This window comes from Chitinivibrionales bacterium (genome assembly GCA_035516255.1).
Taxonomy (GTDB): domain Bacteria; phylum Fibrobacterota; class Chitinivibrionia; order Chitinivibrionales; family FEN-1185; genus FEN-1185.
Window position 1 is genome coordinate 1 of record DATJAL010000040.1, and the last position, 106,364, is coordinate 106,364.

Sequence of the window (106,364 nt, forward strand, 5' to 3'; positions counted from 1 at the left end):
CTGTCGATAAGCATGTTTTTCTTTGTGGCCCATAGGAGATAACCCCTTTCTGCTTGGGTTACCTTAATTATGAGCCTACGAATTAAAAACAGTATGTATCCGATAGGTATTCGGTTACATTTAATTTGAGCCTACGCGCAAGCTGACAAATAAATAAAATCCCCTTGATTCCAAAAAAATAGTTCAGTATAATAATGCTTCAGCCCGGCCGCTATCTTTTCACATCATCAAAGGAGACGCCTGTATGAAGCATTATCAAGTTCTTGCACTTTCCGCCGTTGTCGCCGGCATTATGCTCTGGGGATGCTCCAATTCCACCGGCACCGGTCCTGCGGCGCTCACGACCACGGAAATGATCGGAAAATGGGTTTTTAACTCACTTCATGAAACAGGGACCACAACGATGCATCTTGGAATTCCGGGCATCCCTGATTCCACGTTCCACGTAGACAGCACGGTAACGTTGTCGGGCGGCGCAAATTATGCGCAATTATATTCGGACATGACCTATGCGTCCAAAATGCCGGCAATAACATCAACGGGAGGATCATCCTCCGACACCGGCTCCTGGTCGCTTTCCGGCAGCAATCTGAGGCTGATTTCAACTGCGGGAGATACAACCAACCTGAGTGTGAGCGTCAGCGGCAACAACGGCACTTTTGTAAACACAACGTCTGAACGTATGGACCTTGGCAACGGAGCCTATGTCCAGACGAACATGACCGCGACGGTGTCGGCAACAAAGCAGTAGGGAAGAAATTTCTCTTTTCAAAAGCAGAGTGGGGCAGGCGACTGTCCCACTTTGTTTTTGAAGAAGGGAAGGTTTTGTCTATCCGGAAATATCCTGACAGGTATTTTTTCTACCGCACATCGCCGGCGTCCGAAAACCGGATCTCCCAGCCTTTCCAGCACGGCTTTGCCACCGTGCGGTAATGGTGCCTGAACGATTTTCCATAGTAAGGCGTGTTGGTCTGCCAGAACGAGATGATGTCGACGCCGCATTCCTTTGCCTTCGCGACGGCGGCGTCGATCGCTTCGGGCCGGTCGTTCCAGGAAAACAGCACGTATTTCCAGTCGATGACCGGTTTTTTAAGTCCCCGTTCGTTGCGGAAGTGCACCAGGTCCCGCATGTTCCCGTATGCTTTTGTAAATGAGCTCCCACGCTGGTAATGCGAGACCATGTTTTCGGTGACGCCGTCGATGGAAAAGAAAATGTGGTCGGCAAGCAGCGCCGCCTCGCGCTTTCCGTCGGTGTCGATCAGGTTCCCGTTGGTGGAAATGATGATCATGAGCGACGGGTTCCGCTTCCTGAGGATTTCGAGTTCCTCATACACCGTGGGCGACAGGAAGGGCTCTCCGTATTTGAAGAAATAGACCTTTTGAATGTTATTGTCCCGGACCGCCGAGGACACTCTTCCGATATCGTCAAGCGTCATTTTCCGCTTTGCGCGGGGCGCCTCGAGCATTTGCTGCTGGCAGGAAATGCAGGCGAGGTTGCACGCCACCGTGTTCTCGACCATGATTCCGACAGGGATAGTGCTGGCGTCGGCTTTTTCCGCGGCCCTTGATTTGGCAACGGTCTTCAATTCGCAGCACCTGCTGCACGTCGCGATGGGCAGAACACCCTTGGCGAGCGACCGGCGGAACGAGGCAGCGGTCGGACCGAAAAAGACGCTTTTGAAATCCCCTTTGGAAAGATCGCCGAGGATGCCCTCCCTGTTGTCGCCCTGGCAGTGACAGGAGATGGTCATATCGGAATTGACGCTGATGTTGTAATCGGACTCACCGCACAGCGCGCCGCAGTAAAACGATTCGTTGCGGACAAACGCCCTGAACTCCACGGCGCGCTTCTTGACAAGCGCGTAAAGCCTTCTCATCGCCGGCGACCGGACGACGTCGAGGAGGTCCGTCACCGACTTTCTGGAGGTGAGGCGGAAAAAAAGCCCGTTGTGGGAATCCAGCCGTGCATCACTCATGACTTTTTCTTTCCCGGCGCCTCCAGGAACACCAGATACGGCTCCTTGCCGGTCCTGCCGCACAGCACGGCCAGCGCGTTCATTAAAACGGATTTCCCGTTTTTCTTCAGCGTCACCTCGACCCGGGCGGGAAGCGCGTCGAAGGGGATTGTTTTTGCATCGATCCCGGCAAGCACATACGCGCTTTTTATCTCGTTTTCCTCGACAAACAGGTCTTCCACGCCCTGATGGGGCGCCGACATGAGGTAGTACATGTCTTCGTAGGGCGACATGTATCCTTCGCCGGAATTCAGCACAACGCCGTCAAACGGCGTAGTGTTGTGCATGATTTCAATGGCATCGTTCTTCCGGAAAGATACGCCGTTGGGGAGGTCAAGCGCCATGGGAGGGTCCTTTCGCTGCGGCAGGGTGCGCATGGTGAGGCAACCGCCGGAATTAAACCATAAAGAAAGGAAATAAAGTATCTTTCTAGAGTGATTCAATCCTGACAAAACGAGAACAAAGGGAAAAATACTCTATGCCTGAAACAGCAATCAACGTGGTCCCGTACGCACCCGAGCGGAAAAACGAATGGAACGCATTTGTCGACGCGTCGAACAACGGCACCGTGTTTCACAGACAGGATTTTCTCGATTATCATCCTGCCAACCGCTTCACATTTCATCACCTGATGTTTTACAAGGGCGACGAGCTCCTGGCCGTGCTGCCGGGCGGGCTGTCGGGCGACATGTTCAAGAGCCCCACGGGCGCGAGCTTCGGCGGGTTCGTGGTGAACGCGCGCCTGGGCCTTCAGGACGCGGACGCCATTGTCAAGGCGTTCATCCGCCACTGCGCGTCGCAGCTCATCAAGGAGGTGTACCTCACCCCGCCCATGCAGATCTACAACGCCACGTTCAACGAGTCCGTCGAGTACGCCATGCATTACAACCATTTCATCGTGCTGTCGAGCCTGTTCTCGTCGGTGATCGACTTCTCCATCATCCACGGCAAGGAGGAGCTGTCGCGCAACACCCGGCACAAGATCAACAAGGCCGTGAACAAGGGCGTGCGTATCGAGGAAAACAAGAATTACGACGAATTTTATCCGATCCTGCTCAAGAACAAGGAAAAGTTCCACGTGACGCCCACGCACACGCTTGACGAAATAAAAAAGATCGGGTCGCTGCTCCCCGGCATGATGACGCTGTTCATGGCCTACTACGAAAACAAGCCGGTCGCCGGCGAGCTTTTGTTCACCTGCAACAAGCAGTGCGTGCTCAATTTCTACACCATGCACCTCTATGACTACCACAATCTCTTTGCCGTCAATTACCTCATCGAGCATTCGATACGCTGGTGCAACCAGAAGGGGTTCAAATATTTCGATTACGGCGTGTCTGCCGACACCTTCAGCATCGATCCCATGGAGCCGTCATGGTCGCTGATTGAATTCAAGGAGTCGATGGGCGCCAACGGGTGCCAGCGGAAGACGTATTACCGAAGAATATTCTGAGGAAGAAAAAGCGCCACAGAGACACAGAGTACACAGAGAGAACAAACAGTTCCAAGTTGGAAGTTGAAAGTAAAAAGTCCCTTGTTCGTGTAGCTTCTTTCAACTTTCAACCGTCAACCTCCAACGCCATTCTTTTCTCCGCGCTCTCCGTGTCTCCGTGGTGAATTCTTATAATTCCTGCAGCCAGGTTTTCCATATCCCTGGCGAAGAATCCGGAATGTCCACCGCGCCAACCATTTTCTTGTAATACTCAGCGGGGCCGACGCCGCCGATGATGGCGTAGCCGTAACCCTTCAGTTTCATGTCTTCCAGCGCGGAAAAAAGCAGGGCGGTGCCGATGCCCTTGTTGCGGAACGCGGGATCAACGCCCGTGGGCCCGAAGTAGCCGAGCGCGGTCGCGTCGTAACAAGCAAACCCGACGAGCTTCTGCCCCTTGAGCGCGATAAAACACGAGACAGGCCTGTTGCACAGCGCCACGTCGGTCTCGCTCGACCATGCCTTGTTGAATTTGGTCTTCACCCACTCGATCACCAGATGCTTTTCCGGTCCGATGGGCTTGCGGATGGTGACGTCGTGGTCCTTGGCTTTTTCAATCACCGGGCAGTCGCCGGGAAGGTTGTAGAGTTTGACAAGCATGTCGTGCATGGAAGTTCCTTTGGCGATCGTTTGATGAAGAGAATAAAAATAAATCAATGAAAGGCGAAATAATACGATGAGCAAGTCTTCGCCATTAATAAAACCGTCGAAACGCGTTTCCGGTTACCAGACGACCATGAATCTGCCTTTTACCAGTTGACGATCAGAGGTCTTCAGGCTTATGAGGTAGATTCCAGGATTGATCTGGCGAGGCGCGGGACCAGGTGTAACAGAAAGGTTGATTGATTGCGAAATGGTAATTGTGCCCTGAGAAAATGTCGCAGTCACCTTCACAATCTGGTATGCCTTGTATCCCGTAAACAATACTAGGTCGCCCGTATACTTGTTGAGTGTGCCCGTGTTCGTCGCGCCCGTAAGCTCCTGGATGGCCCACGTAATAGGCGCATTGTCGGCCTCATAAGCATTCAGCCACTGGTTGTCCGCAGAAAACAACTTGGCCTGTAACGGCAGTGGCACACCTGCCACGACGGACGCTACAGGTAGACAGGCCATGTTCGTTTCAACGTCGGGTTGGCCGCGCGCCGGATATAAGGCCATGATGGCGGGTTGTTGTCCCCAGGCACCGACTACGGAAAGTAGAAACACGCTCACAACGACAAACGCCTTTTTCATGGAATATCTCCGAATATTTTCGCAGGGGAAAGCCAGCTATATTATACAAAGCGGAATCTTACTTCGCAATTGAAAACGAATCCGGATCACACCGTCCAACTTCGTATGGCCCTGCCGATTATTCTTTCAATTTTTCCCGAATTCAACTGCACGTTCCCGATCCTCGGCGGCCCGTTCACGTCGTCGGCGCGCGACCATTTCTTCAGGGCCTCTTTTTTGTACTTGCCCTTGTCAAGGATGCGCTTCCCGATGTCGTACAGGCTTACCGGTTTCGGCCCGCCAAGGTGATAAAGGCCTTCTGTTTCCCGGAAAAGCAATTCCACCGCGACATCTGCAAGTTCATCACAATCAATGCAGCTCCTGCATTCATCATTGAAAAGGGACATGGGCAGTCCGCGCCTGAGCCTGCTTTCTATAAAATCAACCGCGCCCTTTTCGCCCTGGATGGAATCGCCCATGGGCAGTCCGAGCCGTATGATGCAACGGCGTGGAGCGCGGCGGATTTCTTTTTCGGCAAGAGCATAGGTGGCGCCGACAACGCTCACGGGATCAGGATCGATTTCTTCCGTATAGCCGCCGTCAGGCGGATTGCTGCCGGAGAACACCAGGTCAGCGCTCAGGTACATGACATGACAGGACGAAGAAAAGATGTCAACGATATTTTTTGCGCCGCCCACGTTGATGTCGTGAGCGTATTTCGGGCGTTCTTCGCAGATGTCAAGGTCGCACACGCCCGCTGCATGGAGCACGTGCGTGGGACGGAACGAATCGCGGATTTGGCGGAGACGATCGGCATCAGACATGCAGAGCGACGTCACATTGCCGGCGTGGGGGATTTTCATCCGCGGCGGGCGGATGCAGAACAAACGGTCTTCAGGGACAAGGGATTTCAGTTTTTTGTAGATCGGCCAGCCGTGGATGGAGGTGACGCCGGTGATGAGAATTCGAAAGAATGAAGAATTGTCTGACAAATCAATCAAGAGGCTTTCCCCATGTTCCGCCGAACACAAACTCCTTCTGAGGCCTTCTCGTTCTTTCCGCAGTTTCCCTTTTGGCAAGAGCTTCCGGCAGCATCGACGCGTCGCCCGCATAGCCCATGGCGACTGCGGTGAGCGGAACAAACCCGTCGGGGACGGAAAACTCGGTTCTTGTCTTGTCAGGGTCGAATCCGGCCATCTGGTGAACGGATACGCCTTCGGAGGCCGCCTGAAACGTCAGGTGCGCGGCAGACTGTCCGCTGTCGTAGGCATGGTATTTGTTCGGCGTTGTGCCGCCGGTAAAGGTAGTCCGGCCGCATACGATCATCAGTACGCTTGCCTTTGAGGCCCACGTCTGGTTGTTAGGCCTGAGAACGGATACGATGCGGTCGAAGTCGGGGCCCTGTCCCCGTATGCCGACTATATAGAACCATTCCTGGTCGTTGTTGCACGACGGCGACCATCGGGCCGCTTCGAATATCCTCCGCAGCGTGTCAGGGGCTATCGATTTGTCAAGAAATGAGCGCGGGCTGTACCGGTTTTTAAGCAAAGGGTGGATGCCGAAATCGGTTTTGGCGGGGTTAGGCATAAGGAACCTCGGAAAAAAGACTCATCACAGAGGCACTGAGGACACAGAGAAAACAGATAGTTTCAAGTTTAAAGATGAAAGGGCTTTGTTTGTGTTGTTTCTTTCAACTTTCAACCTTTAACTTCCAACTCCATTCTTTTTTTCTCCGTGCTCTCTGCGTCTCCGTGGTGATTTTTTAATTTACCGTCAATCAAGCTACGATTTTCTTTATATATTCCGGCAGCAGAAACGCGCCCCGGTGGATGTCCGGGTTGTAATAGGTGCATTTCTTGGCGACCGAGGCGTAACGCTTCTCGTTGAAGCTGTCAAGGTCGGCGCCCTCCTTCGCGCAGATCACGAAACTGCAGATCGCCTCGGGAAACGACGGCATGGTGCACAGGTACAATTTATACGCCGAAAACAGCGAGGAGATGGTCGCCACCGTGGAGCGCAGATATTCCGCCCGGATGGTGGGCGAATCGGTCTGGAACACCGCGATGCCGCCTTTGTCAAGCCGCTCGTGCACGAGTTTGTAAAAGTCGGTGGTCTCCAGCGACTGCACGGGCCCGCCCGGGTCGTACGAGTCAACGACGATGACGTCGAACGCCTCCCTGGATTTTGCGAGCCACGAGCACCCTTCGGCGATTTCCACGCGGCCGCGCTTGTCGGCGAAAGACTTGGCAAGAGCGGGAAAATGCGCGGCCACCGCCTCCTTCACCATTTTGTCAATTTCCACCACGAGCGCCGTTTCGACGTCCTTGTGCTTGAGCACCTCGCGCAGGCAGCCGCCGTCTCCGCCGCCGATTATGAGAACGCGTTTCGGGTCGGCGTGCATGGTCATGGCCGGGTGCACGATTGACTCGTGGTAAATGTGCTCGTCGCGCTCGGTGAGCACGATGTTGTCGCCGAGCACCAGCACCTTGCCGAACGCATAGGTGTGGAAGATCTCGATCTTCTGGAACGGGCTCGCGCCGTAATACAGCGAGTGCTTGGCGCGCAGCGTGATGCCGGCGAGGCCGTTCACCAGGTTCTGGATCCACAGCGACGAATTGCTTCCAGTTTCGTAACGGGGTGAGGTTTCCATGGCAGATTCCTTAAAGGCGCAACGGTCGCAAAGAAAAATTGAATTGATTTGAAATAATTATTAATCTTTGCGTTCTTTGCGCCTTTGCGGTGAAATGTTTTTATTACCATTAATCAATAAGGACAATCTTCGCCTTCGGGAATCCGTTGAACGTTGTTGCGCTCGCGCTGGTGTACGCGCCCATGGAGTCGAACAGCAACACGTCGCCGATTTCGAGCTGCGGCAGCGTGATGTTCTCGTACAGCACGTCAAACGAATCGCACGTGGGGCCGGCAAGCACCGAGTTGAAGGTCTCGCCTGTGCGCGGCACGAACAGGGGATAGTCGGCGTGGTCGAACACCTTGCCCGAAAACGAGCCGTAGAGCCCTTCGTCAAGATAATACCACCACACGCCGCTGCGCAAGGACTTGCCCATCACGCGGGCCGCGAGCGCCATGCACGGCCCGGACAGCACCCTTCCGGGTTCGGCGATGATGCGGTAATTGGTGAAATACCGTTCCAAATATTCGTTGATGGGCTGGCAGAACCGCTGGATGGGGAGCACCGGGTTGAGGTAGTTGATGGGAAACCCGCCGCCGATGTCGATGATGTCGAGGATGATGCCGGAAAGCGCCGCCTTTCTGCAGATGTCGCGGCAGAAATCGAGTGCCTCGATGTACTTGAGCGGGTTTTCGTTCTGCGATCCGGCGTGAAAGCTGATGCCCGCCACGGAAAGCCCCATTGCGTGCGCCCTTGCAATGAGGGAAAACGTCTGCGTGGGCGCGCAGCCGAACTTGTGCGAGAGGTTCACCATGCACGCCGGGTTCTGCACGCTCATGCGCACCAGGACGCGTGCCCTGTCCTTGAAGGGTACGAATTTGTCAAGCTCGAACTCGTTGTCCACCACGAAGAGCGATACGCCGAAGTCAAGCGCGTAGGCAATGTCGGCGTCGCGCTTGATCGGGTGCGTGTGCATGCACTTTTCCGGCGCTACGCCGCATTGGCGCACCACGTCGATCTCGCCGTTGGTGCAGATATCGAACGAGCTGCCTTCTTGCTTGAGGATGTCGATGATCTCGGGCTGTGCGTTTGACTTGACCGCATAGAACAGCTCCACGCCGGGGAGCGCGTAGGCGAGGCTGCGGTAGCCTTCGCGCAGCCTGCTCTGGGAAAGGAAGAGGGACGGTGTCCCATGGGTGCTGACGAGCCTGCTCAGTTTGGCAAAATCCATAACGGATTAAATGCTGTTCACACCTTTCTTTAGGTGGTGATAATTGAGGACAAGAAATATACGTTATGTGGAATTAAGAGTTTAAAGTTGAAAGTTGGAAGTTGAAAGAAAAATGAGTGCCGGTCCTCAGTACGGTCGCTTTCAACGGAAACTTCTCGAGGCGAGCGTTATTTATGCACAATATCGTCGGGAATATCAGGATGCCTATCGCTCAGCACCCGCGCGGGTTTCTTGAAGAGCGCGTCGAGGTGCGGCCACGACACCTGCGCCGCCTCGTGGATTTTTCCGGTATAATAGCGCAGGCCGGTGATGCCGTAGCGCTTGAGCTTTTTGTCAACAGCGGGGCTGGTGACCGAGGCCATGTTCGAGCGGTCGGACGACACGGTAATGGACCAGAGCGTCGCGTACATGTGGATGTAGGCGTACAGCGGGCACACGTGGCCAAACACCGAGCGCAGCGTGCGCTGGATGCTCGCGAAGGTGCGCGGCCGCGCCACGGGCGACTCGGTGTGCATCACGAACACGCCGCGGCCGTCGCGCAGCGACCGCTTTACGGAACGGAAGAAATTCTTGGTATAAAGGTACTTTGCCGGACCGAAGGGGTCGGTCATGTCCATAATCACCACGTCGAAGCGTTTCGGGCTTTTCTCCACAAACTTCCGTCCGTCCGCGATGTGGATGTGCACGCGCGGGTCGTCGAAGGCGCCCTGGTGGATCGACGGGAGGTATTTGCGCGAGAAGTCGATGACGCCCTTGTCAAGCTCGGCGAGGTCCACCGATCCCACGCAGGGGTATTTGAGCACCTCGCGGATGATGCCGCCGTCGCCCGCGCCGATCACGAGGACGCGCCGCGGGTCGGGATGGGTGCACAGGGCCGGGTGCACCATGGGTTCGTGGTAGTAGCACTCGCCCCATTGCGCGGCCTGGGTGATGCCGTCGAGGATGAGCACCCGGCCGAATTCGTTGGTGTCAACGAGCTCGATGGTCTGGTACTTGGTGGCGCCGAACCGAAGGCGCTTCTTGATGGTGTAGAAGAAGCCGAAGTCGTCGTTGAGCCACTCGGTGTGCTGCGTGAAGCGCCGGGAGCGGTACAGGTACGGGCGTTTCATGTTACATGTCGTAGGTGTAAATGTTTTTGCACTGGTAAATCTCGAGCATCTCCTTGCGCAGGAGGCTCGAGATCTTGGCGCGGGCCGACGGCCCGAGCGACTGGTTTTCGGCGCCGAACAGGTAGTTGTCGAGCTTGAATTTGTGCAGCATCATCTTGGTGTGGAAGATGTTGTCCGAGACGATGTTGATGTCGTAGGCCGTGTAGATGTCGAGGATCTCGTCACTGATGTAGTCCTGGATCGAAGTGATGTCGTGGTCGAGGTAGATCTTGCGGCCGTGCACGTCGCGGGTGAAGCCGCGCACCTTGTAGTCCATGAGCACGATGTCGGAGTCGAAGCTGTTGATGAGGAAGTCGAGGGCGTTGAGGGGCGAGATCGTGCCGCAGGTGGTGACGTCGATGTCGACGCGGAAGGTGCTGATGCCCGTCACCGGGTTCGTTTCCGGGTAGGTATGGGCCGAGATGTGGCTTTTATCAAGATGCGCCACGGTGCCCTGCGGCACCAGGTGCCCCTCGTTGATGAGCACGGTCACCGACGCGCCGCGCGGCTCGTAGTCCTGGCTCGACATGTTGATAATGTTCGCCTCGATGATGCGGGTGACCTCCTCGAGGATGCTGCGCACCTTCTTGGAGTTGTACACCTCGTCGATGTAGTCGAGGTAGGCGGTCTGCGACGCCTTGGACCGCGCGTAGCAGATGTCGTAGATGTTGAAGGAGAGCGACTTGGTGAGGCTGTTGAAGCCCTGCAGCTTGATCTTTCTGCCGCGGCACCGGTTTATCATTTTGTCAACCTCCTAAAAAGAAAATTGCCACAGAGACGCAGAGGACACCGAGAATTATGATGGTTTTAAGTTGGAAGTTGAAGGCAAAGACTTTAGTTTGTTTCTCACTTTCAACTTTCCACCTTCAACTTCCAACTCTATTTTATTTTTCTCCGCGCTCTCCGTGTCTCCGCGGTGAATTTTTCTTTACAGCTCGTTTATGTACAGCGGCTTGTAGCCGCGGTACTTGTGGGAAAAATAATTAATGAGAATTACCTCGGTCTTTTTTTTCGGCTCGATGTTGATGATCATCCGGTCGGAAAACAGCCTGCTCATGTGCAGGCCCCTGCCCGAATCGTCGAACGCGCCCGCGCCCGACAGCTGGCGTTCGATCTTGTACAGCACGGTATCTTTTGTCAAACGTCCCCGGTTGTCGATGACCGCGACGCCGTATTTTTCGGCGTCGAACGCGCATTCGAGGCGTACGTACTCCTGCGGCGAAAGCGCGACGTCGGAGAACTCCTCGTATTTCTCGGTGCCGTCGGGAAACGTGGGCGCATGGTACACCGCATTGGTCACGATCTCGTCGAGCACGAGCTGCATGTCGCCGGCGCCGCCGAGCCGTTTGGTGAGCAAATTTACCGCCGCCTCGCGCACTTCCCTGGCTTCGGCCGACGAGCGGATGCAGAACTCGCCGAGCAGCGTGTGCTGCGGCAGCAGGTACCGGCCGATGCCGAAGATGTTGCCGGTGAGCAGGCCATCCACCAGCGCGTCGAGCTCGGGGAAGTTGAAGGGCGAAGTCTTGGGAATGATGTTCGACACGCCCGATTTGCGCGCCAGGCGAATATAGTCATCGACGTTGTAAGCCGTGATGAGCACGGTGCGCGTTCCCGGCGAGCGGCGCTTGATTTCCGCGAGCAGCTCCGGCCCTTTCATGCCCGGCATATTGATGTCCGATATCACCATGTCGAACGGCCGCTTTTCGCACAACGCAAGCGCCGTATCCGCGTTTTCGGCGGTGGCCACCTCGTAGCGGCCCTCGAGAAAATCGAGCAGCATGGTGCGTATGGTGATTTCGTCGTCGACAATGAGAATTCGGTGCATCAGCTGGTGCCCTCCTCGCCGCCCTTTGCGGCCACCGGCAGAAGAATTGAGAACACGGTGAGCTTTTGCGTGCTCTCGAAAAAAATGCGGCCGCCGTGCTCGTCGATGATCTTCTGGCAGATTGAAAGGCCCAGGCCGGTGCCTTCGCCGGGCGGACGCGTGGTGAAGAACGGGTCGAAGATCCGTTCCCTGATCGCGTCCGCCACGCCGCTGCCGTTGTCTGAAACGTCAATGCGCACCATGTCATCCTGTGTTCCGGTGGCGACGGTGACGAGCCCCGAATATTTTTTATTGTCACGGCTCATCACCGCCTGCTTCTCCTGCACCGACTGCACCGCGTTGGTGAGCAGGTTGATGAGGACCTGCTGGATCTTTGCGGGATCGCACAGCACCGGCGGAACGGACGCGCCGAGATGCAGGGCCACTTCCGCGGCCGACGGGGCCTTGAGCCGCACCGCCTCCGCCGATTTGGTCACGAGCCCGTTGGCGTCGGCGGGCGCTATGGCGCTGTCCTCCTTGCGCGACAGGTGCAGAAGGTCCTTGACAATTGCGGTGGCGCGCGACGATGAGTCGAGGATGGTGGCGACGCGCTGCGCGCCCTTTTCGTTGAGGCCGTACTTATCGCGCATCGCGAGCATGTTGGCCGCGGTGCCGGAAATGCCCGAGAGCGGATTGATCATCTCGTGGGCGATCCCGGCCGTCATGGTGCCGATGGTGGCCAGTTTTTCGGAGCGCAGCAGCTGGTCGAGGATGGCCTTCTCCTCGGTGGTGTCGCGCAGGTGCTCGATCACATTCTTCGGATTTCCCGCCACGTCAAGAACAGGATAGGTCGCGATCGTAAAGTGCCTGGTCCGTTCGGCGTCGGTCATGGTGACCTGGTGCTTGAGCACGGGCTTGCCGGTGGAAAACGTTCTCTGCGCCGGACATTTGTCGCAGGGCTCCGTCCGTTTCCACAATACCTCCCAGCAGTGTTTGCCCAGGAGTTTTTTTATGGACGTCCCCGCAAACGCGGCATAGCTTTTGTTGACCCGGGTGATGCAAAGGTCGGCATCGAGCGCGCAGATAAGGTCGGTGATCGCGTCAAACGCGATCTCGAGCTGCTTTTTGCTCAGCGTGATTTTTTCCATCACCCTGGTGTCGTTGAGGCTGTTGACCAGCTCACGCCGGTAATTGGCGGCATTGTTTTTTTCTCTTTGATAAGAAAGGAACAATATCCCCATGATGATGATACAAAGGAGAATGGCGATGAGGAGCATGGTTGTTATCATCCGATTAACGTCCGGTTAAAATATTTCACTCTCGCACAGTATAATCATAGCACAAACAGCACCAAAAAACAATCAAGGAAAAAGGAGACCGATTAAAACGTGCCCGAGGAGAACTGCCAGAGCGGGCTTTCGGATTGCGACTTCGAGTTTTTGGCCACCACCTGCCAGTAGTAGATGGTGTTCCGGCTCAGGCCGTACATGGTGATGGAGGTGGCGGAGATGGGCCCCACCTGCTGCAGGGAAAGCGGATCGGTGCCGAAATAGACGTCGAACGAGAGCGGGTCCGCGGTGTCGGGGTTGGAACAGGAGAACGACAGTGTCACGCTCGACTGGTTGATCACCGCGTTGTTGAGCGGCGAAAGCGCGGCCGGCACGCCGATCGACGTGCCGAAATACAGCCGCACCATCACCGAGTCGACGAACGACTGGTCGCGCACCGTGGCGATGATGGTGTCGTAGCCGGAGAACAGGGTGGGGTCCACGGTGTAGAGGAACGTGTCGACGACCGCCGAGTCGATGGTGCTTGTCGCGTGCGAATGCGCGTCGAACAGCGTCACGCTGCGCCGGTCGACGTAGGGGTTGTCCGGGTCGTGGAGCCGGAACACCATGGTGAACGGCGCGCGCACGTCGGTGAGGTTCACGGCGCCGTTGGGCAGCGTGTCGGCCGAATACGAGACCGATATCGAGCACGGCCGGGCGGGCGGCACCACGAGGATGCGCGGGTACAGCGTGTCGGTGCTCGGGAACTGGTCCTTGACAATTGCAATAATCTGGCAGTAGCCGGTGTCGCCCGGACCCGGCGCCCATACCAGCAGGCTGTCGGTGGTGTTGTCGAGCAGCGGGGCCTTTTTCCCCACGATGCGCGCGGAAAAGACAAACGGCGGGATGCCGCTGCCGTGCGCAACGGTCAGCACCTGTTTGAGGGTGTCCCTGCCCGCGAAGAGGAACTGCGGGAAATCCTCGGCCCTGGTGCCGAAGGCCACCGGTTTGGGCGGCAGATGCCCCGGCAGCGAAACATACAGCAGGCAGGTCGCGAACACCGGCTGGTACCCGTCAAACACGCGGATGGTCACGGAATACGCGCCGGTGTCGGCCTGGCCGGGCGTCCAGGTGATGATGCCGCGCGGCCCGACCACGAGACCCGCGGGGCCCTGCGAAACCTGGTAGGTAAGCGAGTCGTTGTCCGCGTCGAGCGCCTGCATCGTGTCGGCGTACGGCAGGCCTGCCTCGATGTAGGTGGAGCGCGGCGGCCGCTGGATGACCGGCGGGCTGTTTTTATAGATCACCACGGATTGCTGAACCCTGTTTCTCTTTTTGTCAACTGCGGTGATCACGACCTCGTTCCCCGTCTTGGCGTGGGTCAGCGCCACCGTGTCGTAGTACCAGAGGCCGTTCGGCGCCGCCACCGTGCCGTTGATCCAGAGCGTGTCGATGCCGCTCTGGTCGTCGAGCGCGCGCACCGCGATCACCACGGACGACCGGTCGGTGAACAGCCCCTGCGCCACGCTGCCATCGGCGAGCACGTCGAGGATGCGCGGCGGCACCGTATCGGGCCCGCCGGGGTTGCAGATCAGCAGGAGCTCCTTCCAGTCAACCACGGTGCCGCTCTGGTCCGCCGCGATGAGCCGCGCCGAGTTCTGGCCGGGGTTGAGCGTCACCGTCCAGTCCCAGGTTGCCGCGGCATTGGTGATCGTCTTCACCACCGGGTTGACGGAGTCGTTGACAAACAGGCGAAGCAGGAGGTTGAGCGAATCGAGCGTGTTATTTTCGACGCGGCCGGTCAAGATGTACGACGCCGACCCGACCACGGAGGTGTCCTGCGGCGGGGTGAGCACCACAATGCTGGCCTTTTTCGCGTGCGGCACCGTGGTCGAAAACACCAGCCAGAAGGTTTTCTGCGCCGCGTTGCCGTTGCGGAAGTGGTCGAGGGCGTACACGGCAAGAACAAGGGGCGCGGCCGCGGTGTAGGTGTACACCTTGTCGAACAGCTTGTAGTAATCGCTGCCGTTTTTCCCGTCGAACGGCTGGCCGTTGACCGAAGCGGAATCCACGGTGCCCGAAAGGTCGTCGGTGATGCGCGCCTTGAACGCGAACACCGAATCGCTGGTGAAGATCGTGTCGCCGTGCATCACCTCGGTGTTGACGCATGCGATGACGGGCTTCACGGTGTCGCGCAGGGAGAAGAAGAAGCTGTCGGCGGGCGAGACATGGCGGCCGTCCCATACCCAGAGGCTTCCCATGCCCGCGTAGAACGGCGCAGCGGCCGACACCCGCGTGCTGCACAGCGGCGAGGCGTAGCGCACGCTCGCGCCGAGCGCCCAGTTGTAAATCACGTCGCGGTCCTTCACGCGCGGGGTGCGGAACGTCACCGAGTCGCGCGCGAACGCGAAAAGGCTGTCCTGGTGCAGCGGCGATTTCAGGTACACGTGCATCGAATCGACGACGCGCGCGCCGTTGGACTTGTACACCGAGGTGACCACCGACTGCAAGCCCGTGTCGAAAAACGACACGAGGAACACGAACGGTTCTTTTGAAAAATCCGACTTTACGACCGTTGATTCCGCGGATGTCCACAGGCGGTTCGCGGTCGCCGAAACCGAAAAGCTGTCCATGAGTTCCTTGACGTCAACGCGGACCTGGAGGGTTTCGGTGGAGAAGATCTCGAGCGTGTCCCGGTTGTGGATGCTCTGGCGCTCCAAATACAGGCCCGCGTTTGCGTAATCGGAAAAGGGGTTTGATTCGCGGCCGCAGAACACGAACGCCGTGCTCAGCATCGGGGGGATCAATAAATATTTAATGAAATTTTTCATTTATGATCTTTGATAGTATCGTAAATCAACATTAACTTCAAACGTCTAAAACCTGAACGACCAGCATATCCCCACCGTTCCTATCGCGATAACGCCCAGGCTCGATATGAGGTTCGCAAGGTCGTTGTTTTTCGCGTTTCTCGCCGCCTCCCAGGCGGCGCCGGTATTCTCCGCGAGATTGAGCTTGTCGGTGCTGTTGATGGAATTGAAATTCCGCTGCGACGTGGCGAGCTGGCTCGCCTCGACGAGCGCCGCGATGACCCCGACGGCGGTCGCCACCACGCCGCTGTAGCGGATCGTGTTGCGCGTGGGGGCGAGCGGGTCTTTGAGCAGGGTAATGGGGATTCCCCCCGAAACCGCGTCGGTGACCGTGGCGGCGTATTCGTACGGCTGGTCCGAGACCTTGTACGCAACGCCCAGCACGGTGAGATTGCCCCTGCCGTTGTGCAGAAAGAGGCAGGGCGACAGTTTAAAAAACTTGGTGAGTGAGCTTATCCCGTCAACGGAGTACATCACCGCGCAAAAGGAAAGCTGGGTGCCGATGGCGTCTTCGTGGATGTAAATGCCGTTCCAGTCGTACGGCGCCGCGTCCACCGCGCTGCGCTTGTTGTAGGCCTTGTCGTTTACCGACGTGAATACCACCGGTCTGTCCTTGCCGCCCCTGACCTGCAGCGTGCCCAGCACGTGCAGGCCCGTGAAGTTCTTGAAGCACAGTACGGTCCCCTCGGAAATCGTCACGGTTTTTCCCTGCGGCACATAGAGGTCGCCCGCGACAAAATACGGATGGTCTTTGGCGGCGAGAACGGCGGGCAGGTCGCCGGCAATGGTGTCGAACACGCTCTTGACCGTGTCAACCGGCGCGGGTTTCGGGGCCTGGCCAAACGATACGCAGGAAACAAGCAATAAAATGATACTTATTTTTTTCATATCGGCACCGGTTTATTTTGCCGCCACACTCGTGCTGATGCGCCGAATCTCCGCGTCGGCTTTTAAATAATATCGATGCTCCGGAGAGGTTTTAAAAAGCGTTTTAACGTCATACCAGGCCTCCATGGCCTCTTTTCTCGCATCGTCGGAGGGGCTTCTATCGTATAGCGCGCTTGCGCAGAGCGCCTTCGAATACAGCAGGAGTTCCCGGAAGGCGCGGCCGTCCATAAATGCCGCGGGCGTTACCGATGCGCGTTTTATCAGATCGTAGGCCTGGACAAAGTCCTTTGCGACGTAACTCCAGCGCGCCTTTTCAAGATAAAATTCGCCATCATCGATGGTGTTGGCGGCGACAAAAGATTTTACCGCGGCGTTGTCGCCCGTTCCCTTGAGAGCCCGCAGTTTATACAGCTTGGACTTTTTCGAACCGGCCTGTTCCGGCGCGAGCATCTTGTACAGCTCAAGCGCGTTTGTAAAACGGCCCGCCTCCACCTCCTGGGAGAAAATGGTCATGACGTCCGACGTCCTGTACAGCTGTTTTAGCTTGTCAAGCAGGGTGGGCCCGGTCAAACCGGCGGTCTGATCCGCGACCGGCTGTGGCGCGGGAACCGGTGCCGGAACAGGTGTGGCCTGCGCCGGCTGTTTCACCTCGCCGATATGTTTTGCGCCGCGTTTGGTTTTAACCGGCTTGGCCGCTGCGCCGCCGGCGGTGAAAATTTCATCAAGGTCTTTTATATTTTCTTCAGTTTTGGCAGGGGCCTCAACAGGAAGAGATTGCGGCTGCGCGGCAAGGGAATCGGTGTTCCCGGCCGCGGAAGGCGCAACGGCATGAGGGGGCGGAGGCGCGGATGGTTCCCCGGGGTACAATGCGGTCGCAACCGAACGCGGAAGGAGCCGTACGGCGAGCGAGGGGTTCAGCACATACAGTCCCGCGAAAAAGGCAGCGGCTAAAACCACGGCACCGATGGTCGCCCCGATCACGAAGGGCGCTATGTTGCGTTTGTCATGGAAATTCACGATGTGTTTGACTTTTCCCCGTTTTTCAAGGAATTGCTGGAGAATCTGCTCGGGCGCCCTGAGCGTGAGCGTTTTATGGATGCGGCAGACGGATCGGAGGAATTCGAGCGAATTCTGTACGCGCTTTTCCTTTTCGTTCCGGATGCAGTGCTGGATCAGGCCGCTCAGCGCCGCGGGGATTTTTGCCGAGACGTTCGAAAGCGGGATGTAGTTGTTGCTGAGCTTGTCCGTCACCAGCTTGCCGAGCTTTTCCTCGGGAAACGCCCGCCTGCCGGTGAGCGCTTCGTAAAGCACGGTGCCGAGCGAGTAGAGGTCGGCGCGCACATCGACTTCTTGCACGTCAAGCTGTTCCGGCGCAAGGTACTGCATGGTACCCATCACCGTGCCGTCTACGGTGTGGATGCTCGCGTCCATGGGCTTTGCAATGCCGAAGTCCATGAGCTTTGCCACGCCGTCTTTTGCCACCATGATGTTGCTCGGTTTCAGATCGCGGTGGATCACGCCTTTGAAATGCTTTCCGTAAAGGACGTAAGACTGATTGTGGGCGTAGTTAAGCGCGCGCCCCACCATGATGCCGAGGGAGGTGACCACCTCGGGCGGCAGGCCGCCCGATTCACCGATCAGCGTTTCGAGCGTCACGCCGTCGATAAGCTCCATTTCAATGTACGGCAGGTCGTTCCATGTTCCCACTGAATATATCTCGACGATGTTGGGATGGTGCAATTTGGCCGTGATTTTCATTTCGGTGCGGAAACGGTCTTCAGACTCCCTCGTATGATCGGGCTTTAAAAGTTTAACGGCACGCTTCACTTCAAGCACCGGGTTCCAGATCTCATAGACAATGGCCATACCGCCTGCGCTGATGAGCGACGATATGACCCCGGAGCCCAGTTTAATGGGCTTCTTGCCGTCCGGTAACGAAACTGTTCCCGGCAGCTCGATGCGCTTTGTATCATCGGGTCTGACTATGATTTGTTCTGTAGCCATTTTTTTACCACGAAAAAACCGCTTTAAGCATTATATATTCTACAATTATGACAATTCATTTGTGAAGAAGCAAGAAGAAAAACATAATTATTTTACGGCGGAACCTCTCCTGGTTATCTATGATGCTTGACCCAGAGAATATTTGTTTAAATGGGGTCGCAATTAAGTAGTTATAAAAGAGAGGTTGTTATCAAATATTTTAATAATAAGGATAAAATGATGGCTGACGGCTTTATTCCCCCTCATGGTGGCTACAAAGATTTGCTTTCTTATAAGAAAGCTGTGATTATTTATGATGCTACAGTCTATTTCTGCGACCGTTTTTATAAACAGAATTATAAAATTACGGACCAAATGATTGGGGCCGCGCGATCTGGTAAACAAAATATTGGTGAAGGAAGCGTGAACTCGGGGACATCAAAGGAAACGGAAATAAAACTGACGAATGTGGCACGGGGAAGCTTGCAGGAATTGCTGGAAGATTACCAAGATTTTTTGCGGACAAGGAAGTTTTCATTATGGGATAAAGATCACAAAAACTCTCTCATAATTCGAAAGTTGGGCTATGGGGAACATGTGTCATATGTGATATATCGGTCCTATATTGAAAACGAATCTCCCGAAATTTCTGCAAATACAATTATTTGCCTCCTTCACCAGACAAATTTCCTTTTAGATCAACTAATTCGAAAACTGGAAAAAGATTTTTTGGAAAACGGCGGCCTACGAGAACGGATGATGCGAGCCCGTTTAAAAACACGTTCGCTGCAGGATGGGGAAGAAGCATGAACTATTTCCCCCGCCTCCCGCTTTCCCCCTTCGTCCAAACCATGCAAGCCATTGCCGGCAACGAGATCTGCATTACCGGCGCGGCGCCGCTGGCGCCGCTTTCCTACGGCGACGAAATGGCGCTCAAGCAGAAGGCGTTTACCGAGTTCTTCAGGAAAAAGAGGGTCGAGGGCGATTGGGAGCCCCTGGCGGCGTCGCCGTTTTCACGGCTGTACCGGACCACCACCAAGCGCCGCGTGGTTTTCGCCTTTGGAAAGTATGTGCTCAGCATGGGCGACGCCGGCCGCGACCGGCCCGACGAAACCAGAAACGAGGCCATGCTCGAGCCGCGGCAGCACACGGCGCTGTATGAGCTGCTGCTGAAAAAGCTCAACGAGCCGCTCTTCTCACCCATGGCAAAGCGCTGCAATTACCTGATCATCCGCGGATCGTACAAGGAATTCTGCGTGATCTTCAACATGCACAAGCTCGACGGTCCGACGGTGCGCAACCTCAAGATCCTCGGCGCACACCTGTCGGGCGCGGGCATGGGCGTGGTGTCGTCGTTCGTGTTCCTCGATCCTTCAAGCTCGAAGTATTATATTGACAAAAGGGAATCAGGAGGCCGGGGCGGCGTCAAGAAGCTGTTCGGGCCCGACACGCTGCGTTTTTCGGCGGGCGGACAGACGTATGTGTACGACGCGCTGTCGTTTTCCCAGGTCAACCAGTCCATGGTGCCGCTGATGCTCAAGAAGGCCGCCGGACTCCTTGAGGTTGCGGTAAAAGAGAATGCCGGCATACGGCTTGTCGACTTATACTGCGGCTACGGGCTTTTCACCCTGTTTCTTGGAAAACATTTCGGCGAGGCCTGGGGCATAGATTGCGACCCGGCGTCAATCAGAAGGGCGCGCGACTCCGTGGGACATTTAAAAGATCTGCCCGCCTCATGCAAAATGCGATTCATGACCGGCCAGATAACGAGCCGCGGCCTGGAGGAGATGCTTCCAATACGCGGCGATATTCCCGAAGTAGTGATGCTCGACCCGCCGCGCGGCGGCACGGAGAAAGGCGTTATTGGCGCCATTGCGAACAGAATGCCTTTTAAAGTCCTTCATATTTTCTGCAATGTGGATATCATTCCTGAAGAATTGGATCAGTGGAGACGGGTGGGATATTCTGTTTCCCGCGTTTTGCCCCTTGATATGTTCCCCGGCACCCCCAATCTTGAGGTGATGGTCCTTCTCAAGCCGCGATAATAAAAAAATTGCTTTTTTCCCTGGGCACCTTGCATTTTCAAACATTCGGGAAATTGGGACTCGGCGAAACCCCAAACCAACGGCCATCTTTACCACATTCTTATATAATAGTGAGGTTTTTACCATTGCACCCAAGGCAATCGCAAACAATGTTTGTTGAAAAATCATTTTGATCTGAATCAAAGCTAACTTAGGTATGAGCGAAAAACCTTTATCCCAAACCCGGCAGGCCGTAAAAAATGATCCTGCAGTAGGAGTGCAGCCTTCAAATGCACCGCTGCTGTATTCCATACCGGCGTATTATTACGACGGGCATACGGAGCTCTCGCCGCACCAATTGCAGGAATATATCCATGGCACACGAGACATCACCAGCGCACTGTGGGTGGGGATAGACGTCGGTTCCACCACCGCCAAGATCGCGGTTCTTGAGCCGGTGCAGAAAAAACTGCTGTTCTGGAAATACCGGCGGCATTTTTCCAAGCAGGCCGAAACCGTTGCGGCGCTTCTTTCCGAAGTGCATGAGGCCTTTCCGCTCGCCCCGCTCAAAACGAGCATCTGCGGCAGCGGGGCGGAGCCCATCGCCGACATCATCGGCGGGTGCTTTGTGCAGGAAGTGATCGCCAACAGCATCGCGGTGTCGGAATTGTTCCCCTTTGCAAAGACCTCCATCGAGCTGGGCGGCCAGGACGCCAAGATCCTGTTTTTCCGCGAAGACGAGAACACCCGGAAGCCCAAACTCACCGACATGAGGATGAACGGCTGCTGCGCCGGCGGCACGGGCGCTTTCATCGACCAGATTGCCGGGCTGCTGGACCTGCCCATCGAGCGGTTCGACGAAACGGCAAGAAACGGCAGCAACGTTTTTGACATTTCTGGCCGGTGCGGTGTGTTCGCCAAGACCGATCTGCAGCCGCTGCTCAACATGGGCGCGCGCAGGGAAGACGTGGTGCTGTCGGTGTTCCACGCGGTGGCGAAGCAGACCATCACCGGGCTCGGCCACGGCATGCAGCTCGCGGCGCCCGTGGTGTTTCTCGGGGGCCCGTTCACGTTCAACCGCCAGTTGGTGAACGTTTTCGCGAAACACCTGGGCCTTGCCAAGGAAGAAATCCTCATCCCGCCGTGGCCGCAGGTGGCGGTCGCCATCGGCGCCGCGCTGGCCGCGGGCGTGGTGCCCGCCGAATCGCATAAGCCGTACCTCGGCAGAAAGGCCCTTGCCCGGCTTTCCGATTCGAGCCGCGCTTTTGCCGTTGATGCAATGCCGGCGCAGCCGTTCTTCAGCTCGGCAACAGAGCGCGAGGACTTTCACCGCCGCCATGCGGAGCCGCCGTTTGTCCCCAGGGAAATCACCGCGGGAACGGCGCAGGACGTGTACATCGGCATAGACGCGGGATCGACCACCATCAAGTTCGTGCTCATGGACGGTGGCGGCGGCATCATCAACAAGTTCTACGCGTCGAATTCGGGCAACCCCCTCGGCGTGGTGAAAAAGGCGCTTGTTGACATATACGACTCCTACCTGAGAAGCGGCGTTCGCCTCAACGTGAAGGGCCTGGGCACCACCGGCTACGGCGAGGCGCTCGTGGCCAAGGCCTTCGGCGCCGATTTCCACACCGTGGAGACCATCGCGCACGCACATGCCGCGCTGCACCTTGTCCCGAACGCCACCTTTGTGCTCGACCTCGGCGGTCAGGACATGAAGGCGATGCGGATATCAAGCGGCGTGATCTGCGACCTGTACCTCAATGAAGCCTGCTCTGCCGGGTGCGGATCGTTCATCGAGACGCTGTCTTCGTCGCTGAACATTCCCATAGAGAAAGTCGCCGACCTGGCCTTTACCGCCGACAGCCCGTCCAACCTCGGTTCGCGCTGCACGGTGTTCATGAATTCATCGATCACCACCGAGCAGAAAAACGGCAAATCAGTCGAAAACATCATCGCGGGCCTGTGCCGCTCCGTTGTGGAGAATCTTTTCATGAAGGTGATCCGCGACCGCAACGTGTCGTATCTCGGCAGCACCATCGTCGTGCAGGGCGGCACGTTCAAGAACGACGCCGTGCTGCGCGCCTTTGAGCAGCATACGAGCGCGAAGGTGATCCGGCCGCAGCATGCCGGTGAAATGGGCGCCTTCGGCATTGCCCTGCTCACCAGGGAAGCGCTCTCCGGAGCGGGCCGTTCGTCGTTCATCGGGTTCGAGGCCATGCGCTCGTTTGAATGCTCGGGCGTCACGCACGACAAGTGCGGCGGCTGCGCAAACGGCTGCAAGCGGACCGTCGTACGGTTCAACAACGGCGCGGTGTATTGCGCGGGCAACCGTTGCGAAAGGGGAAACGTGGAGACCGCCACCGAGGGCGCCCGTGCCGCGGCGCACCGGGAGCCTGCGGCGTCGCTTGCCCGGTTCCGCGAAGCGGCGCTCGTTGCCGATTACGGCGAGGCGCGGCCGCAGGCGGCCCGCGGCCAGACCATCGGCATACCGCGCGTGCTGGAGTTCTACAACAGTTTTCCCTTCTGGAAAGCACTGTTCTCGTCGCTCGGGTACGACGTTAAATCGTCGCCCCGCAGCAACCACGGCCTGCACGAGAAGGGCATGCGGTATGTCGCATCCGATAATATCTGTTTTCCCGCAAAAATCGCGCACGGCCACATCGAGTATCTGCTCGAGCAGAAGGTCGACCGCATCTTCATGCCGCTCATGATCGCGGTGCCGTCCACGCTTTCGGACAAGCGCGCGGTTCACATGTGCCCGGTGCTGCAGGGCTACCCGGTGGTGCTTGACGCCATGAACAAGCCCGGCGCCCGCGGATCGACCATGATCGACAGTCCGGCGTTTTACTGGAACAACAAACGCATGCGTGACCGCCAGGTGGCGCGCTTTTTGTGCGCCGAATACAGGCTCGACAAACGGGAAGTCCGGCGCGCGATCGCGGAGGCGGAAAAAGCCGCGGAGCAATTCAGGCAGACCATGCGCGCCGAGGGAAAACGCGTACTTGACACAATAGAGGCGGCATGCGGCATGGGCGTCATCCTGGCAGGGAGGCCGTATCATTACGATTCGTACATCAGCCACGGCATTCCCGAAATATTCGCGTCGCTCGGCATTCCCCTGCTCACCATGGATTCCCTGCCGGACGTTGCGCAGCTCGACCTGCGCCGCGTGCGGCCCGACCTGTACAACCCGTTCCATTCGGAAATTTACGCCGCGGGCCTGTTCGCGGCCGCGCATCCCTGCCTCGAGGTGGTGCAGCTCGTCAGTTTCGGCTGCGGCCACGACGCCATCATCGCCGACGAGCTTTGCCGGCTCATGCAGACGTCGTCGGGCAAACAGCCGCTCGTGCTCAAGATTGACGAGGGAGAAGCCCTCGGTGCGCTGAGCATCCGCATCCGGTCGTTCGTCGAGACGGTGAAACGGAGGCGCGTATGAAGGCGGCGGCACGCGCGGCGGCCGCGCTCCCCCGGCCGTTTTCACCCCCGTTCACCCGCGCCGACAAGCGCAGGCGGGTCATGGTGATCCCCAACCTGTCGCGTTCGTTTTCCACCATGTCAAGCGCGGTGTTCCGGAGTCTCGGCTACCGGTCGCTCACGCTCCCGCTCGCTGACCACGAGGCGCAGCGGCTCGGCAAGCGCTTCGTGCACAACGACGCCTGCTTCCCGGCGCAGATCAACGTGGGTGAATTTATCAAGTTCCTTTCAACCGGCGCCATGGCGCCGGGCGAAGTGGCGGTGACGCTGGCCAAGAACTGCGAGGACTGTCGCGCCGGCCAGTATTCGGCGCTCACGCGCAAGGCGCTTGACGACGCGGGATATACCGACGTGGCGATCGTCACCACGGGCGCGGACACCAAGCGCATTCATCCGGGGTTCGCGTCCGGCATACGGTTCAGGCTGAAGATGCTGTGGGGCACCGCAATCACCGACGCACTCGACGCCATGGTCCGCGCCACCCGGCCGTACGAGCGGGAGCCTGGAAGCGTTGAACGGTTGTACGAGGAGCACCTCGACCGGATATCACTCGCGCTGGAACGGGGACCCCGGAAAGCGCTTGCCGCACTCCGCAGCGCTGTGGCGGCGTTCAACCAGGTGCCGGCCGAACGGCCGGCCAAGCGTCCGCGGGTACTTGTCATAGGAGAAATCCTCATGAACTACCACGAGACCGCGAACCGGCAGATCGTGCGCTACCTGGAGAAAAACGGCATGGAGGTGTTGCTGCCTGACATCGCCTCGTTTTTCGCGAAGCAGGTGGTGGTTGACAAACACATGGCGTGCCGCGGGCTTGCACGGTATCCGCTGCTCAAGCGGTGCGAGTCCTTTGTCACCGAATGCGCGTTCCGCCATGTGCTCGGCCGCGTGGAGGCGATCGCAAGACGGTTCAGATTTTATGAGCCGCGGCCGGTCATCAGCGAGCTCGCGGCGGGCATCACCGGATTCATCGACCCAGCGATCGTGGCGGGCGAAGGGTGGCTCATCCCCGCCGAAATCATGCATTACGCAAAGAAGGGCGTCACGTCGTTCGTGATCATCCAGCCGTTCGGATGCCTGCCCAACCAGATCACGGGCAGGGGCATCGTGAAGCCGCTCAAGGAGCGTTTCCCGTATATCAACATTCTCGCCCTCGATTACGACTACGACGTTTCCATGGCAAACCTCGAGAACCGGCTCCAGATGCTCGTCATGGCGGCGAAACAATACACCTGAACAGGGAACAGCAGAACATGAACATCGCATTCATCACGCCGGCCGCCGACATAAGAAAATCGTTCCCCTACCGGCTCGGCAACAGCATCTATACCCGGCCCAACGCCATCACTGGGCCGCTCATCCTCGCCACCATCCTGCGCAACCGCGGCCATCACGCCGAGGTCTATGAGGAACTTTACTCGCATGTCAATCTCGAGCGGCTCATGGGCGCCGACGTCATCGGCATTTCCACCATGACCTCTACCGCTCCGCGCGCGTTCGCAATCGCCGATTATTTTAAAAGCAAAGGCAAGCGCGTGGTCATCGGCGGTATGCACGCGACGGTCGCACCGCAGGAGACGCTTGCGCATTGCGACACGGTGGTGACCGGCGAGGCAGAGGAGGTCATCGCCGACGTCATGGAGGGCCGGGCATCCGGGCCCGTGGTGGACGCAGGCCACCCCAATGACCTCGACGCTGCGCCATTCCCCGATTATTCCCTGCTCAAGACGCCCTGCAGGGAGGCGAACATCCTCACCACGCGCGGGTGCCATTACTCCTGCAGCTTCTGCAGTACCTCGCGGATGTTCTCGCCGTACCGCGAGCGCGGCGTGGACAGCGTCGTGGCGGAGATGGCGTATTACAAAGAACGCGGGTTCCGCTATGTCAATTTCCAGGACGACAATTTCACGGGCAACCGGAAGCGTGCCAAGGAGATCCTGGCGAAGGCAATCGAGAAAAACCTGATCTTCAGGGACGTGTTCTTTTTCGGCCGCGCCGACATGGTGCTCGACGAGGAGCTTCTGTCGCTGCTTTCCCGCGCGCACCTGCGCAGCGTGCTGATCGGGTTCGAGAGCCTCAACCCGGCGTCGCTGGAATACATCGGCAAGAAGATACGGCTCGAGCCCATCCTGGCCAGCGTGCCCAACCTCGGCAAATACAAGATCAAACTCCTGGCCAGCCTGGTCCTGGGGCTCGACACCGACAGCAGGGAGGACATCCGGAAAGCGGTGCGGTTCTGCCGGGACATCAACGCCTTCACGCTCCAGCCCGCGGTGCTCACGCCGTTCCCCGAGACGCCGGTGTACCGCCAGTACGCCCAGGAACAAAGAATGGTGACCAAGGACTGGCGGTATTTCGACCTCATGCACGCAACGTTCCATCCGAAAAAAATGAGCGTGGCCGAGCTCCAGGAGGAATTCTACACCGCGCTGCTGCGGTTCTATTCGTTCAGAAAATCGTTCACCATCATGAAGATCTACGGGTTCGCCGCCGGCATGCGGAGGCTCGGCCTGTGGCTCGCCATTTCTTTTGCCTATTGTGTCACGCGCCTGCTTGACAGAGGGTATTTTGCAATCCTGAAGAAATCAAGGCCGTTTGCCGCACCCCAGGCGGACGTCGACACGGCCGCCCTTGCCCCGACCGGCACGAACGGGTCCGCATCAGCGTAGGACGCTCCCTTCATCGGGCATAAAATATTTTTACCACCTCTCCCGCGCAATGGAGTATTTTACCATCTGACTTTTTTGGTAAAATAGTCAGTTTAGTAAAACCTATGGCAACAAAGACTCCTCGGGACAAGCACGAGATCATCCTCGGCGCGGCGCAAAAACGCTTTGCGCGTTTCGGCCTTGCCAAGGTGACTATGGACGAGATCGCGGCCGACCTCGGCATGAGCAAGGCCGCGCTCTATTATTATTTCCCCACAAAAGAGGACATGTTCCGCAGTGTGGTCGCTACGGAACAAAAAAATTTTATCGAGCGCATCGAGGCGGTCGTCCGCGGCACTGCAACCGCGGCCCGGAAGCTTTCAGGGTATTTTACCGAGCACCTTCGGCTGCAGGGATCGTTGCTTGACATGCGCATCATCGAGGCGCGCGTCACGGAGCCGGTCAAACCCATCATGCGCGACCTTTTCCGCAAATTCAGCATCACTGAGACGCGGTATCTGGAAACCATCATCCGCGAAGGGAAAAGGCGGCACGAGTTTTGCGTAGATTTTCCACAAGGGGCCGCGCGTCTGATCCAGCACGCGCTACAGGGACTCCGCATTCGGTTCTTCAAGACCATGGGCGACGGAGAGCCGAAACCTTCCGACATCCGGGCATACCGGGACGAAGTGCTCTATTTTCTGGAGATTTTTCTCAAAGCCATGTCACCCCAACGAAGCAGGATGAAAAACGCATGAACGCTTCTTCTTCGCAACAGTCAAAACCTGATTTCACGCAGCGGCCGCAGAACGCACCCGCAGCGCCGAACAACGGCGACCAGTCCATCGACGATGTTCCGATGTTCAAGCGCAAGCGCGTCATCATTCCCATTTTTCTTCTCATCATCGGTGTTATCGCAGCGGTGTGCGCCTGGTACGTGGTTCGTTTCTCGTCGGTCGCGACCGACGACGCGTTCGTGGACGCGTACCGTGCCACCATAAGCTCAAAGATCCTCGGCCGCATCACGGCGCTCCGGCACGACGAGGGCGACACCGTGCGGCAGGGCGACACCCTCGCGGTGCTCGACGACACCGACCTGCGCGCCCAGCTTGCGAAAGCGGAAGCGTCGCTGCGGCTCATCACGCGCAGTGTAGAGATCTCGTCGGTCAATCGCGACAAGGCGATCGACGATTTCGAACGCATCGAAAAGCAGTACAAGAACCAGATCGTGTCGCAGGAGCAGTACAACCACGCCGACAACGCGCGCAAGCTCGCCGAGGCGCAGATCGACCGCGACCAGGCGCAGGTCGCCACCGCACAGGCCGATCTCGCCATAGTAAAGACGCAGCTCGCCAACACCGTGATCACCGCCCCGTTTTCCGGCGTGATCGCGCGCCGCTGGGTGCTTGCAAGCGACGTCGTATCGCCGGGACAGGCCATCTTTTCCATGTTCGATGACAAGCACGTGTGGGTGACGGCAAACTACGAGGAGACCAAGCTGCGGGAGATTCGCCCGGGCATGCCCGTGCAAATCTCGATCGACGCGTTTCCCGGCATCGTCGTGAAGGGGAAGGTGGAAAGCATCGGAAGCTCGACCGCCTCGGAATTCGCGCTCATTCCTCCGAGCAACGCATCGGGGAATTTCACCAAGATCACGCAACGCGTGCCGATAAAGATCGCCGTTGTCCAGGTCCCGGCCGGAGTGTCACTGCTGCCGGGCCTGTCGGCATTCGTCCGGATCTTTCCGAGATAGGCCTCCATGCTGAGACAGCGATTTGTCAATAACATCCCTTCGCTCCACCATGAACACGGTTCGTACAAATGGTGGGTGCTTGTCAACATCATGATCAGCGGGTTCATGGTGGTGCTCGACAGCACCGTGGTCAACACCGCCCTGCCGAAGATCATGGCTTCGTTCGGCATTTCGGTGGACGTGGCGCAGTGGATCCTTACCGCCTACATGCTCGCATTCGGGATCATGCTTCCCACCTCGGGATGGATCGCGGACCGCTTCGGCTACAAACGCACCTATGCCGCGGGCCTTGCCGTGTTCACGCTGTTTTCGTTCCTCTGCGGCATTTCGTGGAGCGAGAAATCGCTGATCCTCATGCGCATCGGTCAAGGGCTCGGCGGCGGCCTGCTTCAGCCCCTCGGCATGGCCATAATCATGCGGGAATTCCCGCAGGAAAAACGCGGCATGGCAATGGGGTTCTGGTCCATTTCAGCGGCGGCCTCCGTTTCGCTGGGTCCCATGGTGGGCGGCTATATCGCCGACAATTTCGACTGGCACCTCATCTTCAACATCAATGTGCCCATCGGCATCATCTGTTTCATGGCCACCTGGGTGATCCAGCGGGAGTACAAGACCCAGAAGGCGCGGTCCTTCGATACGGCGGGATTTCTGTCGCTGTCGGTGTTCCTGGGGTTCCTGCTCTTTGCGCTCGCAAGCGGCAACGCGCAATGGAACACGGGCGGGTGGACTTCCGACACCATGATGCTGTGCTATCTTGCGTCGGCGGTCGGGCTGGTGGTGTTTCTCGTGACCGAGTTCAACGTGAAGTCCCCGCTTGTGAACCTGAAGCTTCTTTCCAAATACAATTTCGGGCTCACGAACGTGGTGATGTTCATCTTCGGCATCGGGATGTTCGGCAGCGTGTTTCTCATCCCGCTTTATCTTCAGAATGTTCTTGGGTACACGGCGTTTGAATCGGGAATGGTCCTTTTTCCCGTGGGAATCATTCAGGCCACCGTCGGGCCCATTGCCGGGTATACGTCCGACAAGATAAACCCGAAGATCCCGATCTCCATCGGCATCGCGCTGTTTACGACGAGCTTTCTTCTCAATACCCGTCTGTCAATTTTCTCCGAACACGCGCAGATCATGCTTCCCATGTATTTGCGCGGCGTGGCGATGGGCCTCATGTTTTCGCCGCTTTCCTCGGTCGCGCTTATCGAGATAGGCAGGCACGAAATGGCCCAGGCCTCGGGATTGATCAATGTGATCCGGCAGATTGGAGGCAGTTTCGGGGTCGCGATTCTGCAGACGCTTCTGACGCAACGCGTCATTTTCCACACGGTCACCGCCGGCGTGACCCTTGATCCCTCGTCGCCGGTGTTCACCCGTTCGATGAGGGCTCTGCAGACCCATGTGATTCACGCGGCGGGGTCCGCGCCGCAAAACGCGGTCGTGCAGGCGTCCATGCAGCTGCTGTCGCATTTTACACAACAGGTGTTTGTTTGGGGAATCAACGACGCCTTCTTCTATTCTGCCGCGTGCACCGCGGCGTGCCTTGTGCCGGTGTTGATCTTGAGGACAAGACGAAAACCCGGCATACCGTTGATGGGCGGGTAACATTCGTGAACATCGATGCACGATAAAAAACGGAGATCATGATGCACAAACGACATATCCGGCGGTGGACGCTGGTGCTGTGCCTGAGCGGGATTTCGGCCGCGGCCGCTCAGACGCACGATTCGATAACCTTGCCCGAAGCGGTTGATCTGGCACTTAAAAACAACGCGGCGCTTGCCGCGGCGCAACAGGGACTTTCTGCGGCGCAGGCGAGAACCGACCAGGCGAGAACCGGATGGTGGCCGACGGTGAGCGGAACCGCGTCGTACACGAATTTGTACCCTCTTGAAAAAATGAACCTGCCGCTACCGTTCCCGATATACAAGGACCCAAATACCGGTTACTGGGAAGTCACCCCAAAGAATATCCCTTTTCAATTATACCCCGCCGACAATTGGGACATTCACGTGGGGGCCGAATACCTGCTGTTCGATTTCGGCAAACGACAGAAAGCAATTGCGCTCTCTCGCATTGGCGAACATGCGCTTCAGACCGGGACCGATCTTGCCGCCAAGGCCGTGAGCTACCAAACGATCATCGCATTTGAATCACTACTAGGCAGCGCCCAATTGATTGCCGCCAAACAGGAAAACATCGGTAACTTAAAGGAGCACCTCGATTTTGTCAAGAAGAGACTGGCAACGGGAAGCGCGACCGAGTTTGACGTTTTAAGATCCGAAGTCGATCTTACCAATTCCCAGACCGAGCTTACCAATCTCAACAATGACCATGCCAAACAACAAATCGATTTCCGCCTCCTGCTTGGGCTTGCGGAATCGGCGCCCGCTAACTGCACGGGTAACTTCGACTCCAGCTTCAAGGAACCTCCCAAGGACTCGCTTATTGATGAGGCACTCAAGCAAAGGACCGAGATCGCTCTCCTTGATACCGCAATGAAGATTGCGCAGGTGCAGCTGTCCCTTGCACGCCTCGAAATGACCCCTGCGCTCACCGCGCACGTTTCTGCCGGAGAGAAGAACGGATACTTTCCGAACCTCGACCAGCTGCAATTCAACACGGTCGCCGCTGCGCAGATTACCGCCCCCATCTTCGACGGTCGCAGGACCCATTATCATATCATGGAACTGAAAGCCCATCTCGACAGCCTCCGCATAATGCATGATGATCTCTTGCGTCGCGTTCGCACCGACGTGCTCAAGGCAATTGCAGATGTCAAGAGCGCCCATGAAAACCTCTCGGAGGCGGCCGAAAATATCCGTCTCGCCAGCGAGTCCAGGCGCATTGCGAAGCTGCAATATGAGGCCGGTGTCATTCCCAATCTTGACCTGCTCGACGCCGAGAACAAGTATACGCAGGCGAAATTCTCCAGGGTGCAAAGCGAATTCCGGTATACGCTCAGCAAATACGCGCTTGACCAGGTCACGGGAAAAATGCCTGATGTGAAATAGCGGACCATCGATGAGCGAAAAACATTAACCGGTAACGGAGTGGATGCACGGATGGTCAAATACAGTTTTATTGCGGAATAAACATGTTGCTCATAAACACGATATATTTTTTTGAACGATCCAATCAACAATTTTTCAAAGAACCACTTTTACTATGAAAAAGAACCTGACGATAATCTTGGGGTTGATGCTGCTTGCGTGCTTTTTCTGCTCCTGCAAGTCCAGGGCTCCCGATCCGAAGGCTGCGGCCGGGGCCAACAAATTCAACGCGACACCCCTTGTCGAGGGGTTCGTCGTGAAATCAAGCGTGGTGGTCCAGTCGATTTCCATCTCGGGCACCCTGATGCCGTTCGAGGAGACCGTTCTCATGCCCGAGGTGACGGGCCGCGTGGTGGCCATAAATCTTCCTGAGGGGAAATTCGTCAAGCAGGGCACCCTGCTTGTAAAACTTTTTGACGACGATCTCCAGGCAAGCCTTCGCAAATCGCAAACCCAGCTTGATCTTGCGAAAGTGACCCAAAAGCGCCAGGCGGAACTGATTAAGGTAAACGGCCTGAGCCAGTCGGACTACGACCAGGCCGTGCTGCAGGTAAGTTCGATCAACGCCGACATCGAGGTGCTCAGGGCGCAGATCCGCAAGACCGAGGTGCGTGCGCCGTTCGACGGAATCATCGGGTTGCGCAACATCAGCCTTGGAGCGGAAGTGACGCCGCAAACCGCGCTTGCCACCATCCGGGACGTGGCGCGCCTCAAGCTCGACTTTGCCGTGCCGCAGAAATACGGCGCCACGCTGCGGCCGGGCATGATGGTTATATTCACCCTCGAAGGCATCGACGCAAAATACGAGGCCACGGTGATGGCCACCGAGGAGGGCGTGGACGAGGCAACGCGAAACCTCAAGGCAAGGGCCATGGTGAAAAACACTGAATTGCTCCTTAAGCCCGGCTCGTTTGTAAATGTCGAGCTCGAACTCGGAAAAGAAGCCAATGCCCTGATGGTGCCCACACAGGCCATCATCCCGCAAGAGCTCGGCAAACAGGTGATTCTCGCGAAAGACGGCAAGGCAAAATTCGTGTCTGTGAAGACCGGCATCCGCCAGGCTTCGCTGATCGAAGTGGTGTCGGGCATTGCGGAAGGCGACACGATAGTCACCACGGGACTGCTCTTCCTTAAACCGGGCGCAGACCTCAAGTTCTCCAAGATATCACAGCACGAAGGCGGCCGGTAGTACCCTGCCATGACCCTATCAGAATTTTCACTCCACCGCCCCGTAGCCTCCATCGTGATGAGCCTCATCATCGTGCTGCTCGGCGCGGTCGGCTTTACGTTTCTGGGTGTGCGTCTGTATCCGGCAATCGATCCGCCTACCATCGGCGTCCGGACCAACTATACCGGGGCGAACGCCGACATCATCGAATCGCAAGTGACCGAGCCCCTGGAAAAGGCGATAAACGGCATCGAGGGGATCAAATCGATCTCTTCCACTTCGGCAATCGGCATCAGCTATATCACCGCGGAGTTCAACGTGGGCGCCGACCTCGAAAAGGCGGCCAACGACGTGCGTGACAAGGTCTCCCAGGCCGCACGCAATCTGCCCCAGGACATAGACGCGCCTCCGGTGGTCTCCAAGGCCGACGCCAACAGTGACCCGGTCATCACCGTTTCGGTGATGAGCACCACCATGAATGCATTGGAACTTTCCGACTATGCCGAAAACATCCTTCAGGAGAAACTTCAAACGATTCCCGGCGTGAGCTCGGTGGTGCTGTTCGGTCAGCGACGGCCCTCGATGCGGCTGTGGCTCGATCCGGAAAAGATGGCAGCCTACGGCATCACACCGCAGGATGTCAATGCCTCCCTTGACAAGGAAAACGTGCAGCTGCCGGGCGGCAAGCTTACCGGGAAGTCGACCGAGCTCATCGTCAATACGTTCGGCCAGCTCGTTACCGAAGACGATTTCAACAATCTGATCGTTCGGCAGACAAACGATCAGATTGTCCGCTTCCGCGACATCGGCGAGGCGGCGCTCGGCCCGGAGAATCCCGAGACGATCGTGAAGCTCAACGGCACCGAGGGCATTTCGCTCGCGCTCCTTCCGCTGCCCGGCGCGAACACCATCGACATCGCGGACGAGTTCTACAAACGCTATGCCGAAATCCAGAAGACCCTTCCGCCGGGCGTCAAGCTGGAGATCGGCTACGACAAGTCCAAATTCGTGCGCGAGGCCGTGAGTGACGTCCGGATGACGATCGGTATCGCCCTGTTCCTGGTGATCCTCATCGTTTTCCTGTTCTTCAGGAATTGGATCTTGGCCCTGCGGCCGCTCCTTGACATTCCGGTATCGCTCATCAGCGCGTTCTTCATCATGTACGTGTTCGGATTTTCCATCAACGTGCTCACCCTGCTCGCCGTGGTGCTGGCCACGGGCCTCGTGGTGGACGACGGCATCGTGGTGACGGAGAATATTTTCAAGAAAATCGAGCACGGCATGGGCGTCTGGGAGGCCTGCATCAAGGGAACCCAGGAAGTGTTCTTTGTGGTGATCGCCACGTCCATGACGCTTGCCGTGGTGTTTATTCCCGTGATCTTCCTGCAGGGGTTTACCGGCAGGCTGTTCCGTGAATTCGGAATTGTATTGGCGGGGGCCGTGTTGGTCTCGGCGTTTGTGGCGCTCACCCTCACGCCGGTGCTCAACCTGAAACTCGGAGCAATCAGAACGGAACACTCTGGCTTCTACAAATCGACCGAACCCTTCTTCCTAGGGCTGGACGCCGGATACAGGCGGCTCCTTGCCTGGTTCATGAAACGCAAATGGCTCTCCATCGCCATTCTCATCGCCTGCGCGGCAATCATTGTGGTGCTTTTTAAAATGCTCAAGTCCGAGCTTGCGCCGCTCGAAGACCACAGCCTTATTCGGGCGAACATCACGCTTCCGGAAGGAACCGGATTCGATTACACACAGAATCTGGTCGACCGTATCGCGCAACTCGAGATGGACAGCATCCCCGAGATGCGGCTTATTTTTGCCGGCGTCGGATTGGGGGCCGGCGGGACCAACACAGGCTCGGTCCAGACGTTTCTCGTGGAGCCGAACGAACGAAAGGCCAGCCAGCAGCAGGTCTTCGACAGGCTGGCCAAGATGTACAGGAGGTTTTCCGCCGCGCGTGTCGTGCCCAATCAGGAACAAACCATTACCACGTCGCTATCGGCGGGGCGGCAGCTTCCGGTGCAGTTCGTCATACAGAACCTTGATTTTGCCAAGCTGCAGGAAGCGCTGCCGAAATTTCTCGACGAGGCAAAGAGCAATTCGATTTTCGGCACCATCGATGTGGACCTGAAGTTCAACAAGCCCGAGATCGACCTCACCGTAGACCGGCTCAAGGCCACCGACCTCGGCGTCAACGTCATCGACGTCTCGAATACGCTCGACTATGCACTCAGCGGCAGGCGATATGCCTACTATCTGCGCGAGGGAAAACAGTACCAGGTGATAGGCCAGGTTCTTCGCGAGGAGCGCGACAAGCCGGCCGACATCACCTCGCTCTACGTGCGGAGCAACGGCGGTCAGCTGATCCAGCTCGACAACCTGGTGAAGATGACCGAAAACAGCGCCCCGCCCACGCTGTATCACTACAACCGTTATAAATCGGCGACCATAGGGGCCACGCTGGCGCAGGGCAAAACCATGGGCGAGGGCATCGAGGCGATGCGTCGCATCGCGAAGAAGGTACTCGACGGCACGTTCCACACCGACCTTTCCGGTCCGTCAAGAGACTTCGCGGAAAGCAGCTCAAACACGTCGTTTGCCCTGGTGCTCGCGCTGTTCTTTATCTATCTCATTCTGGCGTTTCAGTTCGAGAGTTTTCGGGAACCGTTCATCATCATGCTCACCGTGCCGCTTGCCGCGGCGGGCGCGCTTTTGTCCCTGTGGCTCACCGGGATGACCCTGAACATCTTTTCGGAGATCGGCATGATCATGCTCGTGGGTCTTGTTACCAAGAACGGCATCCTCATCGTGGAGTTTGCAAACCAGAAACAGAAGGCGGGGCTCGGCAGGGCCGAGGCCGCGTTCGAGGCCGCGGCCGCGCGGCTGCGGCCTATTCTCATGACGTCGCTCGCCACGGTGTTCGGCGCGCTGCCCATCACGCTCGGCCTCGGCGCTGGCGCGGAAAGCCGTAAGCCGCTCGGCGTGGTGGTGGACGGCGGTCTGCTGTTCGCGCTTATCCTGACGCTGTTCGTGATTCCGGTAATGTATACAATGATGGCGAAGGACAGAAAACCAAAACAAAGTCAAGCTGTGGGAGTAAAATAGAAGGATAAGATAAATTTGTTCGACAATCGGTTAACGCCTCACCCCATCACCCCGACCTTCGGGCACCGCTCTTCCTCTCCGCAAGTGGAGAGGGGAAGAGGGGCTTGGGGGAATTAGGGTGAGGCGAAAACGGAAAAGAACAAACAATTACATGAATAGAATTTTCATATCATTACTTTTTATCGGCCTTGCGATAGGTACTTCCTGTGCCCAGCCGATGTTGCCCGCCGACGAGGCGGTGAGCGTCGCGCTCAAGAACAACTTCGACATTTTAGTGGCGCACAACGACGCGCAAATCGCAAAAGTCAACAATACTCCGGGAAACGCGGGCATGCTGCCGTCGGTCGCGGCCAACGGATCAGAAGAATTCTCGCAAACAAGTACGCTGACAAAATTTGTCAATCCTACCAGTATTGACACCGTCCCCAACGCCCAAGCGAATACGGCAAGCGCCACGGTGGCGCTTGCCTGGACCTTGTTCGACGGCGGCAAGATGTTCGTCACGAAACGAAAGCTCGGTGAACTGGAGAAACTGGGCGCCATCCAGTTTCGCCAGAAGGTGCTTCAAACCGCCTACAGCGTATCGGTCGCGTATTACGATGTCGTGCGCCAGAAACAGCAGCTCGTCTCGATCCGCGAGGTGATTGCCTACAATCAGGAACAAGTCAAGATCCTGCAGACGAGCTTCGGCGCTGGCCTCTCGCCCAAGACGAGCCTACTGCAGGCACAGATCGACCTCAACGTGTTCAAGGAAAACGCGCTGGCACAGGAATCGGTGATCAGGGACGCGAAGCGCGCGCTCAACGTCCTACTGGCCAGGAACCCGGACACGTCGTTCGAGGTTGTCGATTCCATTCCGTTAACCTATGTCCCGGACAGGGACAGGCTCATGGCGCAGGTGAGTTCCAGCAACGTGGATATAGCGGCGTTCCAAAAGCAGGTGGAAGTCGCCCGGCTGAGCCTTGAAGAAGCTCGGTCCCTTTTCTTTCCGCGGCTGCTCTTTTCCGCCGGCTACGGCGTTTCGCGCATCGACAACACGCACACGTCCCCCACCACCCCTTCGTGGAGCTGGGGCTACGGACCGCAGGTGGGCGGAACGCTCACTATTCCTTTGTACCAGGCCGGAAACGTGGTGCGTCAAGTGAAGGCCGCCCGGCTGTCGCTTGAGTCGTCGAAGGATGCGCTCGAAAGCGAAAAACAGCTCGTCGCGTCGCAGTTGAGCAGTGCGCTTGACGAATTCGAAAACCAGCGCGGGCTGCTTGCCATTGAAAAGGCAAACGACGCCCTCGCCAAGGAGAACCTCGATATCTCCATGGAACGGCTGCGGCTGGGCCAGTCGACTTCTCTGGAACTGCGCCAGGCCCAGGAGAGTTTTGAAGATTCGCGCACCCGCCTCATCAATATAGAGTTCAATCTCAAGGCGGCGGAAACAAAGCTCAGGCAGCTCACGGCCGAACTCTGATTTGCCGTGGTTTGCTTTATCGCAATGCAAAAAGTATATATGTAAACGATGCCGAGCGGTCTTTGCAAAAGGGACTGGGCGCCTGGCATTTTTTCTTCTCGCTGCGTGCCGGCAGCGGCTTTGACGCCGGCATGCCTCGTACACGAAAAATTTACAATCTTTCTTAGTGAGAACAGGATCCCCCCGTCATGGACTCACTCGTCGAGCGCATCGGCAAAATCCCCTTTCGGCTCACCATGCAGGCGTTTTCGCGGCCGTCCGACGAGACGTTGCTCAAGCGGTATTTCGAGCTCATCCGCGCCACCTTCAAGAGGCACAAGCCCCCTATCGTATTAGGCGAGCACATCGGCTCGGGCGGGTTCGCCGACGTTTTCAAGGCGACGTCGAGTTACGGCAGCGTGTCTGATTTCGCCATCAAGATCCTGCGCGGCGACCTGCTCGAGGTCAAGCGGGGCAAGGGAGGCGCGCAGCAGGAAGACGAGATGCGCGTCAAGGAAATGAAGCGGCGGTTCACCAACGAATCATACGTGCAGTGGGACCTTTCCCAGAGCCTCTCGGACACGGTGGCGCACAGCGTGGTGCGGGTGTTTGACTTCGGAGAATTCGACCACGAAAACAATTTCAGGTTCATCCTCATGGAACAGATGGGAGCCACGCTCCGCGGGTTCCTTAACGACCGGAAGCAGTCTGGGGAATCGTCCGACGCGCTTTTGTACAAGACGAAGCTCATGCTCACCATTGCGGAAATCATCAGCAACGTGCACACCGAGGGCATTTTCCACCGTGACATCAAACCCGAGAACATTTTGTTTCCCCGCAGCTTTTCCCTGCCGCGGCCCGGCGACGACGAGTGGTGGCGAAGAGGACAGACAAAAAAAATCGAGGTGAAGCTCGCGGATTTCGGCACCGTGCGCTGGGTGAGATCGTACGCGTCGAACTTTGACGGCGTGATCATCGGCTCCCAGTTCTACATGTCGCCTGAGCAGATCAGCAATCCGGAGCACCTCGACCAGCGCACCGACATATACTCCTTCGGCGTGGTGTGCTATGAACTGCTCACCGGCGCGCACCCCAAGATCGTCAACAAAGACACTTCGAACCTGCTGCTCAAGCTCGCGCAGGAGCGGCCCCTGCTCAGAACGCCGCCAAAGGGGTTTGAGGATCTGCAGGAGATCATCGTGAAATGCATGGGAAACATCCGCGAGCGGTACCAGTCCATGGAGCAGGTGGTGACGGATCTGCGGAGGTTTTATGAAAAGGCGGCGGGGTAGAAACAATAAAATTTAAATTCCTGCCTGCCAATCCGGTGAAGTCTTTCCTACGAAGCCCCGCCCTTGGATAAGACCATGGTCGCCAGGCTTTCCGACCACGCCGCTATCTTGTTCCAGTCGCGGCAGTCCTCGGTTTTGACCTTGCCCGACTTGTCCCTGCGCATGACCCAGCCGAAAAAACCTCCCAGCTTCGATAAGTCGAACGCGCCAGCGAAAACGCCGGTCATGTCCGGCGCCCTTATCCTGACCAGCGGCCTGAGATACGCCTCGGCGGCCGCGCGGTTTTTCGGCGTGTCTTCCTTCATAGTCATGCAGACGCAGAAATAGGCGACGGTTTTTCCGGCAAGGCCGGCGCGGTTCTTCCTTACGAACGCACGCGCCTCGCGCATGAGGAACCCGGCCCGCACCGGGCTTCCCACGACCACTGTGGAATACCGGGAAAGGTCAAGGCCATGGTTGACAATGGAAACATCGGCGCTAATGCCCTTGACGCACAGCGTTTTGGCGATGGCGTTGGCGATGCCGTTCGTTGATCCGGTTCGGGAGGCATAGGCCACGAGTGCGCGGTCAGCCATGGCGGTTCCTTTCAGATGATTCTTCCTGAAAAAGAAATTTTATCGCCAGCATTTCCAGAGGATGCAATAGCGGCGCGAATCCGGTCACCATCGTCGTTGCAGACGCCGGCGCGCTCTGGCCGGACTCACCCGATGCGTTGAGAGCGGATATTTTGTAGTAATACGTTACGCCTGCAACGAGGCCGGTATCGGTAAACGTGTCCGTCGACGCATTCCCGACAAGCGAATAGGCGCCTGTGTCAACGGTGTCCCGGTAAATATTGAACGAGGCGGCGCCGGCAACCGTCGACCAGGTCGTCATGATTGCCGATTTTGAAACGGCCGCGGCGGAAACACCCGACGGCGGTTGACAAATAGTTATTGCGCTTATGGACGGACTTCTTACCGATTCTCCGAAGCGGTTGACCGCGCTTATTTGGTACGTGTGCGTTGATCCCGCGGCAAGGCCCGAATCGATGAACTGGTTTGCTGCAGCAGTGTCGGCGGCAACGGATGCCGCCGTGGAAAAAGAATCGCGGTACACGTTATAGGATGAAGCTGCCGGTACGCTTGGCCATGTCAGTTTTATGCTAGAACTGGAAATCCCCGCGGCGGAAATGTTTGATGGCATTCCCGGAATGGTAAACGAACAGAATACGGAAGACAGGCTCGATTCGCCCGAGCTGTTGAGGGCGCTTAATTGATAGCAATATGTTCCTGAAAAAAGGTTTGTGTCGCTGAAGCTGTCCGCTGTAACGCTTGCGATCACTGTAAACACTCCTGTGTCAACGGCGCTTCGATAGATATTGTAGGATGATGCGCCTGTCACGCCGGACCATTTGATTATTATTTTAGAGCTGGTTTGTCCGCTGGCCTGCGTGTCAACAGGTGTTGCCGGCACGGTGATCGTGTTTTTAATAAACGACACCCCTGATATCCCGTTATTATTCACCGCCTTTATTTTGTAGAAATACCGTGTCCCGTTTGCAAGCCCGGAATCAACGAGCGTGTCTGTTGTTGCGGTTTCGCTGAACAAAAAAGCCCCGGTGTCGACGGTGTCGCGGTACACGGTGTACGACGCCGCGCCGACTACGGGCGTCCAGGTGACCATGATGCGCGTGGCCAGTGTGCATTTTGCCGCAACCATTCCCGGGATGGCAGTGGTTCCAAGGACCGCCGCGGATTGCCCTGATTCGCCCAGATTGTTCAGCGCGCTTACCTTATAGTAATAGATCGAGCCCGGAACAAGGCCGGTGTCGTTATAAATATTTTTCGTCACCGTATCAACCGCCACGAACATGCCGTTATCGTTTGCGCTTTTAAAAACCCTGTACGATGTCGCATTGATGATGCTGACCCATGAAACGCTTATGGCGGACATGGAAATTCCGGTTGCCGAAACACTGAGGGGCGTCGGCGGGATCGAAGGCCCGGGCGCGGTGGACGGAGCCGCACAGAACATCAGCAGCGCAACGGCCGCAAGGGTAACGAAAAAAATATAGCGGAGGATACGCATGGACATAGACAAATATACTATAAAATAGGAATTGCATAGGTTCTAGTTTTTCAGCCTTGGCTGGACAATGAAGAAATGGTATGATTAATCATTGGGGTATATCTCAATCCAAAAGGGGATCCAATGCGAACATCGCACATTCGCGCCATTGCCGGGCTTGCGTTGCTCTCCGGGCTGCTGTTTGAATGCGGCAACGGCAACAGGGCCGTGGACAACGGGTATGTCCAGAACCCGCTTTCCAATCCGCAAAACGGCCCGCCCGCGGGAAACGCCGACAGTTCCTGCCCGGTCCCGGCTGCGGCCGGGCTCGAGGACGTTTCAAACCCCGACCATGTCATCGGCACCGGCACGCCCGAAAGCTGCACGCCCGAGGCGTTCATTGCGGCCGTGGCCTCGGGCGGGAAAATCGTTTTCAACGGTGGAACGCAGCCGTTCACCATCACGCTTTCCCGGCCCGCAAAGGTATTCAACGATTCCAACCCCAGCATCGTGATTGACGGAGGGGGAATCGTCACCTTGAGCGGCGGCACCGCCACGCGCATCCTGTACATGAACACCTGCGACTCAAACCAGCATTGGACCACCTCACATTGCCAGAACCAGGACAGCCCGCACCTCACGGTGCAGAACCTCACCTTCATCAACGGCAATTCCACGAGCGAGGCCACCTATGACGGCGGCGGCGCCATCTGGGCCCGCGGCGGCAGATTTAAGGTTGTCAACTGCCGTTTTTTCAACAACGTGTGCGGCCGGATAGGCCCGGACGTGGGAGGCGGCGCGATCCGGGTGTTCAGCCAGTACAACAACCTGCCTGTCTACATTGTCAATTCAACGTTCGGCGGCGACAGCGGCTACGGCAACGTGGCGTCAAATGGCGGCGCTATCAGCAGCATCGGCGTGTCGTGGACGCTCATCAACTGCCTGTTCTCGTATAACAAGGCGATCGGCAACGGCGGCAATCCCGCCCAGTCCGGCACGCCCGGCGGCGGCAGCGGCGGCGCGATTTACAACGACGGAAACACCATGACCCTGTCCCTGTGCGGGTGCCGCATCGAGCACAACCAGGTGAACGCGTTCGGGTCCGCGATCTTTTTCGTGACCGACGACCACACGGGAAATATCATCATCCAGAATTCAGTGATACGGAACAACGTCGGCGGGTCGTGGTATCCCTTGCCGGGGATTTCGATGTTCAGCGATACGAGGATTGATACGGTGAATTCGGTGATCGAGTAGAAAAAATAAAGTAAATGAAAAACAAATTAATAAAAATCCTTGTAGTCATTGCGTTGCTTTGCTATTTCCAAATATTCTGGAATATGTTTGCTTATGTTATAGGGGACCTTTTTTGGAATGGTTTGTGGGTTGGTATTTTTATTATGAATTCTAATCGGGATGTGTTATCGTATGAAGGCTGTCTTTTTATTTTTTCAATTATTACTATTGTTCTTTATTGTCGTTTTATCCCAACCAGACGCTGGATAATGAATTTCACCTTGGTATTTTATTTTCAATTATTGCGGATGCCATTTGAATCTAAATTGTTTGAAGTGTTTGCGGGTATGAAACTACCAGGTTCCTTTACAAATCTTAAAACCATAACGGCATACTTTCTTTTAATTGGTTTTGTTTTCGTTATTATGCTTAATTTCTTATTTCACAAATTAAAGCACCGGCTCAAGATCGCCTCTGATAATAAAGGCACATAAAGCCAAAATATGTTTTATGCTGATGGTGACGTTAATGCTATTCAATAATGTTAAACCTGCAGGGTGGCCGGTTTGAACAAATGCTATACAAATAATCCTCTGTACGATACGATTATCCTTGATTGTATTGAATAGTAGGAGGCAACAATGTCCCAGCTCATTCTCTGCGCCTGCAAAAAGAACATCATTGTCTTTGAGGAAAAAAAAACCGGCACGATCTCCAGCCTGTTCATCGAGCAGTACTGCCGCAACCAGCAGCAGGTCGTGAGCAGGAGGAAATGGTCGCATGAGGGGTTCGGCGCGGCGTTCCGAATGGACATGAGGCCCGGCATGGAATTCCAGGAAGTCAATGTCATGCAAAGCGCACGGATAACAGGCATTACGCCGGTTGACGGAGGCGATATCATCTATTCATGCGCGGTGGGCGATTCGAGCGGGCTTTTCCGGTGCCGGCCCGGCGACGACATCGACAACGAGGGGCATGTGCTCCACGACCGCAACGTTCTCTTCGAGGGCGTCACCGCGACTCCCGACGGAAGAATGGCATTCTCAATCCGCAATAAAAACGGGGAATGCAACATCGCGGTGGGCAAAACAGGCAGTTCCCAGTACCGGGAAGTGACCGAAGGCGATTCCATCGACCGGAACCCTGCCTGGGATCCCGCGAATCCCGACCTTATTTATTACGACAGCGCCTCGATAGGGTATGAGAACAACGGAAGGCCGGTCATCGGTCCGCGCGCGATCCTGAAAATCGAACTTTCCAAAGGGGAAATTGAGGAAATATTGGGCGATGACAACCTCGATTATTTCAGCCCGCAGGCGGATTCCGACGGCAACATTTGGTGCATCAGGCGGCCGTACGCAAAATCAAAAACGCCGGTGATGACGTTTTTCGATGTCCTGCTTGTGCCCGTGAGGATCGGAAAAGCGGTGTTCCACGCCATCGAGTTCTTCACCTACCGCAACACCGGCGAGACCCTCACCTCGGCGGGGCCGAACCCGGGAAAAATCCGCACCGCCGCGCCCGAGGATCTTTTTCTTGAAGGCGTGAGGATCGATTCGAAAAAAAACCTGAGGGAAAACAGCAGGGCCGGTGAATTGATACCCGGTATCATCTCCCGGAGCTGGGAACTGGTGCGCATGGACCCAAACGGCGACATTGTCTGCGTGGCGCGGGGCGTGTGCAGCTTTGCGCTGACCGGCAGGGACTCGTTTGTATTTTCCAACGGCCGATACGTATGCAGGTCGGAGCGGGGCAAGGTGGAAAGGATTGGGGAGTGCGGGCCGCCGTGTAGGATTGCGGTGATGTAAAGTTTTTATAAGTAATTTGGCAGGCCCATTCATCACTCAGAAAGGATCGATCATGGCAAGGTTTTGTATTTTATTTCTATGCTTCTTCGGCTCCCTCTCCGCCGGCATTCTCGACACGTACTACGCAAATGGCCTGAGCATCGAGGGTCAGGCCTTTCTCGGCTACGTTGACCGGGTTGTCACCCGCACGGACATCACCACGAACCCCACCGACAAGACCTGGCTGCAGTATTTTGACACCCGCGACAATGACCGGCCGAACTCTTTCAGGCTGGCCATTATGTATAGCAGGCCGGTCCTGAGTTTTCTTTCACTCGAGGCGGGAGCAGCGGTCACCCACACCGACGACGACGAATTCAGCAGGTATTATGATTTGACAAACGAGGTTCTGACCGTCAACTACATTGACCTGCCTGTTTTTGCCGGCGTTTCGCTGTATTATCGTTTCCTTAAAATGTTCGCTGTCTTCGCTTCCCCCGCACTGGAGCTGAACAACCAGTTTTTCAATTACAGCTATCAAGCCACGCCGCCCATGAGCAATGAAATCAATAACGTGCAGGTGAAATACCAGTTCAGCCCCGGATTTGTCGTACGGGGCGGCGCAGAATTCATTCCATGGAAAATATTCGGGATAGCATTGCTATTTACTTACAGGAATTACAGCTCCGAGGCGACGGACATTACGGTGATCAGCAACGAAAAATATAGGGAAAAAATTACCTGTCCGCCATGTGCGCTTGGGCTGAAGGTGTCGTTTTATTTTCAGAAGAAGAGCAGGTAAATTAACACGTTGATTTATTTATTAATGAGTAACGAAATCACTCATTCAACGCTTGATGAATAAAGGAGGCATTCTGAAAACATATTTTACCTCCCTGTTCCAAAATGCCTTTACGCTTTCATGCTTCCTGCTTTGCTTTATAATGGCAGGAACCTGTCTTGCCCAGACCTTCCCTCCGCTCCCCGAAGGAAACACCGGCATTGCCAGCCGCTATCCCAACGATGCGGGCATTGCGGGAGACACGGACGTGATCTTCAGCGACGACTTCGAGAGTTACGCTGACTCGTCGGGTCTTTCCGCAACGTGGAACGGCGGTGTGTATCACAACGTCCGCCTTGCAACCGAAAAAGACCATGTTTTTGCGGGCTCGAAGTCGGTCGAGTTCACGCTGCCGCAGCAGACCATCGAGTGGAGCAATACGGTCGCGCGCGATCTTGACAAAAGCCACGAGCTCACGCTGCTTTTTCTCCGGGCCTATACCAAGTTCGACACGACGTTCGACGTCGTGGGGTCCAGCCACAACGGCATCGGCATGTCGGCGCACTACTTCATCAACGACCAGGCCACGCCGGGGGTTCCCTCCAACGGCTACAACAAGTTCCTGATGGAATTCGAGAGCTGGCGCGGCACTGCTGCCGATACGTCGCCGGGCAGCCTCAATGTTTACATATACCACCCGGGACAGCGCTCGCAGTGGGGCGACCATTTTTTCCCGGACGGCGAGGTGATGCCCAACACGTCGATTCCCTACGATTTCGGCAGCGGCTTTGTGGCGCGGCCCTGGATCACCTGCAAGCTCGGCAGGTGGTATTGCGTCGAGCTCATGGTGAAGGCGAACACGGTCGGCCAGAGCGACGGAAGGGTGGCGTGCTGGCTCGACGGAAAGCTCATCGCGGATTTCCAGAACCTCGTGCTGCGCTATGTTGATTCCCTTAAAATCAACAGGTTCAATCTGTCGCTCCACGCGGGCTCGAACCCCACCCGCCAGACCTATAAATGGTATGACAATGCGGTGGCGGCAAAATCCTACATCGGGCCCATGTCGTCGGCAGGGCCGGTAAAGAACCACTTGAATCCTGCAACAGGATCTTGTCTCCCCTCGGTTTCCGGGACCACGATTTATTTTTCGCTCGCGCAGGCGATTCCGGTCCGCGTGGACATATTCACCATGAGGGGAGCATTGGTCAGAAACCTTGTGGGCGGGACATTTTCAAGCGGCAGCCATGGTACACGCTGGGACGGCCGGAACGGATCAGGCGTTCCGGTCGCGGCTGGCATGTATATCGCAATGATAAGAATTGCTGACAGGACCTGGACTGCTAAAATGTCAATAGCACTGTGATGATATAATCCTTATACGCGGATCATCTACAATCCATTTGTTGCGAGGTAATGAATGTCCAGAAAAACCATTGTCCTTATGGGAATGATCTTGGGATCATGCATTGGCGGCTATCTTCCCACCTTGTTGGGAGCGCACGGCATTTCCGGGTGGTCGCTGCTGGGAAGCACCATAGGCGGAATCGCCGGAATATATGTTTCTTTTAAACTTTCCGGCTAATTCCTGCTTTCTCTCAATGGATGTCCCCTGTTTTCAAATGCGCTAACAAGCTCCCAGTGCCTGGAATACCGGATCAGGTTTTTCGGTTTCCAAATGCAGCCTGCTCACGACCTTGACGCCCACGACCCTTGCCAGTTTTTTCACCAGCTCGATCTCCTCATCCGACATGGGCGGGCATTCCGGGCTTGTCCAGAATTCAAGGTGTTCCAACATGATTTCCCTCGGTCCCATGGTTCTTCCTTTCTATTCTCTGTTTTTATTTCTCTGCGGTCTCTGTGTCTCCGTGGTGAATTTTTTATTCCCCGCAAAACACCTTCACGATGTCGCCGTTTTTCGAATTCACGTTGACTTCCATCTCGACCAGGTTTTTAATGAGCTCGTCGATGTCCTCCGGCTTGATGTTGCTCAAATCGAAATTCATCCCCTTTTCCTTCATGGCGCCGTTGATGTGCTCCATGGCCTGCGGCGGGATGAGCGCGGTAAACCGCATGCCCGCGCGGATGAGCCCGAGCGGCACGCGCACGTCGACGTTGTCCTGCTGGGCGCTCAGCACCTTGACATACATGTATTTGACGTTTTTCGGGGTTTTCGCCTGGACCGCGGCGGTCTCCGGCGTTTGCGCGCCGCTGCTTTTTCCCAGCGCGTCAAGCAGGTCTTCAGCCTCGCTCGCGGAAATTTTCCCGTCGGCGAGCATTTTGAGAATCCGTTTTCTTTCTTCTCCCATAGATACCTCCATTGCTAAAGTATAGTCACATCCACGATTGAATTCTGCCTGGCATTGTTCACTTTTACCGTAAGCCCGCGCATCGCCGAAACAAGCGAAAACACGCACCCCAGAATCGAGAAAAGGTAAATCCTTGCATTGGCAAGACGGAGCACTATCTCGGCGACCACCAGAAACGGCAGCAGCAGAAACAGCAGTACGAGGGCAAAAGGCCACACGATGAACAGCGGCAGCCATATTCTGAGATTGAACCGCTCGCCCGAATGGATTTTCAGATTCATGACGCTTGGTATCATATCAGCTCCTTAGTTTTTCAGCTGCATCTTTGGCCGAAATTTCACCCCGCTCAAGCTGGCCGAGTATTTCCTCCCGTTTGGGCGCCGGCGTTACCTCAACAAACTGCAGTTGGCTTCCTATTTTATTAAGCCGGGCCTTGATGGTGGGGTAACTCACTCCGAAGGCCTGTTCCATTTCCTTTATAGAGCCGTGCGTGCGGATGAAATGAGCAACAAACACTTGGTCCTCATCGGAAAGCCGGGCAAGGGCCGGTAGCTCGAATTCGCCTTGTATTGAAATGCCGGTGTCTTTCATTTTAACCGATGTGACCAAAAATTCCTTTTGGTTGGTAAGGGACGTCAGTTTATACCATTCCGATGCCATTTTCAACCTCCATATTGATTTTCTTAATAAAATATACTCATTAAATTAATTTTGTCAATAGTTATTTTTAATTTTTTAATAAATTTCCTTTATTTTTCTTAACTCATTAAAATTTAATAAGTTATATGATAATTAGGTATAGGTTTTTTTATCGGGAGCCGGCAGATTCGCAAGGTTGATGGTATACAGGGTGACAATTGGTCAAGCTGGATAGATGAGGTGATTAGCATCTATAGTATGTACACAATTTACAGAAGATTTTGACGTGCACCGAAGGTAGAATGGTGACTTTGCAAAGAAGAGGATGATATTCCGCGCCAGGGGCGACCGGAGGAAGAACCGGTGCCGCGGCCGGCCGGCGCCATGATTTTCGCAATAATCTGCCTTGCCCTATTTATCAACATCATGATAAAATTATCAAGTATCTTCTTAGAGAATTTCTTTTCCATATTACTGTTCTCCGGCAAAAAAGATATGCGCATGAAAAAAATATTTTCATCGTTATTCATGCTTTTTTTAACATCCCTTCTATTCGCCTTCAACCATCCTGAAATAAAATGGAAGAGCGTGACCACGAGTCATTTCATTATTCATTACTACGACAAAACAGAGCCAGCGGTCTATGCGACCTGGAAAATAGCCGAGGATGCCTATGCGGGGCTTTCATCACTTTACGAATACGACGAACGCGAAAAAATCAGCATCGCCCTGGCAGACTACGACGACTACTCCAACGGGTTCGCCTCCTGGACGGATGGGAGCATCATGATATGGGTGACGGATGCGCGATTCGATCTGCGGGGCAACAGTACGTGGCTTCGCAACGTGATCACGCACGAGCTTGCCCACATCGTGACGCTCGAGAAGAAATCGCGAACGCAGCTGCTCGATTGGACCTTGGAGCTGGACTACGAATCGCCGTCGGCGAGCGTGTCGCTTGCCGAGCCGTTCGCCACAACGCGATTCTGGCCGGAATGGTTCGCCGAAGGCACGGCGCAGCTCGAAAGCGGCCGGCGCGGCAACGACTGCTGGGATTCGCGGCGGGACATGCTGCTGCTCGACGCCGTGGCAAGCCGCCGCGCATTGACACTCGATGGAATGGGATATTTCAACCACGACGGCATCGGTTCGGAGCTGGTGTACAACCAGGGATATTCTTTTGTCAAGTACATCGAGTCGAAGATCGGCACCGCCGCCTTTGTGCGTCTGTGGAACAGCGGCAGGAACATGACGCTGTTCATGAATACGTTCAAAGCGCTGTTTTTCGACCAGACCGGTTTTTCACTCGACGCCCTGTACCGGCAATGGATGGACAGCCTCGCGACGGCGGCCCGGAAGCGGGTTCCGGCCGACCCGACCCCGGCGGCAACGGTATGGAACAAAGGGTCGTACAATTATCTTCCCAAGGTGTCAAGCGACGGCAAGTGGCGGGGATGGCTCACCAGCGACAAGGACGATTTCAGCAGGACCGACCTGATCGTCGCGCCCAGCGGCGGGACCGGCAACGCCATCACCATTCAATGGGCGCTTGGGTCGTGGGACTTTTCGCCGGACAGCCGGTGTGTTTATTTCCTCAAGCAGCGGGAGCCGTCGGACCACGGTTCGTTTTACAACGACCTGTATGTGCTCGACCTGACAACGAAAAGCGAACGCCGGCTCACGCGCGGCGCCCGGCTGTACGACATCGCGGTTTCGCCTGACAACCAAAAAATCGCATGTGTCCAGTTCCGCAGCGGCGTGTATTCGATTGTGCAGACCGACATGAATGCAAGAAGCTGGGAAACCCTCGTGCAGGGAACGCTGGGCGAACCGTTTATCGGCCTTTCCTTTTCGCCGGTAAAGACCTCCATTGCAAAGCCTGCCGTGAAGGACACTGCCGATTCCACACGGACGAACACGATTTCGGTTAAACACGACTCTGCCGCGCCTGCTGCCGTTCAGCCGGCTGCGCCGTCGCCCCCCGAATACATGCTCGCCACGAGCAAGGTCATCAGCGGCAGGGCGCGCATCTGCATCGTGGGCACCGAAAGCAGAACGATGACGGTGTGCGGCCCGGCATCCGGCCAGCAGGAATATCCGCACTGGGGAAGGGACGGACGCATCTATTTTGACGCGGACTACGACGGCGTGTTCAACATTTATTCCATGAACCCCGACGGAACCGGGCTGCAGCGCCATACGACCGTGTTCGGCGGCATGTTCCAGCCGTTTCTTGACAATAACGGAAAATTGCTGTGCACCCAGTTCGCCCAACAGGCATTTTCGGTTGTGTCGTGCCCTGCCGCCGGCGCGCCCTATGTGCCGCCGGATTCGCAGACGTGCTCGTTTTTCCCCGTGCCCAGGCCTAAAGGCGAGGTAACGATACGAAGCAGGCCGTACGAGGGAAAGCTGCTGCGGCCGGTGCTGGAGCTTCAGAGTTACCTCTCGGTTAAGGACGATGCCGGAACCTTTGCCGAGGCTCTTTCAAAAAACCGGCTTTCTTCGTGGAGCGACACCGCGGGCTTGGAAGCGGGAACGAGCCTTGTCATCAGCCGCTCGGACGCGCTCGGCAGAAAAGACCTTTCGCTCGCGATTTCCGGCCTGGTGATACATCCGGGAATAGAAATAACCGATTCTTCATGGAAAGACACGGCGCGAGCCGGCCACAGTCATGCACTTTTAGCGGCGCCCGATTTCATTGGCGCCGTGAGGGAAGCGCTGGCGCAGGGACGCCGCCCGCAGCACCAGTTTATCGGGGGCAGGGCTTCCACCCTGCTTAACGATGCTCTGTTTGGAAACCATGTTGCTGCCGCTGCGGCCGCGCGCCAGCAAAGCTCGTCCACAGACTCCGGCTCAGGGCCTTCCGTCCAATGGATGCCGGTGCTGGCCCCGGGGATTTCCCTGCAAAACAGCACGCAGGAAATAAGCCTGGAATTTGACGCGCAGGCCATCCTCGAGCTCATGGTGCCTGTGTACCTCTCGGTTGCCGGCGAAGGATTGTGGCAGCTGGCGCGCGACTGGTATGTCGGCGCCTCGCCGCAGGCGCTGGTGTATACCACGGAGTTTGGCAATTCCTCGGTACTGCTTCCCTTCGGATTGATCTGGCTGACCTACAACTACGAGAACACGGACATCGCCTACAACGACGGGGGCGTGACGCGCATGCAAGTTTCGGTGGAACCGGATTTTTTCGGCGTGGCCGATACATCGAGTCCCGGGACCGTGTCCTGGGCCAGGAGATCGTCCGTCACCTATGCGCTCTCGTTCTCCCACGGTTTTCCCATTATGAAATATGCCTCTTTTATCCTGAGCACCGACGACTCGTACACAAAACTTTCGGCGAACGATTTTATCGACACCCGGCGCCTGTTAAAGGGTCTTTCATCGGAGTTCCTGAACCTCGATGCCGGGGCGTCGCTGGTTTTCCCGCTGTGGCGCCAGATCAACGCCGGGCCGCTCTATGCCGACGCGCTCTACGCTGAGATAGGGTATGATTTTTCCGTCTATGCGAACTCCCTGAACCTGGGCGGTCATCTCAAACAGGCCTTTATCGATCCCTTATATTACAACGACCACCTTTATCCCCTGCACCAGATAAGCGTTGGAACGAAGCTCGGGTTTTTCAAGTCGTACACGTTCAGCCGCACGCTGTCGATCAAGGTGCTGTGGGACATGATGCGCAACAATGCGGGATTCAATTTTTCCGTCGGGTTCTGAAAATGAAAGGTCATACGGCTTGAAATTCCTGCTTGTCTATCCGAAGTGGCCCAAGCTCCCGTTCCAGACCGAATTCCACCTCCCGCCGCACGGGCCCGTGGTCATGGCCGCGGCAATCCCGCCGTGGGTCGAGGTGACCTTTGCGGATGAGAATGTTGAGGAGGTGCCGTTTGACGGCGGCTGGGACGTGGTCGGCGTCTCGACGATGCTCACCTGTCAATTGCCTTCCGCCTTTGAAATAGCGGCGCGGTTCAGGATACAAAAGATCCCGGTGATTTTCGGCGGCATCGCCACAATGCTGCATCACGAAGAGGTGAAGAAACACGCCGACAGCGTGTTCCTCGGAGAAGCGGAGGGGCGGCTTGATCAGGTGTTTGACGACATCAACGCCGGCGCTCTCAAGCCCAAATACGATTACCTGCAGAATTTTCCGGACATCGCGCTTGTCGGGCCGGCGCGGCGGTCGATTCTCAGGCATGAAAACTATTCGTACAAGGGCACGGCCATGGTGGATTTGTTCCACGCGTCGCGCGGCTGCAGGTTCAACTGCTTTCCCTGCTGCACGCCGTTTCTCGGCGGCAGGAATTTCAGGCCGAGGCCCATTGCCAGGGTGGTGGAGGAGCTCGCCACCATCGGCAACGACCGTTTGTTCGTGGTTGACAACTCGCTCGCGCAGGACAAGAAATGGGAGCTTGAGCTCTTCACGGCAATGGCGCCGTTCAAAAAGCGCTGGTGCTGCCATCCCATCGAGGACGACGACGACGTGCTCGCAAAAGCGGCCGAGGCGGGCGCGTGGTACGTGTACCAAGCGGTGTTCGACACATCGGATTTCATCCGTAACAGGATCAGGCGCTATAAGCAGTTCGGCATCGGCGTGGAGGGCACCATCATCCTGGGCACCGACGACCACACCGAGGACGGCATCAGGCGGCTCGTGGACTTTCTCGCCGAGGCGGAGCTTGACCTTGCGGAATTCACCGTGCTCACGCCGTTTGCGCACACCCCCATACGCGAAAGCCTCGAGGCCGAGGGAAGGATTTTAACGAATGACTTTTCGCGCTATACCACCGGCGAAGTGGTGTTCAGGCCGAAGCACATGAAGCCGGACAAGCTGCAGGAATTATATGAATATGCGTGGAAGACGTTTTATAAGGATGAGCCGCAGAGATATAAGATGTATAAGCTGTTCAAGCGGATTTTGGATAAGAATTAAATAAATTGGCGGGGGATGTCTCCCCCTGAGAAATCGCAGATTTTAAAATGCGGATTGCGGAATTAAAATCGTCAAACATCAATCTGAAATCCGCGACTGGTAAAACCCTCCAAGAACGTCCGGCTCTTTATTTATTTTGAAATATCATGAATAACGAGGTCTGGATCACCGGCATGGGAATCGTCTCGGCGCTCGGCGCGGGCGTCAAGTCCCACCTTGACGCGCTTGTCAACTCCCGCTCCGGCCTTGCTCCACACTCCTTTTTCGATGGCGAACATAAAACCGACGTCATCTGCGGCATGGTGCCGCATGAAGCGCTTGGGCTTTCCATCGAAGAAAGCGCGGCATCGCGTGCGGACCTGCTCCTCGACATCGCCTGTAAAGAGGCGCTTTCTCAGGCAAAAGTAAACGGCGGGTGCGGTGCGGACGTCATGGTGGGGACAACCGCGGGCAATTTCCACGGCGCGACCCTGTATTACCAGCAGAAGCGTTCGAGAAAGACGCCAGACACGAATCTTGTTTCAGGATTTCTGCCGTGCACGCCGGCCGATTACATTGCCGAAAAAAACAAGATACGCGGCAGGCGCACCACGATTTCGTCCGCGTGCGCCTCTGGCGCGACCGCCATAGGCCGCGCGTTCCGCTCTGTCCGGAACGGCCACGCCTCCATGGTTATGGCGGGCGGCGTGGAAGCGCTGAGCCCTTTTCTCGTGGCGGGCTTCAAATCTCTCATGTTGATTTCCAAGAATCCCTGCAGGCCGTTCGACGCGGGCCGGGACGGGCTCAACCCGGGCGAGGGCGCGGCGCTGATGGTGCTCGAAAGCGCCGCAGCCGCGACCGCACGCGGCGCGCGGCCGCTCGCGGTTGTAAAAGGATTCGGGGAAGCGCTCGAGGCATATCACCAGACGCGCTCAAATCCGGACGGAAGCGGCATCAGCGCCGCGGTTAAAAAGGCCCTGGCGCAGGCGGCTTTTCAGCCGGCGGGCGTTGATCATGTCCATCTCCACGGCACGGCAACGGTGTTCAACGACCTTTCCGAATACAATGCCTTGAAGACCATATTCGGCGGCCGTTGCAGCGAAGTGCCGGTGTGCTCCACCAAATCCATGACCGGCCACACCCTGGGCGCGGCCGGCGCCATTGCCGCCGTGTTTGCTGTGTTGTCAATATTAAACGGCATCGTTCCGGCGACCCTGTTTCACGAAATCCTTGATCCGCAATTCAACGGCCTTTCCGTCGCCAAGAAACCGTTTGCGGCCGAACTTAAAAACGTTTTAACAGCATCGCTCGGGTTCGGCGGAGAGGTCGCGAGCTTGCTTTTAGGGAAGGCCCAATGATGCAGAACGCCCTCGGCATCACCAGCGTCGGCGTAATTCTTCCCGCAGGCACAGGGCTTGCGGCGTTGCGGCCGGCGCAGCCGGCATCATCAGGCCGGGTGATGCTGGTGCTGCAGGTCCCGGCAATAGAGGGAATTTCAAAAAACGACATGCGCCGTATGTCCAAGCTCACCCGGTTTTCTCTGTTTGCCGGCCGGCAGGCAGCAAAAGCCGCAGATTTTTCTCCCGCGGCCGCAGGACTTTTTGTGGGACTGACGCACGGCTCGACGTCGCACCTTGCCGAGTTCCATGATTATCTTTTCGATTACGGGCCCGACAAGGCCTCGCCCAACAGCTTTTCAAACGGCGTGACCAACGCGTCGCTGTCGAACGTTTCCGCATTTCTCAAGCTCACCGCCGGCGGCACAACGATCCTCGGTTACGAAAACAACGGGCTTGACGTGCTCAACTGCTGCTGCCAAAACCTTTCGGATGGTGAATACAACGTCTGCCTTGCCGGATCGTCCGAGGAATATTCGGAGGTGGTGCACGGCGCGTATCGCGCCTGCGGCTGGTTCGGCGAAAAAGCGCCTGCGTACCTGCCGTGGCCCCGGGAGAATGGAGAGGGCGTAGGGATCGGAATATCGGAAGGCGGCGCGTTTTTCGTTCTTGAGCCGTTGTCACGATACATCGGCAGGAAACCGCTTTGCAGTTTCTCTCCTGTCAATATTGAAGAATTTCAAGGCGGGGCGGACGTCGTTATTTCCGGTGCCGGCGCCGGCATGCAGGATGTTCACGAGCTCCGGCTCCTCGAGCGTCTCGGAAAGAAAAATGCCGGAAAAAAGCCGGCGCTGCTTTTTTCAAAGCCCGTTTTCGGCGAGACCTTCGGTCTGGGCGCGATGCTGTCGTGCCTTATGGCATGCGATATCGTGGCGAGCAGCGCGGTGTATCCTCAGTTTCCCGTTCACCCGTCATTGAAGAATTTTTATGATGAGCAGCAGCGCGGGCCTGCGCAATCGGTTCTGGTGGCGGCGGCGGGAAGAAACGGGCAGACAAGCGCGGGAATGATTTATTCTGCATAGCATGGTATTCATCATGAAAAGAAAATCAAACATCGGATTTCTTGTGCTGCGGCTTAAAAACGCCGCAGCCGACAAAAAGCTTTGCGAACCGTCAAGCAACGGCCGGAAAGTTCTTGTCAGCAAGATATATCCTGACGAGGAAAAATCTGCCAGTGAGCGTGTTTGGAAATCAACCGTCGTTCCAGAAAAAACGCCGGTCGTTGAAACAGGAATAGGCGGGCTAGAGGTTTCAACGTTTTCCGAGAAAGCAAAACAGACGCGACATAAACACCTTCGTGCTACGGAATGTTACACCGTGCTGAAAGGTGCAATGACGATAAGGCTCGATAACGGCCCGCCCGTGGTCCTTCACGCCGGCGATGAAATTATTGTGTTTCCACGGACTATCCATGAAATATTGCGTAAGAGGAAATTCCTGACAAGAGTGCATTCTGTCAACACGCACGGAAAAGACGACAAGTACGTCGAGAGGAACGGGCGGTGGAAAAAGGGCCCTTGGAGCGCTACGGTTTCAAAGACGAGATAAAGGTCCGTTTGGATTCTTTAATCCCTTCAAATGTTTAATTCCCGGTCGTCGAGTAGTCTGCGACGCAGACGCATCGAGACGACATCCTATAATCGTTCCGTAGGCCATATGTTCTGGTCTCGATACGCCAGTTTCACCGACTACTCAACGGGCGTTTTATCTTTCATTTGACCGCGCCATAATTTTTTGCGCTTTTTGCACAGACTTTAATGGTTATATCATCAAGTATATATTTTTAAAAGTCCGGTGGAAAATTCTCGTCCAAAACGATAAAATTTATTACTCAAGAGCCATGCAAAACAAAAACCAGTGGGGCCTTGTTTTTTACCTGTGCGCGGTCGCGTTTACCGGCGCCTGCGTGGCCGTGGCGCTCAATAATCCGTACAGCCACCATAAAAACCTCTATACTACCCTATTGCCCGCCATCGGACTGGCGTTTTCATTGACCGCGTTTTTCGCAGGCCATTTTTCCTATCCGCGCGTCCAGAACATCAAGGTCTATCTTGCCGGATACATCACCGGACTTTTCGGCATCGCCTACTTTGCGCTGTACAAATTTTTCTGGGCCCTGCCCGTACTTCCGCGCGCGGGGAACGGCTTTGTGGTTTTTTTGTACCTGCTCATGCTCGTGAACGGCGCAGGCATCTTGTTTCTCTCCTCGGCGTACAAGTACCGCCTGGTGCGCCAGATCACCCTGAGCGTCATCACGGTGGAAAGCGTGCTGGTGCTTGTCGCGCGGCTGTCCCCGCAAGCAACACAATGGGCGCGCGGCCTTGACCCCGACAGCATGTGGGACCCAGTATTTTTTACAGGAATGCTTCTGTTTGCGCTTGTCGCGGCGCTGAGCTGGTTCAAGGTCAGGAATGATTTTTACCTGGGTGGCCTGCTTGCGGGATGGGCATTTTTCTTCGCGCCGGCCTGGGCGTCGCGGGTGTGGTTTCACGGTGTCAACCCCGTGGAAACCGCGCTGTTCTCCATGATGCCGGTGTATCTCACCGCGAGCGTCATCATCCACTGGTTCCTGCGTATGGAGCACCGCGTTCAATACGATCCGCTCCTGCACATTTACAATAGGGATTTCTGCAGCAAGATCATCTCTGAGCAGAGCAACATCAACACGGCGCCGCCGTTCACGGTTGCCATGCTCGACCTCGACCATTTCAAAAACGTCAACGACACCTACGGCCACCAGGCGGGCGACGTGGTGCTGTACTCCGTGGCCCAGGCCATCCAGCGCGAGGTAGTGCCCAACGACACGGTGTGCCGCTACGGCGGCGAGGAGATCGTGGTCTTCTTTTCGCAGAAAAGCTTGAAAGACGTTGTGCCGGTCGTTGAAAAGCTGCGCGCGGCCATCCAGAAAATGAAAATAAAAACGCGGAAAAAGACGCTGAGCGTCACCGTTTCGTGCGGCGTTTCCACCCGCGAAGACGCCGCCCAGTCCATCATCGACGTGATCCACGCGGCAGACAAGGCCCTTTACAAGGCAAAAAAAGAGGGCCGCAACCAGGTGCGTTCCGCAAAAACCCCGCTCGAACAGCCCAGGGAAAAGTAAAAAAACACCGGTTTCTTGACGTAGATCAAGGATGAAATCCCTGTCGCGCGGTATATTCATGGTGACACGCACGTAAGGAGAATTGCATGAAACGCACCATCATCACCATTGACCGGGAAAAATGCAACGGCTGCGGCGCCTGCATTCCCAACTGCCCGGAGGGCGCCATGCAGATCGTGGACGGCAAGGCGCGGCTCATCAGTGATTTGTTCTGCGACGGTCTCGGCGCATGCATCGGCCATTGCCCGCAGGGCGCCATGGCAACCGAGGAGCGCGAGGCAGAATCATACGACGGGAAAAAGGTAATGGACAATATCGTCGGGCAGGGAGACAACGTGATCGCGGCGCATCTTGAACATCTAAAATGCCACAACCAGACCCGCTATTATAACGAAGCCGTGGAATATCTCAAGGAAAATCATATAACCATTCCTGACAAAAAGGAGGCACCTATGCACGAGCGCGGAGGGTGCCCCGGAGCGGCAACGAGGACGATTACCAAAAATCAATCTGTCGCGCCGGAAAACGGGGGCAAACGGCAGTCCGCGCTGACGCACTGGCCGGTGCAGTTGCACCTGATTTCGCCCGTGGCGCCGGCCTACCGGGGCGCCGACGTGGTGTTGTCGGCCGATTGCGTTGCGTACGCCTACGGTGATTTCCACAAGGACTGGCTCAGGGGAAAGGCGCTTTCCATCGCCTGCCCAAAACTCGACGAGGGACAGGAGGCGTATGCCGAGAAAATAACGGCGCTCATTGACAATGCAAAAATCAACACGCTCACCGTGCTCACCATGGAGGTACCCTGCTGCCGGGGGCTTCTGGGTCTGGCGCAGGAGGCGGTGAAAAAGGCGTCGAGGAAAATCCCGATCAAGTCCGTGGTCATTTCCCTGGAAGGTGAAAAACTGTCCGAGGAATGGGTGTGACATGACGTCGCGGTGCCCCGGATCGGACAACATGCGCACGCCCACGCTCGCGGTGAGCAGATGCCCCGCGTGCGGGGGGGAGGTTGAAGTGTTTTCCTCAGACGCGATGATTAAATGCGCGGCATGCGGATGGAGTTCGGAGAATTCGATGCAGTCGTGCTATAATTGGTGCAGGTATGCCAAGGAATGCAGAGAGGAAGGCAGGAAAAGATAATATTTTTTGTGGGGGAAGTTCAGGCTGTTTCATAACTGCCTAAGAAATCATGGCGCCTGCCAGTCACGGCACCGGTTCTCCCTCCGGTCGCCCCTGGCGCAAGATATAGTTGTTGTCTAAGCACAGAAAGATGTTGTTGATGAGATGGTTTTTCCTTTTAACAAGCCGAATAATAATTTTTATGCTGGCCTTTCATTTATCGTTGAATTATTTATTTTCAATAATAAATAATTAAAGGGGTTTTCCATGAAAGCCACGGTAAAAGCCGACGTGTGCATCGGGTGCGGACTGTGCGTGGACACCTGCCCGGAAGTGTTTGTCATGGACGACGAGACGAATGTCGCCAAGGCAAAGGTCGACCGGGTGCCTGCGGAGCTCAAGGACAAATGCAAGGAAGCCGCTACAGACTGCCCGGTGGAGGCGATTGTGGTGGAAGAATAACGGAGAGTTGACGAGTTGAAGCGTTGACGGGATGACGCGTTAAAAAGTAATCACGATAAATTTTCAGATTAATGGAATGACTGACCTGCCAATGAATCCCACGGCGAGCCCATTAACTTATTAACCCATGAACCCATCTTCCCATTTTCTTTTTTACTCCTCCCGCATCGAAAACGGAACGGCGTTTCTCGACAAAGAGGAATCACGTCATGTTTTTTCCGCGCTTCGCACGTCCGCCGACGATCCGATCATGATCACCGATGGCAGAGGCGCGATTTACGAATGCGCCATTCAGGAGAAAACAGCGGAAGGCGCCACGTGTGCCGTGATAAAAAAAGTTCCGTCCTCCGCGCCGAAAAAAAAGATTTCCCTCGTTGTCGGGCTTCCGGAAAAAGAGGCGTTTGGGGAACTGTGCGGGAATCTTGCGTCTCTCGGAACTTCAGAAATAATTCCAGTGGAATGTGAGTTTTGCCAGGGCCGCTGGTGGAAGGGATGGGAGACACAATCCGTGCGCATCGTGAAAAAAATGATCGCCGGTATCAAGCAGGCGAAAAGCGCATGGCTGCCGGATTGCAAACCGCCTGAAAAATTGCCAGCGGCGCTTGAAGGATGCAAAGGGTCGCTCATGCTTTTGGCGGACGAAAATGGTGCGCCGTTTGTGGATGTAGTTGACAGGACAAAAAACGCTGCAGCTTTCTCCTGCATTATCGGTCCGCCCGGCGGCTTTTCGCAGAAGGAAATTGAGTCGTTGAAGGCATCAGGCGCAGTTTCTGTTTCATTGTCGAAGAACAGGTTGAGGACGGAGCTGGCAGCTACATTACTTTGTGGAATGGTCGCGGCAATTCAATAATAGTTCCTCGTGAAGAGTCCTGCTTGACATGATGCAATAATCCCGATGGGAGTCGCAAAAGCATCTTTACTATTCAGAAGTTTGCCGACGCGGTGGGCAGGACTGGAGCTTGGTCCCGACCAAAGGGAGGAAATAGACCCGCCGGAGCGGGGTGCTGCCCGGCGCACCGCGAAGCGGCCTCGCGCCGTGGCAGCCCGAGCCGAAGGACGACGACCCTTGTGACCCTTGGAAATCCCTGACGAGGGAGAAGCACCCGAAGGGGTGGACCGGAAGGACGGCCGACCCCGCTTGCAGGGGCGAAAAATTTTTCGCTCCTACGAACGGGGGAACGCCCAAATTATTCTAAAACTACTTAAACGCAAAATAAATCCCCAGCCACGTCACGTTCCCGTAATGTGTCTCGGTGTACCGTACCGCATTCAGCGGATAGTCCTCCTCGATTTTCCACGACACAGGATAAAGGTACCTGAATGTTGACATAAGGCCGATGCCGATGCCGCTGTTGATCGCGATGTTGAGCCCCAAGCCCGCGCTGCCGCTCACGGACCAGCTCACCTCGTTGACATAACTGCGGTCGGTGAAGATCACCTCCTGGCCCGGCTGGTCCAGAAGAAAGGTGCGCTCGTTGACCCACACGGCATTGACGCCGGCGCTCAGGACAAGAAACGGCGTCACGCGGCTTTTGAACGGGAGCAGGCCGCAGAGCAGGGCCGGCTCCAGCGCGGCGTGATAATAATAGTATTTGTCAAGCGCCGGCTTTGAAGTATAGAGGGTGTCGTCGGTGACGTTGCCCGCGTCGATGCACAGGCCGGCCTGGAAGCGCAGAAAGTTGCCGAGCGGCAGCCGGACGCCGCCGGTAAGGCCCCACGTCAAGAGATTTGCGCGGGCAACCGCAACGCTTTTCTGTACGCTTTCGAAGTCCATAAATCCGGCGCGCCTGCCGTAGGTGAGGAACGGGCCGACAAAATAATCCCCTTTGGACTTTTGGATCTCCTCGGGCTGGTCCCAGGACATGGCGGGTAAACTAAGGACAAGGAGAAGTAGATGTACATGAATGATTTTCATCATTTCGTCATCAATGGGAAAAGATACACATCATTGGATGGACCCGCAAATCTGTTTCAATCCAAAATCAGGGATTTCTCGCAATCGCGTCTTTATTAAAGCGTTTTCAAAAGATCCCGGCGAAGGAAGATTATGTCCGGTCAAGGTCATATAATCTGAGTATCGTTCCTTAAGCGTACTTATAATATCTTTTTCCGATGATTTGCCATTTTCCAAATTAATTGCAAGGTTCCATGCTTCAATGAGCAACGGCTTGAGTTTGGTCCTGATGCGAACTTGGGCAATGGATGAATAAAAATATTGCATGCGGTTGATATAGGAAAATAATCCGTTGCATGACTAAAATATAGTTTGCGAAGTTTTTGCACGGTATTAATGGTAGAACCAATCCCAGTAGTGCGGGACTTTGTGCTTTATCATGCTAAACTATTGATGCACTGCACCATTTGAGGTATTTTTCCTTTACGGCAAGAAGCATCACCGCGAGGACGAAAAATTTTATGAACCAGTTCAAACAATATTTCAGAATGCTCGGGTATCTCAAACCCTATATCACCATGCTCGTTCTCACCGTGGTGCTTTCGCTGCTCGTGGTGACGTTCGAGTCGCTGTCGCTCTGGTTCATAGGCCCCCTGAGCAATGCGATTTTCAAGCCCGAGACCTTTTCCATTGTCAAACCAGAGTTTTCCATCAGCCACATCAACGACTCGCTTAAATATTGGACCTATCTCCTTGTCAAGAGGGATAGCGTGTTTGACACCCTCAAGATCGTCTGTTTGTACCTGGTGCTGTTTTTTTTCGCGAAAAACGTATTTGCGTATTCCAAGGGGCTTGTCACCGGCAATCTGAACTATGTGGTCACCCGCGATATGCGCAACCACCTCTACTCCCACGCCCTGGTGCTGCCGGTCACCTATTACGACCGCAACCGGTCGGGCAATATCATCTCGCTCATGTTCAACGACATCGCGGTGATCAACAATTCCATGATGGGGACGTTTGAAAAAATCGTCACCGACCCGCTGCGGCTGGTTTTCTTCATTTCCATCCTGGTCATCCTCAGCCCGAAGCTCACGCTTTTTGTTTTCCTCATTTATCCCGTTCTCGGGTTTTGCCTGACGCAGATCGGGCGCACGGTGCGGCGCAGGAGCCGGCGGTCGCTCGAAAGCGTGTCGGGCCTGTCCTCGATCATGAACGAGATCGTGAACGGCATCCGTGTTGTCAAGATGTTCAACATGAACGAGGCCGAGGAAAAGAAGTTCAAGGCCGAAAACCAGTATTTCACCAGAGCGAGCTTCCGCGCGCAAATTTTCAACGCGCTGTCGAGCCCGCTTGTCGAGACGCTCGGTATCGTCATGGTGGCGGGGCTGCTGTGGTTTGGCGGCAGGGACGTGCTTATGGGAAAGAACTTCACCTCGGCGGACTTCATCACCTATATGGCGTTCCTGTTCATCATGTTCCAGCCGCTTAAGTCGCTTTCGCAAGTGAACAACGCCATCCAGACCGGGCTTGCCGCCGCCGGCCGGGTGTTCGCCCTCATCGACACGCCGCCCGAAAAGCTCTCGAGCGTTTCGTCAAGCGCCGTTCCGCGTTTTGAAAACGACATACGTTTTTCCAACGTCCGCTTCACCTATCCCGGGTGCGAGGAGGAGGTCATCAAAGACGTGAGCTTTTCCGTGAAGAAGGGCCAGGTGGTGGCGCTCGTGGGGTCGAGCGGCAGCGGCAAAACCACCATCCTCGACCTGCTGCCGCGGTTCTACGACATTACCAGCGGCTCCATCACGATCGATGGAGTTGACACAAGAGAATTCGACCTCGTGGGGCTGCGCAGCCTGTTCGGCATCGTGTCGCAGGAGACCGTGCTGTTCAACGACACCGTGGAGAACAACATCGCCTACGGTATCGCCGGCGCGCCGCAGGAGAAGGTGATCGAGGCGGCCAGGGCCGCGCAGGCGTGGGAGTTCATCGAGAAGATGCCCAAGGGGCTCGCCACCGTGATCGGCGAGCGCGGCGTGATGCTTTCTGGAGGCCAGCGCCAGCGGCTCTCCATCGCGCGGGCCCTACTCAAGAACCCGGCAATCCTCATCCTCGACGAGGCCACGTCGGCGCTCGACACCGAGTCGGAGCGGCTCGTGCAGGGCGCCATCAACAACCTCATGAAGAACCGCACCGCGCTCGTGGTGGCGCACCGGCTCTCCACCATCGCGGCGGCGGACCGGATCGTGGTGATGGAGGAGGGGCGGCTCACCGAACAGGGCACGCACGGCGAGCTGATGAAGCTTAACAAGCGGTACAAATACCTGCACCAGATCCAATATTCTCAAGAAACGGCATAGCAGTCATGCTTGCTGCGGTTCCACCCTCGTCATCATCGGCCGGTCTGACAAGGTGAAGAAATATTTTTAGGGGATTTGACATGCGATGCGCTTTACAACGGACAATGCTGAATGCCAATACGGTTTTTTTCAATGAATGGACGATTGGCGAAATCGCGGCGGCGAAGGCGCCTATTCCCCAATAAGCGCAAAATGCAATGGCATCGAATCTTCATATGCTAATCTTCTCCAAGGACCGGGCCTGCCAGCTCGACTCCCTGCTGCGCAGCATACGGGATCATTTTAAAACGGCATATGCATCAATCACGGTGTTGTATAAGGCGACGGGTTCGGAATTTGAAAAAGGGTATGACGTGGTGAAAAGAAATCCGGCAATCGAAAAGCAATCGTGGATTGCCGAAAAGTCATTTCAAAACGATGTAAGGGCGATCTGCGGCAACCTTGATACGGAATCGTTGGTCATGTTCCTGGTGGATGATGACATAATGTTCAGACCGTGCGCAATTGACAATGTGCTCAATGCATTTTCCGATGAGCACCTTTTCATCAGTCTGCGCGCGAGCAGAACATACGCGGGCGACACGCCGCCGGAATTCATCATCCACGGGCCCTATCTTGAATGGAAATGGAATTATTCAAAGCGCAGGTGGGTGACGTGGAATTATCCCTTCAGCGTTGACGGCAACATCTACCACGTGAAACATATCCAGAAAATCATAAAGAAAATCGTGTTTGAAGCGCCGAACTCATTTGAAGGCAGGATGCACACCCATCGCCACCACTGGTGGGTGAAGCGGATAAAAAAGGCGCTGGCGCCGATTGGCGCATCGGTGTTCAACAATCCGCTCAATAGGGTGCAGGCGGAGAGCAAGACCTGGCACGGCGACGTTTCGGCCGAATCGCTCAACGCCGCGTTTCTGTCGGGCATGCGCATCGACAACAGCGCTTTGTACCGAGCGACGCCCGGCGCCACGCATTTCGGCATGGGAATAACGTTTGTCAAGGAACAGGAATAACGGGCATGAAGGCGCTTAACCGGTTCCGCCAGAAATATCTCCCGAACACGCTGGTGCGCGTGGCGCGGAAGCCGCTTGACTATTACGTGTCCCTGCTGGCCTCGGGCACGCCGTTTTCGTTTTCGCGGTTCGGCGACGGCGAATGGAACGCGATGCTGGGGCGGCCGGGCGAAAACTGCGACGGCCACGCGTTTTTCCCCGAGCTCGGCAGGGACCTGCGCGACGCGCTCGTTGCGCGGCCGGCCTATCTGTGCGGCATGCAGTACCGCGCCATCCGTGACATGGGAACCGACATCAAGAGGTTCCTTGATTCGCATAAGGTAACTGTGGCGTGGCAGGACGCCGACGTGTTCCATTACGCGAACAACGACGGAACGCTGTTCCCGCTTGTTAAGCAATTGCGCGCCATGAAGGTGGCGGTGGTGGGCCCGCCGCATCTGAGCGCCATGAGCGACAGTGTTTTTCCTTACGATCATTTCATTGAAATACCGCTCAAGAACTGCTACCTGAACAGGGACGACATCGAGCGGCGGATAGGGTCCTATTACGAATCGTCGGGCCCGGCCGTGATCGCATTTTCGGCATCCATGACCACGAACGTGCTTATCCACCGGCTGTATCCGCTCATGGGAAAAACGTCATGGCTCATCGATTTCGGATCGCTGTGGGACGTGTATGTGGGCGTCAAGTCGCGCGGCGGCTATGCGTCGGAGGACTGGACGCTCCGCATAAAAAAGAACCTGGGTTTAGCATGACATTTGAGAACATGGACACTCGTGAAGGAAAAAATACCGCCGGGGTCCCGCTGGTGTCGGTGATCATTGCCGTGTATAACAAGCCTGAATTCCTTGAAAAGGTATTTCTGTCTCTTGTCAACCAGACGTTTTCCAATTTTGAGATCCTTGTCGCGGACGACGGCTCGGGCCCGGAAATCGCGGAATGCATCGCGCGATACGCGCGTAAGTTCGTCCGTCCGGTCCGCCATGTGCGGCACGGCCACGACGGATTCCGCAAGACCGTGATCGCCAACAAGGCCGCAGGCGCGGCCACTGCGGAGTACCTGGTGTTCATCGACGGCGACTGCGTTCTGCACAAGAAGTTTCTCCAAAGCCATTTTCGCCACCGGGCGCGGCGCACCGCGCTCGGCGGCAGAAGGGTCATGCTTGACAAATGGATTACCGAAACGATGACCAACGAAGATGTTTCGACGGGCAGGTTTGAAAAACCGTGGTTCTGGTGGAACCACTGCGAACGTGGCGACCGCAAGCACGGCCTTCATGTGCCGGGACTGTTTGCGCTGTCGAACCTGGGGAAAAAGGGCTATTCTTTTTACGGCAGCAATTATTCACTATACAAAGAGGATTTCTGCGCGGTCAACGGGTACGACGAATCGATCGTGGGGCGCGGCATCGAGGACGACAACCTGCGGGAGCGGCTCAAGCTGAATGGCGTGGCCGTCAGGTCGGTCACCCGGGAGGCGGTGCAGTTTCATCTGTTCCATGAGTCGGCGCCCGTTCCCCATTCCAAAGAAGCGATCGATAAATACTGTTTTCCGCAACAGGCATGGGCGGACAAGGGGATTGCGGCCAGGGAGGGGATGACTGCATGAAGAAGCTTTCCATCGTCACCGCGGTGCACAACCAGCTCGAATACAGCAGGCTGTTTTTCGAGTCGCTCAAGCGCCACACCGTTCACCCCTTCGAGCTCATCATCATCGACAACGCATCGCACGACGGGTCCGCGGAATTCTTCGAGCATGCCGGCGCAACGGTGCTGCGCAACAAGAAGAACCTCTGCTACGCCTGCGCGCAGAACCAGGGCCTGCAGCACGCGTCGGCCGAGTTCGTCGCGTTCCTCAACAACGACATCTGCCTCTCCAACGCGTGGGACAAGACGCTCATCGAATACCTTGACGAATACAAACTCGACGCGATATCCCCGTGCGGTATCGAGACCATGGAGTCGGAGAGCGCAACGCGGCGCGCCATGCGGCGGTGGCGCAGGATCAACGCGCTGCAGCGGCTGCGCGCCGCCGCGGGCATCCGCTACACGGCGCACGACCTCGCCCGGCTTGTGCGGCTCATGTACGGCAGCTGGGACAGGTTCACGGAAAAAAGGCGCAGGGAGTTCACCCGGTTCCTGTATCCGGGCATTTCGGGGAACGCAGTGGTGGCCAGGAGGGCCCTCTTCGAAAAACTAGGGCCGTGGAACACGGAGGTCAGCGCGCCCGACTGGGACCTGCAGCTCCGGCTTGTAAAGGCACAATCGGAAACCGGCGCCGCCCGGCAGTGCATGATCGCGGGCGACGTTTTCGTGCACCACTTCATACGCGCCACGTTCAGGGCGTCGCCCGCCCCGCACGGCTGCCTGCACGCCTGCACCGACATCACCGGACACTACGCCAAAAAAGACCTCGTCTATCTGCGACGGCCCGCAGTGTCGGTGATCATCGCGGTACACAACAGGCCCGATTTCCTCGAAAAGGTGTTCGCGAGCCTCGCGAACCAGACCGTACGCGATTTCGAGGTCGTGGTCGCGGACGACGGCTCCGGCCCGGAGATAGCCGCGCTTGTCAAGCAATGGCAGGGGCGCTTCGGCCATCCCGTGGGCCATGTGCGCCAGGAGCACCGCGGCTTCAGAAAGACCATCATCGCCAACCGGGCCGTGGCGGCCTCGCGCAGCGACTACCTCTGCTTCATCGACGGCGATTCGGTGCTGCACCACAGGTTCCTCGAGAGCCACCTCGTGAACCGCCGGGTGCACGCGGTTCTGTCGGGCAGGCGCGTGATGCTGCCGCGGGCGCTCACCGAATCCCTGACCCTCGCGGACATCACCGGCAGGCGCGTGGAGAAGCTTTCGTTTCTGCGCAGGCGCGTCGAGGACGGCAGCATCAAATACGCGGTGCGCCTGCCCGGGCTGCCCAGGGCGGAAAACCTTTTCGGCAAGGAATACTGGATCCTCGGAAGCAATTTCTCTGTTTACAAAGGCGACTATTACGCCGTCAACGGCTACGACGAGACCCTCACGGGCCGGGGGCTCGAGGACAACAACCTGTGCGCCCGCTTCAAGCGCCGGGGGCTCCACGTGAGAACCATCACGCGCGAGGCCATCCAGTACCATCTGTTCCATTCTTCGGAGCCCATTCCGCACGACAGGGCCGCGATTCAGAAGTACGGCCATCCGGATCATTATTGGGCCGAAAAGGGAATCGTGCAATAAATTGAAGAAAGTAAATTGTTGATTGCGGCATTAACGGGCTCAAAAATTATATTGATAACATCATAGGAAGGGGTTTTTATGCTTAAACATTGTTCAATCGCAGCAACAATCATCGCATGCCTTGTTTTTTCAACGGGCGCTTTTGCAGCGGACTGGGCGACGAGCGCGGGGAGCTGCTACGCCGCCGGCGACAAATACCTTGACGTGGGAATACCGATTCCCATGTACCCGGCCGGCGTGCACGCCGCGTTCGACTACGCGTTCCACGACGCGATTTCCGGCGGCGGCGGCATCGGGTTCAGGTATTATTACGGATGGTCTTCGTGGTACTACAATTCATTTTATCTCACCTTTCTGGGCAGGGCCGCGTTCCACCCGTTCAACTTGAAAGTGCTCGAAGACAAGATCAAAGTCCGCGACAAGCTCGATGTGTATGTGGGCCCCTGCTTCTGGGTGGCGCCGTCGCTCAACGGGTACGTACCCGACTGGGGCGTGCGCGAATTCATCGGCCTGCGCTGGCATTTTTCACCCAAGTTCTGCCTGTTCGTGGAAGACTGCGGCGGGTTCGGGTTCCTTGACGGAGGGATAACGTTTAAATTTTAATTGATAGATTTTATTTAATGGGAGGGCGCAGGTGGTTCACCTGCGCTTTTTATTTCATCATCCATAATTTTTCAAACATCCTTCAATAAGATATAATTCTTATACCCTCCGACCTGCCTACCGCCGAAAAACGTTTTTTCAATCCAGGTGAGGATGCGGTGCTTAAGGCTTTTTCGCGGGCCCGTGGACTTTCCCTTGTTGTAAAGTAATTCCTTCCAGTCCATTTCGCTGATCCTTTTTTCCATGACCTTGGGCTGTGTTCCTTTGTAAACGGCGAGTTTTTCCATGGGGCCGAAATCGAACTGCGCCGGCCGGTGCCCGAACATCTTTCTCGCCTCGGCTTCGCCGTGATAGGTGGTTTCGATTTCCGCGTTGCGTCGCTGCATGAGGCGCGGGTGGCGAACGTACCCGTAGTGGAACATTTCGGCATTGGCGAGCGCGACGCGGAGTTTTTTTTCCCCGCGCCTGAACGACTGCGCGTCGCCGAACGACTGCGCGCCGATGTTGTTCCGTACGATGCGTATTTCGTACGGGTACCAGCCGTGGCTGTTTTGAAAATGCGTGTAGTCGCCCCAGAAGTGCTTGTAGGAAAACAACAGGCCCTCAACGCGGCCGTCGCCGAGGAGCCGCTCGCAGCGCGTTCGCACGATGTCAAGATAGCGCTCGTGGAGCACCTCGTCGGCCTGGAGATAGAAGCACCAGTCGCCCGTGCACTGGGAAAGCGCGATGTTGGTCTGCTGGCTGTAAACAGCGCCTTTGAGCGTATCGCGGTCGGTCCATACGGTGTCGATGATGCGAACCTTGGACGAGCCCACGGCGGCAACGATGTCGCGGGTGCGGTCGCCCGCGTCGCCCGCGCCGATCGCGATCACGAATTCATCGCACACGGGAAGGATCGATGCAATGGATTCGGCAATGGGATAGCCGAGTTTGTCGGCGTTGCGTGCGAAGGAAAAGCCGGACAGTTTCATATCTTTGGAATAAGGGCGCCTGAATGCCGCCGTTCGAGCAGTTTGACGTATTTGACAAAAGGGTACATGGCGGAGAAAAGCGCCCAGACAAATCCCGCATAGCCGTCGAGAATGCAGCCTTTGATTAAATAAATTTTGATAAAGGTGAGGGGGAACCTGGCGATCGCGCCGAGCGCTGAGACCGTTTTCTCTTTTTCCAAAAGCGATTGCGCTGCGGCAGTGGTGTATTTGTTGAATTTTTCAAAATAATCGCTGATGCTGCCGTAACTGTAATGGAGGAGCTGGCCTTTGAGGGAACCGGTTTTTCCTGGCAGGCATACCTTTTCATGGACTTTTTCGTCATCAAAAGTTCCGGCGTTTCTGTTGAACAACCGGAGCTGTTTTTTCTTGTATTCACCGCCAAACCGCAGGAGCCTGCCCAGGAAAACGAGCGACCGCGGAATATAATAGCCCTGCGCAGCAGGCGATCCAGCCGAAAACAGCGAAACGATTTCCTGTTTCAATTCCTCTGATACCACTTCGTCAGCGTCAATGGAAAACACCCAGTCGTTGCCCGCTACAGAGACCGCAAACCGCTTGTACGGGCCGAAACCGTCAAAAGGCCTATTGAACACCCGGCATTTGTATTTTTCGCAGAGGGAAAGCGTCGCGTCGGTGCTGCCCGAGTCCGCAACCACGATCTCATCGCAGAAGTCAAGCGACCCGAGGGTGCGCCCGATGGTGTCCCCGACATTATGCGTGATGATGACGGCGCTGATTTTTATCATACGTGCAGACTTTCAGCGTAAACGGCCATTGTCTTTTCTACCATGGCATCAAGAGAAAATATGTTGCGGCCGCGGGCCCCGCAGCGTTGCGCGGCGGCCTTTGCAGCGGGATAATCGCCCATGAGGGCGAGTGCCGCGGCAGCGAGCCCTTCGCTGTCGCCGCGCTCCACGAGCGGCCAGCCTTCCGGGAACAGGTCGCGGGTGCCGCCCGCGTCAACCGCCGCGCAGGGGATGTCGCGCGCCACGGCGTCCAAAAGCGCGCTGCCGAGCCCCTCCGCCGACGAGGTTGACACATACGAATCGAACGCGCTGTAATATTGAACGGCGTTGTCGAGCTTGCCTTTGAAGACGATGGTTGCGGAAAAGGAATGGCGGCGCTTCAGTTTTTCGTTAAAAGGCCCTATGCAGACCAGCATCGCATCGGGTTTCCGTTTCCCGATGTCCGATGCGAGATGAAAAAGCAGCGAAACGTCTTTTTCCGCGGTGAAATACGCAACGGTCCCTATTACAAAGCGGTCGTCCGGGATGCCGAGCAGCTTTCTTGCCTGCGCCCTTGGAAGCATGGCCGCGTTGACGTCCGCGCCGTCGCCGACGACGTACACGTTTTTGTCGCCGGCAATCTCTTTGCACTGCGCTGCAACCGCGTTTGAAACGGCGATGATCGCGGCGCAGGAACCGTATTTTTTGCGCGACAAAAACCCTTTTGACATGGGAAACGCGACACGCCGCGTATAAACAACCGGAACGCCGGTGGATTTTCCGGCAATCACGCCGTGCGTCAGGGCGTGGCTGTCGTGGCAGTGGATGACGTCTGGCTTGTTTTTTTTGACGATTCCAATGAACCGCAACAGCGCGAAAAGGTCCCATTCGCCGTTCCACGACACCGGCACGGTGTTTTCCAGCCTTTGTAATGCAAGTTCGCCGTTTTTTCTGCAGACAAGAACGCTTTTATAACCTCGTTTGAGAAGACCTGTGTGGAGAAATAAAACCTGGCGCTCTCCGCCGCGAAGAAATTTTCCGGTGGAGAAGTGGAGGATGGAAAGATTGGAATTGTTTGACGACATAAGAGTCCATTAACAAGAAAACATGATGACGATTTAGTTTCGTGAAAAAGGTACATAAACCAACAATTAACAATCCATAGACAATTTATATTTATCCCATAAAATTAAAAAGTGTAATCAACAATGGTGGAAATCAGAATCGTGGATACGTCCCTATTTCTTTCCCGATATAAATCCCTTCAGGACCGCATCGCCGCCGCCTGCGCCAGATCCAACCGCTCGCCTTCAGACGTGCGCGTTATCGTTGTCACCAAGACCCATCCCATCGAAACCATCCAGACCGTCATCGACAGAGGCATCCATGACATCGGCGAAAACCGGGTCCAGGAAATCGAGCAGAAGATGCCGCAGTTGAAAGGTGCGTTCGAGATGCACCTGGTGGGCCATCTGCAATCAAATAAAGTCAACAAGGCGGTTCCCCTGGTGCAATGGATCCAGTCGATCGACAGCATCCGGCTCGCGGAAAAGGCCGGCGCCTGCGCCGAGGGCCTGCAGAAAAGAATAAAAGCGCTCGTGCAGGTGAAAACATCGGAAGAGGAAACAAAATCCGGATGCGCGCCCGGGGAATGTTTTGCCGTTGCCGAAAGCGTTGCGAAAAATCCCGGCCTGGAGTTCTGCGGCCTCATGACCATCGGCCCGCTCGGCGCTTCGGAATCCAACACCAGAAAATCGTTCGCCGCGCTGCGGGCCTGCGCGGAGCAATGCCGGCACCTTGCTTCACGTGTCGAGCTTTCAATGGGCATGAGCGCGGATTTCGAGTGGGCCATTGAAGAGGGCGCGACGATGATAAGGATCGGGACGCTGCTGCTTGGAGAAAGAAAATAAAATTCTTGAATAGGTTCTGGGCGTTCCCCTCGCCTTCGTTAAGACTCAGGCTCGGGTCGGCCCTCCTTCCGGTACCGACATACTTGACACAAAAGAAGAATGCCGCCGCGTTAAGTGGACCGAGGGGCGAGCAAGAGCGAATTGTCACTTCGTTCCCGAGTGTAAGGTAGTTGCGCTTCGCGCAGTCAATTGTATCATTTGCATTTTGCCGGCCGACCCCGCCGCAAGGCATAGGGCGGTCCGGCAACGAGGCCGACAGGCCGAGCCCTGAGGGAGACCGACCCCGCCGCAGCGGGGAAACGCCCAGCACTATTTTTTGCATCTGCATTGAAAGGGAAACGTTTATTGGTGTCCCCACCAAATGATTAAATACTGGATATTTCACGATATATTTTCTTAACTGTAGCTCCGGTCTTGTCACGAGTCGAGCCGCAAGGGTACAATAAAGAAGGAATAAGCGGGACGGCATTTTTTAACTCAGGAGACGTGCATGAGACTCACTCCTCTTGACATCAGAAAACAGCCCTTCAGAAAGACCCTGTGGGGGTTCGATTCCGACGAGGTGAACAGCTTTCTCGAGATGGTGGCCAGCGAGTTCGAGACGATCATCAAGCAGGACAACGAGCTGCAGACGCAGGTGAAGAACCTCGAGCAGAACCTGGAACATTACGTGACGATTGAAAAGACCCTCAACGACACCATGCTGTCGGCCCAGCGCACCACCGACGAGGCGCGGCTCAACGCCCAGAAGGAGGCCGAGCTCATCCTCAAGGACGCGCAGATCCGCGCCGGCCGCTATGAAGACGAATCGCGGCGCCGCGTGCACGACCTGGAGAGCGAGATCGTGTCCCTCAAGACCCAGCGCGACAGTTTCCTCGCCCGGTTCCGCGCCATGCTCAAGACGCAGCTCGAACTGCTCAATGTCATCAGCGGCGACCTCAAGGCCGGCCAGCATGCCGAAACAAAGTCCGGCGAGGCCATGGAAGACGATACCCTGGAGGAAATCCCTCCGCAATCCAACGTCGCCTCCTCGATGGATTTATAGGCAATGCCCGGTTCATGCATTGTTGCGGTCCGTCTCAAGCCAAACGCGAAACAGCAAAAGATTACGGCTGCCGAAGACGGCAGCCTGCTTGCATGGGTAAACGCGCCGCCGGTTGAGGGGAAAGCAAATGCCGCGCTGATGGAATTGCTTTCCGAGACACTTGATGTTCCGAAGACCTGTCTGTCAATTAAAAGAGGGATGACTTCGAAAAACAAGGTGGTGGAAATTTTTGGGATGGCAAAGGAAGAAGTAAACAGCAAAATAAAAATGATTGACTAATCGCTGACCGCTGACCGGTGATCGCTGTTTTGTTCAACTTTTCAACTTCCAAGCTTCTGAATTCCTCAACTTTTATCTCACCAGCATGAGCGCCTTCACCCGGCTTTCCCGCTCGTCAATCCCAAATGAATGCGATGCCTTGGCTATCCAAGCGTTAGTTAAGCCACAGAACCCCTGTAAAAATCCCCTTCCATCGATTATTTTACTCTACCTAAAGGTCAAGGCTCGTCCAGCATCATTCAACGGGAGGATTCCGTAATGTCCAAGACAACCTACGACATGATCATCGAGGCAAAAACGATTATTGAAAAAAAGACGAAAATCGCGCCCGACTACGGCATCATCCTGGGCACGGGCCTGGGCAAGCTCGTGGATTCGATCACGATCGAGAACGTAATCCCCTACGAGACCATTCCGCATTTTCCCGTGTCGACCATTGAGACGCACGCGGGCAAGCTCATCATGGGCACGCTCGGCGGAAAGAAGGTGATGGCCATGCAGGGCAGGTTCCACTATTACGAGGGATACGCCATGAACCAGATCGTGTTCCCGGTGCGCGTGATGAAATTCATGGGCGTGCGCACCCTTGTCGTGTCCAACGCGGCGGGCGGCATCAACCCGCTGTTCCCGCCCGGCACCATCATGGCGATCACCGACCACATCAACCTGCTCGGCGCCAACCCGCTCATCGGCCCCAACGACGACCGCATCGGCCCGCGCTTCCCGGACATGAGCGAGCCGTACTCGAACGAACTGCTCGCGCTCGTGCGGAAAGTCGCGCTTGACAATAAGGTCCCGCTTGCCAGCGGGGTGTACGCCTCAATGTCCGGGCCATGCCTTGAGACAAAAGCGGAATATCGTATGCTTAAAATTCTGGGCGCCGACGCCATCGGCATGAGCACGGTTCCCGAGGTCATCGCGGCCGTGTCGTGCGGTATCAAAGTGCTGGGCCTGTCGGTGATCACCGACGCGTGCCTGCCCGACTGCCTCGAGCCGGCCGACATCAAGAAGATCATCGCCGTTGCCAACACGGCCGAGCCCAAGCTCGTCATGCTCATCGAGAAGGTGCTGCAGGCATTATGACAAACAGGAAATTCGATCCGGTCAATGCCAAGGTAAGCTTTCCCGAAGTGGAGTCGGCCGTCCTTTCGTTCTGGAACAAGAACAAGGCGTTCGCAAAGAGCCTTGAGGCGACAAAAGGGAGAAACCCGTTTGTATTTTTCGACGGTCCGCCGTTTGCCACGGGCCTGCCGCATTACGGCCATTTACTTGCAGGAACGCTCAAGGACATCGTCCCGCGCTACTGGACCATGCGCGGCCGGTATGTCGAGCGGCGCTTCGGCTGGGACTGCCACGGCCTGCCGGTCGAAAACGAGGTGGAAAAGGCGTACGCCATCAGCAAGCACAACATCGAGGACGAGTGGGGCATCGGCGTGTTCAACGAGATATGCCGGTCTATCGTGCTGCGGTACACGTCGGAATGGCGCGCCGTGGTGGAGCGCATGGGCAGATGGGTGGATTTCGAGAACCAGTACCGCACCATGGACCCGCCGTACATGGAGAGCATCTGGTGGGTGTTTTCGGAGATCTGGAAAAAAGGGCTCATCTACCAGGGGTTCAGGGTGCAGCCGTACTGCCCGCGCTGTGCCACGCCGCTGTCGAACTTCGAAATGAACGAGGGGTACAAGGACGTTCAGAGCCCGTCGATCACCGTGTATTTCCCCCTTGTCAACGATCCGTCGACCAAGCTGCTGGTGTGGACCACCACGCCGTGGACCCTGCCCTCCAACGTCGCGTGCGCCGTGGGGCCGGAAATCTCCTATGTCAAGGTACAGGACGGCGATTCGCGGTACATCATCGCGAAGGACCGCATCGGCGCCTATTACAAGGACCCCTCGCAGTACAAGGTGCTCGAAGAGCTGACGGGCAAACAGCTCCAAGGCCTGCGCTACGCGCCCCTGTTCGATTACTTCGCGAAAACATCCGAGAAATTCTTCCAGGTCACCTGCGCCGATTTCGTTTCCACCGAGGACGGCACCGGCATCGTGCATATCGCGCCCGCGTTCGGCGAAGACGACTTTGTCGTGGGCCAGAAGCTGGGACTGCCCGTCGTGTGCCCGGTTGACGAAGAGGGAAAGTTCACGGCCGAGGTGCCCGACTACGCGGGCAGGCTCGTGTTCGACGCGGACGGCGACATCATGAAACGCATCAAGGCCATGGGCAGGCTCATCCACCGCGGCACGCTCGAGCACCGGTACCCGCACTGCTACCGCTGCGATTCGGCGCTCATCTACAAGGCCATCACCACGTGGTTCATGAAGATAGAGCCGCTCAAGAAAAACATGCTTGACAACAACCAGACCATTCACTGGGTGCCTGGCCATTTACAGAACGGAAGGTTCGGCAAGGGCATCGAGAGCGCGCCGGACTGGAACATCTCGCGCAACCGGTACTGGGGAACGCCCATTCCGGTGTGGCTGTGCGAATGCGGGCACCGGGAATGCGTGGGAAGCCTTGAGCAGTTGCACAAGCTTGCCGGCAAGGGTGACGCGAAGGCAGGGTCAGAGCTCCATGCTGAAATTGCGGCAAAAGTTCAGAAACAGGTGGAATCGAAATGGGATTCAATAAATGCGGGAAAGAAAGCCAGCGGAAACGGGCAGGTGAATTTTGCCGCGATCCCGAAAGACGATCTGCACCGTCACATCATTGACGAATTTTCGCTGCAATGTCCCAAATGCAAAAAGCCGATGAAGCGAACGTCCGAAGTATTGGACTGCTGGTTTGAATCAGGCTCCATGCCCTATGCGCAAAGTCATTATCCGTTTGAAAACGCGAAGTCATTTGACAAGAACTTTCCGGCCGACTTCATCGCCGAGGGCCTTGACCAGACGCGCGGATGGTTCTACACGCTTACTGTTCTGTCAAGCGCGCTCTTCGGAAAAACCGCGTTCAGGAACGTGATCGTCAACGGCATCATCCTTTCGGAGGACGGCAAGAAGCTTTCGAAGCGGCTGAAGAACTACGCGCCGCCTGAGGAGGTGCTCTCGCGGCTCGGCGCGGACGCGCTGCGTCTGTTCCTGATCAATTCCCCCGCCGTAAAGGCAGAGGACCTGCGCTTTTCCGAAAACGGCGTTCTCGAGATGTCGCGGAGCGTGCTGCTGCCGTTCTGGAACGCCTACTCATTCTTCGTCACCTACGCCAACGTTGACGGATGGCAACCTCCGCAGAAAATCGCCCTTTCAAGTCGAAACGAGCTCGACCGCTGGATCGTGTCGCTGCTCTGCAGCGTCATATCTTCCGTCAACAAGGAGATGGAGGAGTACAACCTGTACAAGGTGGTGCCGCTGCTCGTTGATTTCATCGACAACCTCACCAACTGGTACATCAGGCGCTCGCGCCGCAGGTTCTGGAAAAGCGAGAACGATTTCGACAAGAATGCGGCGTATACGACGTTGTACTGGTTGCTCGTGGAGTTCTCAAAGGTGATGGCGCCGTTCCTGCCGTTCCTCACCGAGGCTATTTACCGGAACCTTGCCGGCGCCGCCGCAAGCGTGCACTGCGCGCAATACCCGGAAAGCAATCCTGTGCTTCTTGACGAGGCGCTCGACGAGAAAATGCTCCTGGCGCGGTCGATTGTCACCATGGGCCGCGCGCTGCGCAGCCGTTACAACCTCAAAATCCGCCAACCGTTGTCCGAGCTCACCGTGATCATCCGCAACGAGGCAAAGCGCGGCCTCATGCAGGACATGGCGGCGCTCATCAAGGACGAGCTCAATGTCAAGAACGTGCGGTTCGATGCCGATGAAGGCTCGGTGGTGTCGCTTTCCGCAAAAGCGAATTTCAAGCGGCTCGGCAAGGTGCTCGGTCCAAAAATGAAAGAAGCGGCAAAAATAATCGAGACCTTTACCGCCGCCGACATCCATGGCCTTGAAAAAGGGGAAAAGCGCGGCGTGTTCGGCCACCAGCTTGTTCTCGACGACATCGAGGTGCGGCGCACCAAGCACGAGGGCGTCGAGGTTGAAACGGAAGGCGAGATCACCGTGGCGCTCAACACCGAGATCACGCCCGAGCTGTGCGAGGAATGCCTGGCCCGCGAATTCGTCAACCGCGTGCAGACCGTGCGCAAGAACGCGGGCCTCAACGTGACCGACCGCATACAAATCAGGTGTGCGTGTCCCGATCAGCTCAAAAGCGCGGTGAACCGTTTCAGGGATTACGTGTGCAGCGAGACCCTGGGCTCGGCGCTCGAGTGGGAGCTTGACAAAAGCAAGGCCTCGGAAAGTTTTGAGATCGATGAATTCAAGGGTGAGATCCAGATTGCCGTGGTCAAGGGCCGATAACAACGGAACGGGTATCGTTATCAACGGTTTTCTCAAAAAATTCAAAAACGACGCCATCTACACGGTCGTGCTCGTCGTCGCGGCCGTGTGGCGTTTTATTCCAAGGAGGATCGGGCTCGCCCTGTTCGGATTTCTGGGGCGGCTTTTTTACCTGCTGCCCACAAAAGACCGGCAATGGTGCAGAGAGCATCTGGCAGCGGTTTTCAAGGACTCGCGTTCCGAAAAGGAAATCGGCGCGCTGGCGCGCAGCGTGTACGCGAACATCGGCAAAAACCTGTTCGATGCGCTGTATCTGTCGCGCAAAAGCAAGGAACAACTTGACAAATATGTAAAAAGCGACGACCTGTCGCCGGTGTGGGAGGCTTACACCCGGAAAAAAGGCGTGCTCACCATCACGGCGCACACCGGCTGCTTCGAGATGCTGCTGCATTATTTCGCGGCCCAGGGCTTCGCGTGCTTCGCCATCGGCAGGGAGTTGTATGACCGGCGCATCGACGACCTCATCCGGCAGCAGCGGTCGGGCGAAAACATCGTGTACCTTCACCGGACCGAAAACCTACGGCGCTTCCTCAAGCTGCTGGGCGAGGGCCGTCTGTTCGGCGTGCTCATCGACCAGGACACGAACGTGGACGGCGTGTTCGCGCATTTTCTCGGAAGGCTCGCCTACACGCCGAGCGGCACGGTCAAGCTCGCCATGCGCTATTCGCTGCCCGTGTTCGTAATCACCACGGCGCGCGACGCGGACGGAATGCACCGGATATTCGTGCGCAAAATCGCCATGAAATCGGGCGGGGAGTTTGCCGCCGATCTGGTGCAAAACATCGAACAGGTCAACGCGGCGATCGGCGAAACGATCCTCGCGTATCCTGCGCAGTGGGTGTGGATGCACCGGCGGTGGAACCGCAGGCCCGCCGACAAAGGGTACGAGAATGTTCCGAATATCGAAACGGTGATGAAATGATATGACGCAGCAGTCGCGAATTGTCCTCCTTTTCACGCTTTCATTGCTCATGGGGTGCGCCCAGAAAAATGAAACCGTGCCTGTTTCCAACGCCGTGATCGACCGTCCGTTTCAGGAAATCGACTCGTCAACAATGTATTATTACAACGCGGGCAGACTCCAGTGGAAGCTCGACTCGAAGCACATGAAGAAATTCATAGCCGACACCGGGCACATTCTGGCAAACCCGGTGAAGCTCAACGTGTTCGATTCCCTTGGCAAAGTGTCCTCGATCGTGCTTTCGGATTCAGGCTACACCGATGCCGCCATGAAAAATTTCTGCGTGTGGGGCAACGTGTTCGTGCGCGCGCAGAACGGTGTGAAGGTCACGTCGAAAAGGCTTTACTGGAATCTCGTCACCCACCGGATCACGTCGGCGGACACGGTCTATCTCAAGACGCCCAAGGGCGATCAACTCCAGGGCAGGGGGTTCGACGCGATGGAGGATTTTTCAATGTGGACGTTCCAGCACGAGGTTCAGGGCAGGTTCGTGAATTTCAAGGAGCGGGTGGACAAAGGAGATATGTTTTGAATAAAAATATTTTTCCATGGGGGGAAGTATCCCCCTCGCTCGAGCCTCCTCGGCCTCTTCGGCCTGCGGGGTCTCTCGCTACCCCCTCCTGGGTGCGGCCGGGTACCGCCAGTTGCAAGATTCATTCTGCCGCTGGGCGCACCCGCGGAGAATAGCTGTAAAGAAATATTTTTTGCTCGATTGGCGCCACGGGAGTATCTTTACACAAGAGAAGGGCGCCGCCGCGTTAGGGGCGACGGAGGGTGAGCTGGAGCGAATTGCCGGTCGACCCCTCGCCGAAGGCGACTCGGGCGATCCGGTAACGAGGCCAAAAGGCCGAGCCCGGAGGAGAACCGACCCCGCGAAGCGGGGGAACGCACAGATTTGTAAAGTTTTATTGAATGAAGGGCGGTATCCGAAAGAAATAGTATGAAAAAATCAGGTATAATAATTCTTATAATACTAACTGCAATTTTTGCAAAATCAACTGATCTGATTTTGAAATCCGCCAATTCCGACGTCAACACCATGTCCAAGGACGGCGACATCATATCCGTGCTCACCGGCAATGTGGTGTTTTTATATGACGACGCCACGATCAAATCCGACTACGCGAAATGGTGGAAGAGCAAGGGAACGGTGTCGTTTTCCAGCAAGGTGCAGATCCTCCGAACCAGCCAGAAGCTCACGTCCGACCACATGGACTACGACAAGAACAAGAAATGGCTCGTGGCCGACGGCAACGTTTACTTCTACGACACCAAGGAGCGGGTGAAGCTCACGGGCGACCATGGCAACTATTACCTCGATAAAAAATTTCTTGTCGTGGAGGGCCGGCCCCGTTTCATATTTTTCGATACAACGGCGCATGACACCCTCGACATCACGGGCAAGAAAATGACCTACGACGATTCGCTTAAAAAGGCATCGGTGTACGACGACGTCATTGTGAGAAAGGGAAAGCTGTTCACCCGCTCCAACCAGGCATTCTACTACCCCGATTCGGGAAGCGCGCAGTTGCGCATGGCGCCGGACATCGCGTTCGAGACCGACTCGCTCAGGGGCGATTCGGTCGACCTGGCGTTCACGAAAAAGCACCTGAAGCAGGTGAACGTGAAGGGCAACGGCCACGGGCTTTATAAAGATTTCGGCGCGTCCGACACCACGCTCACGCACCTTCTGGGCGACAGCATCTCGATGTTCCTCACGGACTCGGGCAAAATCGACTCCCTGTGGGCCTTCGGCAGCGTTAAAAGCAAATATTTCCCGGTGAAAAACCCGACGGTCACCAACGAGGCATACGGCAAGCAGATGACCGTGTCGTTCAACAGCCGCGGCGAAATCTCGCGCGTCAAGGTGTGGGGAAACGCCCGGAGCATCTACAACGTCGAGGAAAAGGAAGGCAGGGGGAAAAACGAGGCGAGCGGCGACAGCATAACGGTCTCGTTTGCAAAAGGCAAGGCCACGCACGTGAAGCTGTCCGGAAGCGTGCGCGGGTTTTACGCGCCCCTGCCGGCCCCGTCTGCGCCCAAAGACACCGGCATCCAGGAAAAACAAAAGCCAAAATTACCTCCTGTAAAGGAAGAACACAAGTGACTACCGAACAAGCAGCAGCAACTCCCGGCCCGGCGCCGGCGACCGCCGCCCCCTCCGCGGCCAGGGAAATCCGCACCGAGGACCTGGTGAAGATCTACAGCAAGCGCCGCGTGGTGGACGGGGTGTCCATCACCGTGCACCAGGGCGAGATCGTGGGCCTTCTGGGCCCCAACGGCGCGGGCAAAACCACCACCTTCTATATGATCGTAGGCATGATCCGCGCCAACCAGGGAAGGATATTCCTTGACAACCACGAAATCTCGAAAAAACCCATGTACAAGCGCGCGCGCATGGGCATCGGCTACCTGTCGCAGGAACCGTCCATTTTCCGCAAACTTTCGGCGGGTGACAACCTCATGGCCATCCTTGAATCGCAGCGCCTGGGCATCAAGCAGCGCCGGGAGCGGATGCGGCAACTCCTGAATGAGCTCCATGTGGCGCACCTGGAAAAAAGCCTCGGTTACCAGCTTTCGGGCGGCGAGCGCCGCCGCGTCGAGATCGCGCGCGCGCTCGCCAACAGGCCCGATTTCATCCTGCTCGACGAGCCGTTCGCCGGCATCGACCCCATTGCCGTGGAAGACATCCAGAGCATCGTGCATGAACTAAGGAGCAAGAACTACGGCATATTGATCACCGACCACAATGTGCGCGAGACCCTGCGCATCACCGACCGCGCCTATATCATCTCCGAGGGAAAAATCCTCATTTCCGGGACGTCAAAGGAACTGGCCGAAAACCCGGAGGCGAGGAGGATTTATTTGGGGCAGAAGTTCAAGCTGGATTGAAATTGATTTTGAGTGATTCAGTTATGTAAATGATTTTTATTGGGGCAATACGATATCGGTTGCTTTGAGTGCCTCAACGATTTTTTTCTGCCAGCCTTTAGGCATTTCCCCGATAATCTGATGTAATCTCTTGATGTGATGCTCTTTGCCTTTGAAAAACAGGAACATGCCTTTTGCGGTAGCTATGTCTTTTTCCCGTTTTTCCGGTTTTAGCCTGCGCTGACTGACAATGAGTTTATGTAATGCAAATGCTTCCGGTTCTGGAATTCTGAGCGTGAGGTCCTTGTACTGGACAATCATAGAATAGGCGAGCGGAATGCCCATGAAATGGAGCTCCTGAGCGACAATATTAAGGTCTTTGATAGGATAGTGCGTCTCATCAGGCTTGGCACCTGCGTCGGTAAGAAATTCAAAGGTCAGTTCCCGATGGATGAATTTAGCAAATCCGGTATTGCTGCGCGTCTTGATAACAAAGCCACGTTTGCTAAAAAGCTCGTGAAGATTTACGGGATGCTCAAGTTTAAGCCGTCGTGGAACCAAGATGTCCGCATCCATGGTACGTGTTACCGGTATCTCGAATGAGTTCTCGAATTGGTGCCGATAAAACTCCTGACACCAACTTCCAACGAGCACGACATGCTTAAGCACATCTGCATCCTGCAAGTCTTTTAGGATGACATAGAGAATTTCAAGTTTTGCGTCCACGGAGCGCCCTTCGCACTTCTTTAATGTCCTTTTTTATTCCCTTGAGCAGCTTTTCATATTCCCGACGTTTTTTTACCGAGTCAAGGACTCTGCGAGAGGCTTCGCTGTCGAGATGGCCGACATAGCGGTACTTGATTTTATTGCCGACGCGCCGGGCAAGATAAAGGTAGTCCTTGCGGCCAACATGTTTGATCTGCGGCGAGCCTTTTTCCTCTTTGGCAATAGTGATTTCATAAGCGGCTTTTGCTTCGTTCAGCCGCTTTCTTTCTTCTTTTATTACATGAAAAACGCTTCCCATGGTGGTATACCTAACAGTAGTATAAATATATATTGATTGTTAGGTATAAAGAATATAATAATAATTTTAAAATGTTAAATACAATACCTAACATCATTGCTAATACTTAATATTTGTTAGGTATAGCCATCGCGGAAGCCTTGAACGTTGTATACAATATTACCAAAACATCAACATGAAATTTATTATGACCATCTGGTTGAGGTAAGGTAGTCCACGAATTTCGGGTTACCCTACAGATAGTAAAAACATCTTAGTTCGTAAGGTAGCGGGCGCTTTGTCCCAACTTGTAAAAAGCCCTTCTTCCTATCAATAAAAATTCCTTCTAGAATATTTTTTTTCCCTTTTTCCTAATGTACTTTATATTATACCTCTCATGGCACGATATTTGATCCATTCAAATCAGGAACCATGTAAATGAATCTCGGTCTTGACCTTTCCATGAAGCTGCAGCAGAAGCTGTCATTCCAGATGATACAGTCATTGAAGCTTCTGCAGGTGAACACGCTGCAACTCGAGCAGCTGCTGAAGACAGAGCTCGAAATGAATCCCGTGCTTGAAGAATCCGATGAACCGGAAACCGAAGAAGAGGCGCCTGAAAAGGACGAAGCTGGAGATGAAAAAGAAGACGATCCGGAGCTTGAGGTAAATGAAGACAAGGTGGATTGGGAGGAATACCTCGAGGAGGGATTTGACATCGGCGGCAGGATGAGCGAGGAGACCGACCCCAACAAGGAGCACTTTGAACCGCAACCGGTGCATCAGGTCACGCTCGACGAGCACCTCACCGCGCAACTCAACGATAAAAATGTCGAAGAAAAACAAAAACTGCTGGTAAAATTCCTCATCAGCAGCCTGGAGCCGGACGGGTATCTCCGGCTTCCCCTCAAGGACATCGCCGATTATCTCGGCATCACCGAAATCGCGGTCGAGGAGGCGCTCAAGGTGGTCTGGACCATGGAGCCGGCCGGCATCGGCGCGCGCAATCTCCAGGAATGTCTCAGGCTCCAGCTCGCCCGTAAGCATCGGGAGAATTCGCTCGCCATGCGCATCATCACCGAGGCGTGGGATTTGTTCGAGAAGCTCAAGCTTCCCGAAATCGCGCGGCAGGTGGGCGTTGACGTACGCGAAGTGCAGGCGGCGGCCGACGAGATAAAGACCCTTCATCCAAGGCCGGGCTCGCTGGTCACCGGCGAAATCCCGTCAACCATCGTTCCCGATCTCATTGTCGAAAAAGTGGACGGCCAATTCGAGGTGTATCTCAACGACCGCTCGGTGCCCATGGTCCACATCAACCGCTCGTACATGCAGCTCATCAAGCGCGGCGGGCCGGCGAAAAAGGAAGTGAAGAACTACATCCGCGAAAAGCTCAACAGCGCCGCCTGGCTCGTGCGCTCCATTGAGCAGCGCCGCACCACCATGCTCAAGGTGATGTCGGCCATCGTGGAACGCCAGATGACCTTTTTTGAAAAAGGTCCGCCCAACCTCAACCCGCTCAAACTGCAGGACATCGCCACCATGGTGGGCATGCACATCTCCACGGTGAGCCGCGTCACGAGCAATAAATACGTCCAGACCCCGCACGGTATATTCGAGCTCAAGTATTTCTTCACCGAATCCATGGGACAGGACCTCGAGGGCGGGGACGTTTCGGCTGAAAAAATCAGAAACCGCATCCGCGAGCTCATTGAGACCGAGAACACCAAGAAACCGCTTTCGGACCAGAAACTGTCCGACATCCTGGCGCGCGAAGGATTTACCGTGGCGCGCCGCACCGTTGCAAAATACCGGGAGCAGCAGAAGCTCCTTCCGGCGCGCATGAGGCAGAAATATGACTGACCCTCAGAGCGCCGCGCAGCGGCGGCTTCCTTCCTGGCTCAAACGTCCTTTGGTCCCGACAGCAACTTACCGGCGGCTGGAGCAGTCATTGACAGACGCGCATCTTAACACCGTGTGCAGCGAGGCAAAATGCCCCAACCGGGCCGAATGCTTTTCCCGGGGCACGGCTACCTTCCTCATTCTGGGCAGCGTTTGCACCCGCAGCTGCGGATTTTGCGGCATCACGCACGGCGCGCCGCAGCCTGTTGACAAAGACGAACCGCGCCGCGTGGCCGAAGCGGTGAGGCGCATGGCCGTGTCCCATGCCGTGATCACGTCGGTGACGCGGGACGATCTGCCCGACGGCGGAGCGTGCCAGTTCGCCGCGGTGATTCGGTTGCTCAAACGGGAAATGCCAGCCATCACCATTGAAGTGCTGGTGCCTGATTTTCACGGAAACGACGCATCGCTTTGCACGGTACTGGACGAAGGCCCCCATGTTTTCAACCACAACATCGAGACCGTTCCGCGTCTTTATCCGATGGTGCGGCCGCAGGCAAATTATTCGCGGTCGTTGGAAATGCTTGCAAAAGCGGCGCGAAATGAGGTACAATTAAATGTCAAATCAGGAGTTATGGTGGGGCTCGGCGAAACGCGGAAGGAGGTCTTTTCCACGTTGGATGACCTGCGTCGCACCGGTTGCGCCATGGTGACCATCGGCCAGTATTTGCGTCCGTCAAAGGATCAGGTGCCGGTGCAAGAATTCGTCACGCCGGAGCAATTTGATGAATATCGAAACCACGGACTGTCACTCGGCTTTACAGAAGTAAGTGCCGGGCCGTTCGTAAGGAGTTCATACCGGGCGGAAGAAATGGTAAAGGAAAAAATGAAGCGTTGATGGTGAAGAAAAAAACCCAACAGGAGGATAATAGGAATGGAAATTCAGATTACTTCGCGGCATGAAAAAGCATCGCAGAGCCTTCAGGATACCATAACCGCCGAAATGGAAGGCCTGCAAAAGTACTACGACCGCATCTCCTCGTGCCATGTGATTCTCGACAAGGAGCGCGGAAAGGAAATCATGGAAATCGTGATACACATGGCGGGCCACACCGTTGCCGCCGTGGCAAAAGCCGAAAATCTCGGCAAGGCCATGGACGCCGCCATCATTAAAATTGAGCGCCAGCTAAAAAAAATCAACGAGAAAATAAAAAGCCATAAGGGAAAAGGCAATAACAGGGGACGGCAGAAGGATTGAATGGGCATTGATCTAAAAGCAACCACGCCGTTGAAGAATGCGCCGCGTCATTACCTGGAAGATACCGTTTTGGCGGTAAAACGTTTTTATGACGATGTGCGGCGCGAGTGCGGTCTCAAGCCGGCGTTTGTGCCTTTCCCTGACGCGCCCATTACATCGGGTGCAGTGTGGCGTCCCGGACTAGCCTTTTCGGGATTCACAAAAGGATTTCCGCGCCATTGTGTTCAGCTGATCGGCGAATCCGAATGGGCTTATCTTAAAAGCCTTTCGCCGCGGCAACGGTGCGAGGCCTTCGATGTTGTGCTGCGTTCCAGGGTTCCCGCCGTCGTGTTTGGCGACGGCACCAGGCCCGATCCCGAAATGGTAAGGCTCGGCCGAAAGCGGCGGATTGCCTTGTTTGCCACTGAATGCCCGGCCGAAACTTTTCACGGGATTGCCGAAGCGTACCTTCGCGACAGCCGGGCGCAAAGGACCTCGGTGCACGGAACACTGGTGAGCGTTCACGGGGTCGGGCTTTTATACGTGGGAAAAAGCGGCCTGGGCAAGAGCGAGTGCGCGCTTGATCTCCTTTGTAAAGGAAGTCTGCTCATCTCCGACGACGTGGTCCACATCGTGCGGCGGGGCGGCACCCTTATCGGCGAATGCAACGAGCTTCTGGGCCACCACATGGAGATCCGCGGCATAGGAATCGTGAACATCAGGGAGCTGTGCGGACTGCGGTCGGTGCGCCAGAGCGGCCGCATCGACGCCCAGGTCGAGCTGGTGGAATGGAACCAAAACGAATATTTCGACCGGACCGGCCTTGACGAAAAAACCGTCACCATTTTGGGCGTGCCGGTCCCGCTATATCGGATCCCGGTATCGCCGGGAAAGAACATGTCGGCGATTTCGGAGGTGCTGGCGCTTCATATCTTGTCGCGTCGGCATGGAAAAAGTACTATAAAAGAGTTTGACAAAAAATTAATTTCTCATATGAGGAAAAAGGCTTCCGGCGTCGGCCGGGCTTGATTCTTATCGGATGTAAAGGGCGTTTCGAAAGGATGTCGGCGTGAAAAAAGGTAACATGGAATTCATTGTCGGCGGGTTCATCCTGATCGCGCTGTTCATCCTGATCGCCGGCGTTTTGTGGCTTAAAAGCAGCACCATTGCGCGTTCAATGGTAGAATACACGGTGATGTTCCCCGACGTGGGAATGCTTTCCGAAGGAGACCCGGTCAAGGTAAACGGTGTGTCAAAGGGCGTTACCAAGACCATAAAACTTCGCGGTTCTAAAGTGGAGGTCGTAATCAAACTTGACCGCGACATCGCGCTCACCGATTCGGCCACCATCACCATCCAGAACATCGGGCTCATGGGCGAGCGCATGATTTCGATCCGGCTGTCCGACCGGGGCGCGCCGATCAAGCCCAGCGGCAAGGGTCGTACCACCGTGCTCAGCGGTACCTTTGACAGCGGCATCGCCGAGGCAATGGGGATGCTGGGCACCGTGCTCACCGACGTGCGCAGGCTTGTCGCGAACGTCGCGTCGATCGTGGACAGCACCGTTGGCGATACCGCCTTTTTCCATGCCTTTGACCGCATCGTGGGAAGGCTCGACACCGTGACGCGGCTCGCACAATCGCTGGTAAAAGACAACAAGGGCAAAATAGACAAAAGTCTCAACAATGTGAAGGCTGTCACCGCCGATATCAAGGAACTGCTCGATTCGAACAAGGTACAGCTCAATACCATCGTTTCCAACGGCACACAGCTCACCCAGCGTGCGCTCGCCATAGCGGGCACCGTGGACACCATCACCGTTTCGCTGCAGACCATGGTGAAGCGCATCGAAAAAGGCGAGGGCTCGGTGGGCATGCTGCTTGCCGACGAACAGTTTTACAAAGACCTTAAAAAGTCGGTGGGCGACCTTGATTCGCTTCTTAACGAGGTGCAGCAGGACGGGCTCAAGCTCAGGCTCAAGCTCGGGTTTAAGAAGGAGAATAAAAAAAAGGCTCCATGATCCAGCGCGAAGTGACCATCACAAACCCTCTTGGAATCCATGCACGCCCGGCCTCGCTCATTGTCCAGACCTCCGCAGCCTACGATGCCGACGTCTGGCTGGTGAAAGACGGAACCACGGCGAATGCTAAAAGTATTTTGAGCGTCATGATGCTTGCGGCGGCCTGCAACAAGAAAATCACGGTCCGCGCAAACGGTAGAGACGAGGAAAAGGCGGTCGAGGCAATAACAAAATTGTTTGAAGCGAACTTCAACGAGTAACTTCCAAGTTTTATCTTGGGGACCTTCCTGATTCCAGCATGCGATGCCTGCCAGGCGATTTATAAGAGGCAATAATGTATATTCCTACAGCTAAAGGATAATGCCTTACCATATCCTGAAATAGCATGGTAGAGCATCGAGGAAGGTAAATCCATGAAGGATATAAACATAGGCCTTGTGGGCGCCGGAACCATTGGCGGCGGGGTGGTAAAGACCTTGTCGCAAAAGGCGTCCTTTTTCCATGACAGCCTTAAACTGTCGTTGAACCTCAAGCGTATTGCAGACAAGGCTGCGAACCGCTTTGCCGAGCTTCCGGTGGGCACTGCGGTGTGCACCGGCGATGCAAACGATATTATCAATGACAAAGATATCCAAATAGTTATTGAACTTGTGGGCGGCACCACCTTTGCCAAAGACCTGATCATGGCCGCGCTTTCAAAAGGCAAGCATGTGGTAACCGCAAATAAGGCACTTGTCGCAGAGCATGGCCCGGAAATTTTCGAGCTTGCAGAGAAAAACGGAGTATCGGTGAGCTTCGAGGCGTCGGTGGGCGGGGGTATGCCGGTGATAAAAACCATTCGCGAGGCCTTGCTTGCCAATGAGATCACCACCGTGAAGACCATCATCAATGGCACCTGCAATTACATTCTTACCCAGATGTCCGACAAGGGGCTTTTGTTCGATACCGCGCTCAAGAAGGCGCAGAAGAGCGGGTTTGCCGAGGCTGACCCGACCCTCGACATCGGCGGCGTCGACAGCGGCCATAAGCTGGCCATCATGGCGTCGCTCATTCACGGGGGGTACGTGCCCATGAGCAAGGTGTATATCCAGGGAATCACCGATATTTCAAAGGAAGACATCGCGTTTGCCAAGGACCTCGGCTACTGCATCAAACTGCTCGGCATTATCAGAAAAACCCCGGGCGACACCCAGATAGATGTCCGTGTCCACCCGGCCATGCTGCATAAAAACCACATCCTCGCATCGGTGGGCGATGTATTCAATGCCGTGCTCTTAGAAGGCAATGCGGTTGGCCCTATTTTACTTTACGGCAGGGGAGCCGGCGAGCTTCCCACCGCCTCTGCAGTGGTGAGCGATATTATTGACGTTGCCAGGAACATATCAGCAGGCGCACCCCGGCGCATTCCCATGAGTTATTACCGGCATAATAACGAGCTTGCGGTCAAGCCCATTGACGATGTGGTGTCGCGCTATTACCTGTGCTTCTGGGTCACCGACAAGCCAAAGGTGCTCGCCTCCATCGCCACGGTACTGGGAAAATTCTCCATCTCGATCGCCTCGGTGCTCCAGAAGGAATCCACTGAGGAAAGCTGCGTGCCGGTGGTCATGCTCACCCACAAGGCGGCGGAGAAAAATGTCCGGGACGCGCTTGCCGAAATAGAAACCATGGAATTTATTAAAAAGAAGACCCATGTGATAAGGATTACCGGGCAGACGTATTAAAAAGAGCGGTCAGCGGTCAGAAATCAGCGATCAGCAAGACAAGAAAAAGGTCTGAATCATGAAGAAACCATATTTGCGTGCGTTCGGAGAAGGTGAAAAAACCTATCCGATCAGCGAGATCCGTTACCGGAGCGACGACGGGCGCACGCTCGAGGTTGACAATTGCATCGCGTCCATGGATGCGAAATCGGTGGCCGCGCTGCGCGCTTCATTTGACAAACGGCTCATGTCGTGGGAACCGCTCGACCGGAGCGGAGTGTGGCGCTACCGGGAATTCCTGCCCGCGTTCAAGCCGTTTTCCGGCATCGTGAGCATGTGCGAGGGGAACACCACGGTCTTCGACATACCGAAATGCGCGGCGTACTGCGGCATGGATTCGCTCCGCGCAAAGCACCAGGGGCTCAATCCGTCGGGGTCGTTCAAGGACAACGGCATGACCACCGCGGTCAGCATGGCCAAAAAGCTCGGCGCGCGCATGGTGGCGTGCGCCTCCACGGGCAACACCTCGGCATCGATGGCAGCCTATGCGGCGCGCGCGGGAATGAAAAGCATTGTGTTCATTCCCGACGGCCAGATCGCGTACGGCAAATTGTCACAGTCACTCGACTACGGCGCCTTGACCATCCAGATCGCGGGCGATTTCGACAAGGCCATGGAAATCGTGGAGGACCTCTGCAACCGCGGGTCGGTTTACCTGCTCAACTCGATCAACCCGTTCCGCATCGAGGGCCAGAAAACCATCATGATCGAAATGCTGCACCAGCTCGGGTGGAAAACGCCCGACTGGGTGATCGTGCCCGGCGGGAACCTGGGAAATTCAAGCTCGTTCGGCAAGGCCTTTGACGAAATGATAAAGGCGAAATTCATTAAAAAGTCGCCGCGGATCGCGATTATACAGGCACAGGGTGCAAACCCGCTGTACAACAGTTTTGTTTCGGGCGACAGGACCCTGCGGCCGGTTCACGCCAACACCCGCGCCACCGCGATCAAAATCGGTAACCCGGTGAGTTTTGACAAGGCCCTCTTCGCGGTTGATTCAACCCGCGGGCTCGTGGAGCAGGTTTCCGAAGAGGAAATCGCCATTGCCAAGTCCATGGTGGGCCGGGACGGCATCGGCTCCGAGCCCGCGTCCGCGACAACTGTGGCAGGGTGTAAAAAGCTTGTCGAAAAGGGAATTGTCAAGCCGTCCGATGCGGTGGTGTGCATCCTGACCGGCCACCTGCTCAAGGACCCGGACTACACCGTTGAGTTCCACAGGGACGAATTGTTCCTCGACGCAGAGCGGAAGACCTCCTTGACCGGTACACAGCGCATCAACACCGGCGGGTTCAGCAACAAACCGGTCAAGATGCCGGCGGACGCGAACGTAATCATGAGTTTTATCAAAGAGTGGGCGACAAAATCATAACGACGAGTTGATGGGTTAATGAGGAAGAAACCGTACAATTCCCCGACCCGTCGACTCGTTAACTCGTCAACGGGCACACTATGAAATACGCAATCCTCGTCGGCGACGGCATGGCCGACTTCCCGCTGCCCCAGCTTGACAACCGCACACCGCTCGAATACGCCAAGACGCCCAGCATGGACGCGGTGGCGAAAGCGGGGAGGGTGGGCCTGGTGAAGACCGTGCCCGACGGCGTTCCGCCCGGCAGCGACGTTGCTAACATGTCGCTTATGGGGTACGATCCGGCCAAATATTATTCGGGACGCGCGCCCATTGAGGCCGCGAGCATGGGAATAAAACTCGGGAAAACCGATGTGGCGTTCCGCTGCAACCTCGTTACGCTCAAGTGCGGGCTCATGGAAGACTATTCGTCGGGCCACATCGAGACAGCGGACGCGCATGAGATAATCGCCGGTCTGCAGAAGGAACTCGGCACCGCAACCGTGAAATTCTTTCCCGGCGTGAGTTACCGCCACATCACCGTGATTTCGGATTTCCCTGAGGGAAAGCTTGATTGCACCCCGCCGCACGATATTTCCGGAAAAGCGTACGGCGACCATCTTCCCAGCGGTTCTGGGCAGGACATCGTGCGTCGGATCATGGAAGACGCGCGGCCGGTGCTGGCTTCCTCTCCTGTCAACAAGCGGCGCGAGGCCCAGGGAAAAAAACCGGCCACCGACATCTGGCTGTGGGGCCAGGGAAAGGTGGTGGTGCTTCCCACCATGAAAGTGCGTTTCTCCATCACCGGCTCCGTGATATCGGCAGTTGATCTGGTGCGGGGCATCGGCGTGCTCGCAGGCCTCAACGTGCGCATTGTTGAGGGAGCAACCGGTTATTTGGGCACCAACTATGCGGGCAAGGTGGCTGTCGCGCATGCAGCGCTTAAAAAAGAGGATTTTGTATTTGTCCACGTCGAGGCGCCCGACGAAACCTCCCACGAGGGCTCGCTGGAAAAGAAGATCCAGGCCATTGAAGAGTTCGATAAAAATATTGTTGGTGAAGTGTTGAAGATGCGGAAGGAATTCAAGGATCTGCGCATCATGGTGCTTCCCGACCACGCAACCCCGATTCCACTCAAGACCCACCACGCCATGCCGGTGCCGTTTGCCGTATGCGGCGCGGGAGTGGATGCGGACGGGAGTGTGTCGTATTGTGAAAAGACTGCGGCGGGAAAGAAAATGTATACGGGCGTTACTTTATTTGAGACCTTTATAAAAGGAAATTTCTAAATTTTTATATTTATTGAAATGAAATTTCTCCTCGGGCATACCCGGTGGCGCAAGAAGAGCATCTTTAAAGACCAGATCCCTCTTGCCGCGCGTTAGGCGGACTGGAGGGTGCGCAAGCGCGCATTGCCGGCCGACCCGGCCGATAGGCATAGGGCGGTCCGGCAACGAGGCGAATAGCCGAGCCCGGAAGGAGGCCGGCCCCGCGGAGCGGGGAACGCCCAGTTTTATTAGCAAATAACGCGACTATGCCCGTCAGATTCATCGAAAAAGCCCTCACGTTTCTCTTCGACGTCATCGCCTTTAATGTGGCATTTGCCACCGCCTTCTGGATACGGTATAGGAGCAATTTTTTCCCGGAAACCTTCCGTCCCGATCTTGAATTCTTCACCTACATCCCCTTTAGCGGTCTTCTCGTCATTACGGCGAGTTGGGTGGTGCTTTTCTTTTTCACCGGTCTTTACCGTGACTGGTACAAGGAGTCCCGGCTCGACGAATTCTTTGTGGTGGTCCGCACTATTCTCATCGGAATCTTTTTTCTTTTCCTGATAACGAGCGCCTCGCAAATCATGCAATTCGCCCAGAGCGGGGAAGTGTCCGTGCTTTTCACGAGGACCAAATTCGCGGTCATTGCAACGTATGCGGCAAGCATCCTTTTTTTCGCCACGGCAGACCGCTTTCTGATGCACAGCCTTCTTGCATGGCTGTTTTGCAAGGGCATCGGCGTCAGCAGGGTGCTCATCATCGGTGCGCAGGAGTCGGGCTTGAAATTGCTTGACGAAATAAAACATTACCCCCAGCTCGGTTACGAGGTGAAGGGCTTCATCGACGACGACGGCAGGCTCACGGGTGCCAGGTGCGGCGGGCTCCCGGTGTATGGGACCTATTCCGACATCCCGGCGGTGGTGAGAAAAGAAAGGATCACAGGCCTCATCGTTTCGCACGTGTCAGGATCAGCCAACGAGATCCTCAAGATCGTTAATTACTGCGGCGAGCTCAGGCTGATCATCTACATGGTTCCTTCGCTCATGGACGTGATCACCGGCCACCTCAAGACGCACCAGATATTCGGCGTGCCGCTCATGGTGCTCCTGTCCGACCATATGCCGGCATGGGAGGCGCAGATAAAGCGCCTCATCGACATCGCGGTCTCGTTCTGCATCCTGGCAATCGGCTCGCCTCTCTGGCTCGCGCTCGCCGCCGTCATCCGCCTTACGTCGCCGGGCCCCGCGGTTTACAACCAGGAGCGCGTGGGCCGCAACGGAAAGCCGTTCATCATGCACAAGTTCCGCTCAATGTACAACGACGCGGAAAAACGCACCGGTCCCATGTGGGCAAAGAAGAAAGACCCGCGCATCACACCGGTCGGGAGGTTCCTGCGCAAGACCAGGCTCGACGAGATCCCCCAGTTCATCAACGTGCTCAAGGGTGAAATGAGCCTTGTGGGTCCGCGGCCGGAGCGCGCATTTTTCATCCAGCAACTGTCGCAGGAAATCCCCTGGTATGTCCGGCGCATTAAAATGAAACCGGGCATCACGGGCTGGGCGCAGGTGAAGCACAAATACGACGCGTCGATCGAGGACGTGAAACAAAAAGTGCTTTACGACCTGTATTATTTCGAAAACATGTCTCTCATGCTCGATTTCAAGATCATGCTGCACACCATACTCGTTGTGTTCACGGGCAAGGGGGCGCATTGACGAAGTGATGATGCGTTGATGCGTAATAGCGAAAATGCGTTGATTTACAAGCGGGTATCAAGTTTGCCTTTCGTCGCATCATCGCATACGCGCGTTCCCGCATTCGCTGAAAAGTATAAAACCAAAGGAACTCTAAAATGAGCAACCTCTACCGTTTCGGCGTCTCGCTTGAAAAAAGCCTTATCGACGAGTTTGACAAGCATATAAAGGACAGGAACTATAAAAACCGGTCCGAGGCGATACGCGACCTTATCCGTGAAGACCTGGTCAAAAAACAATGGCTCTGCGGCAACGAGGTGGCGGGCGCCGTGGTCATGAGCTACGATCATCACAAGCGCGAGCTCGTGAACAGGCTCATGGACATCCAGCATGATTTTCAGCCGCTTATCATATCGAGCCAGCATATCCATATAGACCATCACAACTGCCTCGAGATCATCGCGGTGAAGGGCAAGGCGCGCGAGGTGGAGAAGCTCGCAAGCCTTCTCAAGGCGCAGAAGGGCGTAAAGCATGTTGCCCTGAGCATGTCGACGACGGGGGTGGCGCTGAAATAGCCAGGCACGTCTTCATCAAAACGCTTTATATAACCAGGTAATTTCCGCCGGGCGTATTATTCTGCTGACATGAAAGGGCTTATCAGGCAGCAATTAATGCACTCTGTTTGATGTGGACCATGGACGGTAACAATTAATGTAGTGTATATTTTTCATAAAAATGGATGGTTGAATAGGAAGGTTGCAATTCAATGAAAAGGCTCGCCTCGGTAAATGGAAATATGATTGTTAAGGATGAGCTCGTTTCCATTGCGATGGCGACCTATAATGGTGAAGTGTTTTTACGCAAACAATTGGATTCTATTTACAACCAAAGCTATAAAAAAATAGAAGTTGTTGTTTGTGATGATTGTTCAACGGATAAAACCGTAGCAATACTTGACGAATACAAAAAGAAACGGGGGTTACAATATTACGTCAACGAAAAAAATATTGGCTTTATAAAAAATTTTGAACGAGTATTAAGGTTATGTCGAGGTGAATATATCGCTCTTGCTGATCAGGATGATATATGGCAACCCCAAAAAATAGAAAAGCTCATAAAAGCAATAGGTGATTGTTCTCTTGCCTATTCCGATGCGATATATATCAACGACAATGATATCATTATTGCACCATCGGTAAGAAAATATGCCGGCCTGCCGGTAGTTTCTGGAAAGCCGTTTCGCGTATTGGCATTTAACAGCTTTGTGATCGGATGTACCGCCATGGTTAAGAGTAAACTATTAACAAGTGCCATACCATTTCCCCACGGTGTATATTCCCACGACTGGTGGCTTTCAATCGTGGCTAGTAAATGCGACGGACTTTGTTTTGTTGATGAACCACTTGTTTGTTACCGCAGGCATTCACGCAACATTATCGGTTTAAAAAAGGGTCTATCTTCTTTGAGTAAACTTTTCGGATTTTTATATACGCCGCCACAAAAGAATGACTTTGTTGTCCAGGAAAAGAAACTGGCAAGTATTCTCGAACATCCGCTTTTTAGCGAAGAAGAAATGCGGGTGTTAAAATATGCATATGAATATTTTCACGACAGAATTACTTCCAGAATTCATTTAAGAGCTTTTATCATTTCCTTAAAATATGGTAAATATATTTTTCCTACCTTTTCTCCTCTTTGGCGGATAAAGCCGATTTTGGGAGCCCTTGTGAGATGATAAAGAAGAGCCTGGCTATGATAAGTATAAATTTCGTTAAAATATTTTTACTGAGAAACCAATTGTTGCAAAATCTATCCGATTTAAAATAGAAGACCATGAAGCTACAAAATAGTATTTTTCTCAGAGAGAGATTTGTTCTTACCAAATTCTTGCACCTTGATGAAACAAAAACAAGTCCCTGTGGTTTGAGGTTTTAATAATCCAGAATCAGCAATTTATTTTTTGAACTAATTCCATGAAATGCCTATAGATGTCATCATCCTCCACCTGCATCTTTACTATTGCCTCCTGCAACTATCTGCACGCCGTGCGAACATTAATGACGGGCGTAACCCACTACGCTCCTGAGGCGCACCGCCTCCTTGCTCTTTGTGATGAGAGGAGGGGTTTTAATTTCTCGTTCGAAAACTTCGAGGTGGTTGATCTCAGCCATGTGGTATTGCCGGATAAAACGCATTTTATTTTTCAATATTCGCAGCTCGAACTCAATACCGCCATTAAGCCGTTTTTAATAGAGATATTATTTGCGCGTGGTTTTGACAAGGTGATTTATTTCGATCCTGATATTGCGATTTATTCAAGCCTCAGTGACATGCTGCGGCGACTCGACGATACAGATGTTATTCTGACGCCGCATATTACCGCCCCGATTGATGATGGGAAAAAACCTGGTGAACGCGAAATCATGGCGTCTGGAGCTTATAACCTCGGATATGTTGCCTTTCATCGAAATGAACAGACGAAAACATTTATCAAATGGTGGCAGACAAAACTTGAAAGGGATTGCATTTACAATCTTAGGCAAGGAGTATTCGTTGATCAAAAGTGGATGGAATTCGCGCCGAGCTTTTGCGACCGGGTCACTATTGTACGTCACCCAGGCTGGAATGTTGCATATTGGAATCTACCCACGCGAAATGTTGAGCAATTCATCAGAGCTGCGAGCGTCAAGTCGCCACCGGACGCCTCCATCCCTTCGCGAAAAGACGTGCTTGATGCAGAGCCGCAGGCGAGCAAGAATGAATTTTTAGTTAATGGCGAGCCACTTGTGTTCTTTCATTTCTCAGGTCTCGATGCAGAACACTCCATTTTCAGCAAGCATCAAAATCGGTATACCTTCAAGAACATACCCCCGGCCGTTGAAACGCTTCTGAAAAAATATATTGATGATCTGAGAAGTAATGGTTTATGTGAAATGCAGGAAATTCCATATGCTTTCGCAACATTTAAAAATGGAACACCAATTCCGGATCTTGCACGGAAGATATTTCGAGAGCATCACGATGAGAAATGCACACGATTTCGGGACCCCGCAGGGACTGACGCAATGGAATTCATACGTTTTATTAATGAACCGTTCGTTTTAAATGGACGCAGTTCACCGTTTATCACACGTTTAATGTGGGAAGTGTATCTACATTACCCCACTTCGAATTTAGGAGAACAATTTCCTGACATACTGGGCGTTCATTCTCGCAGTTTCGCTGAATGGTTTATTGGCCCGGGTCGGGAATTCTATAAATTGCATGACGTATTCGTTCAGCCAGCACGTGAAGCGTTTCAGCGTGATGCGGGACACACTACTGTTCAATTCCGTGGAAATTTTAATAAATGGATCTATCAAACTGCTTATCGATTAAAACATAGAATTCCTAGTTTTATACCGATCAAGGTACAGCGAAAAATCGCGGAATTACTTTTTCACAGGGCATATGTTTACGAAAATAAAACAGCAACGCATTCGGGGACGCAAACCAAGCAAAAATAGCAGTATGCAAACGATAGCCGTATATCACAATTTACTGCCAGGGGGCTCCCGAAAAGCACTCTATGATTTACTAGAGATATTAAAGGACGAATATATAATAGATTTATATCAATTGACCAGCAGTGAGGATGACTTTTATAACCTCGATGCTTTGGTCAGGAAAAAAAACGAATTCAAATATTTTCCGCTTTTATATAAATACTTTACCAATCCATATTTATATACACCGGTTTTAATCCTTGATATTTTTAAAATATTCATCACCGCGAAAAAAGTGGCAAAAGCGATCAATAACAACAACTATAAATTTATTTTCATTCATCATGATCGATATTTTCAAAATCCAATTATTTCAAAATATTTACAGGCACCTTCTGTTGTTTTCTGCCAAGAACCGTATAGATTTTTTTATGAACCTTATTATGATATCGATAGAAAATTTGGCATTGTGTCGCGCATTGCAATGGCATGTTTATATCCTTTTCATCAATTATTGAAATGGGTGGGGACAATAGGTATTAAACATGCAGATATACTGCTTACCAATTCATATTATACAAGGGAATATATATATAAGGCTTATCGCAGATGGTCCAAGGTGGCATATCTTGGAATAAAAACAAGCAATTATCCTCATGAAAATATGCAAGTCCAAAATATAGTACTAAGTATCGGCGCAATAAATTGGAAGAAAAAACATGATTTAGTTATCAGATCTGTTATGCTTATTGATGAGGATATTCGACCCCAAGTTAAGATAATAGCACCCATAATTGGCAATAAAAAGGAACAAAAAAGATTAGAGACCTTGGCGATGCAAAATAAAGTCAAAATAACCATTGAGGAAAAAGTAACCCATGAGATACTAATTAAATATTACAATTCTGCAATCGCCACCATATGCGCATCAATCATGGAGCCGTTTGGAATTGTCGCGCTGGAATCTATGTCGTGTGGCACTCCGGTTATTGCCATGAACGAAGCTGGGTATAGGGAAACGATAATAGATGGCGAAACTGGATATTTGGTGGATAGAAGTGAAGCGGCAATAGCAGAAAAAATTCTAGCTCTCAGGAACGATTATGAGCTAAGGCAACTGATGGGGAAAAACGGCTTGGAGCATGTTAGGAAAAATTGGGATTGGAGTAAAAGAAAGCAAGAAATGCTTGCCCTTATTGCAAGGGAATTATAGCTCTTCGTGGATGAAAACTGCGTTTGCCCTTACGGGGCTGCTGGCTTGTACTCCCTATATGTGTCATTTTGGGTTTGATTTGGATTTTCTTCGTTGTTACCTCCAGGAATCCGGTAAGTTGCGGGTTACTTCAATGTTTGAAAATTCCTTGCTCTTTTTAGCACCCACCTTCTTTGCCCATTCTGCCATTCGGCAGATACCTTCTTCAAGGTTGACCTTCGGTTTGTAACCGAATACACGTTTAACCTTGTCATGTAAGGAAAAAGCATTTGCCACTTCTTTACGTGCGGGGAGGTATTGGATTTCATTATTTGCGGCCATGGCATTAAGCACGGCGCGAGCAAGATAATTAACCGAATATTCCTTGTCTGCACCAAGGTTGAAAACCTGATTGTAGGCCTTTATCTCAAAAACCGAATGTGCAATTACCGGGGCAACGTCTGAAATGTAGCTGAAGGCCCGCTTCTGCCCGCCATCGCCAAAGACGGTAAGTTTTTTGCCCTGCATTATCTGATTTAAAAAGATACCGATGACGTTCCGGTATTTGTCTCCGATGTTCTGGTGTTCGCCAAACACGTTATGGGCACGGAAAATAATGTAATTAAGGTCCCACATCATCTTGGAGACATGCAGGTCTAGCTCAACAGCGTACTTGCTAATGCCGTAAGGATCTTCGGGATGAGGGGTCATCTCCTCAACGAACGGCGGCTTTGATTGACCGTATACCGCGATTGAACTTGCAAACACGAAACACTTAACTCCATGATTTACGCTGGCGTTAATGAGATTGACGCTGCCGATGAGATTATTCTCGTAGTTGAACCGTTTTATAAAGAAGCTGAGCCCTTCGGCGGCGTATGCCGCCAAATGGTAGACATAATCGAACCTATTCCGCTTAAAAAGGCTAATAACAAACTCGTAGTCTGTAATACTTCCTTCAATGAAGGTAGTATTCTTGGGGATATTTTCACTGAACCCCCCAGAGAGATCGTCCAGGACCATGACATCATGACCTTCATGCGCCAGGATTTCGGCAATATGCGAGCCAATAAAACCAGCTCCACCAGTGACAAGCATTTTCATGGAAAGACCTTTCCCTGCGGACTCATCGTAGACTGCAGCTCTCTAAAATCTCAACCCGCCAAGCCGGTTTAATGCGAACTATCACGGTCTTTATCCCCAAAGAAAATCAACGTCGCATCAATAATGCCTCGCATGATTGACCCAATTTTTAATAGCTTCTTGTCAGCAAATGGCAATATAGCAAGAATTGCAATTTTAATTACGGAAATTATCCAAGAATATACAAGTAAATAAAATCTATAGCCGAAGTTTCTTGTTATAAGAACGCGATTACGCGAAGAATAATACAAATAAAAGGGGGTATAGTTTGCCAGTCCTATTCCTGCTTGGACCTTATGATAAATTCGCGAAGCTGCCTGATAATAAATCGGGATGGAAGCCTTGCGGAGCCTGATGCAAAACTCCGTGTCGTCAAGGTAAATAAAAATTGATTCTTTCAGTAAACCTATAGCCGCAAAAACTTCACTTTTAACAAGCATCAGGCAGCCGCTAGCGTATTCGACCTTGCAATCATTGTTATATTCCTGCCTGTCCTTTTTAAAATGGCCCCGGTGTTTTCCTATCCCATGTATAAGAGACAGGTCACCACCTGCATACCATACCATGGTTCTATCTTGGTTACAACAGATTTTTCCAGTGATTACGTGGAGTTTTTCTGGTATTGAAACCCCTTTTTGAATTAAAATTGATAGGAAATCTGGCTCAACCTCGGTATCATCATTGAGGATCATGATGTAATCGAATCGAGCAGCCAAACAATATTTAATGCCCAAATTGTTGCCACCGCAAAAACCAAGGTTAATCTTGCTTTGCAGTAAGGTAATTTCAGGAAAGGTCTCTTTTAATTTTTCTCCCGAATTATCAGTCGAATTATTATCAACGACGACTATGGAGAACTTGGGATAATTAACCGATAGAAGAGATTTTACGCATTTTGAAGTCATAGAAAAACGATTAAGTGATAAGAGAACAATTCCGACAGAAGGGGTTTGAGTAAGCATCTTGGATTTGTTCTAATGTTTTAAGTGGTACGAGATAAAATTAATTGTATCATATAAAATAATAGTTTATGAGATTTGATATTATTTTTGAGTAAGAAATTGTTTCTGATGGGACGTATTTTATATAAAAAAGTATAGTTTAGAAAAAGGATTTGCGGCGGAAAATGGTGATTTACGTATTTCATATCCACAGCATAACTACAATAGCTTCAATAGGATGACTCAAATATAACTTCAATTTGTCGCTGCATGGTCGAAAATAATGGCTTACTTCCAAGGTTATCTAGATGAATTGAAAATTGCCAATTCTATAGTTAAAATAATTTTGGCTAATCTGATTTAAATATGGAACGATAGTAAATAAAAAAGTTGGCATTCGGCCTCATTCGAGACCGATCTTCTTCTTTCACTTGCGACGGAGAAAGAGAAGACGAGATGCCAACTGCACAAGAAATACTCAATTCCTTTGTTGGAATCAATGGTTTTTCGGTTGACTGTGAAGCTGTCGAGTTCAATGCGCAGACAATGACTGCGATCATAGGAATTCGACCCATAGATGCGCACCAGGCAGTTTGTGACAGGTGCGGCCATACTGTCTCCAGCATCAAGGATCGACAGAGACGGTTTTACCGGGACAGACCGGTATTCGACTGGCGTGTGTTTCTGATGGTTGATCGCAGACGAGTGGTTTGCTCCCGGTGTGGCGTACACAGCGAGCGTTTGCCGTTTATGGATGGCCGCTCCCGTTTTACCCGCCGGTTCGAGCGAATGGTTTTTGAAGATTGTATGCAGCAGACTATAGCAGCCGCAGCGAAGAGACACTCCATATCGTGGCATCAAGCTGCCCGCATTGAATATGCGATGCTTGAACGATACAACGATATCCGTGGACCGTTGCGCAACATCCGCTGGGTCGGCGTTGATGAGATTTGCTACGGTAGGAGAAACAACCTGTATACGATCATCAGCGACCTTGAACGTTCCGCTGTTATCGGTGTCGCTGACGGCAACCAGACATCGTCGCTGGACGCATTCTTCAAAACTGCTGGTACGGCTTTCTGCGAAAAGGTGGAAGTGGTGTGCATGGACATGTGGAAAGCATTCAGGACCAGCGTTACCGCCTTCTGTGGCAAGGCCAAGATTATCTTCGACAAATTCCATCTGGTTCGGCATCTCAATGATGCGATAGATGAAATCCGCCGTAGAGAGTTTTTCAGACAAGGCGGGGCGAAGCGGGAACTGGTGAGGGGTAAACGTTGGCTTTTCCTGCGCAGGTGGTTCAATCTGACCGCAGAGCAGAAAGGGTTGCTTAAGGAAACGCTCTCTGTCAACAAACGCCTCAGTATCACCTATTATCTGAAAGAAATATTCGGTTCCCTGTGGTTCTACCGCAGGCGTGCCTGGGCGTTGAAGTTCCTGGAGCGTTGGCAGAAGCAGTTGAGGTGGCAGCGCCTCGAACCTTTGGAAAAGTTTATGGCATTGGTTCGAAACCATCTGGATGGCATCCTGAATTATTGCGATGTAAAAATCCCGCTCGGACGGGTCGATGCCATCAACGGTGTCATCAAAAACATCATCCGAAGGTCGAGAGGATTTAGGAATCATAGGCATGGCGCATTGAGAATAATGTTCCTGACCGATCCGGATGCATATCGAACATTAAACGCTTGTTTCCATACTTAAACGAGAATAGCCATAATTTTATTGTAAACGCAATTTATTCCATGCTAGAGCAGGACTTTTCATCTAACAATAAATTAATGGCCATATTTTTCAAACTATCACGAAACAGTGTCCTGCTAGTAAAATTTTATCATCAAACAAAAAATAATACAAGATCTTCACTATTTAATTGCTCTCAGGAAAGGTAAAATTCCCCGCAGCTCTGCTGCGGTTCTAAGTTATTCTTAAATTTCTTGATACCTTGAAGCTCTGCTTCGAGGTAGTTCATTTCGGTTCAGACCCGGTACTGCGTTGCCCGGGAATCGATTTATGTCAAGTGTGTTCTGGGGACATGTACGAAGCGAAGTGTACCAAAAATGCAGCGCGGAACACTAAAAAAAAACCGAGATGAAACTGGAAGTTGTTGAGGATATCGTGAACCGCATTGAATTTGCCAAACAGCGTACTGGGCTGCCCTACAAGAGTCTGCGTCGGGCCATGGAAATCTCGCATCGCACGTTCAGGCGATGGAGACTGCGCAAGCAAAGCGGGAAACCGGAGATCACTCAAAAAGAGCCATGGCCACGGCACGAAGGAAAGCTATCGAAGCCTGACTGCAAAAAAACAACATCATCAGGATGACTCAGAACGGTAAAAGTGTCACCCAATTTTCAGATTAAAAAGGGCCATTATCTTGTTGGCAGCACAACGTACGCAAAGCAACGGCTTCATTTAACGGCTGCACATGACCCTTCTTGATGAGCATTTCCGGACAAAAGGTCGTGAGAAGTGATACGAAAGCCTGGAACCTATGCAGAATGACCTTGATGCCTATTTGGAGCATTACAACACCAAGGCGACCCCATCAGGGCGCAACATGAACGGACTGACGCCAATAAATGTATTTTCACAAGGTGTCAAAGAACTCAAAGAAATGAATAAAAATAACAAGAAAAAGGCAGATCAAATCTCAAGGCTTGACAGAGACAACTGTCAGGTGAATACCATCACTGTACAGATATTTTGCAAATCCGTTGATGCATTCATGATAACAATTAATCATTTAGAGTGATCAGACGGCAAGATTTACCTTCACAATCCGTAATTCGTTATTGCGTAATTTAATATTATTTATCGCAAAAGTCTCTATACAGTCATTGTCCCATTTAAAACATCCTAATCAAAGACTTATAACTATTTTTTGACTTGGAATATCATTCTGATGTAATTTAAGAACTTACAACATATTAGTATTTGCATGTTTTTTTATTTTCATTTTAAGCATTCCCTGTGTTTATGATGGCGAATCCAAGATATGGTTTTAAAAATGGTATCGAAAACAATTTTAATTATAAGTTTTTTGACCACTTTCTCTATTTATGCTGTTGAACCCTCTGACGTTTCGAAGTTGGAAACTTTTGAAAATCAAAAAATAAATCCAAACACCTATAGCTCTTCTGCCCACGCCTTTAGTTCTCCTCCCGATCTTATTAATTCAATCAATCCCGATCAATATTTTATTGGCGGAGGCGATGTTTTTTTCATTTCGGTCATTGGGAATTCATCGATCCAATATACCGGAACAGTCAATCAGCAATGCGAATTATATGTTCCCGCATTAGGCATCATTAAGCTGGGGAAAATGTCCCTCGCCGAAGCAAAAAAACAAATTGCTAACTATGTTCAAGTGAAATTAAAAAAAGCCAACAATATTTACGTTGAATTAATAGAAATAAAAAAAGTAGCTGTTTCAATAAACGGCGCAGTTGCCAATCCCGGGACTTATTCTTTTTCCGGAGCCTTTAGGCTGCTTGATGCCCTTCGCGCGGCCAACAACGGCGCCTTGCCTTCTTATAACGATTGTAACTATCGGGAAGTAGTATACATGACAAGTGATAGCATTGAAGCGATTGATTTATTCGAATATTTATTGAAAAATAATATTAGGTCAAACCCGTACCTTTATCCGGGCAGTAGTATAAATATCTCTTATGCCACTCGTCATGCAATAATCAACGCGCCAATAAAATCAATTGTTGGGGGATGGGTTCCGATAAAAGAAAAGGAGATTCTTTCCGAGCTTCTGTCCTTTTTCAAATTTGATGCCTCGGCTGACACGTCAAAGATTCTCTTTCAAAGCACCGCAGCCGACAACCAAAATTCCGCTCGTACCATCTCTTGGAATGATGCGGCTTCAATCCATTTACAAGACAGAGATATTATTACGATTTTACAGAAGAAGAATTACTCTGTTATGCCTATGGCTTCCGTCACTGGTGAAGTCGCCAGTCCAGGTTCATTTCCAATGATAAGGGATTCGACAACCGCAAAAGACCTATTAGAACTGGCTGGAGGGGTTACGGTCTATGGTGATAAAAGCCGGGCGGCGATTGTGCGGCACAGCAAAATCGAGGGGTCCGATTCTGCGAAAATCCTGTCATTGTCAAAAATCCAAGCGATGGGAATTCGTCCGGAAATAAATGCGGGACTTTCAAAGATGACATTATTGGAGGATTATTCGATAATTGAATTGACAGAATCGAATTATTCAATAAAACTCTGCCCAAATGATAATATTGTAGTTCCGCGAAAGGACAATTTTGTTTATGTAAGTGGAAACGTCAAGTTGCCCGGGGCATATGAATATCGTTCGGGCAAATCTTTTGTCTACTATATCAATTTGGCGGGAGGATATACCAATAAAGCGGACAGGACCAATGTTTTTGGAATCCGCAATTACAGTAACGTTTCGCAAATAATTGACCTCAGCCAAATCCGTTCTGCGGATATAATTGTGGTACCCGACTCCCAGGAGGCCAAATTTTTAACGATAATATTATTACCTATCTTACAGACGGTCGCAACCATTATTTCCGTTGTTCTGGCGCTTTATACGGTTGCTCACCATTAACTCTTAAAATAGCACTCAGGATGGACCACTTTTCATGGAAAATCGGATCAATATAGAGCCTTTCTTATTTGCTTTAGTTCGGCACAGAAATGCCATTCTGCTTCATTTCTTCATTATTGTAATTATCGCCTGGATCTATGCGTTTTTTATTGCAAAAAAAGAATACAAGGCTGAAATGGTTTTTTTACCGCCCATCAGTGAAAATTCCATCACAAGCATTTTGCCCGGCCTTTCCCTTCCTTCAACGTCGACGTCGGATATCATGCCCGAGCAGATCACGACAATATTTTTAAGCATGTCCGTCAAACGAAAAATTATTGATAAATTTAATTTGTATGCCCATTATAAAATGGAAAAAAACCAAAACAAATTCGTCAACACCGCCAAAATTCTCGATAAAAGCCTTTTATTGAATTCTGACGAAATAGGGACCTTTGGCTTTACCAAAACCATATCCTTTTCCTTGTGTGCATACCATACATCGCCCGACACGGCTTTTCAGATGGTTAGCTATGCATTTGACGTGCTCGATTCGGCCGTGCGGGCGATTTCGTCCGACCGGGCTCGACAGAACCGGGTGTTTATTGAAACGCAACTGGATAAAAACAAGTTAATTCTGGATAGCCTGCAGAAAGCATTACAAAAATTTCAAATCCAGAATAAAGCATATAATGTCCCGGAACAGATAAAGATGACGATCAAAGCATACGCGGATGTCAAGGCCGCAGCGCTTGCCAACGAAATTAAAATAAAGGCGATCCATAATGAATTCAACGGAGAAACACCGGAAATTGTTTCTTTGCAAAAGAGCAACCTTGCATTACAACAAAAGCTTGCGCAAATTGAAACAAGTGAAAATCCGGAAGTAATGCCAAGTTTGGAGAATTCCACGAAATTGTTCCCGCAATATGCCAATTTAATGCAGGACATAGAAGTTCAGGACCAGCTAATTCTATTTATTACCAGGGAACTGGAGCAGGCGAAAATAAAGGAAGCAAGAAACGTTTCCGGTCTTCAAATTTCAGATCCGCCTTTTGTCCCCGAATATAAGGCGCGGCCCAAAAGAATTGCAATAATGGCGGAAATGGCCGGCGTTTACATGCTGTTTGTTTTTTGTTTTTTTACATTGGGGGAATTTTACAAGATTTCCTTGAATAACAGTAAATTTCTTAAGGAATTCTTGCTTTCATTTAAAAGTCATTCCACATAATTGTAACCTCACCGGAATATTTCCTTAATAATTAAAATATGATTGCATCAAAAATTATGATGCTGTATGAAAGTTTCCGGATCAACGGGCTCCTTAAGCGGTTTTTTTGGTTTTTATTACCTTCCTCTTTTCTTTTCTTTTTGTTTATTTGCTTTCAAATCGGCAAACCTTTCCTTTCCCTTGTTCCGTGTATTGCTTTACTTTTTCTTATTGCTTTCAATTATTTCGGGACCATTAAAACTCTTACCGCAGTTTCGATTTCGACATTTTTTATTTATTATGTGGAAGACCTCCCTATACCAGGATTTATTACATTGGGTCCAACAGAAATACTAATTATAATTTGTTTTCTGTTTTTTCCCCTTTTTGTCCGCAAGGACATCTTGAATTTTATAAAATTAATCCCGTATAAGAAAAGCATGTTCCTCCTTTTGTTTTCAATCCTATTAACGTCGGTCTACATTTTTTCAAAATCGAACAGCTATTTTGGGCGGGCTTCTTATGGAAATTCAAAAGTCGTCATTTTTATTTTAGGGTATGTCCTGGCATTCTATCTTCTTTACTATAATCATATTTCAATAAAGATGGTTTTTAATTGTCTAATAGCCGCAGGCATTTTATTTATAGCAGCGATCATCTTTTATTATTGGAAAAGTGGTAATCTAAACGGTATTATTACACAAAGGATTGGCACAGATATCTCGATCCATCCAAACGCAATCGCCATGGCCCTGGACATGATATTTCCAATCGCCTTTTTTTCCGCATTGTATTATAAGAAAAACATGATAATAAAAGTAATGTTGTTTTTCTTTTCATTTTTATTTCTTGTCACTTTGTTCTTTACCTATTCTCGAGGCAGCTACTTTGGGTTGATGGCAATGGGAATATATTTATTTTTTAACAAAATTAAATTGTATAAGATCGTACTTTTTATAATAATCATCTTTTTATCGTTTACGTTTTTATATGAGGGCATACTTTATCGTTTTAATAAACACGACCCGGCAGTAATGGAATCCAATATCGAACGAGTGGCCCTTATGCAATCGGCATTTAAAATGATAAAAAACAATTATTTCATTTTCGGAAATGGGAT

At 54.0% G+C, this 106,364-nt stretch carries 94 protein-coding genes and 1 pseudogene; 65 read left to right on the forward strand and 30 right to left on the reverse strand.

The window, feature by feature from the left end; translation table 11 throughout:
• Positions 1–244 precede the first annotated feature (244 nt).
• On the forward strand, positions 245–751 hold the full coding sequence (locus tag VLX68_11360; protein ID HUI92834.1) for a hypothetical protein: 507 nt from the start codon (positions 245–247) through the stop codon (positions 749–751).
• Positions 752–860: 109 nt separating this feature from the next.
• Here the strand turns inward: VLX68_11360 and VLX68_11365 are convergent, their stop codons facing one another.
• Positions 861–1,976 (reverse strand): radical SAM protein, encoded by a 1,116-nt coding sequence (locus VLX68_11365; protein HUI92835.1) that lies wholly within the window; start codon positions 1,974–1,976, stop codon positions 861–863.
• Complete coding sequence (locus VLX68_11370; protein HUI92836.1) at positions 1,973–2,359, reverse strand: hypothetical protein; 387 nt, start codon at positions 2,357–2,359, stop codon at positions 1,973–1,975. Before VLX68_11370 ends, VLX68_11365 begins: the two co-directional genes overlap by 4 nt.
• Positions 2,360–2,493: 134 nt before the next feature.
• Between VLX68_11370 and VLX68_11375 the strand changes: the two genes are divergently transcribed.
• Positions 2,494–3,468 carry a GNAT family N-acetyltransferase gene (locus VLX68_11375; GenBank protein HUI92837.1) on the forward strand — a complete coding sequence of 325 codons (975 nt, stop codon included), beginning with the start codon at positions 2,494–2,496 and terminating at the stop codon, positions 3,466–3,468.
• Positions 3,469–3,636: 168 nt separating this feature from the next.
• Here VLX68_11375 and VLX68_11380 read toward each other — a convergent pair whose 3' ends face one another.
• The 13 genes from VLX68_11380 to VLX68_11440 all read right to left on the reverse strand — a co-directional run bounded on the left by VLX68_11380 (position 3,637) and on the right by VLX68_11440 (position 18,558).
• A complete protein-coding gene (locus VLX68_11380) occupies positions 3,637–4,113 on the reverse strand; it encodes a GNAT family N-acetyltransferase (protein ID HUI92838.1) in 477 nt (158 codons plus the stop codon).
• A gap of 114 nt (positions 4,114–4,227) precedes the next feature.
• The gene (locus tag VLX68_11385) at positions 4,228–4,737 is read right to left on the reverse strand and encodes a hypothetical protein (protein HUI92839.1); all 510 of its coding nucleotides are present in this window, start codon (positions 4,735–4,737) and stop codon (positions 4,228–4,230) included.
• 86 nt (positions 4,738–4,823) lie between these two features.
• Positions 4,824–5,717, reverse strand: coding sequence for a sugar nucleotide-binding protein (locus VLX68_11390; protein ID HUI92840.1), 894 nt, complete (start codon positions 5,715–5,717; stop codon positions 4,824–4,826).
• Positions 5,710–6,303 (reverse strand): nitroreductase family protein, encoded by a 594-nt coding sequence (locus VLX68_11395; protein HUI92841.1) that lies wholly within the window; start codon positions 6,301–6,303, stop codon positions 5,710–5,712. Before VLX68_11395 ends, VLX68_11390 begins: the two co-directional genes overlap by 8 nt.
• 190 nt (positions 6,304–6,493) lie before the next feature.
• Positions 6,494–7,366 carry a polyamine aminopropyltransferase gene (gene speE / locus VLX68_11400; GenBank protein ID HUI92842.1) on the reverse strand — a complete coding sequence of 291 codons (873 nt, stop codon included), beginning with the start codon at positions 7,364–7,366 and terminating at the stop codon, positions 6,494–6,496.
• A gap of 109 nt (positions 7,367–7,475) precedes the next feature.
• Positions 7,476–8,576, reverse strand: coding sequence for a type III PLP-dependent enzyme (locus VLX68_11405; protein ID HUI92843.1), 1,101 nt, complete (start codon positions 8,574–8,576; stop codon positions 7,476–7,478).
• Positions 8,577–8,743: 167 nt separating this feature from the next.
• Positions 8,744–9,685: a polyamine aminopropyltransferase gene (gene speE / locus VLX68_11410; protein ID HUI92844.1), complete on the reverse strand. Its 942-nt coding sequence runs from the start codon at positions 9,683–9,685 to the stop codon at positions 8,744–8,746.
• 1 nt (position 9,686) lies between these two features.
• Positions 9,687–10,466 (reverse strand): adenosylmethionine decarboxylase, encoded by a 780-nt coding sequence (speD, locus tag VLX68_11415; GenBank protein ID HUI92845.1) that lies wholly within the window; start codon positions 10,464–10,466, stop codon positions 9,687–9,689.
• A 186-nt stretch (positions 10,467–10,652) separates the two neighbouring features.
• A complete protein-coding gene (locus VLX68_11420) occupies positions 10,653–11,549 on the reverse strand; it encodes a response regulator (GenBank protein ID HUI92846.1) in 897 nt (298 codons plus the stop codon).
• Positions 11,549–12,817 carry an ATP-binding protein gene (locus VLX68_11425; GenBank protein ID HUI92847.1) on the reverse strand — a complete coding sequence of 423 codons (1,269 nt, stop codon included), beginning with the start codon at positions 12,815–12,817 and terminating at the stop codon, positions 11,549–11,551. The genes VLX68_11420 and VLX68_11425 overlap by 1 nt, the downstream gene beginning before the upstream one ends.
• A 92-nt stretch (positions 12,818–12,909) precedes the next feature.
• Entirely contained in the window at positions 12,910–15,627 is a 2,718-nt protein-coding gene (locus tag VLX68_11430; GenBank protein ID HUI92848.1) for a putative Ig domain-containing protein, read from the reverse strand.
• A gap of 45 nt (positions 15,628–15,672) precedes the next feature.
• Entirely contained in the window at positions 15,673–16,554 is an 882-nt protein-coding gene (locus VLX68_11435) for a hypothetical protein (GenBank protein ID HUI92849.1), read from the reverse strand.
• Positions 16,555–16,566: 12 nt separating this feature from the next.
• Positions 16,567–18,558, reverse strand: coding sequence for a serine/threonine-protein kinase (locus tag VLX68_11440; GenBank protein ID HUI92850.1), 1,992 nt, complete (start codon positions 18,556–18,558; stop codon positions 16,567–16,569).
• A 216-nt stretch (positions 18,559–18,774) separates the two neighbouring features.
• Here VLX68_11440 and VLX68_11445 point away from each other — a divergent pair, with 216 nt between their 5' ends.
• The 13 genes from VLX68_11445 to VLX68_11505 all read left to right on the forward strand — a co-directional run bounded on the left by VLX68_11445 (position 18,775) and on the right by VLX68_11505 (position 38,492).
• Positions 18,775–19,347: a four helix bundle suffix domain-containing protein gene (locus VLX68_11445; protein HUI92851.1), complete on the forward strand. Its 573-nt coding sequence runs from the start codon at positions 18,775–18,777 to the stop codon at positions 19,345–19,347.
• Positions 19,344–20,582: a hypothetical protein gene (locus VLX68_11450; GenBank protein ID HUI92852.1), complete on the forward strand. Its 1,239-nt coding sequence runs from the start codon at positions 19,344–19,346 to the stop codon at positions 20,580–20,582. The genes VLX68_11445 and VLX68_11450 overlap by 4 nt, the downstream gene beginning before the upstream one ends.
• 256 nt (positions 20,583–20,838) lie before the next feature.
• A complete protein-coding gene (locus VLX68_11455; GenBank protein HUI92853.1) occupies positions 20,839–24,003 on the forward strand; it encodes an acyl-CoA dehydratase activase in 3,165 nt (1,054 codons plus the stop codon).
• Positions 24,000–25,274 (forward strand): hypothetical protein, encoded by a 1,275-nt coding sequence (locus VLX68_11460; GenBank protein HUI92854.1) that lies wholly within the window; start codon positions 24,000–24,002, stop codon positions 25,272–25,274. The genes VLX68_11455 and VLX68_11460 overlap by 4 nt, the downstream gene beginning before the upstream one ends.
• 17 nt (positions 25,275–25,291) lie before the next feature.
• Entirely contained in the window at positions 25,292–26,707 is a 1,416-nt protein-coding gene (locus tag VLX68_11465) for a radical SAM protein (GenBank protein ID HUI92855.1), read from the forward strand.
• A 104-nt stretch (positions 26,708–26,811) separates the two neighbouring features.
• On the forward strand, positions 26,812–27,444 hold the full coding sequence (locus VLX68_11470; protein HUI92856.1) for a TetR/AcrR family transcriptional regulator: 633 nt from the start codon (positions 26,812–26,814) through the stop codon (positions 27,442–27,444).
• Positions 27,441–28,439, forward strand: a complete 999-nt coding sequence (locus VLX68_11475) for an HlyD family secretion protein (GenBank protein HUI92857.1) — start codon at positions 27,441–27,443, stop codon at positions 28,437–28,439. Before VLX68_11470 ends, VLX68_11475 begins: the two co-directional genes overlap by 4 nt.
• Positions 28,440–28,445: 6 nt before the next feature.
• On the forward strand, positions 28,446–30,038 hold the full coding sequence (locus VLX68_11480; GenBank protein ID HUI92858.1) for a DHA2 family efflux MFS transporter permease subunit: 1,593 nt from the start codon (positions 28,446–28,448) through the stop codon (positions 30,036–30,038).
• Between the two features lie 38 nt (positions 30,039–30,076).
• Positions 30,077–31,447 carry a TolC family protein gene (locus tag VLX68_11485; GenBank protein HUI92859.1) on the forward strand — a complete coding sequence of 457 codons (1,371 nt, stop codon included), beginning with the start codon at positions 30,077–30,079 and terminating at the stop codon, positions 31,445–31,447.
• A 154-nt stretch (positions 31,448–31,601) separates the two neighbouring features.
• Entirely contained in the window at positions 31,602–32,675 is a 1,074-nt protein-coding gene (locus VLX68_11490) for an efflux RND transporter periplasmic adaptor subunit (GenBank protein HUI92860.1), read from the forward strand.
• Between the two features lie 9 nt (positions 32,676–32,684).
• On the forward strand, positions 32,685–35,759 hold the full coding sequence (locus VLX68_11495) for an efflux RND transporter permease subunit (protein HUI92861.1): 3,075 nt from the start codon (positions 32,685–32,687) through the stop codon (positions 35,757–35,759).
• A 151-nt stretch (positions 35,760–35,910) separates the two neighbouring features.
• Positions 35,911–37,221: a TolC family protein gene (locus tag VLX68_11500; GenBank protein HUI92862.1), complete on the forward strand. Its 1,311-nt coding sequence runs from the start codon at positions 35,911–35,913 to the stop codon at positions 37,219–37,221.
• Between the two features lie 188 nt (positions 37,222–37,409).
• Positions 37,410–38,492, forward strand: coding sequence for a serine/threonine-protein kinase (locus VLX68_11505; protein HUI92863.1), 1,083 nt, complete (start codon positions 37,410–37,412; stop codon positions 38,490–38,492).
• A 47-nt stretch (positions 38,493–38,539) separates the two neighbouring features.
• On the opposite strand, the gene VLX68_11510 is transcribed toward VLX68_11505, so the two are convergent.
• Both VLX68_11510 and VLX68_11515 read right to left on the reverse strand, forming a co-directional pair.
• Positions 38,540–39,067 (reverse strand): flavodoxin domain-containing protein, encoded by a 528-nt coding sequence (locus tag VLX68_11510; GenBank protein ID HUI92864.1) that lies wholly within the window; start codon positions 39,065–39,067, stop codon positions 38,540–38,542.
• Positions 39,060–40,568: a hypothetical protein gene (locus VLX68_11515; protein ID HUI92865.1), complete on the reverse strand. Its 1,509-nt coding sequence runs from the start codon at positions 40,566–40,568 to the stop codon at positions 39,060–39,062. The genes VLX68_11510 and VLX68_11515 overlap by 8 nt, the downstream gene beginning before the upstream one ends.
• Before the next feature lie 117 nt (positions 40,569–40,685).
• On the opposite strand from VLX68_11515, the gene VLX68_11520 reads away from it, so the two are divergent.
• The 5 genes from VLX68_11520 to VLX68_11540 all read left to right on the forward strand — a co-directional run bounded on the left by VLX68_11520 (position 40,686) and on the right by VLX68_11540 (position 45,927).
• The gene (locus VLX68_11520; GenBank protein ID HUI92866.1) at positions 40,686–41,798 is read left to right on the forward strand and encodes a hypothetical protein; all 1,113 of its coding nucleotides are present in this window, start codon (positions 40,686–40,688) and stop codon (positions 41,796–41,798) included.
• Between the two features lie 620 nt (positions 41,799–42,418).
• A complete protein-coding gene (locus VLX68_11525) occupies positions 42,419–43,585 on the forward strand; it encodes a hypothetical protein (protein HUI92867.1) in 1,167 nt (388 codons plus the stop codon).
• Positions 43,586–43,637: 52 nt separating this feature from the next.
• Entirely contained in the window at positions 43,638–44,366 is a 729-nt protein-coding gene (locus tag VLX68_11530; GenBank protein ID HUI92868.1) for a hypothetical protein, read from the forward strand.
• 142 nt (positions 44,367–44,508) lie between these two features.
• On the forward strand, positions 44,509–45,708 hold the full coding sequence (locus tag VLX68_11535) for a FlgD immunoglobulin-like domain containing protein (protein HUI92869.1): 1,200 nt from the start codon (positions 44,509–44,511) through the stop codon (positions 45,706–45,708).
• A 90-nt stretch (positions 45,709–45,798) separates the two neighbouring features.
• On the forward strand, positions 45,799–45,927 hold the full coding sequence (locus tag VLX68_11540) for a hypothetical protein (protein ID HUI92870.1): 129 nt from the start codon (positions 45,799–45,801) through the stop codon (positions 45,925–45,927).
• Between the two features lie 42 nt (positions 45,928–45,969).
• Here the strand turns inward: VLX68_11540 and VLX68_11545 are convergent, their stop codons facing one another.
• The 5 genes from VLX68_11545 to VLX68_11565 all read right to left on the reverse strand — a co-directional run bounded on the left by VLX68_11545 (position 45,970) and on the right by VLX68_11565 (position 47,820).
• Positions 45,970–46,158, reverse strand: a complete 189-nt coding sequence (locus tag VLX68_11545) for a hypothetical protein (GenBank protein HUI92871.1) — start codon at positions 46,156–46,158, stop codon at positions 45,970–45,972.
• A gap of 64 nt (positions 46,159–46,222) precedes the next feature.
• Positions 46,223–46,651 carry a hypothetical protein gene (locus VLX68_11550; GenBank protein ID HUI92872.1) on the reverse strand — a complete coding sequence of 143 codons (429 nt, stop codon included), beginning with the start codon at positions 46,649–46,651 and terminating at the stop codon, positions 46,223–46,225.
• A 14-nt stretch (positions 46,652–46,665) separates the two neighbouring features.
• Positions 46,666–46,947, reverse strand: coding sequence for a hypothetical protein (locus VLX68_11555; protein ID HUI92873.1), 282 nt, complete (start codon positions 46,945–46,947; stop codon positions 46,666–46,668).
• Position 46,948: 1 nt separating this feature from the next.
• A complete protein-coding gene (locus VLX68_11560; GenBank protein HUI92874.1) occupies positions 46,949–47,311 on the reverse strand; it encodes a DUF2089 domain-containing protein in 363 nt (120 codons plus the stop codon).
• Positions 47,312–47,559: 248 nt separating this feature from the next.
• Positions 47,560–47,820, reverse strand: coding sequence for a hypothetical protein (locus VLX68_11565; GenBank protein ID HUI92875.1), 261 nt, complete (start codon positions 47,818–47,820; stop codon positions 47,560–47,562).
• Between VLX68_11565 and VLX68_11570 the strand changes: the two genes are divergently transcribed.
• From VLX68_11570 to VLX68_11615, 10 genes are all read left to right on the forward strand, one after another.
• Positions 47,819–51,007: a hypothetical protein gene (locus VLX68_11570; GenBank protein ID HUI92876.1), complete on the forward strand. Its 3,189-nt coding sequence runs from the start codon at positions 47,819–47,821 to the stop codon at positions 51,005–51,007. The genes VLX68_11565 and VLX68_11570 overlap by 2 nt on opposite strands.
• A 19-nt stretch (positions 51,008–51,026) precedes the next feature.
• The gene (locus VLX68_11575) at positions 51,027–52,220 is read left to right on the forward strand and encodes a hypothetical protein (protein ID HUI92877.1); all 1,194 of its coding nucleotides are present in this window, start codon (positions 51,027–51,029) and stop codon (positions 52,218–52,220) included.
• 146 nt (positions 52,221–52,366) lie between these two features.
• Complete coding sequence (locus VLX68_11580; GenBank protein HUI92878.1) at positions 52,367–53,557, forward strand: beta-ketoacyl-[acyl-carrier-protein] synthase family protein; 1,191 nt, start codon at positions 52,367–52,369, stop codon at positions 53,555–53,557.
• Entirely contained in the window at positions 53,554–54,618 is a 1,065-nt protein-coding gene (locus VLX68_11585) for a beta-ketoacyl synthase N-terminal-like domain-containing protein (protein HUI92879.1), read from the forward strand. Before VLX68_11580 ends, VLX68_11585 begins: the two co-directional genes overlap by 4 nt.
• Before the next feature lie 13 nt (positions 54,619–54,631).
• Positions 54,632–55,144, forward strand: a complete 513-nt coding sequence (locus tag VLX68_11590; protein HUI92880.1) for a cupin domain-containing protein — start codon at positions 54,632–54,634, stop codon at positions 55,142–55,144.
• A 292-nt stretch (positions 55,145–55,436) separates the two neighbouring features.
• Positions 55,437–56,696, forward strand: a complete 1,260-nt coding sequence (locus tag VLX68_11595) for a GGDEF domain-containing protein (GenBank protein ID HUI92881.1) — start codon at positions 55,437–55,439, stop codon at positions 56,694–56,696.
• An 86-nt stretch (positions 56,697–56,782) separates the two neighbouring features.
• Positions 56,783–57,619, forward strand: a complete 837-nt coding sequence (locus tag VLX68_11600; GenBank protein ID HUI92882.1) for a 4Fe-4S binding protein — start codon at positions 56,783–56,785, stop codon at positions 57,617–57,619.
• Between the two features lies 1 nt (position 57,620).
• Positions 57,621–57,833, forward strand: coding sequence for a hypothetical protein (locus VLX68_11605; protein ID HUI92883.1), 213 nt, complete (start codon positions 57,621–57,623; stop codon positions 57,831–57,833).
• Positions 57,834–58,079: 246 nt separating this feature from the next.
• Positions 58,080–58,274, forward strand: coding sequence for a ferredoxin (locus VLX68_11610; GenBank protein HUI92884.1), 195 nt, complete (start codon positions 58,080–58,082; stop codon positions 58,272–58,274).
• A 127-nt stretch (positions 58,275–58,401) separates the two neighbouring features.
• Positions 58,402–59,124: an RsmE family RNA methyltransferase gene (locus tag VLX68_11615; protein HUI92885.1), complete on the forward strand. Its 723-nt coding sequence runs from the start codon at positions 58,402–58,404 to the stop codon at positions 59,122–59,124.
• A gap of 348 nt (positions 59,125–59,472) precedes the next feature.
• Here the strand turns inward: VLX68_11615 and VLX68_11620 are convergent, their stop codons facing one another.
• Positions 59,473–60,192 (reverse strand): hypothetical protein, encoded by a 720-nt coding sequence (locus tag VLX68_11620; protein ID HUI92886.1) that lies wholly within the window; start codon positions 60,190–60,192, stop codon positions 59,473–59,475.
• 497 nt (positions 60,193–60,689) lie between these two features.
• Here VLX68_11620 and VLX68_11625 point away from each other — a divergent pair, with 497 nt between their 5' ends.
• The 6 genes from VLX68_11625 (at position 60,690) to VLX68_11650 (ending at position 67,363) form a co-directional block, all read left to right on the forward strand.
• Entirely contained in the window at positions 60,690–62,525 is a 1,836-nt protein-coding gene (locus VLX68_11625; protein ID HUI92887.1) for an ABC transporter ATP-binding protein, read from the forward strand.
• A 215-nt stretch (positions 62,526–62,740) separates the two neighbouring features.
• Positions 62,741–63,541, forward strand: coding sequence for a hypothetical protein (locus tag VLX68_11630; protein HUI92888.1), 801 nt, complete (start codon positions 62,741–62,743; stop codon positions 63,539–63,541).
• A 5-nt stretch (positions 63,542–63,546) separates the two neighbouring features.
• Positions 63,547–64,296: a hypothetical protein gene (locus VLX68_11635; protein HUI92889.1), complete on the forward strand. Its 750-nt coding sequence runs from the start codon at positions 63,547–63,549 to the stop codon at positions 64,294–64,296.
• Entirely contained in the window at positions 64,293–65,150 is an 858-nt protein-coding gene (locus VLX68_11640) for a glycosyltransferase (protein ID HUI92890.1), read from the forward strand. The genes VLX68_11635 and VLX68_11640 overlap by 4 nt, the downstream gene beginning before the upstream one ends.
• Positions 65,147–66,760 carry a glycosyltransferase gene (locus tag VLX68_11645; GenBank protein HUI92891.1) on the forward strand — a complete coding sequence of 538 codons (1,614 nt, stop codon included), beginning with the start codon at positions 65,147–65,149 and terminating at the stop codon, positions 66,758–66,760. Before VLX68_11640 ends, VLX68_11645 begins: the two co-directional genes overlap by 4 nt.
• Before the next feature lie 78 nt (positions 66,761–66,838).
• Positions 66,839–67,363: a hypothetical protein gene (locus VLX68_11650; GenBank protein HUI92892.1), complete on the forward strand. Its 525-nt coding sequence runs from the start codon at positions 66,839–66,841 to the stop codon at positions 67,361–67,363.
• Between the two features lie 71 nt (positions 67,364–67,434).
• On the opposite strand, the gene VLX68_11655 is transcribed toward VLX68_11650, so the two are convergent.
• Genes VLX68_11655 through VLX68_11665 form a run of 3 tightly spaced genes read right to left on the reverse strand, consistent with a single transcriptional unit; the run spans position 67,435 to position 70,165 of the window.
• The gene (locus VLX68_11655) at positions 67,435–68,334 is read right to left on the reverse strand and encodes a hypothetical protein (protein HUI92893.1); all 900 of its coding nucleotides are present in this window, start codon (positions 68,332–68,334) and stop codon (positions 67,435–67,437) included.
• Positions 68,331–69,101: a glycosyltransferase family 2 protein gene (locus VLX68_11660; protein ID HUI92894.1), complete on the reverse strand. Its 771-nt coding sequence runs from the start codon at positions 69,099–69,101 to the stop codon at positions 68,331–68,333. Before VLX68_11660 ends, VLX68_11655 begins: the two co-directional genes overlap by 4 nt.
• The gene (locus VLX68_11665) at positions 69,098–70,165 is read right to left on the reverse strand and encodes a glycosyltransferase (GenBank protein ID HUI92895.1); all 1,068 of its coding nucleotides are present in this window, start codon (positions 70,163–70,165) and stop codon (positions 69,098–69,100) included. The genes VLX68_11660 and VLX68_11665 overlap by 4 nt, the downstream gene beginning before the upstream one ends.
• Before the next feature lie 141 nt (positions 70,166–70,306).
• Here VLX68_11665 and VLX68_11670 point away from each other — a divergent pair, with 141 nt between their 5' ends.
• The 9 genes from VLX68_11670 (at position 70,307) to lptB (ending at position 80,546) form a co-directional block, all read left to right on the forward strand.
• Positions 70,307–70,990, forward strand: a complete 684-nt coding sequence (locus VLX68_11670) for a YggS family pyridoxal phosphate-dependent enzyme (GenBank protein ID HUI92896.1) — start codon at positions 70,307–70,309, stop codon at positions 70,988–70,990.
• A 490-nt stretch (positions 70,991–71,480) separates the two neighbouring features.
• Positions 71,481–72,035: a DivIVA domain-containing protein gene (locus VLX68_11675; GenBank protein HUI92897.1), complete on the forward strand. Its 555-nt coding sequence runs from the start codon at positions 71,481–71,483 to the stop codon at positions 72,033–72,035.
• Positions 72,036–72,038: 3 nt separating this feature from the next.
• Positions 72,039–72,314: a DUF167 domain-containing protein gene (locus VLX68_11680; GenBank protein ID HUI92898.1), complete on the forward strand. Its 276-nt coding sequence runs from the start codon at positions 72,039–72,041 to the stop codon at positions 72,312–72,314.
• A gap of 258 nt (positions 72,315–72,572) precedes the next feature.
• Positions 72,573–73,397, forward strand: a complete 825-nt coding sequence (locus tag VLX68_11685) for a purine-nucleoside phosphorylase (protein ID HUI92899.1) — start codon at positions 72,573–72,575, stop codon at positions 73,395–73,397.
• Complete coding sequence (gene ileS, locus VLX68_11690; GenBank protein ID HUI92900.1) at positions 73,394–76,654, forward strand: isoleucine--tRNA ligase; 3,261 nt, start codon at positions 73,394–73,396, stop codon at positions 76,652–76,654. Before VLX68_11685 ends, ileS begins: the two co-directional genes overlap by 4 nt.
• The gene (locus tag VLX68_11695) at positions 76,632–77,615 is read left to right on the forward strand and encodes a hypothetical protein (protein ID HUI92901.1); all 984 of its coding nucleotides are present in this window, start codon (positions 76,632–76,634) and stop codon (positions 77,613–77,615) included. The genes ileS and VLX68_11695 overlap by 23 nt, the downstream gene beginning before the upstream one ends.
• A 1-nt stretch (position 77,616) precedes the next feature.
• Positions 77,617–78,186, forward strand: a complete 570-nt coding sequence (lptC, locus tag VLX68_11700) for an LPS export ABC transporter periplasmic protein LptC (GenBank protein HUI92902.1) — start codon at positions 77,617–77,619, stop codon at positions 78,184–78,186.
• A 477-nt stretch (positions 78,187–78,663) separates the two neighbouring features.
• On the forward strand, positions 78,664–79,761 hold the full coding sequence (locus VLX68_11705; protein ID HUI92903.1) for an LptA/OstA family protein: 1,098 nt from the start codon (positions 78,664–78,666) through the stop codon (positions 79,759–79,761).
• The gene (gene lptB / locus VLX68_11710; GenBank protein ID HUI92904.1) at positions 79,758–80,546 is read left to right on the forward strand and encodes an LPS export ABC transporter ATP-binding protein; all 789 of its coding nucleotides are present in this window, start codon (positions 79,758–79,760) and stop codon (positions 80,544–80,546) included. Before VLX68_11705 ends, lptB begins: the two co-directional genes overlap by 4 nt.
• Positions 80,547–80,582: 36 nt before the next feature.
• On the opposite strand, the gene VLX68_11715 is transcribed toward lptB, so the two are convergent.
• Both VLX68_11715 and VLX68_11720 read right to left on the reverse strand, forming a co-directional pair.
• Positions 80,583–81,251 carry a GSU2403 family nucleotidyltransferase fold protein gene (locus VLX68_11715; protein ID HUI92905.1) on the reverse strand — a complete coding sequence of 223 codons (669 nt, stop codon included), beginning with the start codon at positions 81,249–81,251 and terminating at the stop codon, positions 80,583–80,585.
• The gene (locus VLX68_11720) at positions 81,235–81,549 is read right to left on the reverse strand and encodes a hypothetical protein (GenBank protein HUI92906.1); all 315 of its coding nucleotides are present in this window, start codon (positions 81,547–81,549) and stop codon (positions 81,235–81,237) included. The genes VLX68_11715 and VLX68_11720 overlap by 17 nt, the downstream gene beginning before the upstream one ends.
• Positions 81,550–81,966: 417 nt before the next feature.
• On the opposite strand from VLX68_11720, the gene rpoN reads away from it, so the two are divergent.
• The 14 genes from rpoN to VLX68_11790 all read left to right on the forward strand — a co-directional run bounded on the left by rpoN (position 81,967) and on the right by VLX68_11790 (position 97,398).
• A complete protein-coding gene (rpoN, locus tag VLX68_11725; protein HUI92907.1) occupies positions 81,967–83,388 on the forward strand; it encodes an RNA polymerase factor sigma-54 in 1,422 nt (473 codons plus the stop codon).
• On the forward strand, positions 83,381–84,265 hold the full coding sequence (gene lipA / locus VLX68_11730) for a lipoyl synthase (protein ID HUI92908.1): 885 nt from the start codon (positions 83,381–83,383) through the stop codon (positions 84,263–84,265). The genes rpoN and lipA overlap by 8 nt, the downstream gene beginning before the upstream one ends.
• Positions 84,266–84,301: 36 nt before the next feature.
• Complete coding sequence (gene raiA / locus VLX68_11735; protein HUI92909.1) at positions 84,302–84,625, forward strand: ribosome-associated translation inhibitor RaiA; 324 nt, start codon at positions 84,302–84,304, stop codon at positions 84,623–84,625.
• Positions 84,626–85,633, forward strand: coding sequence for an HPr(Ser) kinase/phosphatase (gene hprK / locus VLX68_11740; protein ID HUI92910.1), 1,008 nt, complete (start codon positions 84,626–84,628; stop codon positions 85,631–85,633).
• A 40-nt stretch (positions 85,634–85,673) separates the two neighbouring features.
• The gene (locus VLX68_11745) at positions 85,674–86,624 is read left to right on the forward strand and encodes an MlaD family protein (protein ID HUI92911.1); all 951 of its coding nucleotides are present in this window, start codon (positions 85,674–85,676) and stop codon (positions 86,622–86,624) included.
• Positions 86,621–86,884 carry an HPr family phosphocarrier protein gene (locus tag VLX68_11750; protein HUI92912.1) on the forward strand — a complete coding sequence of 88 codons (264 nt, stop codon included), beginning with the start codon at positions 86,621–86,623 and terminating at the stop codon, positions 86,882–86,884. The genes VLX68_11745 and VLX68_11750 overlap by 4 nt, the downstream gene beginning before the upstream one ends.
• A gap of 153 nt (positions 86,885–87,037) precedes the next feature.
• A complete protein-coding gene (locus VLX68_11755) occupies positions 87,038–88,348 on the forward strand; it encodes a homoserine dehydrogenase (GenBank protein HUI92913.1) in 1,311 nt (436 codons plus the stop codon).
• A 58-nt stretch (positions 88,349–88,406) separates the two neighbouring features.
• Positions 88,407–89,756: a threonine synthase gene (gene thrC, locus VLX68_11760; protein HUI92914.1), complete on the forward strand. Its 1,350-nt coding sequence runs from the start codon at positions 88,407–88,409 to the stop codon at positions 89,754–89,756.
• Between the two features lie 80 nt (positions 89,757–89,836).
• Positions 89,837–91,024 carry a cofactor-independent phosphoglycerate mutase gene (locus VLX68_11765; GenBank protein ID HUI92915.1) on the forward strand — a complete coding sequence of 396 codons (1,188 nt, stop codon included), beginning with the start codon at positions 89,837–89,839 and terminating at the stop codon, positions 91,022–91,024.
• A gap of 245 nt (positions 91,025–91,269) precedes the next feature.
• A complete protein-coding gene (locus VLX68_11770; protein HUI92916.1) occupies positions 91,270–92,721 on the forward strand; it encodes a sugar transferase in 1,452 nt (483 codons plus the stop codon).
• Between the two features lie 137 nt (positions 92,722–92,858).
• Complete coding sequence (gene nikR / locus VLX68_11775) at positions 92,859–93,275, forward strand: nickel-responsive transcriptional regulator NikR (GenBank protein ID HUI92917.1); 417 nt, start codon at positions 92,859–92,861, stop codon at positions 93,273–93,275.
• 191 nt (positions 93,276–93,466) lie between these two features.
• Positions 93,467–94,435: a glycosyltransferase family 2 protein gene (locus VLX68_11780; GenBank protein ID HUI92918.1), complete on the forward strand. Its 969-nt coding sequence runs from the start codon at positions 93,467–93,469 to the stop codon at positions 94,433–94,435.
• 253 nt (positions 94,436–94,688) lie between these two features.
• Positions 94,689–96,206: a hypothetical protein gene (locus VLX68_11785; protein HUI92919.1), complete on the forward strand. Its 1,518-nt coding sequence runs from the start codon at positions 94,689–94,691 to the stop codon at positions 96,204–96,206.
• A gap of 4 nt (positions 96,207–96,210) precedes the next feature.
• Positions 96,211–97,398, forward strand: coding sequence for a glycosyltransferase family 4 protein (locus VLX68_11790; protein HUI92920.1), 1,188 nt, complete (start codon positions 96,211–96,213; stop codon positions 97,396–97,398).
• Positions 97,399–97,494: 96 nt separating this feature from the next.
• Here VLX68_11790 and VLX68_11795 read toward each other — a convergent pair whose 3' ends face one another.
• Both VLX68_11795 and VLX68_11800 read right to left on the reverse strand, forming a co-directional pair.
• Complete coding sequence (locus VLX68_11795; GenBank protein HUI92921.1) at positions 97,495–98,481, reverse strand: NAD-dependent epimerase/dehydratase family protein; 987 nt, start codon at positions 98,479–98,481, stop codon at positions 97,495–97,497.
• Between the two features lie 68 nt (positions 98,482–98,549).
• Positions 98,550–99,482, reverse strand: coding sequence for a glycosyltransferase family 2 protein (locus tag VLX68_11800; protein ID HUI92922.1), 933 nt, complete (start codon positions 99,480–99,482; stop codon positions 98,550–98,552).
• 435 nt (positions 99,483–99,917) lie between these two features.
• Between VLX68_11800 and VLX68_11805 the strand changes: the two genes are divergently transcribed.
• The 6 genes and pseudogenes from VLX68_11805 to VLX68_11830 form a co-directional block, all read left to right on the forward strand.
• On the forward strand, positions 99,918–101,165 hold the full coding sequence (locus VLX68_11805) for an ISL3 family transposase (GenBank protein ID HUI92923.1): 1,248 nt from the start codon (positions 99,918–99,920) through the stop codon (positions 101,163–101,165).
• A gap of 387 nt (positions 101,166–101,552) precedes the next feature.
• Positions 101,553–101,786 (forward strand): hypothetical protein, encoded by a 234-nt coding sequence (locus VLX68_11810; GenBank protein ID HUI92924.1) that lies wholly within the window; start codon positions 101,553–101,555, stop codon positions 101,784–101,786.
• 64 nt (positions 101,787–101,850) lie between these two features.
• Positions 101,851–102,039: pseudogene (locus VLX68_11815) on the forward strand (IS481 family transposase).
• A 420-nt stretch (positions 102,040–102,459) separates the two neighbouring features.
• Positions 102,460–104,055: an SLBB domain-containing protein gene (locus tag VLX68_11820; protein HUI92925.1), complete on the forward strand. Its 1,596-nt coding sequence runs from the start codon at positions 102,460–102,462 to the stop codon at positions 104,053–104,055.
• A 34-nt stretch (positions 104,056–104,089) separates the two neighbouring features.
• A complete protein-coding gene (locus VLX68_11825) occupies positions 104,090–105,265 on the forward strand; it encodes a hypothetical protein (protein ID HUI92926.1) in 1,176 nt (391 codons plus the stop codon).
• Between the two features lie 725 nt (positions 105,266–105,990).
• Positions 105,991–106,364 (forward strand): O-antigen ligase family protein (locus VLX68_11830; protein ID HUI92927.1); only part of this gene is annotated, 374 nt, incomplete at its 3' end.

Excerpts from the sequence above, each read along its gene's own strand:
- VLX68_11360 (HUI92834.1), top strand. The coding sequence starts at position 245 with ATGAAGCATTATCAAGTTCTTGCACTTTCCGCCGTTGTCGCCGGCATT.
- VLX68_11365 (HUI92835.1), bottom strand. The coding sequence starts at position 1,976 with ATGAGTGATGCACGGCTGGATTCCCACAACGGGCTTTTTTTCCGCCTC.
- VLX68_11370 (HUI92836.1), bottom strand. The coding sequence starts at position 2,359 with ATGGCGCTTGACCTCCCCAACGGCGTATCTTTCCGGAAGAACGATGCC.
- VLX68_11375 (HUI92837.1), top strand. The coding sequence starts at position 2,494 with ATGCCTGAAACAGCAATCAACGTGGTCCCGTACGCACCCGAGCGGAAA.
- VLX68_11380 (HUI92838.1), bottom strand. The coding sequence starts at position 4,113 with ATGCACGACATGCTTGTCAAACTCTACAACCTTCCCGGCGACTGCCCG.
- VLX68_11385 (HUI92839.1), bottom strand. The coding sequence starts at position 4,737 with ATGAAAAAGGCGTTTGTCGTTGTGAGCGTGTTTCTACTTTCCGTAGTC.
- VLX68_11395 (HUI92841.1), bottom strand. The coding sequence starts at position 6,303 with ATGCCTAACCCCGCCAAAACCGATTTCGGCATCCACCCTTTGCTTAAA.
- speE (HUI92842.1), bottom strand. The coding sequence starts at position 7,366 with ATGGAAACCTCACCCCGTTACGAAACTGGAAGCAATTCGTCGCTGTGG.
- VLX68_11405 (HUI92843.1), bottom strand. The coding sequence starts at position 8,576 with ATGGATTTTGCCAAACTGAGCAGGCTCGTCAGCACCCATGGGACACCG.
- speE (HUI92844.1), bottom strand. The coding sequence starts at position 9,685 with ATGAAACGCCCGTACCTGTACCGCTCCCGGCGCTTCACGCAGCACACC.
- speD (HUI92845.1), bottom strand. The coding sequence starts at position 10,466 with ATGATAAACCGGTGCCGCGGCAGAAAGATCAAGCTGCAGGGCTTCAAC.
- VLX68_11420 (HUI92846.1), bottom strand. The coding sequence starts at position 11,549 with ATGCACCGAATTCTCATTGTCGACGACGAAATCACCATACGCACCATG.
- VLX68_11425 (HUI92847.1), bottom strand. The coding sequence starts at position 12,817 with ATGATAACAACCATGCTCCTCATCGCCATTCTCCTTTGTATCATCATC.
- VLX68_11430 (HUI92848.1), bottom strand. The coding sequence starts at position 15,627 with ATGAAAAATTTCATTAAATATTTATTGATCCCCCCGATGCTGAGCACG.
- VLX68_11435 (HUI92849.1), bottom strand. The coding sequence starts at position 16,554 with ATGAAAAAAATAAGTATCATTTTATTGCTTGTTTCCTGCGTATCGTTT.
- VLX68_11440 (HUI92850.1), bottom strand. The coding sequence starts at position 18,558 with ATGGCTACAGAACAAATCATAGTCAGACCCGATGATACAAAGCGCATC.
- VLX68_11445 (HUI92851.1), top strand. The coding sequence starts at position 18,775 with ATGATGGCTGACGGCTTTATTCCCCCTCATGGTGGCTACAAAGATTTG.
- VLX68_11450 (HUI92852.1), top strand. The coding sequence starts at position 19,344 with ATGAACTATTTCCCCCGCCTCCCGCTTTCCCCCTTCGTCCAAACCATG.
- VLX68_11460 (HUI92854.1), top strand. The coding sequence starts at position 24,000 with ATGAAGGCGGCGGCACGCGCGGCGGCCGCGCTCCCCCGGCCGTTTTCA.
- VLX68_11465 (HUI92855.1), top strand. The coding sequence starts at position 25,292 with ATGAACATCGCATTCATCACGCCGGCCGCCGACATAAGAAAATCGTTC.
- VLX68_11470 (HUI92856.1), top strand. The coding sequence starts at position 26,812 with ATGGCAACAAAGACTCCTCGGGACAAGCACGAGATCATCCTCGGCGCG.
- VLX68_11475 (HUI92857.1), top strand. The coding sequence starts at position 27,441 with ATGAACGCTTCTTCTTCGCAACAGTCAAAACCTGATTTCACGCAGCGG.
- VLX68_11480 (HUI92858.1), top strand. The coding sequence starts at position 28,446 with ATGCTGAGACAGCGATTTGTCAATAACATCCCTTCGCTCCACCATGAA.
- VLX68_11485 (HUI92859.1), top strand. The coding sequence starts at position 30,077 with ATGATGCACAAACGACATATCCGGCGGTGGACGCTGGTGCTGTGCCTG.
- VLX68_11490 (HUI92860.1), top strand. The coding sequence starts at position 31,602 with ATGAAAAAGAACCTGACGATAATCTTGGGGTTGATGCTGCTTGCGTGC.
- VLX68_11495 (HUI92861.1), top strand. The coding sequence starts at position 32,685 with ATGACCCTATCAGAATTTTCACTCCACCGCCCCGTAGCCTCCATCGTG.
- VLX68_11500 (HUI92862.1), top strand. The coding sequence starts at position 35,911 with ATGAATAGAATTTTCATATCATTACTTTTTATCGGCCTTGCGATAGGT.
- VLX68_11505 (HUI92863.1), top strand. The coding sequence starts at position 37,410 with ATGGACTCACTCGTCGAGCGCATCGGCAAAATCCCCTTTCGGCTCACC.
- VLX68_11510 (HUI92864.1), bottom strand. The coding sequence starts at position 39,067 with ATGGCTGACCGCGCACTCGTGGCCTATGCCTCCCGAACCGGATCAACG.
- VLX68_11515 (HUI92865.1), bottom strand. The coding sequence starts at position 40,568 with ATGTCCATGCGTATCCTCCGCTATATTTTTTTCGTTACCCTTGCGGCC.
- VLX68_11520 (HUI92866.1), top strand. The coding sequence starts at position 40,686 with ATGCGAACATCGCACATTCGCGCCATTGCCGGGCTTGCGTTGCTCTCC.
- VLX68_11525 (HUI92867.1), top strand. The coding sequence starts at position 42,419 with ATGTCCCAGCTCATTCTCTGCGCCTGCAAAAAGAACATCATTGTCTTT.
- VLX68_11530 (HUI92868.1), top strand. The coding sequence starts at position 43,638 with ATGGCAAGGTTTTGTATTTTATTTCTATGCTTCTTCGGCTCCCTCTCC.
- VLX68_11535 (HUI92869.1), top strand. The coding sequence starts at position 44,509 with ATGGCAGGAACCTGTCTTGCCCAGACCTTCCCTCCGCTCCCCGAAGGA.
- VLX68_11545 (HUI92871.1), bottom strand. The coding sequence starts at position 46,158 with ATGGGACCGAGGGAAATCATGTTGGAACACCTTGAATTCTGGACAAGC.
- VLX68_11550 (HUI92872.1), bottom strand. The coding sequence starts at position 46,651 with ATGGGAGAAGAAAGAAAACGGATTCTCAAAATGCTCGCCGACGGGAAA.
- VLX68_11555 (HUI92873.1), bottom strand. The coding sequence starts at position 46,947 with ATGATACCAAGCGTCATGAATCTGAAAATCCATTCGGGCGAGCGGTTC.
- VLX68_11560 (HUI92874.1), bottom strand. The coding sequence starts at position 47,311 with ATGGCATCGGAATGGTATAAACTGACGTCCCTTACCAACCAAAAGGAA.
- VLX68_11570 (HUI92876.1), top strand. The coding sequence starts at position 47,819 with ATGCTTTTTTTAACATCCCTTCTATTCGCCTTCAACCATCCTGAAATA.
- VLX68_11565 (HUI92875.1), bottom strand. The coding sequence starts at position 47,820 with ATGAATAACGATGAAAATATTTTTTTCATGCGCATATCTTTTTTGCCG.
- VLX68_11580 (HUI92878.1), top strand. The coding sequence starts at position 52,367 with ATGAATAACGAGGTCTGGATCACCGGCATGGGAATCGTCTCGGCGCTC.
- VLX68_11585 (HUI92879.1), top strand. The coding sequence starts at position 53,554 with ATGATGCAGAACGCCCTCGGCATCACCAGCGTCGGCGTAATTCTTCCC.
- VLX68_11590 (HUI92880.1), top strand. The coding sequence starts at position 54,632 with ATGAAAAGAAAATCAAACATCGGATTTCTTGTGCTGCGGCTTAAAAAC.
- VLX68_11595 (HUI92881.1), top strand. The coding sequence starts at position 55,437 with ATGCAAAACAAAAACCAGTGGGGCCTTGTTTTTTACCTGTGCGCGGTC.
- VLX68_11600 (HUI92882.1), top strand. The coding sequence starts at position 56,783 with ATGAAACGCACCATCATCACCATTGACCGGGAAAAATGCAACGGCTGC.
- VLX68_11605 (HUI92883.1), top strand. The coding sequence starts at position 57,621 with ATGACGTCGCGGTGCCCCGGATCGGACAACATGCGCACGCCCACGCTC.
- VLX68_11610 (HUI92884.1), top strand. The coding sequence starts at position 58,080 with ATGAAAGCCACGGTAAAAGCCGACGTGTGCATCGGGTGCGGACTGTGC.
- VLX68_11615 (HUI92885.1), top strand. The coding sequence starts at position 58,402 with ATGAACCCATCTTCCCATTTTCTTTTTTACTCCTCCCGCATCGAAAAC.
- VLX68_11620 (HUI92886.1), bottom strand. The coding sequence starts at position 60,192 with ATGATGAAAATCATTCATGTACATCTACTTCTCCTTGTCCTTAGTTTA.
- VLX68_11625 (HUI92887.1), top strand. The coding sequence starts at position 60,690 with ATGAACCAGTTCAAACAATATTTCAGAATGCTCGGGTATCTCAAACCC.
- VLX68_11630 (HUI92888.1), top strand. The coding sequence starts at position 62,741 with ATGCTAATCTTCTCCAAGGACCGGGCCTGCCAGCTCGACTCCCTGCTG.
- VLX68_11635 (HUI92889.1), top strand. The coding sequence starts at position 63,547 with ATGAAGGCGCTTAACCGGTTCCGCCAGAAATATCTCCCGAACACGCTG.
- VLX68_11640 (HUI92890.1), top strand. The coding sequence starts at position 64,293 with ATGACATTTGAGAACATGGACACTCGTGAAGGAAAAAATACCGCCGGG.
- VLX68_11645 (HUI92891.1), top strand. The coding sequence starts at position 65,147 with ATGAAGAAGCTTTCCATCGTCACCGCGGTGCACAACCAGCTCGAATAC.
- VLX68_11650 (HUI92892.1), top strand. The coding sequence starts at position 66,839 with ATGCTTAAACATTGTTCAATCGCAGCAACAATCATCGCATGCCTTGTT.
- VLX68_11655 (HUI92893.1), bottom strand. The coding sequence starts at position 68,334 with ATGAAACTGTCCGGCTTTTCCTTCGCACGCAACGCCGACAAACTCGGC.
- VLX68_11660 (HUI92894.1), bottom strand. The coding sequence starts at position 69,101 with ATGATAAAAATCAGCGCCGTCATCATCACGCATAATGTCGGGGACACC.
- VLX68_11665 (HUI92895.1), bottom strand. The coding sequence starts at position 70,165 with ATGTCGTCAAACAATTCCAATCTTTCCATCCTCCACTTCTCCACCGGA.
- VLX68_11675 (HUI92897.1), top strand. The coding sequence starts at position 71,481 with ATGAGACTCACTCCTCTTGACATCAGAAAACAGCCCTTCAGAAAGACC.
- VLX68_11680 (HUI92898.1), top strand. The coding sequence starts at position 72,039 with ATGCCCGGTTCATGCATTGTTGCGGTCCGTCTCAAGCCAAACGCGAAA.
- VLX68_11685 (HUI92899.1), top strand. The coding sequence starts at position 72,573 with ATGTCCAAGACAACCTACGACATGATCATCGAGGCAAAAACGATTATT.
- ileS (HUI92900.1), top strand. The coding sequence starts at position 73,394 with ATGACAAACAGGAAATTCGATCCGGTCAATGCCAAGGTAAGCTTTCCC.
- lptC (HUI92902.1), top strand. The coding sequence starts at position 77,617 with ATGACGCAGCAGTCGCGAATTGTCCTCCTTTTCACGCTTTCATTGCTC.
- VLX68_11720 (HUI92906.1), bottom strand. The coding sequence starts at position 81,549 with ATGGGAAGCGTTTTTCATGTAATAAAAGAAGAAAGAAAGCGGCTGAAC.
- rpoN (HUI92907.1), top strand. The coding sequence starts at position 81,967 with ATGAATCTCGGTCTTGACCTTTCCATGAAGCTGCAGCAGAAGCTGTCA.
- lipA (HUI92908.1), top strand. The coding sequence starts at position 83,381 with ATGACTGACCCTCAGAGCGCCGCGCAGCGGCGGCTTCCTTCCTGGCTC.
- raiA (HUI92909.1), top strand. The coding sequence starts at position 84,302 with ATGGAAATTCAGATTACTTCGCGGCATGAAAAAGCATCGCAGAGCCTT.
- hprK (HUI92910.1), top strand. The coding sequence starts at position 84,626 with ATGGGCATTGATCTAAAAGCAACCACGCCGTTGAAGAATGCGCCGCGT.
- VLX68_11750 (HUI92912.1), top strand. The coding sequence starts at position 86,621 with ATGATCCAGCGCGAAGTGACCATCACAAACCCTCTTGGAATCCATGCA.
- VLX68_11755 (HUI92913.1), top strand. The coding sequence starts at position 87,038 with ATGAAGGATATAAACATAGGCCTTGTGGGCGCCGGAACCATTGGCGGC.
- thrC (HUI92914.1), top strand. The coding sequence starts at position 88,407 with ATGAAGAAACCATATTTGCGTGCGTTCGGAGAAGGTGAAAAAACCTAT.
- VLX68_11765 (HUI92915.1), top strand. The coding sequence starts at position 89,837 with ATGAAATACGCAATCCTCGTCGGCGACGGCATGGCCGACTTCCCGCTG.
- VLX68_11770 (HUI92916.1), top strand. The coding sequence starts at position 91,270 with ATGCCCGTCAGATTCATCGAAAAAGCCCTCACGTTTCTCTTCGACGTC.
- nikR (HUI92917.1), top strand. The coding sequence starts at position 92,859 with ATGAGCAACCTCTACCGTTTCGGCGTCTCGCTTGAAAAAAGCCTTATC.
- VLX68_11780 (HUI92918.1), top strand. The coding sequence starts at position 93,467 with ATGAAAAGGCTCGCCTCGGTAAATGGAAATATGATTGTTAAGGATGAG.
- VLX68_11785 (HUI92919.1), top strand. The coding sequence starts at position 94,689 with ATGTCATCATCCTCCACCTGCATCTTTACTATTGCCTCCTGCAACTAT.
- VLX68_11790 (HUI92920.1), top strand. The coding sequence starts at position 96,211 with ATGCAAACGATAGCCGTATATCACAATTTACTGCCAGGGGGCTCCCGA.
- VLX68_11795 (HUI92921.1), bottom strand. The coding sequence starts at position 98,481 with ATGAAAATGCTTGTCACTGGTGGAGCTGGTTTTATTGGCTCGCATATT.
- VLX68_11800 (HUI92922.1), bottom strand. The coding sequence starts at position 99,482 with ATGCTTACTCAAACCCCTTCTGTCGGAATTGTTCTCTTATCACTTAAT.
- VLX68_11805 (HUI92923.1), top strand. The coding sequence starts at position 99,918 with ATGCCAACTGCACAAGAAATACTCAATTCCTTTGTTGGAATCAATGGT.
- VLX68_11810 (HUI92924.1), top strand. The coding sequence starts at position 101,553 with ATGAAACTGGAAGTTGTTGAGGATATCGTGAACCGCATTGAATTTGCC.
- VLX68_11820 (HUI92925.1), top strand. The coding sequence starts at position 102,460 with ATGGTTTTAAAAATGGTATCGAAAACAATTTTAATTATAAGTTTTTTG.
- VLX68_11825 (HUI92926.1), top strand. The coding sequence starts at position 104,090 with ATGGAAAATCGGATCAATATAGAGCCTTTCTTATTTGCTTTAGTTCGG.